A 101,303-nucleotide genomic window follows, 5' to 3' on the forward strand; every position below is an offset into this window, starting at 1 on the left:
GGTGCCGGGGCGCAGGGCCAGGTGATGGGCGGCGCGGATATGCGGCGATTTCACCAGGTCGATGCGGCGCGGGTCGATCACGATCAGCTTGGCGCCCTGACGCAGCCGCTTCTTCAGCCGCGAGCCGAAGACCGGGTGGCCGTCGGTCGGGTTGGCGCCGATCACCAGCACCACGTCCGCGGCTTCGATACTGTCGAAATCCTGGGTGCCGGCCGAGGTGCCATAGGTCTGGCCCAGCCCGTAGCCGGTGGGTGAATGGCAGACCCGGGCGCAGGTGTCGGTATTGTTGTTCAGAAACACCGCGCGCGCCAGCTTCTGCACCAGATAGGTTTCCTCGTTGGTGCAGCGGCTGGACGTGATCACGCCGATCGAACGGCGGCCGTATTTCTCCTGCAAGCCCCGCATGCGGGTGGCAGCGAAACTCAGCGCCTCGTCCCAACTCACTTCCCGCCAGGGTTCCTCGATGCTGTCGCGGATCATCGGCGACAGGATGCGGTCGGGGTGGGTGGCATAGCCATAGGCGAAACGGCCCTTGACGCAGCTGTGGCCGCGGTTGGCCTTGCCGTGCTTCCAGGGCACCATGCGCACCAGCTGATCGCCCTGCATCTCGGCCTTGAAGGAACAGCCGACGCCGCAATAGGCGCAGGTGGTGATGACCGATCGGTCGGGGGTGCCCAGTTCGATCACCGATTTCTCCTGCAACGTCGCGGTCGGGCAGGCCTGAACGCAGGCGCCGCAGCTCACGCAGTCGGAGCTGAGGAAATCGGTGCCCCCGGCGGAGACCCGGCTGTCGAAACCGCGCCCCTCGATGGTGAGCGCAAAGGTGCCCTGAACCTCTTCACAGGCGCGAACACAGCGGTTGCAGACGATGCATTTGCTGGGGTCATAGGTGAAATAGGGGTTGCTGTCGTCCTTGGGCAGCCATTCGGGGTTGGCGACGCCAGAGGTGTCGCGCGGGGCGAAGTGATTGGCAAGCGGGGCGGTTTCGGGCGCCTGATAGCGCACGTCGCGCAGGCCCACGGCGCCGGCCATGTCCTGCAGTTCGCAATCGCCATTGGCGGCGCAGGTCAGGCAATCGAGCGGGTGGTCGGAGATATAGAGCTCCATCACCCCCTTGCGGATCTTGCGGATCTTGTCGGACTGGGTGTGCACCACCATGCCCGGATGCACCGGCGTGGTGCAGGAGGCGGGCGTGCCGCGCCGCCCCTCGATCTCGACCACGCAGAGCCGGCAGGAGCCGAAGGCATCAAGACTGTCGGTGGCGCAGAGCTTGGGGATTTGGGTGCCGATCTCGGCCGCCGCGCGCATGACCGAAGTGCCCTCGGGCACCGTTGCCTCGACGCCGTCGATGGTCAGCGTGACCGGCTTGCCATGTTTTTCGGGCGTGCCCATGTCGCGGGTATCGTCCCAGGGGATGATGAAGTCTTTCATCGCATGACCTCCTGTGCGGAGCGGAAAGGCAAAGTAAGAAGGGCGGCGCCCGACCCTGGGTGGGCGATACGTGGAGAAGGTTGCGCCCTCATTCCGCCGCCTCCTTCACCGTACCGAACTCTTCCGGGAAGCGTTGCAGCGCCGATAGCACCGGATAGGGGGTGAAGCCCCCCAGCGCGCAGAGCGAGCCGTCCTTCATCACCTCGCAAAGATCGGTCAGGAGCGGCACTGCGCCGGCGTCGCCAGCGGCGATGCGATCCAGCGTCTCGACCCCGCGCACCGCGCCGATGCGGCAGGGGGTGCATTTGCCGCAGCTTTCCACCGCGCAGAATTCCATCGCGAAGCGCGCCATCTTCAACATGTCGGCGCTGTCGTCGAAGACCACCACGCCGGCATGGCCGATCAGCCCGCCCTGGCCATCGAATTCCTCGTATCCGAAGGGGGTGGCGAAATCGTCGTGAGAGAAATAGGCCCCCAATGGTCCGCCGATCTGCACCGCCTTGACGGGGCGGCCGCTGGCAGTGCCGCCGGCAATCTCTTCAACCAATTGGCCCAGGGGCATGCCGAAGGCGGTCTCGAACAGCCCGCCGAACCGCACGTTGCCGGCGATCTGTACCGGGATGGTGCCCTTGGACCGGCCCAAGCCGAAATCGGCATAGAACTGCGCGCCCTTCTCGAAGATCACTGGCACGGTGGCGAGCGAGATCACGTTGTTCACCACCGTTGGCCGGCCCAGGAACCCCTCCAGCGCTGGCAGCGGCGGTTTCGCCCGCACCACGCCGCGCTTGCCTTCGAGCGAGTTCAGGAGCGAGGTTTCCTCGCCGCAGACATAGGCGCCGGCGCCGACCCGTACCTCCATGTCGAAGGCATGGCGTGAGCCCAGCACAGAGGCGCCCAGAACGCCTTCGATCCGGGCAATCTGGATCGCCTGGCGCAGCATGTCGATGGCGACGGGATATTCCGACCGGATATAGACATATCCCTTGGTCGCCCCGGTGCCGAGGCCGGCAATCGCCATGCCCTCGATCAGGCAGAACGGATCGCCCTCGATGATCATCCGGTCAGCGAAGGTGCCGCTGTCGCCCTCGTCGGCATTGCAGACGATATATTTCTGCGGCGCTTTCGCCATCCGCACGGTGTCCCATTTGACGCCGGTGGGGAAACCAGCACCACCGCGTCCGCGCAGGCCCGAGGTCTTGACCTCCTCGACGATCTGCAACGCATTCATGCCAAGGGCGCGGCGCAGACCGGTCAGCCCGCCATGCGCCTGATAGTCGGCCAGGGACAGCGGATCGGTCAGGCCGCAGCGGGCAAAGGTCAATCGGGTCTGATGGGCGAAGAAGGGGATGTCCTCGACCCGGCCCAGCGTTTCGATCTTGCCGTCGAACAGGGCAGGAACGTCAGAGGCCGCAAGCGGGCCATAGGCCAGACGCTCGCCGTTTTCCTCGATCTCGACCAGCGGTTCCAGCCAAACCATGCCACGGGTGCCGTTGCGGATCAGCTCGATCTCCAGTCCGCGGGCCCTGGCCTCTGCCTGGATGGCCTCGGCCACCTCATCGGCGCCAAGCGCCTTGGCGGCGGAATCGAGGGGGATGTAAATCTTCATGCCTCGATCTCCCCGATGATGCGGTCGAGCTTTTGCGCATCGACCCGGCCCAGCAACTTGCCGTCAACCATGGCGGACGGTCCGCAGGCGCAAAGCCCGAGGCAATAGACCGGTTCCAGCGTGACGGCGCCGTTTTCGGTGGTGCCGTGCCACTCCACCCCCAGGCGTGCTTGCGCGTGCTCGCCAAGCGCGGCCCCGCCCATGGCCTGGCAGGCCTCTGCCCGGCAGATCTTCACCACATGGCGACCGGCGGGCAGGGTGCGGAAGTCGTGATAGAAAGAGACGACGCCATGCACCTCGGCCCGCGAGATGTTCAGCGCTTCGGCGATCAGCGGCTGGGCGATGTCGGGGATCACCCCGTAAGCGTCCTGTAGGGCGTGGAGGATGGGCAGCAACGGGCCTTCGAGGTCCGAGACCCCGGCGATCAGCGCCTTGATCTCATCTGTGTCCGGCTGCGGGATGTCCCGTGGCATGGTATCGTACTCCCAATGTCTTGAGAGGGATCTGTGGGCTGTTCTGCCGCAAATCAATATTGAAGTTTCGTTAAGTGATAGAAGGTTTCTATCAACTGACTGCAGTCAGTCGCCGCGCTTCAGCCCCTCGGCCAGCTTCATCAGTGCCTGCAGCACCGGAGTGCGCGGGTCCTGGTGCGGTGCGATCAGCCCCACCTCGGGCCGGGTGCCGCGCCGTTCGATCGGCACCAGGGCCAGATCGTGACCGGCGGCGGTGAACCGCGCCATGTCCTCGGGCAGGATGGTGACGAAAGGGCCATTGAGCACGTTCGAGACCATGACGATGGTGGAATTCGATTCCACCAGAACCCGCGGCTCCACCCCGGCCTCCATCAGGTTGCGGTTGATGATGCGGCGGTTCTGCATGTCGGGTGTCAACAGGCAGAGCCTGAGATCGCCAAGCTCGGCCCAGTTGACCCGCGCCCGCGCAGCCAGCGGGTGCTGCGGCGGACAGACCAGCGCGTAATCCTCGCGGTAGAGCGGTTCGGTCGTCATGCGTCCCAGCGGTTCGTTGTCGAGATAGGTGATCCCGGCATCGACATCGAGATTGTCGAGCATCTGCAGGATTTCGCCCGAGGAGCGCGACAGCACGGTGAAGGTGACATTCGGATGGCGTTCGGCGTAGCCGGCGGTCAGCCGCGCTGCCCAGGTCAAGGCGGTGGGAATGACGGCGATGCGCAGGTGGCCGGCGAGCCCGGCATGCGAGGCGCGCATCTCATCCCGCAACCGGCGGCTGTCGCCGACGATGCGCCGCGCCCACTCCAGCGCGCGCTGCCCCTCGGGTGTCAGTCCGCCATAGCGCGATCCGCGCTGCACCAGCCGCACGCCCAATTGTTCCTCGAGCTTGCGAATGCCGGCGGACAGGGTGGGCTGGGTGATCCCCATGGTTTCGGCGGCACGACCGAAGTGCTTTTCCTTGGCCAGCGCCAGCAGCATTTCAAGCTTGTCGATCATCGGGAATGCCTATCGGAACGCGGGACACCGATAGAGATCCTAGGATGAATATTTCCCAAAGGTCCAGCCCAGAGGCACGTTAGCGCAGCATGTCCGGTAATTTGGGAAAATGCCAATTCCCCCTTAAGTCTTTGATAACCATCGTGACTTCAGGGGAAAGTGGCGGAGAGACAGGGATTCGAACCCTGGGTGGGCTTGCACCCACAACGGTTTTCGAGACCGCCCCGTTCGACCACTCCGGCACCTCTCCGCGGGGGTCTGTGAGGGGTGCGTTTAATGGCAATCGCAGGGGGGTGCAAGGCCCGTTTTCGGCATCCTTCCGCTTTTCTTGGAATTTCCGTTGCGGGCGGCGTGGAAACTTCTACCTTCCGGCTATGAACATGCTGATCCTCCCCCGTTTCACCCCAGTTTTCCGCCGGCATGGCCTGTTGGCGGTCCTCTCTGTCCTGCTGCTGATCGCGCTGCAGATGTTGCCGCAACCGGCGCGGGCGGCGGATCGAACGCGGATCGAAAGCTTTTTGCAGGTGACCGGATTCGATGTGGCGCTGGACGCCATCGGGCAATCGGCAGGCGCGGCGCCGACCATGCTGGGGCTCGATCCCGGCGCCTTCGGGGCGGAATGGGAACGGTTGTCGGCGCAGGTCTTCGACACCAAGGTGATGCGGCGTCTGGCGCTGGAGCTTTTGCAACCGACCCTCAAGGACGACTGGCTGGATCACGCCATGGCCTTCTATGGCTCGGCTCTGGGCAAGCGGCTGGTGGCGGCGGAGAATGCCGCGCAAAGCAGCGAGGCCAACCAGAGCGAAGAGGAGGAGGGCGCCCAGCTGTTGGAGCAGATGCGCGCCGAGAATGCACCCCGAGCGGCCCTGTTTGATCAGATGATAGACGTGATCGGAGGCACCGAGGCCAGCGTTCGGGCGCTGCAGGAGATTCAATATCGTTTTCTGATGGCCGCCAGTGTCGCCGGTGTGATCGAGCTGCATACCGATTCCGACGGGTTACGCGCGCTTCTGGATGAGAATCGCGCCGAGCTGACTGCAGAGATCCGGCAATCGTCTCTGGACAAATCCGCCTATACCTATCGCGATTTCAGTGATGAAGAGATCGCGCAATATATAGAGGCCTTGAAGACGCCGGAGATGCAGAAGGTCTATGAACTGCTGAACGCGGTGCAATTCGAAGTCATGGCGAACCGGTTCGAGGTTCTGGCCGGTCGTATGGCGACGCTGGGCAAGGGCGAGGATATCTGACCCATGCGCCGGCTGCTGTTCCTTGTACTGCTGGCGCTGACGCCTGTCGGGGCGTTGGCCTCCGGGGTCGAGGAACTGGCGCGACTGCTTGACGTCGAGGGGCTGGCGCAGGCACTGCACGACGAGGGGCTGCAGCAGGGCGCCGCGCTGGATGCCGCGCTGCTGGAGGGGCAGGGCGGGGCGCATTGGGCTGAAGAGGTGGCGGCGATCTATGACGCCGATGCGATCGCCAGAACCCTTCACGATGCGTTGGCGAGCGGGCTGACCGAAGAGGAGGCTGCCGCTGCAGTGGCATTCTACGACATACCGCGTGGTCGCCGGATCGTGACGCTGGAGCTGTCGGCGCGCCGGGCGCTGAGCGACCCCGATACCGAGGCCGCCGCGCAGGAGGCCTGGCGGCAGCTTGAGCCCCGTAGGCCGGTGTCGGCGCTGGTCGGGCAGGTGACGCGCTATATTGAGGTCAACGACCTGATCGAGCTGAACGTGCAGAGCGCCCTGATCGCGCGTTATGCCTTCCTGAGCGGGCTGGCCGACGGTGGCGGGCCCGGCGTCGGGCCGGATCGGCGTTTGATGCAGGTTCTGGGGCAGGAGGCGGCGACACGGGCGCAAACCCGGGACTGGCTTTATGCCTATCTTTTGATGGCCTATGGGCCGCTGTCTCCCGAGGAACTGCGCGCCTATGTGGACTTTTGCGAAACCCCTGCGGGGCAGGCGCTGAACCGGGCGCTGTTCAAGGGCTTCGGGGCGATCTATCCCGATATCTCCTATCGGCTGGGTGGGCGGCTGGCCGCAGCGATGGGCGCCCGCCGGCTCTAGCGAGACGCGGACCATCTGTTCGCGCCGATGTGAAAGGGGTTTGAAACGGCGGGTTTGGCGCGAAAACACCATGGGCTACGGGGGAAACCTGTTGACAGAATGGCTGCCCGACGCCATAAGCGCGCATCCCGGCCCGTTTTTTGCGTGCCGGGTTTCTCTATCATGACGCCCCCGACGGGGCGCGCTGTCTGACGGTGGTGCGGGTGCAAGCCCCGGCCGCAAACGCCCCGGACGGGGGGCCACAGGACGCGGCAAGAAAAGGAATGACCCAATGTTTGCGGTCCTCAAGACCGGTGGCAAGCAGTATAAAGTCCAGGCGGGCGACGTGCTCCGCGTGGAAAAACTGGCTGCCGATGCCGGCGAAAAAATTCAGTTCAACGACGTTCTGATGCTGGGTGGCGATGCCCCCGTCGTCGGTGCCCCCTTCGTGGCCGGTGCCGCCGTTCAGGCTGAAGTGATCGACCAGGTCAAAGCCGACAAGGTGATCCACTTCGTTCGTCGCCGCCGGAAACATTCCAGCAAGCGGACCAAGGGCCATCGTCAAAAGCTGACCCTGATCAAGATCACCGACATCCTGACCTCGGGCGCAGATGCCACCGGCATCAAGGCTGCCACGGGCAAGGGCGCCGATGTTCCCGCTTCGGCTGCTGCCGCTGGTGCCGACGATCTGACCAAGATCACCGGTGTCGGTCCGGCCGCTGCCAAGAAGCTGGTTGAAGCCGGCCTGAGCAGCTTTGCCCAGATCGCAGCCTTGTCGGATGCCGATATTGCTGCTATCGACGCGGTCAAAGTGAAACCCGAATGGGTTGAGCAGGCCAAAGAGCTGGCTCAAGCGTAAGGAGAGAGACGAATGGCACACAAAAAAGCTGGCGGTTCCTCCCGCAACGGTCGCGACTCTGACGGTCGCCGCCTTGGCGTAAAGCTCTATGGCGGTCAGGCCGTCATTCCGGGCAACATCATCGTGCGTCAGCGCGGCACCAAGTTCTGGCCGGGCGAAGGCGTTGGCATGGGCAAGGATCACACGATCTTCGCCGTGACCGATGGCGCCGTGAAGTTCCACAAAGGCCTCAAGGGCCGCACCTTCATTTCGGTCCTGCCGGTGGCGGAGGCCGCTGAGTAAGCCGTAACCTGAAGGGTTCAAGAACTTAGGGGATCGGCGAAACCGCCGGTCCCCTTTCTTGTTTCCGGGCTGCGACAGACCGCGGCCTTGCGGGAGGCGGGGACAAAAAACATATGAGTATCACGGTTCGCTGCAAAAGCAGTCCGAAGGCCCTGTGAAGTTCGGAGGAGGAACGGACAGATGAAGATGGATCAGATCATGGCTCAGCCCATCATCGAAGCCGAGCGCTTTACGCTGCGCCCGGTCCGGCGTTCGGACATGGGGCTGATCGAGCTCTATGCCGGCGATGTGCGTGTGGCGAAGATGACCACCTCGATCCCGCATCCCTATCCGCCCGGTGCGGCGGAAGCTTTCGTGACCCGCGCAATGGATCCGGAAACCGAGGCGGTGGTCTGGGCGATCGACGGCACCAAGGCCGGCGAGGCCGAGCTGTTGGGGCTGATCAATCTCAAGCAGATGGACCGGAACCAATCCGAAGTCGGTTATTGGGTGGCGCCGTTGTTCTGGAACACCGGGCTGGCCTCCGAGGCGCTGGAAGTGCTGATCGCCGCCAACCCGCTGAAGAATGCCGCCATGTTCGCTAGTGTCTTTCAGGACAACCCGGCCTCGGCCCGGGTGTTGACCCATTGTGGTTTCGCCTATCTTGGCGATGCCGAAATATACTCGGTGGCCCGTGACGCCACCGTACCCACCTGGACCTACAGCCGAAAACTTTGATTGTGGCTGGATGGTCCTTTGCGTTAGGGAACGCTCATGAAATTTCTCGATCTCGCAAAGGTCTATATCCGGTCCGGCGCCGGAGGTAACGGATGCGTCAGCTTCCGGCGTGAAAAGTTTATCGAATACGGCGGCCCCGATGGCGGGGACGGCGGCAAGGGCGGTTCGGTCATCGTCGAGGCGGTCGACGGGCTGAACACGCTGATCGACTTCCGCTATCAGCAGCATTTCTTCGCCCAAAACGGCCAGTCCGGCATGGGCCGCCAGCGCACCGGCAAGGATGGTGAGGATATCCTCCTGCGGGTGCCGGTCGGCACCGAGATCCTCGATGAGGATATGGAGACGGTGATCGCCGACCTGTCGACGCTGGGCGAGCGGGTGGTTCTGGCCCGCGGCGGCAACGGCGGTTTTGGCAACCTGCATTTCAAGACCGCCACCAACCAGGCGCCGCGCCGGGCCAATCCGGGGCAGGAGGGGATAGACCGCACCATCTGGCTGCGGCTGAAGCTGATCGCCGATGCCGGGCTTCTGGGACTGCCCAATGCGGGCAAGTCGACCTTTCTGGCCGCGACGTCGAACGCACGGCCCAAGATTGCCGATTATCCCTTTACCACGCTGCACCCGAATCTGGGCGTTGTCGGTGTCGACGGGGTGGAATTCGTGGTGGCCGATATCCCCGGTCTGATCGAGGGCGCCTCGGAAGGCCGTGGTCTGGGCGATCTGTTCCTGGGGCATGTCGAACGCTGTGCGGTGCTTTTGCATCTGGTGGACGGCACCTCTCCCACGCTGGTCGAGGATTACGAGACCATTATCGGCGAGCTTGAGGCCTATGGCGGTGAGCTGGCCGACAAGCCGCGGGTGACGGTGCTGAACAAGGTCGATGCGCTCGATGATGAAGAGCGTGCGCTGGCCAAGGAGATGCTGGAAGAGGCCGTCGGCGGCCCTGTCCTGGTGATGTCCGGCGTCAGTCGCGAAGGCGTGACCGAGGTGCTGCGCGCGCTGCGCGCCCGCATTGACGACGACCGCCTGCGCCAGAAACCTCAAGAGGAGTCGCAATCGTGGCAACCCTGACCGACGCCAAGCGCGTGGTGGTCAAAATCGGCTCGGCCCTGCTGGTGGACCGGGTGACCGGAGATCTGCGCGCAGATTGGCTGAAATCCCTGGCCGAGGATGTGGCGGCGCTCAAGGCGCGCGGCATGGATGTGGTGCTGGTGTCCTCCGGCTCGATCGCGCTGGGGCGCGGTGTGCTGCGGCTGCCGCGGGCGGAGCTGGCGCTGGAGCAATCCCAGGCCGCTGCCGCCGTCGGCCAGATTCGGCTGGCCCGCGCTTATGAAGAGGTGCTGGGGCCGCATGGCATCACCACCGCCCAGGTGCTGGTGACGCTGGAAGACAGCGCCGATCGCCGCCGCTATCTCAACAGCCGGGCGACGATGGAGACGCTTCTTGGCTTTGGTGTGGTGCCCATCGTCAACGAGAATGACACCATCGCCACGGACGAAATTCGCTATGGCGATAACGATCGGCTGGCGGCGCAAGTGGCGGTGACCGTCGGCGCCGACCGGCTGATCCTGCTGTCGGATGTGGATGGCTTCTATACCGCCAACCCGAACGACGACCCCACTGCCCGCCGCTATGACGTGATCGACGAGATTACGGCAGAGATCGAGGCGATGGCCGGCGATGCCGGGTCCGGCCTGTCGAAGGGTGGCATGAAGACCAAGCTTTTGGCGGCGCAGACCGCGACGGCGGCGGGCTGTACCATGGTGATCACCGAAGGGTCGCGGACGAACCCGCTGCAGGGGCTTGAGCAGGGTGCACCGGCCACCTGGTTTACGGCCCACATGGACCCGCAGACCGCCCGCAAGGGCTGGATCGGTGCGATGAAACCGCGCGGGTTGATCACCATCGACGCCGGCGCCGCCCGGGCCTTGTGCAATGGCAAGAGCCTGTTGCCCGCCGGGGTGACCAGGGTCGAGGGCGAATTCGGTCGCGGCGATCCGGTGGCGATCCTCGACCCCCAGGGGCACAAGATGGGCCAGGGGCTGAGCCGATATACCGCCCTTGAGGCCGAGAAGATCCGCGGCCATCACTCGGCCGAGATCGAAGAGGTTCTGGGCTATCCCGGTCGCGCGGCGCTGATCCACCGCGATGACATGGCCGTTCAGGGTTGAGAAATAACCTGTTGATGTGAAAGGCAGATGCGATGAAAGACAGCATGACCATCCCCGCCCTTATGGCTGAGATCGGCGCCCGCGCGAAAGCGGCCGCGGCAGAGCTGGCTTTCGCACCAGCCGCCAAGAAGACCGCCGCACTCGAGGCGGCGGCTGATGCGGTCTGGGCCCGGCGGGCCGAGATCATCGAAGCCAATGCCAAGGATCTGGAGTACGGCCGGAACAAGGGGCTGACCCCGGCGATGATGGACCGGCTGCGTCTGGACGAGGCGCGGATTCAGGGCATCGTCGGCGGGCTGCGCACGGTGGCGGCCCAGGCCGATCCGGTGGGCGCGGTGATTGCCGAATGGGACATGCCCTCGGGGATCCATATCGAACGGGTGCGCACGCCCCTGGGCGTTGTCGGCGTGATCTATGAATCGCGGCCCAACGTGACAGCGGATGCCGGGGCGCTCTGCCTCAAGGCCGGCAATGCGGTGATCCTGCGGGGCGGTTCGGAAAGCTTCCATTCCTCCAGCGCCATTCACGCCTGTCTGGTCGATGGGCTGAAGGCCGCGGGCCTGCCCGAGGACGCGATCCAACTGGTGCCGACGCGCGACCGCGCGGCGGTGTCGGAACTGCTGACGATGACCGATTACGTCGACGTCATCGTGCCACGGGGTGGCAAGGGGTTGGTCGGTCTGGTCCAGCGCGAGGCGCGGGTGCCGGTCTTTGCCCATCTCGAGGGGATCGTTCACATCTATATCGACGCTTCTGCCGATCTGGAAAAGACCCTGAAGGTGGTGATGAACGCCAAGACCCGACGCACGGGGATCTGTGGCGCGGCCGAATGCCTGCTGATTCACCAGGATGTTATCGACACCATCGGCAAGCCGGTGATCGAGGCACTTGAGAAGGCCGGGGTCGAGGTTCATGCCGCCGGAGCGCTGGCCGAGATCGCCGGCACCACGCTCGCGACCGAGGACGACTGGGGGCACGAATTCCTGGACATGATCATCGCGGCCAAGCCGGTCGAGGATGTCGATGCGGCCATCGCCCATATCCGCCGTTATGGATCGAACCATACCGATTGCATCATGGCAGAAGATTCCTGGGCGGTTGAGCGGTTTTTCCAACGGCTCGACAGCGCGATTCTTATGCACAATGCCTCGACCCAATTCGCCGATGGCGGTGAATTCGGCATGGGGGCCGAGATCGGTATCGCCACCGGCAAGATGCACGCCCGTGGCCCCGTCGGGGCTGAGCAGCTGACCAGCTTCAAATATCTGGTGACAGGCGACGGGGCAGTGCGGGGCTGAGGCCTCAGAAGATGATCGAAAGCCCGGCGTCCTCCTGCCGGGCCGTGATCTGCCGGCCGATCTGATCGGCGGCGGCAGGCAGCAGCAGATATTGAATCCGGGCGGGCGCGGGAACCACGCGTTCGCCCTGACCATCGAGCCAGGACCACAGCCCGGTGTCGACCGCGATCCGCTCTGCCCTTGCGGTGATTGTCCAGATGCCTTCGGCGACAGAGACCTCGATCTCGCCGCCACGCGGCAGCGCCGCCTCGAGGCAGAGGATCGCCAGAAAGGCCAACTTGACGTCCGAGCGCCGCTGCGCCCCCTCAGGACGCCAGACATAGGACACCCGGCCCTCATGGGCGATTTCCTTTAGCGTGGTGGTGATGTCCGATCCGGGCACCATCTGTTCGCCCGGCGCGCCGAAGGCGATGCGGAAGAACCGCAGCCGGGCGCTGGCGCCCTGGGCGCTGTCCGAAATCAGTTGAAATTCGGGTCCTGCCGGGGTGCCGGTCATCTCCAGCAGCTCAAGCCCATTGACGATGGCGCCGATCGGGCCGATCAGATCGTGACAGATGCGCGACGCGATCAGCGCCGACAGATCCTGCGGGGTAAGGTCGGTGGGATTCTTCATGAGGCTACTTTGACCGATGACTGATTTGAACTCCATACTGCAACCGGGCATGCTGGTGCGCCACCCCGATTGTCCCGATTGGGGCGTGGGGCAGGTGCAATCGAACATCGGCGGCAAGATCACCGTCAATTTCCGCGAGGCGGGCAAGGTGGTGATCGACGGCAGCCGCGTCGCGCTGGAGCCGGTGTTCGACGCCTGAAGCGTTCCGGGTTGCGGTTGCAAGTCTGCCTGTCGATGCGGTATCAGCATCCAACGCCCGACTTTCTATTGCGTTCAAGGACGACCATGCCAGACAGCGGCCCCGATTTTACGGTCAAGATTGCCGAAACCGAGGCCGAGCTGCGCGCCGCCCAGGCGTTGCGCTATGAGGTTTTCGTCAGGGAACTGGGCGCCGGTGGCGATCTGGTCGACCATGAGGCCGGGCTGGAACGCGACCGCTTCGATCCCTTCTTCGATCACATGATCTGCACCGATAGCCGCAGCGGCGCGGTGGTCGGTGTCTATCGGTTGCTGCGCGACGATCAGGCGAAGGCGGTAGGGCAGTTCTATTCCGAGGACGAATACGACCTGAGTGCGCTCAAGGCCTCGGGCCGCAAACTTCTGGAACTGGGCCGGTCCTGCCTGCACCCCGATTATCGCGGGGGTACCGCGATGTTTTATCTGTGGAGCGGTCTGGCCGCCTATGTCGCCGAACACGGGATCGAGATTCTGTTCGGCACCGCCAGCTTTCACGGCACCGATGTACAGGACTTGGCGCAGCCGCTGTCGATGCTGCATCACAATCACCTGGCGCCGCCGGAATTGCGCGTGCGGACGCAGCCGGCGCATTTCCAGTCAATGGATCTGGTGCCGGCCGATCAGCTCGATCGCCGCGGGGCCATGCTGAAGGTGCCGGCGCTGATCAAGGCCTATCTGCGCTTGGGGGGCTTCGTGGGCGAGGGGGCCTTCGTCGATCATGCCTTCAACACCACCGACGTCTGCCTGGTGCTGGACACCAGCCGAATGAACCAGCGACAGCGCCGCATCTATACCGGTGAGCGCGCCGGATGAGCGCCACCTGGGACAGCGAGACGCCGCCCGATCCGGTCAAGGTTTCGCCATTGGGCTGGGCGCTGGTGGCGATCCGGGGCGTGGCGCTGATCGCGCTGATCGGCATCTGCCTGGCAATCTTGCTGTTGCTGCGGCTGGTCGAGCGTCCGATCTGGGGGCAGGGTCGGCCGATCACCCCCTTCATCACCCAATTCGTCTGCCGCAATGCCTTTCGTATCCTCGGTATCGGTTTCGCCACCCATGGCAGGCCGCTGAAGGGGCGGGGCGCGGTGGTGGCGAACCACAGCTCCTGGCTGGATATCTTCACGCTGAACGCGGGCCAGCGGATCTATTTCGTGTCGAAGGCCGAGGTTGCCAATTGGCCCGGCATCGGCATTCTCGCCCGCGCCACCGGCACCATCTTCATCGAACGCGACCGCAAGCAGGCGCAGGCACAGACGGCGCTGTTCGAACAGCGGCTGCTGGCGGGGCACAAGCTCTTGTTCTTCCCCGAAGGCACCTCGACCGACGGGCTCAGGGTGCTGCCGTTCAAATCGACGCTCTTCGGAGCCTTCTATGCCGAGGATCTGCGCGATGTGCTGCAGATCCAGCCGGTCAGCGTCATCTATCACGCGCCCAGCGGGCAACCGGCCCGGTTTTATGGCTGGTGGGGCGATATGGGCTTTGGCCCGCATCTGATCAAGACGCTGTCGGCACGTCGGCAGGGGCGGGTCGATGTGGTGTTTCACCAGCCGCTCAACGTCGCCGATTATCCCGACCGCAAGGCGCTTTGCGCCATGGCCGAGGCTCTGGTGCGGGCCGGGGTCGCAGCCTATTTGCCGGCGCCGGCCGGGGCCTGACGGTTTTGCGCCCCGCGGGGGTTGCGCATCCGTCAAAGATCACTTATATGCCGCGCCATTCAAACCCGCAGGCGGGGTTTGGGCTGCATGGGAGAGACATCCCCATCGGTCCGCCGGTTGGAGCACAGGCTTCTGCACCCCCGCCCAGGCGTAAACCGGAAAGGAAAATACGCATGGCTCTTCCCGAGTTCACCATGCGCCAGCTGCTGGAAGCTGGCGTGCACTTCGGTCACCAAACCCAACGTTGGAACCCGCGCATGTCGCCGTTCATCTATGGCGCGCGCAACGGCATCCATATCATGGACCTGACGCAGACCGTTCCGATGCTGGATCAGGCGCTGCAAGCCGTTCGTGACACCGTCGCCAAGGGTGGCCGCGTTCTCTTCGTCGGCACCAAGCGCCAGGCACAGCAGTCGATCGCCGATGCCGCAGAGAAATCCGCGCAATATTACATGAACCACCGCTGGCTGGGTGGCACGCTGACCAACTGGAAAACCGTTTCCCAGTCGATCCAGCGTCTGAAAAACATCGACGAAGCGATGGAAACCGGCGCCGAAGGCCTGACCAAGAAAGAGCGTCTGGGCATGGAACGCGATCAAGCCAAGCTGCAAGCCAGCCTGGGCGGCATCCGCGAAATGGGCGGCGTGCCGGATCTGCTGTTCGTCATCGACGTCAAGAAAGAAGCCTTGGCGATCGCCGAAGCCAACAAGCTGGGCATCCCGGTCGTGGCCGTGGTCGATACCAACTGTTCGCCCGATGGTGTGGACTACATCATCCCGGGCAACGATGACGCCGCCCGCGCCATCGCGCTTTATTGCGATCTGGTCAGCCGCGCCGCTCTGGACGGCATGACCGCCCAACTGGGTGCTGCCGGTGTCGACCTGGGCGCTCTGGAAGAAGGTCCGGTCGAAGAGCTGGAAGAAGCCGCTGCCGAGGCTCCGGCGGAAGCCTGAGACAGGCTGTCACGCAATTGACATGCGGGGCGGGCTATGACCGCCCCGACGCACCACACGACTTGAGGAGAGCCAAATCATGGCAATCACTGCAGCACAGGTGAAAGAACTGCGCGACTCGACCGGCGCCGGCATGATGGACGCCAAGAAGGCCCTGACCGAAACCAACGGTGACATGGAAGCTGCCGTCGACTGGCTGCGGACCAAGGGTCTGGCCAAAGCGGCGAAGAAATCCGGCCGCACCGCCGCCGAGGGCCTGGTGGCCGTCGTCGTCGAAGGTGGCAAGGGTGTCGCTGTCGAAGTGAACTCGGAAACCGACTTCGTCGCCAAGAACGCCGAATTCCAGGCCATGGTCGCTGGCATCGCCAAGGCCGCCCTGGGCGTTGCCGATACCGAGGCGCTGAAAGCGGCCGACATGGGCGGCAAGACCGTCGAAGCCACCATCACCGACAAGATCGCCACCATTGGTGAAAACATGTCGGTGCGCCGCATGGCCTCGATCGAAGGCGACACCATCGTCTCCTACGTCCACAATGCCGCCACTGACGGTATGGGCAAGATCGGCGTTCTGGTCGCGATGACCGGCGGCGACGAAGCCTTCGGCAAGCAGGTTGCGATGCATATCGCCGCTGTGAACCCGGCGGCCCTGTCCGAAGCCGAGCTGGACCCGGCCGTGGTCGAGAAAGAGCGTCAGGTTCAGATCGACATCGCCCGTGAATCCGGCAAGCCGGAGCAGGTGATCGAGAAGATGATCGAGGGCCGGATGAAGAAATTCGTCGCTGAATCGACCCTGCTGAACCAGCCCTTCGTGATCAACCCGGATCTGACCGTCGGCGCCGCCGCGAAAGAAGCCGGTGCTGAAATCACCGGGTTCATCCGCCTGGAAGTCGGCGAAGGCATCGAGAAGGTTGAGGAAGACTTCGCCGCAGAAGTCGCCAAGGCCGCTCAGGGCTGAGCCCACGCCGTCCCGGCATCGTTCCGGGACAGGGTTCTAGGAATAGAAGGGCCGCGCAGTATTGCGCGGCCCTTTTCGATTCAGCGTCGGGCACAATCTTACGGCCCTGTGGCTGTGGTCCTGCTGCTTGTCGGGGGAAAGGCGGGGGAAAGGCGCCACAAGGGGACGGGGCCGCGCATTTCTGCACGACCCCGCTGTTTTCGAAGATCCCTTAGCGATGGGGATGGCAGGATCTTCTCAAAAACTCCGGCCCGAAGGCGGATCAATAGGCTTTCGTAACCGGAACGGATCAGAGAGCCCTGAAATAACAGGGAAGTCTTTCGCCGTTGTCCCCGGACCAAAGTCACCACTCACGGAACAGGGACATGATGATACCTTTGACCGAATGGGAAAAGTCATGGATTCCCTACCTTGCATCACAAAAGGTCGGGTCGTTCTCCGTCTTCAAAAGATTCTGTCAGGATTTCCGGAGAGTAAGGCACAACCGGACGTTCAGGCTTCGAGGATGAACATCTGATTGTGCAGGGCGGCTTTCAGAACCGCCTGGGTTGTGGTCTCGACGGCCAGGGCCTCGCGCGCCAGTCGCAGGTGCTTTTCCACCGTCGCCGGGGTCAGCCCCATCAGCACCGCGATATCCTGCATGGTTTTCCCGTCCCCGACCCATTGCAGAGCTTCGCGCTGGCGCTTGGTCAGGGTCCGGTTGGAGGTAACATGCGGCAGCGAGAGGATCTTCAGATGCGCGACATTGTTGATCAGCAGGATATCCTGGCCGTGCGCCTGCCAGGTCGCTTCGACATCGTCCTGGGTCATCCCCGCGCAGGCACAAAGCGAAATCGCCCCTTTGGTGCGCAGCGTGGCGGAATGGAAGCTGACGGTATAGCCGGCGGTGACCCCATGGAGCTGGTTGAATTCATAGACCTGTCGGGCCTTCGGCGTCATCTGTTCGGCGGCATGGAGCTGGGCGATGCGCCGCCAGCTGCCGGCGCCTTCGTTTTTGAGGGCCCAATGTAGCATGGGCGCGTGAAAATAGAGCCCCTGATGCAGGAAACCGTCGACATAGGCCTTGCCGTGGTTGGTGAGGATCACGAAATCCTCGGGATCGCCCAATGAGGTTTCGGTGCGGTAGCGGGTATAGCCGTAAAACAGCCGGTCAAACCCATAATCCGCCATCTGTTCGCAATGCGCCGCCCAGAGCTGTTCCAGCGTTGCGGCTCGGGTAATGTTTTCGAGACAGCTACGCAGCTTCATGCACGACCTCGGGCATTTCGGTGATTGCGCCACGAAATGGCAGGAGCCTTGCGATCCGACGCACGCGCGAAGAACCCAGAGGTTGGCGCCACCACGGTTTCATGGCCCAGACAAACAGGCCCCGGTCGCGGAACGCTCCGCCCAAGAAAGATTTGTTCTGTTTTCCCCATCGCAGAGGAAATTATCTAATCCGAAATAAACTGTCCAGCGTTTCACCGGCGGGACCGTGGAAACCGGACCCGCCATCCTCTCGGGTGGGATCAACTTTCCGTGTCGAAGACGATCATTCCCAGCCAGTCGGCGATCAGGGCAGGGCGGTCGCTGCCCTCGATCTCGACCGTCAGGCCGGTTTCGCGCAGGATCTGGCTCGGGCTGCGCTGATCGACGGAATTCAGCGTGAAACGGCCCCGCAACCGCGACCCGGCCTTGACCGGGGTCAGGAACCGCAACTTGTTGAAACCATAGTTGATGCCCATCACCTGGCCGGGTTCGGTCTCGAAGCAGTCATAGGCAAAACGGCTGGCCAGCGACAGGCTGAGAAAGCCATGAGCGATAGACCCGCCAAAGGGGGTTTCCTTGGCCGCGCGTTCGGGATCGATGTGGATCCACTGGTCATCGTGAGTGACCTCGGCAAAGGCGTTGATCATCGCCTGATCGACGGTGATCCAGTTCGATACGCCGATCTCGGTGCCGATTTGGGAGGTCAGTTTCTCCATCGCGGTTTCGATTGCAGTCATTTGGGTCTCCTTCCCGCAAAATTGTTTATTGTCTGTTCAGCGCTCGATCATGGATCAGGGCCGACGCGCACCATGCGCTTGCCCCGGTTCTCGCCGGCCAGAAGCCCGATCAGCGCCGCCGGGGCATTCTCAAGCCCATCAATGACATCCTCGATCACCTTGATCTGTCCAGTGCCCACCCAGGTCTCCAGCGCGCGTTGCGCGGCGGCCTCCTCATGGGCGAAATCCATGACGATGAAGCCCTCCATCCGCAGCCGCTTGACCACGACCATTCCGGGCAGGTTGCGCGGGCCGGTGGCGTTGTCGGTATCATACTGGCTGATGGCACCGCAGCAGACCACGCGGCCGCGGTCGTTCATCACGAAAAGCGCCGCCTCCAGCACCGGGCCGCCGACATTGTCGAAATAGATGTCCACGCCATCGGGGCAGGCCTTGCGCAGCGCCTTGAACATGCCGGGATCGCGGTAATCGACACAGGCGTCGAAGCCCAGCTCCTCGGTGACATAGGCGCATTTCTCCGGGCCTCCGGCGACACCGATGACACGGCAGCCCATCGCCTTGGCGATCTGGCCGACATAGCAGCCCACGGCACCCGCAGCGGCCGAGACTAGAACGGTTTCCCCCGCGATCGGACGACCGACATGGATGAGCCCGTGAAAGGCGGTCTTGCCCGCGATGCCGTAAACGCTCATCAGATGGGTGAGCGGGCGGACGGCAGGCACCTTTTCCAGCCCCTTGGCAGGACGGATCGCGTGGCCGGCCCAGACGGTTTCCCCCACCACCAGGTCGCCAGGAGTGAGGCCGGGGGCGTTGCTTTCAACCACTTCGCTCAGCGCATAGCAGGGCATGGCGTCGCCGGCATTGACCGGGGCGCGATAGGTGGCGCCCTGCATCCAGGCCCGCGCCGCAGCGTCGATCGAAATCAGAATGGTGCGCAGCAGGACCTCTCCGGCGCCGGGCGCCGGTAAATCGGCCTCGCGCGTCATGAAATGGTCGGGCGTGAGCGGGCCCTTGGGCAGCTCGACGATGGCGATTTCTGTGGTTTTCATGTCCTCTTCCCTTTTCTTCCATGGTCCCGCGCGGCTTGCGCCCCGCGCCGGGACCGTTAGCTTGCCACCCGAGCCATGATCCGAGGAGGAGCCCCCGAATGACCCGAGAATACCGCCAGCACGTCTATCGCCCGCCTGTCGGCGCCGCCGATCTGCTGCTGATCCGCCACGGTGAAAGCATGCCGGCGCGCCCCGGTGAATCCTTTCCGATGAAGGACGGCCACGGCGACCCGGCACTGCATGAAAACGGTCAGGCGCAGGCCCGCGCGGTGGGCGCACGGCTTGCGGCCGAGCCGATTTCGGCGATCTATGTCACCACGCTGCAACGCACCCATCAGACCGCCGCCCCCCTGGCAGATCACCTCGGCCTGACGCCGATGATCGAGCCCGACCTGCGCGAGGTGCATCTGGGCGACTGGGACGGCGGGCTTTATCGCATCAAGGCGGCGGAAAATGACCCGGCGTTCGAACGCGCCAAGGCCAATCGCGAATGGGGCGAGATCCCGGGCGCCGAGACCACTGCCGAACTTCACGCCCGGGTCCGCCGCGGGCTGCTGCGCATCGCCGCCGCCCATGCCGATCAGCTGGTCGCCGTCGTCGTCCACGGCGGCGTGATCGGCGCCGCCATGGCGATGGCGGCCCGGTCCGACGCCTTCGCCTTCAATGGCGCGGCGAACGGGTCGATCTCCCGCCTGGTGATCCGGGGCGAGGATATGACCGTTCGCGGCTATAACGATTGCGCGCATCTGGGCTGATACCCGGTCCCTGACCATTGGCTTCAGTCGATGGTCAGCACCACCTTGCCCATAGCCTGGCGATTATCCATCGACGTCAGCGCTTCGGCGGCCTGTTCCAGCGGGAAACGGGCGCTGATACGCGGCTTGACTTTGCCCTCGGCATAGAGCTTGGAAAGCTCGGCCATATTGGCGGCATGGCCTTCGGGCTCTTGCTTGACCGAGGCGCCCCAGAACACGCCGACGATCTGACTGCCCTTCAGAAGCGTCAGGTTCAGCGGGATTTTCGGGATGCCAGCGGGGAAACCCACCACCAGGAACCGGCCCTTCCAGGCGAGCGAACGCAGCGCCGGTTCGGCATAATCGCCGCCTACCGCGTCATAGACCACATTGACCCCATGCGGCCCGGCCAGCTCCTTGATCTGCCCCGCCAGCGCCTTTTGCGCGTCGCGATCCATGTCACGCGGATAGACCAGGGTTTCATCGGCGCCGACTTCGCGGCAGAAGGCGGCCTTTTCCTCGGACGACACGGCGGCGATCACCTTGGCGCCCATCGCCTTGGCCAGTTCGATCGCGGCCACGCCGACGCCGCTGGCGCCGCCCAGGATCAACAGCGTCTCGCCCGGTTGCAGATTGGCGCGGTCCTTCAGCGCGTGCAGCGAGGTGCCATAGGTGAAGACGAAACAGGCGGCATCCTCGTAGGGCATCACATCGGGGATCTTCACGACGCTCGCCGCATCGGCACAGACATGGGTGGCAAAGCCGCCGTGGCCGATCATCGCCAGCACCCGGTCGCCGGGGGCAAAGCCGGTGACGCCTTCGCCGACCGACAGAACCTCGCCCGCGATCTCGCCGCCCGGCGCGAAGGGGCGTTGCGGCTTGAACTGATAGAGGTCGCGGATGATCAGCGTGTCGGGGAAATTCAGCCCGGCCGCATGGACACGAATCAGAACCTGACCCTTACCGGGTTCCGGATCGGGCAGGTCGGCAAGCTGTAGGGTTTCAGGGCCGCCGGGGGCGGTGCTCAGCATGGCTTTCATGATGTCTCTCTCCCTTGTTCCGCGCAAATGACCGAACGGCAGCGCGGGTTGTTTTCAGTCATCCCGTCGAGAAACCCCATTGTCAACGGAAATTCGAAATGCAATTCTGCACAGCGGAATTGAAATGCGTAACATGAGGGGGAGGGCATGGCGCAATGAACGATGATCTAGCACAGTTTCGTGCCGAAATCAGGGCATGGCTGGAGCAGAACTGCCCGCAGGAGATGCGCGACGGCGCTGTCGGTGAGGATAGCACCTGCTGGGGCGGCAAGAACTGGAACTTTACGTCAGACGCCCAAAAAACCTGGCTGGAACGCTGTGCCGCCAAGGGCTACACGGTGCCGACCTGGCCGGTAGAATACGGCGGCGCGGGGATGAACCGCGATCAGGAAAAGATCTGGCTGGAAGAGTTGGCCACCATCAATGGCCGGCTGCCGCTGCAAAGCTTCGGTATCTGGATGCTGGGCCCGGCGCTTTTGCACTTCGGCACCCATGAACAGAAACTGCATTACCTGCCGCCGATCGCGCGCGGGGAAATTCGCTGGTGTCAGGGCTATTCCGAACCGGGCGCCGGATCGGATCTGGCCAGCGTGCAGACCAAGGGTGAGGACAAGGGCGATCACTGGCTGGTCAACGGCCAGAAGATCTGGACCTCCTACGCCGACAAGGCCGATTGGATTTTCGCGCTGATCCGCACCGACCGCGAGGCGAAGAAACATCTGGGGATCTCCTTCCTGCTGATCGACATGACCAGCCCGGGGGTTTCCACCAAACCGATTCGCTTGATTTCCGGAAAATCGCCGTTTTGCGAAACCTTCTTCGACAATGTTGAAGTTCCGAAACATCAGATCGTCGGCACCGAGAACCGCGGTTGGGACGTGGCGAAATACCTGCTGACCCATGAGCGCGAAATGATCAGTGGCTCGGGCCTGTTGGCCGGCGGCAGCCGATCGCTGGGGGCGATCCTGGCAGAGAGCGGCAATCTGGACGAGCCGGTGCTGCGCAGCGATGTGATGCGGCACGAGATCGACGGGCTTGCCTTCGGTCTGACGCTGGAACGCTACAAGGATCAGGCCGAGGCCGGAACCGGCACCGGGGACGCTTCGGCCATGCTGAAATACTACGGAACCGAGCTGAACAAGCGCCGGCAGGAGCTGATCATGGCCGGTGCGGGTAGCGATGCGCTGACCTGGGACGACGAGCGTGCACCGCATTGGCTGCGCAGCAAGGCGAATTCGATCGAAGGCGGCACCAGCGAAGTGATGCTGAGCATTATTTCGCGCCGAATTCTGGGGCTGCCGGGGTAAAGATCATGACGAAACTCATTCGTAGCGAAGAAGAAATCATGCTGGCCGACGCTGCGCGCGGCTATCTGGACGAGGCCGCCCCGGTGGCCAAGCTGCGCGCCCTGCGCGACGCGGGCGAGGCGCACGATCCGGCGCTCTGGGCCGAGATGGCGCAGATGGGCTGGACCGGCGTTCTGGTGCCGGAAGAGGCTGGCGGCTCTGACATGGGCCATGCGGCGGCCTGTGTTCTGGCCGAGGAGATGGGCAAGACCCTGGCGCCGACACCCTTTCTGTCGACCGCGGTGATCGCGGCGACTGCCCTGCGGCAGGTCGCCAGCGCGCGCGCCAAGGCCGCCCTGGCGAAGATCGCCGAAGGCACGGTCACCTATGCGTTGGCGATTGACGAAGGGTCGAAGTTCGATCCGGAAGCGATTGACCTGGTTGCGGAAAAGGACGGAAACGGTTTCCGTCTCTCGGGGCAGAAGCGGTTCGTGGTGGATGGTGGCTTTGCCGATCGTCTGCTGGTTTTGGCCAGGACTGAGGGCGGCGTGACGCTGTTCGACATTCCCGCAGACGCGACCGGGGTGACCCGTAGCGCCAAGCCGATGATCGACAGCCGCGATGCGGCCGAGATCACGTTCGACAAGGTCGAGGCAACGGGTGAGGACGTGCTGGGCACCGTTGACGATGCCATGGCCGTGCTGAAGCCTGCGCTGGAAGCGGGCCAGGCGGCGCTTGCCGCCGAACTGACCGGGCTTGCCGCCGGCGCCTTTGGTCGCACCGTCGGCTATCTGAAGGAACGCAAGCAATTCGGCACCTTGATCGGCACATTTCAGGCGCTGCAGCACCGCGCTGCTGATCTGTGGTGCGAATGTGAGGTGACCTCTTCGGCGATCCTGCACGCGGGGCGGATGCTCGACACCGATCCCGAGAATGCGGCGCTGGCGGTTTCTGTCGCCAAGGCGCGCGCCATGGATACTGCCTCGCTTGCGGTGCGCGAGGGCGTGCAGATGCATGGCGGCATCGGCATGACCGACGAATTCGACATGGGCTTTTACATGCGGCGTGCCCGCGTGGGGGCCGAATGGCTGGGCGATTACGGCTATCACGCGGGCGTGGTGGCTGGGCTGCGCGGCTTCTGAAAGGATTGAACGATATGACTCCTGAAAATCTGTTCTCGCTCGCTGGCAAGACCGCGCTGGTCACCGGCGGCGCCACCGGCATCGGTTTCATGGCCGCCGAAGGGCTGGTCAAGGCTGGCGCCCGGGTGTTGATCGCCAGCCGCAAGGCCGAGGCCTGCATCGCCGTCGCCAATGAGCTGAACGCCATGGGCGCCGCCGGCAGTGCCGAGGGCTTTGGCGGCGACGTCGCCAGCGAAGAGGGTATCGACGCCCTTGTGCTCGAGGTGAAGAGCCGCACCGAAACGCTTGATATCCTGATGAATAACGCAGGTCGCACTTGGGGGGCGCCGCTGGGGCAATTCCCCTATGATGCCTGGGGCAAGGTGATGGATCTGAACGTCACCGGTCCGTTCCATCTGACTCAGGCGTTGCTGCCGATGCTCAAGGCCTCGGGCACCATCGACGATCCGGCGCGGGTGGTCAATGTGGGCTCGGTCATGGGCGAGGTGCCGATGGGCGATGGCGCCTACAGCTATGCCGCCTCGAAAGCGGCGGTGATGCATCTGACCAAGATCCTTGCCAAGGAACTGGCGGGCGAGGCGATCACCGTAAACGCGCTGGCGCCGGGGCCGTTCCTGTCGAAGATGACCGCCTTCGCGCTGATGGGCGAGAAAGAGGCGGGCATCGCGCGCAACGTGCCGCTGGGCCGTCTGGGCCGGGCCGAGGATATCGCCGGCTGCATGCAGTTCCTGTGCGGACGCGGCGGGGCCTATATCACCGGCGCGGTGCTGCCGGTGTCGGGCGGCGTCAATGTGGTCACGGCGGGCAATTTGTTCGACGAAGGCCAAGAGTAAGGTTTCAAGGGAGGAAAACCGATGGATATCCGGTTTGATGGACGCGTCGCGATCGTGACGGGATCGGGCGTGGGTCTGGGTCGCAGCCATGCGCTGGGGCTGGCCGCGCGTGGCGCCAAGGTGGTGATCAACGATCTGGGGGCCAGCACCGACGGGCAGGGCAGCGACGCCAGCGCCGCCGCCAAGGTGGTCGATGAAATCCGCGCCGCCGGCGGTGAGGCAATCGCCCATGGCGCCGATGTCTCGAACGAGGCGCAAGTGGCGGATATGGTCGAACAGACCATGAAGAAATGGGGCCGGGTCGACGTTCTGGTCAATAACGCCGGCATCCTGCGCGACAAGACCTTCGCCAAGATGACGATGGACGATTTCCGCAAGGTGGTCGATGTGCATCTGATGGGCAGCGCGGTGTGCTGCCACGCGGTCTGGCAGATCATGCGGGATCAGAAATACGGCCGCATCGTGCTGACCTCTTCGGCGTCGGGGCTTTATGGCAACTTCGGCCAGTCGAACTATGGTGCCGCCAAGGCCGCGATGATGGGGCTGATGAACGTGCTGCATCTGGAAGGCGGGCGCGACAATATCCGCGTCAATACCCTGGCGCCGACCGCCGCCACCCGGATGACCGAAAGCCTGATGCCGCCCGAGGCGCTGGAGCTGTTGCAGCCGGAAACCATCACCCCGGGCCTGCTGTATCTGGTCAGCGAAAATGCGCCTTCGCGGGTGATCCTCGGCGCTGGCGCCGGCTGTTTCGCCGCCACCCGGGTTTACGAGACCGAGGGCGTGATGCTTGAAGGCGATGCCAACACGCCCGAAGGGGTCGCTGCGGTCTTTGACGAGATTCAGAACCCCGAGGGGCAGAAGGAGCTGACCGACGCCTTCCAGCAAACCCGCAAGTACGCCAAGAAAGCCGCCGACGCCAAAGGCCTGAAACTGCCCTGGGGCGACTGAGGCATGGCCGAGCTGATTGTGGTCCGGCATGGCCAGGCGTCTTTCGGCGCCGGCGATGCCGGCAGCTATGACCGGCTGAGCGATCTGGGACGGCAGCAGGCGGTGCTGGCGGGCGATGCCCTGCGCGCCGCCGGCTGGCTGCCTGACCGGCTGATCTGCGGCACCCTCGACCGCCAGCGCGAAACGCTGGCGGCGATGGGCTTCGATGGCGTGGCAGAGGAGCATTCGGGCTGGAACGAATACGACTTCCACGATCTGCTGGCCGTGCGCTTTGGTGGCGCGGTGCCCGATCCGGTGCGCGACGATCGAAAGACCCATTTTCGCACCCTGCGTGAGGTCATTCTCGACTGGCAGGGCGGCGGGCTGGTGGGGGCGGCGGAAACCTATGCCCAGTTCGCCCGGCGGGTCGAGGCGGCGCGGGCGTTTTCCACCGATACGGCAGCCGAACGGGTGCTGGTCGTCAGCTCGGGCGGGGCGATCGGCCAGTTGGTCGCGACCAGCCTGAAGGCGCCGCCCGATCAGATGATCGCGCTGAACCTGCAGATCAAGAACACCTCGATGTCGCGGTTCATCTTTGCCGGCCACCGCTTTTTCCTGCATGAATTCAATACGACCCCGCAGTTTGTCGGCCCCGAGGCCGCAAAGCTGCTGACCTATAGCTGAGCAAGCTGAGGAGGACCGATGACCAATTCGTCCCTGACACTCGATCTCGACGCGGTGGATGCTTATCTGCGCGCCAATCTTCCCGGCTATGAAGGGCCGCTGGAGGCCAAGAAGTTCAACGTCGGCCAATCGAACCCGACCTTCCTGCTGACCACGCCTGCGCGCAAATACGTTCTGCGCCGCAAGCCCATGGGGGTGCTGCTGAAATCGGCCCATGCGGTGGATCGCGAATACCGGGTGCAAAAGGCGCTGCAGGGGTCGAAGGTGCCGGTCGCCAAGATGCATCTGCTGTGCGAGGACGACAGTGTCATCGGCTCGGCCTTCTATGTGATGGATTTCCTCGATGGCCGCAATTTCGCCGATCCGCTGATGGAGGGCGAGCAGAACGCCACCCGCAGCGCCGTCATCGACGAGATGAACCGCGTGCTGGCCGAGATGCATATGGTCGACATCGACGCCGTGGGACTGGCCGATTATGGCCCAGAGGGCAATTACTTCGAACGCCAGGTGGGCCGTTGGTCGAAACAATACCGCGCCTCTGAGACCGAGGTGGTGCCGGCGATGGACAAGCTGATCGAGGCCTTGTCTGCCGCGATCCCGGCCGAGGACGGCCAGCGCACGCTGGTGCATGGCGATTACCGGATCGACAACATGATATTCGCCAAGGACAGCGCGCAATGTATCGGCATCCTGGATTGGGAATTGTCGACCATCGGGCATCCTTATGCCGATCTGGCTGCCGTCATCATGCAATGGCAGATGCCCCCGGGGACCGAGGGGCGTGGCCTGGCCGGTGTCGATCGTGCCGCTCTTGGTCTGCCGACGGATGAAGAGTTCATCGCCAAGTATTGCGAGCGGCGCGGATTGGAGAAGATCGACAATTTCGGCTTTTATCTGGCGTTTTGCTTCTTCCGCATGGCGGGGATTATCCAAGGGGTGCTAAAGCGCGCCATCGACGGCAATGCCTCGAACCCTGAACGGGCCATGAAATTGGGCCGCTATGTGCCGATGTTCGCCGAACACGGGCTGGCGGCATTGGAGCGAGGATAGGATCATGGATGCCGCCCCCGAGCTGGAGGAAGACAAGGACCGCAACTTCGTCACTGCGCTGGCGCGGGGGTTGGACGTGCTGCGCTGCTTTCGGCGCAACGAGATTTCGCTGACCAATACCGATATCTCGGAACGCACCGGGCTGCCGAAACCAACGGTGTCACGGCTGACCCACACGCTGTGCGTGCTGGAATATCTGGTCGCCGATCCGCGCAACGGCAGCTATCGGCTGGGGGCGGGGGTGCTGAATCTGGGCTTCGGCGTTCTGGCCGGCATGGATGTTGACGAACGCGCGCGGGAGCTTTTACGTGAACTGCGCGACGGGCCCAATTCCTATATCACTGCCGCATTGGGAGAGCGTTACCGCGATGAGGTGATCTATGTCGCGGTCCACCGCTCGCGCGAGGATGTGGCGCTGACCATGCATGTGGGATCGCGCCTGCCGCTGTTCCGCTCGGCCGTCGGGCGGGCGATCCTGGTCGGCACACCCGAGGATCAGCGCGATTATTGGTTCGAGGAGGCCGCGCGCTGCGATCCGGAAGGCGATGAACAGCGCCGGGCGGATTTCGCCCAGGCCAAGGCGGAATACGAGGCTCAGGGCTATTGCAGCGGCTATGGCGACTGGCGTGGCGATGTGAACGGCATCGCGGTGCCGGTGTTCTCGCTGAACGGGTCGCGGATCTATGGGCTCAATGTCGGCGGCCCTGCCTTCCATGTGAAAAAGAAACAGCTTGAGACCTATTACGCCCCAAGGTTGATCGAGGCGGGGCGGCAACTCAGCCTGCGGGAGTGAAAGGCCGCGGGAATCGCAGTTAGGGGGCGGAACTGAGTTCTGCACAGCGAAAGAAATAGCTCTGTTTCGCTCCCAAAGGACCCTACGTCACTTTTCGCCGACTGGGCCCGCGCGCAGGGTTTTGCGGAGCTGCCCTGTCCCCCTTGGAGCCGCCGCCGACATCGGATGCCCAAGGCGTAAAAAACGCCCCAAAACTGTATGAAATCTAAGTATTCCGACCACCTAGGCCGTGGTCTGGAAACGCCCCGGTTTTGTCGTAGACATGAACTGAAAATGCCTGTTCTTTCAGCAGTTTCCCGGGCGCAATTTCAGTGTTTGTGCAGCCACAGCAAAGCTTGACTTTGCCTCGTTATGTGCGAGGCTCGAGAACAGACCCGGCGCCATATCGCGCAAGATTGCCGGGTTCTCTTAGGGAGGAGAAATATGCGCAAATCTATCAAGTACGGCGTTAGCGCCGCGCTTGCGCTGTCGTGCATCGTCAGTGCAGCCGCTGCAGCAGAGAATGTCAAAATCGCCTTTATCGACCCGCTGTCAGGCCCCTTTGCCAGCACCGGCAGCAACGGGCTGAAGCAATATGAATTCGCCGCTGACGAGCTGGTGAACAAGAACGGGGGCGTGCTCGATGGGAGGAAGTTCGAGATCGTGGCCTTCGACAACAAGGTCAGCCCGAAAGAGTCGTTGATCCAGCTTCAGGTCGCCATCGACCAGGGCATCCACTATGTGGTGCAGGGCAATTCCTCGGGCGTGGCCAATGCGCTCACCGAGGCAATCGAAAAACACAACAGGCGCAACCCCGACAACCGGGTACTGTTTCTGAATTATGCTGCCGTCGATCCGGTGCTGACCAACGATAAATGCAATTTCTGGCATTTCCGTCTTGATGCCAACAGCGACATCAAGATGGACGCGCTGACCGATGTGATCGCCCAGAACCCGGACATCAAGAAGGTCTATATCATCGGTCAGGACTATGGCTTCGGCAAGGCCGTGGCCGCCGCCGCCGTCTCGATGCTGGGCGAGAAACGTCCCGATATCGAAATCGTCGGCAACGAACTGCACCCGATCGGCAAGGTCAAGGATTTCACCCCCTATGCCCGCAAGGTGGTTTCCTCGGGCGCCGATGCGGTGATCACCGGTAACTGGGGATCGGACATGCTGGGCCTTGGCAAGGCGGTGATCGAAAACGGCTTCAAGGGCCCGATCTATACCTATTACGCCGCGGGCTCAGGCATCACTGCCGCCTTCGGCGAGTCTGGCAAGGGCAGTATCCGCCTGATTTCGGAGGGGCAGGTGAACCCGCCCTACAGCGATCGCGCCAAGGAAGTCTATGACGGGTTCCGTGCCCGGTATCCCGAAGGCAACATCGACATGCCGCGGATCTTCAACACCGTCGACATGCTGGCCAATGCGATCAACGAGGCGGGCACCGCTGATGATGTCGTCGCCGTGGCGCATGCGCTCGAGGGGATGACCTACGAAAGCATGTGGGGCGGCAAGGTCTATATCCGGCCGGAAGACCACCAGGCGATCCAGGACATCAATGTCCTCGTGCATACCAACGAAGGCATCACCTACGATTACGACAATTCCGGGTATGGCGTCTTGCTGGAGCACAAGGTCGAAATGGCCTCTGCCGACAGCCCGACGACCTGCAAGATGAAGCGGCCCTAATCGCTGCTTCGGCGCCTCGTCCCCATCAATGGACGAGGCGCCCGCCAGGTTTTCAAGACAAAAATCACAACCTTTTTCAGCAGGGGGAAAGGGTATGGAGCTTATACTCGTCAATCTGATCGACGGGCTGGTTACCGGACTGTTGCTATTCATGCTGTCCGCAGGGCTGACGCTGATCTTTTCGATGATGGGCGTACTGAATTTCGCACATGCGAGCTTTTACATGCTGGGCGCGTATTTCGCCTATCAGATCAGCCTGTTCCTGGGCTTCTGGATGGGCTTGCTGATCGCGCCGGTGATCGTCGGCCTTCTGGGGGCGCTGGTCGAACGCTACGGGCTCAGACGTGTGCACCAATACGGGCATGTGCCCGAACTGATCTTCACCTTCGGGCTGGCGCTGCTGATCGAAGAGTTGGTGCAATTCATCTGGGGCAAGGATCAGATGCCCTATACGGTGCCCGAAATCCTTCAGTTTTCGGCCTTCTCGATCGCCGGCAATGCGATCCCGGCCTATAAGGTCTTCATGATCTTCATTTCCGTGGGGATTTTCATCGGCCTGTTGTTCGTGCTGACGCGCACACGGGTCGGCATGGTGATCCAGGCCGCGCTGAGCTATCCGCGCACGGTCGAAGCGCTGGGGCACAATGTGCCGCTGGTCTTCATGGGTGTCTTCGGGGTCGGCACTGCGCTGGCCGGTGTCGCCGGGGTGATCGCCGGGCCCGTGCTGTCCACCTTCCCGGGCATGGCCGTGGTTCTGGGGTCGATCGTCTTCGTCACCATCGTGATCGGTGGCCTGGGGTCGCTTTCGGGCGCGCTGGTTGCCTCGTTGCTGATCGGCTGGATCACCACATTCGCCAAGGCCTATACCCTCAGGATGGAAGATTTCCTGAGCTGGATCGGCTTCCACAAGCCTGTCGACATGAGCGAAAGCCTGCTGCGTGACGTCTGGACCCTGACCTCGCCGCAGGTGGCGGACATCCTGCCTTATTTGCTGATGGTCCTGATCCTGGTGTTCCGTCCCTATGGCCTGTTTGGAAAGCGTGACGCATGACCGATACGACCCTCCATTCTTCCCAACCGCGGCTGATCACCCTGGGCGGCGCACTGCCCTGGCTCATCGGGTCGCTGTTTCTGCTGGTGATGCCGCAGGTCTTCACCTCGAACAGCGCGATCACCATCATGAACCAGATGGCGATCACCATCGTCTTCGCGCTGTCCTACAACATGCTTCTGGGGCAGGGCGGCATGCTGTCCTTCGGCCATGCGGTCTATATGGGCATGGGCGGCTTCATGTGCGTCCATTTCATGAACTATATCGAGGATTATTCTCTGCCCATTCCGCTGCCGGTTCTGCCGATCTTCGGCGGGCTGTTCGGCATGGGGGTGGCGATGATCATCGGGTCCTTCTCGACCCGCAAGGCCGGCACCATCTTCGCGATGATCTCTCTGGGCGTGGGCGAGCTGATCGCCGCCTGTTCTGTCATCATCGTGGCCTTCTTCGGAGGTGAAGAGGGCGTCAGCGGTGACCGCACCATGGGGCCGCCGGTCTTCGGCATCGAATTCCTGCATCAGATCGAGGTCTATTACCTGACCGCCTTCTGGTTGGTCCTGTCGGCGCTGTTGATGTACCTGTTTTCCCGCACCCCGGTCGGGCGGATGGCAAATGCCGTGCGCGATAATCCGGAACGTGCGGAATTTCTTGGGTATTCCTCCCGTTGGGTGCGGTTCTTCTCCTTCGTGGCGGCCGGGTTCTTCGCCGGGATCGCCGGCGGGCTCTTCGCCATCAACTATGAGATCGTGACCGAGGAGAACCTGAACCTGGTGCAATCGGGGTCGATCCTGTTGATCACCTTCCTTGGGGGCGTCGGGTTCTTCTTCGGGCCCATCCTCGGCGCGATCGTCTTCACCCTGCTGCAATCGGTGCTGAGCCTTCAGACCGAGATCTGGCAGCTTTATCTGGGCCTGCTCTTCGTCGCCACGGTGATGTTCTTTCCCGGCGGCCTGGCTGGCGTGATCATGATGCACACCCTGCCGTTCCGTCTGGGCAAGGCGCGGCTTCTGTTGCGGCCCTATGTCAAGACGCTGCTGCCGGCGCTGATCGGCCTGCTGGGCACGGCGGGGGGGATGGAAATCCTCTATCACCTGCGTCACGCGGCCTTGGGAGAAAACGAGATGAGCCTTTACTGGATCTCCTTCGACAGCCACAGCGTCCTGCCGATTGCGATCTGCCTGTTGACCGCCGCCGGAGGCTTCTGGCTGGCCAAACGCAATGCCCCCGAGCTGGCTGATGCCTGGCACGAGGCCAATACCCCGAACGGAGGTGTGGCATGAACGCGATGACCCAATCCGGTTTGTCTACCGCTACGCCGGCGTTGCAGATCGAGGATCTGCGCAAGAGCTTCGGCAAGGCCGAGATCATGCGCGGCGTCAACCTGTCGATCGGGGCCGGGGAACGCCATGCGGTCATCGGGCCGAACGGGGCGGGGAAATCCACGCTCTTCAACCTGATCACCGGGCGGTTTCCGCCGACCTCGGGGACGGTACGACTGCACGGTCACGATCTGGCCGGGCTCGCACCGTTCCAGATCAACCGCATGGGGCTGTCGCGGTCGTTCCAGATCACCAACATCTTCCCGAAGATGAGCGTGTTCGAAAACGTCCGTTGTTCGCTGCTCTGGGCGCAGGGATACCGCTATTCCTTCTGGAACATGGTCAATCGGTCCCGCGCCCTGACCCATGCGGCCGAGGAGATCCTGGAGCAGATCAACCTGACCAACCGCCGCGATCTGCCGGCAGGCGTTCTATCCTATGCCGAACAGCGCGCGCTCGAGATCGGGATCACCATCGCGGGGGGCGCCAATGTCATCATGCTGGACGAACCCACCGCCGGCATGAGCCATTCGGAAACCGATTACATCATGGATCTGATCCGCAGGGTGACTGAGAACAAGACCCTGGTGATGGTGGAACATGACATGGGGGTGGTCTTTGGCCTGGCCGATCGGATCTCCGTCCTGGTCTATGGCGAGATCATCGCAACGGGCACCCCTGAAGAGGTGCGCGCCAATCCCAAGGTGCAAGAGGCCTATCTGGGCGCGGTTCTGGAGGCGGACCACTGATGAGCATGCTGGAAGTTACTGATCTTCATGCGTTTTATGGGAAATCTCATATCCTGCAGGGCGTCAATATGCAGATCGAGGAAGGCGAGATCGTTGCCCTTCTGGGCCGCAACGGCGTTGGCCGATCGACCACCTGCAAGGCCATCATGGGCGAGGTCGAGCCGCGCGGCTCGGTCAAGTTCAAGGGGCAGGAGGTTGCCGGCAAGAAAGCCTATGAGATCTCCAAGCTCGGCATTGGCTACGTTCCGGAGAACCGCGATATCTTCAAGGGGCTGACCACACGGCAGAACCTGATGCTGGGGCTGAAGCCCGGGCAGAAGGACGGTCAGGGACGGTGGAAGATGCAGGACATGTTCGACATGTTCGAAAACCTCGACCGTCGCGCCGATGTCGAGGCGACGGTGATGTCGGGCGGCGAACAGCAGATGTTGACCATGTGCCGCACTCTGATGGGCGATCCGGATTTCATCATGATCGACGAGCCGACTGAAGGCCTGTCGCCGCAGATGACCCAGAAGGTGGCAGAGCTGCTGCAGGAGATCGCCCGGCGCGGCATCTCCACGCTGCTGGTGGAACAGAAGCTGTCGATCGCGCTGGATATCGCCCATCGGGTCTATGTTATGGGCCACGGCCATGTGGTGTTTGAAGGCACCCCGGCCGAGCTGCGCGAACGCGAGGATGTGCGCAAGGAGTGGCTCGAGGTCTGAGCCACCCCTGAAAGTTTCAGGCCTGTCCGGTCAGGGCATATTCCAGATCGGGCAGGCTGTCCTTGCCGAAGAACATCTCCTCTCCGAGGAAAAGGGTCGGCGCCCCGAAAACGCCGCGGCTGACCGCCTGATCGGTGCCGGCGGTCAGCGCCGCCTTGATCTGCGGATCCGCCATCGCCGCAAGGATTTCGGCCTTGGGCAGGCCTGCCTCGGTCAGGATATCCTCGATCACCTCGGGCCGGTCGATCTGCTGGCCATGCACCCACATCGCATTGAAGAAGGCGTCGATATAGGTCGTCTCCCAGGGCTTACCCTGTGCGGCGATGGCGCCGCGCAGCACGGGCAGCGTGTTCAGCGGGAAATAGGGGCTCATGTGATAGGGGATCGCATGACGCGCCACGAAGCGCTCGATCTCCCGGTTGTGGTGGGCCAGCTTGGCCGGAACGTCACGGAAGGCGATGAAAGGCGGCTGGTTGCCAGTCGCCTTGAAGAGCCCGCCGAGAAAGATCGGCCTATAGCGGATCCGCGCCCCGTGCCGCCGTGCCAGATCGGGCAGGACGCGGTGCACCAGATAAGAGTTGTTGCTGACGAAATCATATAGAAATTCTATCTCTTGCATGACGTTCCTCCCTTCGTTGATCACAGGCGCCAGGCTTTTTGCAACGCCGGACGGGCCAGCAACCGGTCGGCATAGGCGCTGAGATTGGGCAGGGTCGAGAAATCGAGCTTCAGCATCTCGCGCGAAACGGTGACGGAATGGCCGGTCATGATATCGGCGGCAGAGAAATCGCCGGCCAGATAATCCCGCCCTTCCATATGCGTCTCGACCGCTGTCAGCATCTGCGACAACAGCTTGATCGCACGTTTGGCGTTGGCTTCGTTGCGGCGCTCGGGCGGCAGCAGGATGGTTTCCACCACGATGGTGTTGATCGGCGGCATGATCATGCCTTCGCAATAGTGGAACCATTGCAGATATTGGGCGAATTCCTTCGTTCCCACAGTCGGTTGCAGTCGGCCGTTGCCATGAACCGCCAGCACCCATTGCACGATGGCGCCGCTTTCGAACAGGGTGATATCGCCATCCTCCAGCGCTGGCACCCGGCCCATGGGGTGGATTTTGCGATAGTCCGGGCTACGCATGTCCGGGCTGCCCAGTTGGAATTTCTCGATCTCATAGGGCAGTCCCAGCTCTTCCAGCAGCCAGGCGATCCGCACCGCGCGGGTGTTCTGCGCGTAATAGAGTTTCATTGGTCGTCTCTCCCTCAAGTCCCATGCCGCGGTCGGTTCCGATAGACGAAATTGACAGCGCTCCATCCTCTCCGATACCGTAGCTTCACATTTTGAAGGGAGTCAACGTGGCGCTATCCGATCTGGCCCGAAGCCATTGCCCGGTTTCCCGCGCGATCGAACGCGTCGGCGACCCCTGGGTGCTGATGATCCTGCGCGAGGCCTTCCTGGGCACCCGGCGGTTCGACGATTTCCAAAGAACCACCGGTGCATCGCCCCATATCCTCAGCTTGCGGCTGAAACGGATGTGTCAGGACGGTATTCTGGCCCGACATCGCTACAGCCTGAGCCCGCTGCGCCATGAATATTTGTTGACGGACAAGGGGTTGGAGCTTTGGCCGCTGATCATGGTGCTGCACGGCTGGGGCGAAAAATGGCTGGGTGGGGCCGGGGTGCGGCTGGTGCACATCGCCTGCGGGGCACGGTTTGCGCCGCAACTGGTCTGCCCGGGCTGCGGTGCCCCCTTGACGGCGCGGGATGTGCGGGCCGAAATCAGCCCTGAATTTCAAGCTGAACGACACCGCCGGACCGAGGGCAACTGATGACCGATACACTCTCTGAACTGATCCTGACCGACCATGGTGAGGGGATCACCGAAATCCGCCTGTCCCGCAGCCCGGTCAATGCGCTGAGCCCGGGCTTCCTGATGGGGTTTGCCGCGCTTCTTGACCGGCTGGAGGCGGATGAAGACGTGCGCGCCGTGGTGATCTCCAGCGGTTTCAAGGTGTTCTCCGCCGGGCTCGACCTGAAAGAGGCGCAGGGCTTCGATCTGACCCAGGAGTTTGCGATCGTCGAGGCGCTGAACCTGGGCTTTCTGCGGCTTTTCACCTTCGCCAAGCCGGTGGTGGTGGCGGTCAACGGGGCGGCGATCGCCGGCGGGCTGTTCTTCGTGCTGGCATCGGACTTCCGCGTGGCGGGCCCGCGCGCCAGTTTCGGCCTGGCCGAAATCCGCGTTGGCGTCGATTTCCCGGTGGGGCCGATGGAGATCGCCCGCGCCATGCTCGATCCCAATGCGCTGCGCCGGCTGATGCAGACCGGCCAGCCCATCGCCGTCGATCATGCCCGCGACATCGGCCTTGTCGATGTGTTGGAGGACGGTGGGGATGCGGTGCTGGCACGCGCGATCGAGGAGGCGCGCAAGCTCGCACAACTGCCGTCGATTGCTTATGCCGCGGTCAAGCGTCAGATCCGCGAACCCGCGGTTGCCGCAATCGAGGCGGCCATCCTCGAAGACGCAAAGGCACCGCAGGACGGCTGGTTTAATGCGCAGACGCGCGATGCCATGCGGCGTATGATCGGCTGAAGTGACGTGTCGTCACGTCGCTTGCGCGAATAGGTCGCGCAGGCGGCTCGACATCCTTCGGGAATCGCAGTCAGATGGCCGGGCGCGGGGGAGGACCCGCGCAGGAAAAGATTGCCTGGCCGGCAGGGCCGCTGCCGGTATCAAGGGGGGAACTACTTCATGCAAAAGGCAAAACCGCAAGATCGCGGTTTCGATCCGGCCCGTCTGGCGCGTATCGCCGACTGGATGGACGGCTATGTCACCGACCGGAAATATCCCGGCAGTTCGATCCTGATCGCGCGCGGCGGTGACGAGGTCTATTTCAACGCCACCGGTCAGCGCAGCGTCGAGCAGGCGCAGCCGTTCACCCGTGACACGCTGGCGCGGATCTATTCGATGACCAAACCGGTCACCTCGGTGGCTCTGATGATGCTGATCGAACGCGGGCTGTTTTCACTGAGCACTCCGGTGTCCGAGTTCATCCCCGCCTTCAAGGACATGCAGGCGCTGATCCCCGGCGCCACGCGGATCGACCAGACCGAACCCAGCAGCGCGCCGACATTGCAGCAGCTTGCCACCCATACCAGCGGCATGAGCTATCCGTTCAACCCGGGCGTTCTGGCCAAGGCGATGGACGAACAGGACATCCTGTTCAAACCGCATCGCGGCACTCTGGCCGAAGAGGCTGACAGGGCGGCGGCGCTGCCCCTGTCGTTCCAACCCGGGACGAGCTGGGAATATTCCGTCGGCATCGACATCCTTGGCCGGGTGGTCGAGATCGCTTCGGGCAAGTCGCTGGCGCAGTTCTTCGAAGAGGAGATTTTCGCCCCCCTCGGCATGACCGAGACCGGCTTTCGCGTGCCGGAAGGTGCCGGCGATCGCTTTGCCTCGCTCTATACGCCGCTCGTGGGGGACGCGATGGCGCTGAATGCGGCGGAGGCGGGTGGCGACAGCCTGCGGCTGACCGATCAGGCCGGTAAATCGCCCTTCGAGATCACCACGCTTTATTCCGGCGGCGGCGGTCTTGTCGGCACCATCGACGATTACATGAAATTCGCCGAAATGCTCCGCTCCGGCGGGATGGCGGCAGGGGGGCGCATCCTCAGCCCCTCGACGCTTGCCTTCATGATGCGCAATCATCTGCCTGGTGATATCGCCTCGATGGGGCAGCCCAGCTTTGCGGAACAGCCGATGGAGGGCATGGGCTTCGGCATCGGCGGTTCTGTGGTTCTTGAACCGGGGCGAACCGCAGTGCCCAGCAATCCGGGAGATTTCTCCTGGGGCGGCATGGCCTCGACCTTCTTCTGGATCGACCGGGTGCTGGACGTCTCTGTGGTGTTCTTCACCCAGCTTGCCCCGTCCAGCTCTTACCCGAGCCGCGCCGAACTCAAGGCCCTGCTGCATGGGGCCATCGTTGCATGAGCGCGGAACATCCCGTCCTCTGGACCCCGACCCAAGCCCGCGCCGATGCCACCCGCATGGCGCAGTTCATCCGCTTTCTCGAAGACAAGCACGGCCTGACCTTCGCCGATTATGACGCGCTGTGGCATTGGAGCGTGACCGATCTGGAAAGCTTCTGGTGGGCGATCTGGGAGTTTTTCGACATTCCCGCCAGCGTGAAGCCCGAAAAGATGCTGGCCGAGCGCAAGATGCCCGGCGCCGTCTGGGGCCCCGGGGCGCGTCTGAACTTTGCCGAGGCGATGCTGCGCGCCGCCAATGACAAGCCCGATGCCCAGGCGCTGATCGTCAAGTCCGAGACCTTCCCGAGGAAGGAAATGACCTGGGGAGAGCTGTCCGGTCAGGTCGCCAGCGTCGCCGCGCGTTTTCGTGCGCTGGGGGTGGGCAAGGGCGACCGCGTGGTCGCCATCCTGCCCAACACCGAACATGCCATCATCGCCTGTCTTGCCGCCACCAGCATCGGTGCCATCTGGTCGCTTTGCGCCCCCGACATGGGCCATGTCGCGATCCTCGACCGCTTCCGCCAGATCGAACCCAAGCTGATCGTGGCGCAGGACGGCTATGTCCACGCCGGCAAGATGATCGACCGGCGCGAGGTGCTGGCCGAGATTTTCGCGGGCCTTCCGACGCTGGAGCATCGGGTGATGCTGCCAGTGGTGGGCGATCTGCCCGAGGGCATGATCGGCTGGGACGATCTGACTGGCGATACCGTCGCCCCGATCTATGAACAGGTGGAATTCGACCATCCGCTGTGGATCGTCTATTCCTCGGGCACCACGGGTAACCCGAAACCCATCGTCCACGGCCATGGCGGCATCATCCTGGAAGGCGTCAAGCAATCGCTGCATCAGGATCTGACCGACAGGGACCGGTTCTGCTGGCTGACCTCCTCGGGCTGGATCATGTGGAACTCGCAATTGAATGCGCTGGGGCAGGGCGCCACGCTGGCCCTGTTCGACGGGGCGCCGAACCAGCCCGACATGCTGGCGCTCTGGCAATATGCGGCGGATGAGAAGCTGACCTATCTCGGGGTCGGCGCCGCCTATATCACCGTTTGCATCAAGGCCGGCATTCGTCCGCGCGAGGTGCTGGACCTCAGCGCCCTACGGTCGCTCGGCACCACCGGATCACCTTTGACGTCGGACGGCTACGACTGGATTTACGATGCGGTCGATCGCGATATCTGGCTGGCGCCGATCTCGGGCGGGACCGATCTGGCCGGCGCCTTCGTTTGCGGCAACCCGATGCTGCCGGTCCGCGCGGGAGAGATGCAGTGCCGCGCCCTTGGCAATGCGGTGCGCGCCTATGACGATCAGGGCAATGAGCTGATCGGCGAGGTGGGCGAACTGGTCTGTACCGAACCCTTGCCGTCGATGCCGCTCTATTTCTGGGGCGACGAGGACGGCGCGCGGCTGCACGATAGTTATTTCGATACCTATCCCGGCATCTGGCGCCATGGCGACTGGATCGAGATCACGCCCGATGGCGGCGCGGTGATCTATGGCCGGTCAGATGCCACCATCAACCGCAAGGGGCTGCGGCTGGGATCGTCCGAGATCTATCGCGCGGTCGAGGGGCTGGAGGAGGTTCTGGACTCCATGGTCGTCGATCTCGAGTTCCTGGGCCGCGACAGCTTCATGCCGCTTTTCGTGGTGCTGGCGCCGGGGCAGGGGCTGGACGACGCCATGAAAGACAAGATCAACAGCGCGATCCGTAGCGCGATTTCGGCACGGTTCATTCCGAACGAGATCATCCAGGTTGCCGAGATCCCGCGCACCCTGTCGGGCAAGAAGCTGGAGGTGCCGGTGAAGAAACTGCTGCTGGGGGCCAAGGCCGAAACCGTGGTGAACCGGGATTCCATGGCGAACCCCGACAGTTTCGACCCCTTCATCGCCTATGCCGAGGCTCGCACCGCGCAAGATGCAGATCGGGTCGGGTCATGAGCGATGTCGCGGCAGAGCTGTTGAACCTTCTCGATATCGAACAACTCGAGGTCGATCTCTTCCGGGGGATCGGCACCGGTGGTGAGACCTCGAAACGGATCTTTGGCGGCCATGTGATCGCCCAGGCCCTGGCGGCCGCCTATCGCACCGTGCCCGACCGGCCGTGCCATTCGCTGCATGCCTATTTCATCCGGCCGGGCGATCCTGCGATCCCGGTGATCTATCAGGTCGACCGGGCCCGCGACGGCGGCAGTTTCACCACCCGGCGGGTGGTGGCGATCCAGCACGGCAAGCAGATCTTCAACATGTCGGCCTCGTTTCAGGTGAGGGAAGAGGGCTGGGATTATCAGCACGAGATGCCGCAGGTTGCGGGCCCTGAGGGGCTGCTGAACCGCGAAGAGTTCCGCGATCAATGGGTCGACCGGATCCCCGAAAATCTGCGCAGTGATTTCCAGCGCCCGCGTCCGATTGAGATCCGCGAGGTCGAGCCGCGCGACGTGATTGCGCCGAAGCCCGCCGACGACCGCAATCAGGTCTGGTTCCGGATGCAGGCCGCTGCCGGCACCAGCGAGGCGATACAGCATTGTCTGCTGGCCTATGCTTCGGACATGTATCTTCTGGGGTCCTCGCTGCGACCGCATGGGCTGACCTGGTTTACCGGCGATGTGATGACCGCGAGCCTGGATCATTCGATGTGGTTCCATGCGCCGATCCGGCTGGAGGACTGGCATCTTTATTCGATGGACGCCCCCTTTACCGGCGGCGGACGCGGATTCAACCGGGGCATGATCTATACCCAGGAGGGCAAGCTGGTCGCCAGCGTCGCACAGGAGGGGCTGATGCGCCCCTATACGCCAAAATGACCTGGAGACCGGGCATGGAGCTGCGCGAGGATTGGCTTGCGCAGGTGCAGGAAGAGGTGATCGACCCAGAGCGCGAAATCGTCGATCCGCATCATCACCTGTGGCAGCGTGGCGGCGCGGGGTACGAACTGGACCAATTGCGCGCCGATACCCAGGCCGGGCACAATGTGGTGCAGACGGTCTATATCGAATGCCGATCCTATTACGACAAGAGCGGAGAGGAACGCTTCGCCTCGGTGGGCGAAACCAGGCGGGTGGCCGAAATGGCGCGGCAGACGGAAGACGACCCGGCGCAGATCTGCGGCATCGTGGCTTTTGCCGATCTGCGCGATCCCGATCTGGATGCGGTGCTGGATGCGCATCTGGCAGCCGGGCAGGGGTTGGTTAGGGGGATCCGCCATGCCGGCGCCTGCGATCCGGAACCGGATGTCCTGGCGATCCCCGGGCGTGGCGCGCCGGGGCTTTATGCCGATCCCGATTTTCGTCGCGGTCTGGCGCGGCTGGGTGCCCGCGGGCTGACCTATGACACTTGGCACTATCATCATCAGGCCGATGATTTCCTCGATCTGGTGAAAGCGGTGCCGGGGACGACAATCATCCTCGATCATTTCGGCACGCCGCTTGGCGTCGGTCGTTTCGCCGGCCAGCGCGAGGCGATCTTTGCAAGGTGGCAAAAGGATATGGAGGCACTCGCCGCCTGCCCGAATGTCTTCGCCAAGCTGGGCGGTCTGGCGATGCCGGACAATGGCTGGGGCTGGCTTGAGGCCGAGCGGCCGCCCAGCTCGGACGACTTCGTCGCGGCGCAAGGCGCGTGGTATCAGCACATGATCGGCTGTTTCGGTGCCGATCGTTGCATGTTCGAAAGCAATTTCCCGGTCGACCGTACCGCGATTTCCTATCCGGTGCTGTGGAACGGGTTCAAGAAGATCGCCGCCGATTACGACGAGGAGGCGCGCGATGCCCTGTTCGCGGGCACCGCGCGACGGGTTTATGATTTGCCTTCGACCCGGCCGCCAAAGCGCCGGTTGAGCTTGCGCATGCCGCCGATCCAACGGTCGTAATCGGCCGTCTTCAGCCGCATGTAGTCCAGCACCTCCGGATGCGGCAACACTAGGAAGGTCTCTGCCTCGATGGTCTTGAGGCAGGCCTCTGCCACCACCTCGGGAGCCAGCATGCCGTCCATGGCGGCAACGCCCTCCTCGTGGCCCCGGGTCATCTCGGACCGCACCGCCTGCGGGCAGAGCACCGACACCTTGATGCCCTGATCGCCATAGGTCAGCGCCAACCACTCGGCCAGGCCCACGGCGGCGTGTTTGGTGACACCATAGGGTGCCGATCCCACCTGATTCAGCAGTCCGGCGGCAGAGGCGGTGTTCAGCAGATAGCCACCGCCGCGCGCGGTCATCCGCGGCACCAGATGGCGTGCGGCCCAGACATGGGCCATGACGTTGATATCCCAGATCCGCTGCCAATCGTCATTCGGCACCTCGACGCCGCCGATCATCAGGATGCCGGCGTTCGAACAGAACAGGTCAATCGGCCCGATTTCGGCCTCGACCTTGTCGATCAGGCTGGCGATCTCGGCCTCGATCCCGACGTTGCAGCCCATGGCGACGCCGCCGATCTCTTCCGCCACCTTCTCGGCCCCGGCGAGGTTCAGATCAGCGCAAACCACGCATTTGGCGCCGGCCTGGGCGAAACGTTGGGCCAATGCGGCGCCGATGCCGCTGGCCGCCCCGGTGACGACGACGATCTTGTCCTTGATATCCATGCTCTGCTCCTTATGCCCACATGTTCGACCCGCCGCAGACGGTCAGCGCCTGGCCAGTCATGTAACGGCTGGCGTCTGAGGCAAGAAAGACCGCCAAGCCTTTGAAATCTCCCGGTTCGCCAAGACGCCGCAGCGGGATCTCGGCGGTGATCTTGGCTGCGACCTCAGGCTTGTCCCACAGCTCGCGGGCAAAATCGGTGCGGATCAGTCCAGGGCAGATGGCGTTGACGCGGATGCCCTTGGGGCCGAATTCCGCGGCCAGATTGCGCACCAGACCGATCAGAGCCAGTTTGGACATGCCATAGGTGCCCAGCGTCAGCGAGGGTTTGAACGCCCCGACGGAGGCGGTGAACATCATTGACCCCGTGCCCTTGGCCGCCATGTCCGGCGCCACCAGTTGCGCCAGCCAGAGGTTCGACTGGACGTTGGCCTTCATGGTCTTTTCATAAGCCTCGTCCGGGATTTCCGAGGTCGGGCCGTAATAGGGGTTCACCCCGGCATTGCCCACCACGATGTCGATCGGCCCCGCCTTGGCGCGCGCGGTGTCTACCAGCGCGGCAAGCTGATCCTTGTAGCCGACGTTGCAGGCCACCGGAATGGCGCGCTCAGCCCCCACAGCGGCGTTGATCTCGGCTGCGGCCTGGTCCAGCCGGTCCTGCTTGCGGGCTGAGATCACCACGGTGGCGCCCTGTTCGGCCAGTGCCGTCGCCATCTGCTGCCCCATGCCCTTTGACGCGCCGGTCAGCAGCGCGACTTTGCCGGAAAGGTCGAATAAATTCATGCGGGTATTCCTCGTTTCGTATTCTGATTTCAGGCTGGTTGCATGGCCAGACAGGCGGCCTGAAGGCCGCGCCGGTCGATCTTGTCGGTGGCACCACGGGGCAGGGGATCTGGCTGCATCCAGATGCGTTCAGGCACCTTGAAATGGGCGATATGATCGCGCAGGAAGGCCTGGATATCGGCCTCTTTGATGCTGTGGCCCGGGCGCAGCTGCACGCAGGCGCCGACCACCTCTCCCAGCCGCTCGTGCGGCAGGGCAAAGGCGCAGGCCTCAGCCACGGCCGGATGCCGATGCAGCGCACCTTCGACGTCGAGACAGGCGATATTCTCACCTCCGCGGATGATGATGTTCTTCTTGCGGTCGACAATGGTGACGAAGCCGTCCTCGTCGATCTGGCCAAGATCGCCGGTCCGCAGCCAGCCATCTTGCAGCGTGGCGGCAGTTTCGTCGGGTTTGTTCAAATAACACCGCATGTTGCAGGGGCTTTTTACAGTGATTTCACCCACGTCTCCGGGCGGCACATCCTGTCCGGTCTCATCGAGAAAGCGCAGCTCCTGCACTGGCGGATAGAGGCGCCCGGCTGCGCCGGGTCGGCTAAGGTAATCCGCGCCCTGCATGCCGATGCCCATGGCGTTGGTCTCGGTCATGCCCCAGCCAGTGGCAACTTCGGCCTGAGGAAAGCTCTGGTGCAATTCGGCCACCTGCGCGGCGGGCCGCTTGGCCCCGCCAGCGCCGATGTAATCCAAGGTCTCAAGCCGCGCGCCGAGCCGTTCCGCGGCTTGCAGCAAATCCGCGCTTTGGGTCGGAACCCCAAGAAAACGCGTTATTTTTTCGTCTTTGATCAGTTTGACGGCAGCGTCCGCATCCCAGCGGTCCATCACGACCAGCTTGGCTCCGGCCGGCAGGCTGAGCAGAAAGATCGGATGGGTCGCAGTGACGTGAAACAGCGGCGTTGCCACCAGACCGACCGGACGCGGCGCCGGATCGGGCGAAACCTTGCCGGGGTTCAGCTTGGGCGCGATCAGCGTCGCCAGCAGCCAGCTGTAAACGGCATGGATCGCGCCGCGATGGGTCTGCACCACGCCCTTGGGCGCGCTGGTGGTACCCGAGGAATACATGATGGCGAAATCGTCATCGGGATGGATATCCGCATCCGGCCAGTCGGCCTGGGGCTGATCCGCCATCAGGCGGGAAAACCCTTGATCCGTGAGAGCTTCGGCATCACGCACCCCAACCAGCGTCAACCCGCGATCCGCCGCCAGAGGTCGCAGCCGCTCAAGTCGTTTCCCATCGGCGAAGATCAACCGGACCTCGGCATCATCGACCGCATAGGCAAGCTCTTCGGTGGTCCACCAGGCGTTCAGGAAGACGGCAATACCGCCCAGCGACACGGTGGCCATGAAGACCAGCAGCAGTTCGGGGCAGTTGCGCATGGCAATGCCGACACGGTCACCTTGGCCGATCCCGTAGCGATCCGCGAGAATGGCAGACACGCGCTTGATGTCATTGCAGAATTCATCATAGGTCCAGCGTTCGTCACCGAAGACCAAGTAATCCGCCGCGCCATTGTCCTGGGCCGTGCGCGCATGTTGCAACAAGTCCCGGATGGTCTGGGGCGTCTGGGTGAAGACCCGATAGGTGACACCGCGGATTTCGGCCTCGGCGGTTTCGAAGATCGGATTTTCGACCACGGCCTGCGCCACCGCGTCCTGAAGCGAGATCGCGGTCATGACTGAAGCTCCCGCAGATGCCGGGCGGTATTCTTGTGCATGGTTGTCCTCCCAAACAAACCAAATCGGCGCCGATGAACTCGGCGCGACTCTTGCTCCTCTGATGCTAAGGTTAGACGGGATCGTCAGACGTGCCAATACCGCACAACGGAATAGTGTTTCGCATGTTCGTGAGGGCGACATTCGGGCGTCAGCCAAAGCAGTGTTTCTGCGTAAAAGTGTTTTATATCAAAGATATTCATGGCACATCTAGCAGATGCATCACGCATAATAATTACATAATACTGATTATAGGAATTTGATATAGCTGCAGAATGGGTGCCATGGGTTACCATGGCACCCCTGTTTTAACCCGTTATCAGGCGACTGACAGCTTGTCGCCGCCCGCGTGCTCGCGCTCAATCAGCGCGACGAAAGCGTCATATTGCGACAGGAACACCTGGCCGCTGAGTTCGTCCAGGAAATGGCTGCATTTCAGCCGGTCCATCACCGGGCCCTTCACCTCGGACAGATGCAGCTCAATGCCTTGATCGGTCAGTCGCTGGTTGATCGCCTCAAGGGATTCCAGTGCGCTCAGGTCAACTTCGTTCACCGCGGAGCACATCAGAATGACGTGCTTGATCTCATCCCTGTTGCGATGGACGCGTGCCAGGATCAGATCCTCCATCCGTCGGGCATTGGCGAAATAGAGGCTTTCGTCGATCCTGAGCGTCAGCACGGCGGGATCGGTGATCACCTTGTGGCGCAGTACGTTGCGGAAATGCTGGCTGCCCGGCACTTGCCCGACCTCGGCCACATGCGGCCGTGAGGTCTTCCAGACGAACAGCGCCAGCGACACCAATACCCCGGCGGCCACGCCCACCTCGACCCCCACGCCCAGCGTCAGCAGAATGGTGACCAGAACGGCGGCGAAATCCGCCTTGGAATACCCCCAGGCCCGGGTCAGGATCGAGAGGTCCACCAGCGACAGCACCGCAACGATGATGGTGGCCGCCAGCGTCGCCTTGGGCAGGAAGAACAGCAGTGGCGTCAGCAGCAGCGCCGCCAGCAAAAGCCCCACGGCGGTAAAGGCGCCGGCGGCGGGCGTCTCGGCCCCCGCATCGAAGTTCACCACAGAGCGCGCGAACCCGCCGGTCACCGGATAGCCCCCCGACAGGCCCGAGGAGATATTGGCCGCCCCCAGCGCGATCAACTCCTGGTTCGGTTCGATCCTCTGCTTGCGCTTGGCTGCCAGCGTTTGTGCGACCGACACGCTTTCAACATAGCCGATGATCGAGATCAGGATTGCCGGCACCACCAGCGCCCCCAAAGTGCCGAAGTCGATGGTCGGCAGGCCCAGCGGCGGCAGCCCGGTCGGAACCTGGCCCACCACGGCGACACCGGCGCCCGGCAGTTCCAGCGCCCAGGCGGCAATGGTGGTGCCGATCACTGCAAAGACCGGCCCGACCCGCGCGGTGGTGGACGCGGCCTGTGCACTCATCCCGAAGGCGGATTTCAGGACACCCGCCAACCCCTTGCGCACCCAGAACAGGAAGGCCAAGGCGATCAGCCCGATGACCAGGGTCGGCCAGTTCACGTTGGGCAGTTGCCGGCCGATTTCGATCAGGATTTCCGGCAAGGTGTGGCCGCCGGCTTTGATCCCTAGGATATGTTTCGCCTGGCTTGCCGCGATCAAAATCCCCGAAGCGGTGATGAAGCCCGCAATCACCGGATGCGATAGGAAATTCGCCACCACCCCCAGCCGCAGCAGCCCCATGGCCAGCAGGATCACGCCAGAGACCAGCGCCAGCACGGCAGCGGCGGCGGTGTAATCTCCGATGGTTTCAAGCCCCAGAGGCGCCAGCGCCGAAGCCGTCATCAGCGACACCACCGCCACCGGCCCGACGGCCAAGGCCCGGCTGGTGCCGAAGACCGCATAGAACACCAAGGGTAGGATCGAGGCATAAAGCCCCACTTCTGCCGGCAACCCAGCCAGCAGCGCATAGGCCAGCGACTGCGGGATCAGCATGATGGTAACGATCACAGCCGCGATCAGATCGCCGGTCAGGTCGGCCCGGCCATAGCGGCGGCCCCAGTCGAGGATCGGAAGATAGGATGTCAGCCGCGCCAGGCGGGAGGAAGACGTGGTCAAAGAAGATCCTTTCCTTCTGTTCCGCGCGCCAACGCGGGGGCATATCCCCTGCCCTTCGGACGCCTGGCGCCAAGAGACAGTCAAAGCGGGATATCGAATACATATTACGTTTTCAATATATTTAGGGTGTTCCGATTGTGAAGGGGCGTTGCCAGCAGAATTGCCGCAGCCCCAAAATGACGAAAGGCCGGGGAAACCCCGGCCTTTTCAAAATCTTATGATCCTGAAGCAATCAGAAGAACGCCTGCAGTCCGGTCTGGGCCCGTCCCAGGATCAGCGCATGCACGTCATGGGTGCCCTCATAGGTGTTCACCGTCTCGAGGTTGATCATGTGGCGGATCACCTGGAATTCCAGGCTGATGCCGTTGCCGCCGTGCATGTCGCGCGCCATCCGGGCGATATCCAGCGCTTTGCCGCAGTTGTTGCGCTTGATGATGGAAATCATCTCGGGCGCCGCCTTGGCCTCGTCCATCAGCCGACCGACGCGCAGCGCCGCCTGCATTCCGAGCGAGATCTCGGTCTGCATCTCGGCCAGTTTCTTCTGATAGAGCTGGGTCTGTGCCAGCGGCTTGTTGAACTGCTTGCGGTCCAGGCCGTATTGGCGCGCCGCGTGCCAGCAGGCCTCGGCCGAGCCCATGACGCCCCAGGCGATGCCATAGCGCGCGCGGTTGAGGCAGCCGAACGGCCCCTTCAGCCCCTGCACATGCGGCAGCAGCGCATCCTCGCCGACTTCGACGCCTTCCATCACAATCTCGCCGGTGATCGAGGCGCGCAGGCTGGCCTTGTTCTGGATCTTCGGCGCGCTGAGACCCTTCATGCCCTTCTCCAGCACGAAGCCGCGGATCTTGCCGTCATGGGCATCGGATTTCGCCCAGACCACGAAGACATCGGCGATCGGCGCGTTGGAGATCCACATCTTGGTGCCGGTCAGACGATAACCGCCGTCGATCTTCTCGGCCCGGGTCTTCATGCCGGCTGGGTCAGAGCCCGCATCCGGTTCGGTCAGGCCAAAGCAGCCGATATATTCGCCAGAGGCGAGCTTGGGCAGATATTTCATCCGCTGCTCTTCGCTGCCATAGGCATAGATTGGATACATCACCAGCGAGCTTTGCACCGACATCATCGAGCGATAGCCGCTATCGACCCGCTCGACCTCACGCGCGACCAGCCCGTAAGAGACATAGCCGGCGCCGATGCCGCCATATTGTTCCGGCACGGTGACGCCCAGCAGGCCCATCTCACCCATTTCGCGGAAGATTTCCGGATCGGTCTCTTCATTCTCGAAGGCGGTCAGCACCCGCGGCTGCAGCTTTTCCTGCGCATAGGTGCGGGCGCTGTCCGAGATCATGCGTTCTTCTTCGGTCAGCTGATCGACCAGGCGAAACGGATCGGCCCAGTCGAAAGACGACAGATCCGGGGCATCCTTGGCCTTGAGCGTCGGGGTAGTCATGCGGAAAACCTCCTGGGGTCATATGTGTTTGTTCCTGTGCTATCACAGGGTTTTCGCAAGAAATAGCAAGACATTCGCATGGTTTCATGAGTAAATCGCATACATGATTGCGCCGCGCCGATTCCTGCCCTCGATCGCCTCGCTCCGCGCCCTGGAGGCGCTGGACCGGCTCGGTTCCGCCTCCGCGGTGGCCGAGGAATTGGCACTGACCCAGAGCGCGGTCAGCCGGCAACTGCAGACGCTGGAAACCCAGATGGGGGTGGCGTTGATCCAGCGCAGCCGCAAACGGCTGACGCTGACCCCGGCAGCGCAGGACTATGTGGCCGAGATCCGCCCTGCCCTCCACCAGATCGCCCAGGCCTCGATGCGGTTGCAGGTGCCGCAGGTGGGCGGCGCGCTGAACCTCGCCATCCTGCCCGCCTTCGGGATGCGCTGGCTGATGCCGCGCCTGCCCGAATTCGCCCGCCTCCACCCTGAGGTGATCATCAACATGTCGACACGGCTGCATCCCTTCGCTTTCGCCAATGAACCCTTTGATGCCGCGATCCATTTCGGCACAGGCGACTGGCCGGGGACCGACCGGATGCTCCTGAAGTTCGAACAGATGCTGCCGGTCTGCGCCCCCTCGCTCTGGCAGGGGCGCACCACTGGCGATCCCCGTGCGCTGCTCTCCATGCCGCTCCTGCATATCCAGACCCGGCCGCGCGCCTGGCAGGAATGGTTCGCATTGAAAGGCGTGGCCAGCACGGGCCCGGTGCCCGGGACGGTCTATGACCAGTTCTCCGCCATCATCCAGGCGGCGCTGCACGGGCTCGGGGTGGCGCTGCTGCCAGATTATCTGGCCGAACAGGATCTGGCCTCGGGGCGGCTCGTCGCTCCCTGCGGCCCGCCGGTGGAGATGCAGGGCGCCTATTACCTGGTCTGGCCGCAGGAAAAGGCAACGCATGGTCCTCTCAGCCTGTTTCGCACCTGGTTGGCGACCCAGGCGCAACCCGAGGATCTGCTGCCGCGCTGATCCCGGGCCCGGCGCGTGCCTTAGCAGCCTCCAGATCAGTCTCCAGCCTTTTTCTGGCTGAAAATATCCCCGCCGGAGGCTCCGGCGGAGAGGCGTTCGTGGCGCTTTGCAGGGCCGGGTCCGGGGGAGCTCCCCCGGGAGCCGGACTGGTCTGCCGGGACGTCAGGTGGCTGAGGAAACGCTCCACCGGGCGTCTCCGCGCGCCTTGCCCCTGGGCTCCGCCCGTTCGGCGCGGAAAACGGTCCACTGGACCGTTTTCCGGGCGCGCTTCACCCCAATGCGTACCCGGCGCCTCGGACGGTACGAACCGGATCCTCGCCACCATGCTGGGTCAGCGCCTTTCTCAGCCGGCCGATATGCACATCGACGGTACGGGTGTCGACATAGATATCCCGTCCCCAGACCCGGTCCAGCAACTGTTCGCGCGACCAGACCCGGCCCGGCTTCTCCATGAAGGTCGACAGCAGCCGGAATTCGGTCGGCCCGAGCTTCAGCGGCTGTTCCGAGCGGCTGACCTTATGGGTCTCGGCATCAAGCACGATATCCTCGAACTCCAGCCGCAGCCCCACGGTCGAGGGCCGCACCCGGCGCAGCTGGCTGCGCACGCGGGCCATCAGCTCGATCACCGAATAGGGTTTGACGACATAATCGTCCGCCCCGGTCTCGAGCCCGCGCACCTTGTCGACCTCTTCCGACCGCGCCGAAAGCATGATGATCGGAATGCCGCGGGTCTCGGGGCGGGTCTTCAGCCGCCGGCAGACCTCGATCCCCGAAAGGTTCGGCATCATCCAGTCGAGCACGATGATATCCGGCGCGTCCTCCTCGACCAGAAGCAACGCCTCTTCTCCATTTTCCGCTTTCAGAACGCGGAATCCTTCTGCTTCGAGGTTATAGGCCAGGACCTCCCGCTGGGCCAATTCGTCCTCGACGACCAGAACTGTCGGCTGATCCGCCGCCATCTTATCCCTCCAATACGCTGACAGAGGTGTCGTCAGCCTTCACACGGGTCTCGTCGGGGCGCTCGCCGGTGACCAGATAGATCACCTGTTCGGCAATGCCGGTCACATGGTCACCCATCCGTTCGGTGTTCTTGGCGATGAAATGCAGATGCATGCAGGCGGTGATGCTGCGCGGATCCTCCATCATGAAGGTGAGGAATTCACGGAACAGCGCGTTGTACATCTGATCCACCTCGCGGTCGCGTTCGATCACGTCCTTGGCAAGTTCGGCATCGCGCTGGATATAAGCGTCGAGCGCGTCCTTCAGCATCAGTTCGACCTCGCGCGCCATCCGCTTGAGCGAGGCGGTGGAGCCGTTGACCGGCGGCAACTGCGTCAGCACGCCGGTGCGCTTGGCGATATTCTTGGCGTAATCCCCGATCCGTTCGAGATTGCCGCTGATCTTCATCACCGTCAGGACCAGCCGCAGATCGCCCGCAGTGGGCGACCGCAGCGCCAGCAGTCGTGCGGTTTCCTCGTTGATGAGAACCTCGAGATCGTCAATGGCGGCGTCGCCGGCGCGGACCTTCTCGGCCAGCTCGACATCGCGGCTTGCCAGCGACTGCGCCGCTCCCAGGATCGCGGCCTCGACCAGTCCGCCCATCTTCATGATCCGGGCCTGGATACCCTCGAGATCGCGGTCGAAGACCTTCGCGATATGTTGTTCGGTCATAATGCCCTGTCCTGTCTCGGTTAGCCGATCCGCCCGGTGATATAGCTCTCCGTGCGGGGGTCTTCGGGATTGGTGAAAATCTGGCCGGTCTCTCCGAACTCGACCAGATTGCCGAGGTGGAAGAAGGCGGTCTTCTGGCTGACGCGGGCGGCCTGCTGCATCGAGTGGGTGACGATCACCACCGAATAGTTCTGCCGCAGCTCGTCGATCAGTTCCTCGACCTGGGCGGTCGCGATCGGGTCAAGTGCGGAACAGGGTTCGTCCATCAGCAGCACCTCGGGTTCGGTCGCGATGGCCCGCGCGATGCACAGCCGTTGTTGCTGACCGCCCGACAGGCCGGTGCCCGGCGCGTCCAGCCGATCCTTGACCTCATTCCAGATGGCGCCGCGGCGCAGGCTTTTCTCGACGATCTCGTCCAGCTCGGCCTTGTTGCGGGCCAGCCCGTGGATGCGCGGCCCATAGGCGATATTGTCATAGATCGACTTGGGGAAGGGGTTCGGCTTCTGGAACACCATCCCGACCTTGGCGCGCAGTTGCACCGGATCGACCTTTGGATCGTAGATGTTTTCGCCGTCGAGCAGGATCTCACCCTTGACCTTGCAGATGTCGATGGTGTCGTTCATCCGGTTCAGACAGCGCAGAAAGGTGGATTTGCCGCAGCCCGACGGGCCGATGAAGGCGGTCACCGTCTTGTCCTCGATGTCGACGTTGACGTCCTTGATCGCATGGCTTTCGCCATAATAGACTTGAACATCGCGCGCCGAGATCTTCGTTACCTGCTGCTCCACGGTCTTCTCCGTTGTTGCGATATCGTACATGGCTCTTTCCTATACCTATTACCAGCGGCGCTCGAAACGGCGACGCAGGATGACAGCCAGGGTGTTCATGGTGACCAGGAAGACCAGCAGGATGATGATCCCGCCCCAGGCCCGTTCATAGAACGCCGGGTCGGCCCGCTTGGCCCATTCGTAGATCTGTGCCGGCATGGCCGAATTCGGCTCCATCAGGCCGGCAGCGAGGCTGTCCGGCGGGTTGGAGGCGATGAAGCCCACCATGCCGATCAGCAGCAGCGGCGCGGTTTCCCCCAGCGCCTGGGCCAGGCCGATGATGGTGCCGGTCAGGATGCCCGGTGCGGCCAGCGGCAGCACGTGGTGGAACACCGCCTGCATCTTCGAGGCCCCTACCCCCAGTGCCGCGTCACGGATCGAGGGCGGCACCGCCTTCAGCGCGGCGCGGGTCGAAATGATGATGGTCGGCAGCGTCATCAGGGTCAGCACCAGGCCGCCCACCAGCGGCGCCGACATCGGCTGGTTCATGTAGTTGATGAAGACCGCGAGGCCAAGGATCCCGAAGACGATCGAGGGCACCGCGGCGAGGTTGGAGATATTCACCTCGATCACATCGGTCCACCAGGCCTTGGGCGCGAATTCCTCCAGAAAGATCGAGGCGGCCACACCGATCGGCAGCGACAGCGCCAGCACCACCAGCATCATGAACAGCGATCCCAGCATCGAGGTGCCGATCCCGGCGGCTTCGGGCCGCTGGTCGGAAGCGTCGGAGCCTAAGATGAATTCGGAATTGAAGGTCTTCTCGATCACCCCGGCCTTGACCAGTTGATCGGTGAGATCAAGCTGAGGCACCGAGATATTCTTGTCGTTCTCGATGCTATGGCGGGTTACGCGGCCCTTCAGGTAGCCATCAACCCGGCTGTTGGCGAGAAAGCGAAAGCTCAGCGTCTTGCCGATGGCATCGGGATGCTCCAGCACATAGTCGCGCAATTGTGCCGGCGCGCCTTTCGACAGCAAGGCGGCCATGTCCTTGGGTTTCAGATCGGTCTTGACGCCAAGCGCGGCGACCTTGGCCTCGATGGCCTTCTGGATCAGCGGCGCATAGCCGAAGGTCGACACCTTCTTGATGTCATCGAGATTGCGCTGGCCCTTTTTGTCCAGCTTGGCGGCATCCAGCGTTACGTCGAGGGTGACGAAAGTCTGGGTGAAGGCGCCATAGCCATTGCCGACGATGTTGACCACCAGGATCGCCAGCATCAGCAATCCCGCTGCGATGGCAGCGATGCCATAGGCCTGGAACCGGCGCTCGGCGGCGTTGCGGCGTTTGGTCCGGGCGGTCAGCTTCATCAGCGTCTCACCGTGCTTGCGCGGTGTGGACCCGTTTTGGCTGATATCGGTCATTCGTACTGCTCCCGGTATTTGCGCACGATATAGAGCGCGAGAACGTTCAGCCCCAGTGTCAGGACAAACAGCGTGATGCCAAGCGCGAAGGCCACCAGAGTCTCGGCGCTGGCGAAATCGGTGTCGCCGGTCAACTGGCTGACGATCCGGGTAGTGATCGTCGTCATCGATTCCAGCGGGTTGAGCGAGAATTTGGCGATTGCCCCCGCCCCCATTACCACGATCATGGTTTCACCGATGGCGCGCGAGGCGGCCAGCAGGATGGCGCCGACGATCCCCGGCAGTGCCGCCGGCAGCACCACCTGGCGCACGGTCTCGGATTTGGTGGCGCCAAGCCCCAGCGAACCGTCGCGCATCGTTTGCGGCACCGCGTTGATGATGTCGTCCGACAGCGAGGAGACGAAGGGGATCAGCATGATTCCCATCACCAGCCCGGCCGTCAGGACCGAGGTGGCGCCGGACATCCAATCGACACCCAGAAGGCCTTCGGGCCCGTTGCCAAAGACACTGACCAGAGCCGGCCCCACCGTCAGCAGCGCGAAGAGACCGTAGACGATGGTGGGAATCCCGGCGAGGATTTCCAGCAGCGGCTTGGCGAAGGCGCGAACGTGGCCGTTGGCGTATTCCGACAGATAGACCGCCGCGAACAGCCCGACCGGCACCGCGACGAGAAGCGCGATGAACGAGATATAGAGCGTGCCCCAGAGCAGCGGCAGGATCGACAATTCGCTGTCGCCGCGGAAGTTCGGTGCCCAAGTGCCGCCGAAGAAGAAATCCGTCCAGCTGTGCAGCTTGAAGAAACTGATCGACTCGAAGAACATCGACAGCACGATGCCGATGGTGGTCAGGATCGCCAGCAAGGCGGCCAGAACCAGCAGTGCGTAGATGCCCTGTTCGACCACGTTGCGGGCGCGGAAATCCTTGTTGGTGTGCTGCCAGGAAAAGCCCAGACCGGCAAGCGCCAGCAGGGTGACGACGATCACCATGTTCCGATGCCCGCTGGCGTCGATCGCGCGATAGCGTTGCGCGGCCTGCAGTACCTCGGGGCGCACGTCCGACCCGAGCGCGACGCCCAGCTCTCCCAGGCGAGCGCGCAGGTCGGTGAATTCTGTGCGGATCGTCCCGGCTTCCTGCTCGGTCAGCGCACCTTCGTCCACAGCGAGATCCAGGCCTGCCGCCACCTGGTGGACGTCCATCATCACCAGGCCGAGGGTGGAGTTTTCGGGGATCGCCTGCTCTGGGATCATGCCCGAAACGCGATATTGCACGACCGACGGCTGAATCATCAGCCATAGCCCGAGCACCAGAAGCGCAGGCACCAGCGTCGTCAGAAGGACGTTCGCACCGTAATAGTTAGGAAGAGAATGAAGATCGCGGGCATTGCCGCCGGCACTGTGCAGGGCGCGCGCGCGTCCAGCCAGAAATCCGAGGGCGGCAAGCGCGAAGACGAAGACAACGAGCCAGAACGTCGGCATCAAGGGCTCCAATCACGACGGGCGCAAGTTCGGGAAAAGAAAACGGACCGGAGCGGCATGACCCGCCCCGGTCCAAAGACGATTACATATTGCCGCCCATCACGACTTCGTCGGCCACGGCCTCTTGGGTCTTGGCCAGCTCCGGATCGGACACCAGACCATAGGCCGCCAGCGGGCCATCGGGGCCGGCGATCTCGTCCGAGACGAAGAATTCGGCGAATTCTTTCAGGCCCGGGATCACGCCGATATGCGCTTTCTTGATGTAGAATTGCAGCGGACGCGACACCGGATATTCACCCGACGCGATGGTTTCGGTCGAGGGAACGACACCCGACATGGTGGCCACTTGCAGCTTGTCGGTGTTGTTCTCGTAGAACGCCAGACCGAAGACGCCGATACCGTCCTTGTTGGAGCCGATGCGGGCCAGGGTTTCGGTATAGTCGCCGTCGATATCGACAGACTTGCCGTCGGTGCGCAGGGCGATACAGGCTTTCTCGGCGGCTTTCTTGTCGTCGCCATTGGCGGCTTTGAAGGCGTCGAAATCGCCGGTGGCTTCACAGCCGGCCAGGATCACCTTGTCTTCGAAGACTTCACGAGTGCCATGCTTGGTGCCGGGCACGAAGGCCTGGATCGGCTGCGCCGGGAAGGCCGGGTTCACGTCTTTCCAGGTGGTGTTCGGGTTGTCGACGATCTTGCCGTCGACGACGACCTTGTCCGACAGCGCCTTGTACCAGTCGGCCGGGGTGAATTCGAACTTGTTGCCGTTGATGTCGCTGGCGAAGACGATGCCGTCATAACCGATGCGCACTTCGATGATGTCGGTGACACCGTTTTCGGCGCAGGTCTTGATTTCTTTGTCTTTGATGCGACGCGAGGCGTTGGCGATGTCGATGGTGTTCTCACCCACGCCTTCGCAGAAGCGCTTCAGGCCGGCCGAGGAACCGCCCGATTCCACGACCGGGGTCGGGAAGTCGAAGTTTTCGCCGAAGGCTTCGGCGACGATCGACGCGTAAGGCAGCACGGTCGAGGAGCCGGCGATTTGCACCTGGTCGCGAGCGGCGGCGGCAGTGGCCGAAACGGCGCCGATAGCCAGCGCGGAAACCGTCAGTTTCACAAAGGACATGTCTGTCTCCTTGGATAGGATCAAAAGCGATCACCCCCATGATGATCTTGCGCCCCTCCTAGAGAGGCTGCATGTGCCTTTTGTGACATCAGTGTAACAGTTGCATGACAAACCCCTGTGCTTCTGCGGGCCGGCGGCGGAAAATCACGGGCCAGAAACGACTTATGGTTGTCTATATTTCTCCGACAACTTCCGCGATGCGGGTCTTACTTCGGTAAAATAACCGTAAAAACAGCGCCTTGTCCCACTTCGCTTTCTACCCTCAAGCGACCGCGATGGCGGTTGACGATATGTTTGACGATCGCCAGCCCCAGCCCTGTGCCGCCCAGTTGGCGCGACCGGTGATTGTCGGCGCGATAGAATCGCTCGGTCAGCCGCGGCAGGTGGACGGGATCGATTCCCGGCCCCTTGTCGATCACCTGCACCCGCGCTGCGGCAGAGCGCACCGCCGGATCGCGCTCTGATGAGGTCAGCACCAGATCGACCCGACCGCCGGAACCGCCGTATTTGATCGCATTCTCCACCAGGTTGGTGAACACCTGCCGGAGCTGGTCGGGATCGCCGGTGATCTCGACATCGCCTTCCGGAGCAGTGAGCCCCAATTCCACCCCCGCCTCTTCAGCCAGCGGGCGCAGCGAATGCAGGGTGTCCTCCAGCGTCTGGGTCAGGTTGATCTGCTCCTTCGGGCGCACCCGCTCTTCGCTTTCGACACGGTTGAGAGACAACAGATCTCCGACCAGGCGATTCATCCGGCTGGCCTCTCCCTCCATGATGCCGAGAAACCGCGCCCGGGCGGCGGGATCGTCGCGGGCAGCGCCGCGCAGGGTTTCGATGAATCCCATCAGCGCCGTCAGCGGTGTGCGCAGTTCGTGACTGACGTTGGCGACGAAATCGCGGCGCATCTGCCCGGCCTGCTCCAGATGGGTAATATCCTGAAAACTGACCAGAACCGCACCACCCTGCACCGCGCCGATGCCGTGCACATATCGGCAATTCACGTCATAAGTGGTATCCTGCGCGCCATCGTTGGACAGATGTCGCGTCACATGCGGACGCTTGTCGCGCAGGCTGGCCTCGATCGCGTCCAGCACCAGCGGTTGGCGCAGGATGGTGGCGAAATGCCGTCCTCTGATCTGCTGCCCCAACAGCGTCAGCGCCTCGGAATTGGCGGCGATGATGCGCTCGGACTGGTCCACCAGCAACGCAGGCAACGGAATTGCGGCCAGAAAGTCGGAAATCAGGTCGTCCAAAATAAGTCTCCCTCCGCGGAGTCGTCCGGGCACCTTGCCGCATCAATGTAACCGTGATGCGGCACCGGCCGCCGCTATGGGCGCAGCAAAGATGGATTTCTGCGGGTGAGACGCGCCCGCCTCACCTGCCCGGATCGAGGCCGCCGGGCCGGGCAGAGAGGCCTGGTAAGGCCCGCCCCACCCGTCGCGTCATTCGACCTTTTTCATCGTGTCGCGGAACTTGCGCATGTTGTCCTGATAATGCAACGCCCCCAGGCGCATCCGCTTGGCGTGATCTTCGCTGATCTCGCGCATCACTTTGCCGGGGGCGCCCATCACCAGAGAGTTGTCGGGGATTTCCTTGCCCTCGGTCACCAGCGCACCGGCACCGATCAGGCAGTTCTTGCCGATCTTGGCACCGTTCAGCACGGTGGCCCCCATCCCGATCAGAGAGCCGTCACCGATGGTGCAGCCATGCAGCATGACCTTGTGGCCGATGGTGCAGTCCTTGCCGATGCTCAGAGGAAAGCCCGCGTCCACATGCATCACGCAATCCTCCTGCACGTTCGACCCCTCGCCGATGCGGATCTCTTCGTGATCGGCGCGGATGGTCGATCCGAACCAGACCGAGGATCCGGCCTCCATCACCACCTTGCCGATCAGGTTGGCATCGGGGGCGACCCAGGTGTCGTCGTGCAGTTGCGGCGCGTCAGCGCCCAAAGCGTAGATGGTCAAAGCTTGTCCTCCTCGAATTCCGCCTGCAGGGCCCGCACATGGGCGGTCAGCCCGGGTTGCTGGATGCGGCGCAGGCGGGTGGCCTCAATGATCGTCTTCAGCCGGGCTTCGGTGGCATCGAGATCGTCATTGACCAGAACGTAGTCGTACCCGCCCCAATGGCTGATCTCGTCCCAGCTTTTCTGCATCCGGCGACGAATGGTCTCGGCATCGTCCTGGCCGCGGCTGATCAACCGGCGACGCAGCTCGGCGATCGAGGGCGGCAGCAGGAAGATCGACAGCGTGTGTTGTCCCAGGGCCGAATTACGGATCTGTTGCGCGCCCTGCCAGTCGATGTCGAACAGCACATCCTCGCCCCCGTCGATCGCCGCCTCGACCGGTCCGCGCGGCGAACCGTAGAAATTCCCGAACACATGGGCGTGCTCCAGCATGCCGTCATCGGCGACATCGGCCTTGAACTGGGCTTCGGTCATGAAGTGATAATCAATGCCGTCGACCTCGCCCGGGCGGGGTTGCCGGGTGGTGGCGCTGACCGAAAAGACGATCGACGGATCCCAAGCGCGCAGCCGTTTGGCCAGGGTGGATTTCCCCGCGCCCGAGGGCGAGGAAAGGATGATCAGCAATCCGCGGCGTTCAGCCATCTCAGATCTCCTGCAAAGTCATTGGGGGATGCCCGAAGACCTCCCGATAAGAGGCGTCGCCCGGGCAAGTGCCGGGGGCGTCATTCGACATTCTGGACCTGCTCGCGCATCTGGTCGATCACCGCCTTGAGATCGAGCCCCACCCGCGTCAGATCGGAATTTTGCGACTTGGAACAGAGCGTGTTGGCCTCGCGATTGAATTCCTGCATCAGGAAATCCAGCTTGCGCCCCACCGCGCCGCCGGCATCGAGCAGCTCCCGGGCGGCGCCGACATGGGCGCGCAGCCGGTCCAGCTCTTCGGTGACGTCTGCCTTGACCGCGATAAGCGCCAGTTCCTGCGCCACCCGGTCCGGATCTGCGCCATCGACGTTGTCCAAAACCCGGGCCAGATTGGCGCGCAGGGTTTCGGCCATTGCCGCCTTGCGCGCCTCGGCCAGATCTGCCGCCGCGGCCACCAGGGTTTCGACCTGCGCCAACTGGTCGCGCAGCAGCGCCTCGAGCGCGCGGCCTTCGGTTCGGCGCATATCCAGAAAGGCGGCGATCAGCGGCGCCAGTTCGGATTTGATCTGCGCCACCAGCGCGCCGTAATCTTCGTTCTCGGCGCCGGGCTCCATCATGCCGCGCAGGCCCAGAAGATCGCTCGCCCGCGATGGCGCCAGATCAACGCCTCGCTCCTGGGCTTCGGCCTCGATCCGCGCCAGCGCCTCCAGCGCAGCGATCAGAATGCCGGGGTTCAGCACTGCGTTTGCGGCCGAGTCGGCGCGGGTCAGCCGCAGCGACAGGGTGACATTGCCCCGTGTCACCGCCTTGGCCAGATCGGCGCGCAGCGCGGCCTCGAGCCCCTCGAGCCAGTCGGGCACCCGCAGACGCAGGTCCAGCCCCTTGCCGTTGACGCTGCGCAATTCCCATCCCCAGGAGAACGGCGCCCGCTCTCCCTTCGCCGAGGCGAACCCGGTCATTGATCTGATCATGCGCTTGCGTCCCCTGTCGCCGTTCAGTCCCTGTCGGGGCGCAGGTAATGCCATAGGGACAGGCAGGGCAAGCCCCCAGCCCGAATGCAGCCCCGATGCTGGCCCCATGCTGTTCCGATGCCACCCGGATGCCGTTTCTCGTCGGGCAACGGATCGTTGTTAACCAGAGATTAAGGAAACGCTCCAAAATTTAGCCGAAATGTGTCAAATTAACGGCAAGGTAACCAGTTTCGGGGTAGGCCGGAACACAGTCACGATCACATGTTTTCTGGTGCCGGTCACGAAAGTGGCCCAGGGCACTGTCAGCGAGGGCAGCGACAGATGCGCGATCTTCCCCCCCAGACCAGTCCGAACCAGGGCGCCGGCAATGTCGTGCCGATCCAGCCGTTCCAGCGTCATCGCAGCCTGTCGCCGCTGCGTCAGGCCGAGGCCTATTGGCTGGCGCTCTGCGGGCCGGGAGCCCTGCCCCGCCGAAGCCAGATCGACCCGCGCGGCCTAGCCAATATCCTCGATTACAGCTTCATTCTGGAACAGGTCGCACCGCGGGTGGCGCGATTTCGCCTTGCTGGTCAGCACCTGCATGAACTGACGGGAATGGAGGTGCGCGGTCTGCCCTTCACGGCGCTTTTCGCCGATACCGCACGGACCGACGCCGGCACCGCGCTTGAGCGGGTTTTCTCCGGGCCGAATGTGGCGGAATTGCGGCTGACCCATCCCGGTGGCGCCGGCCGCGTGGCTGGCGAAGGCCGGATGCTGCTGCTGCCGCTGTGCACCGATGAGGGCGACGTTTCGCGTGCGCTGGGTGTGATCGTCGCTGACGGTGTCGGTCGCAGCGCCCTGCCCTGCCGGTTCGATATCACCGATCGGTTGCTGCGTCCGGCCCCTGGCCCTGCCGCGCCGGAGAGCCTTCCCGAACGCGCCGGAACTGCGGTGCCGGAACAGGAGGTCACGCCACAGGGCTTTGCCGAGGCTCAGGTTGCCTTTGCCGGCGCCGAACCGCATCTGCGGCTGGTGAAGTAGACCTCAGCGCCCCGGTGAGCTCACCGCATCGGCAAGGTCTGCCTGCAAAACGCTGCCATGCCGGACAAAGCAACGGGCGCGGTTCGGCTGAACACCCCGCGCCCGTCTTTCATAACGATCTTTATCGTCGGCCTCGGATCAGCCTGCAGCGCGTGCAGCGATCTGATCCTGGCGCAGACGGCTGAGTTCTTCGGCGACGAGGAACGCAAGCTCCAGCGACTGACTGGCATTGAGCCGCGGGTCGCAGGCGGTATGGTAACGGTCGGAGAGGTTCTCGTCGCGTACTGCCCGCAGGCCGCCGGTGCATTCGGTCACATCCTGGCCGGTCATCTCGAAATGCACGCCGCCGGGCACGGTGCCTTCCGCGGCATGGATGGCGAAGAACTCGCGCACTTCGCGCAGCACCGCCTCGAACGGGCGCGTCTTGAAGCCGGAGGCCGATTTGATGGTATTGCCATGCATCGGGTCAGAGACCCAGACCACATTGGCCCCCTCTTCCTGCACCGCCTTGATCAGCCGCGGCAGGTGATCGCCTGCCTTGCCGGCGCCGAACCGGGCAATCAGGGTCAGCCGGCCGGCTTCGTTTTCGGGGTTCAGCTTCTGCATCAGTCGCTTGAGATCCTCGGCCGTCATCGTCGGGCCGCACTTCAGCCCGATCGGGTTCAGCACGCCGCTGCAATATTCCACATGGGCGCCATCGGGCTGACGGGTCCGGTCGCCGATCCAGATCAGATGGCCAGAGCCGGCCAGCCAATTGCCCGAGGTCGAATCGCGCCGGGTCAGCGCCTCTTCATATTCCAGCAGCAAGGCTTCGTGGCTGGTGTAGAATTCCACCGACGACAGCGTATGCGCGGTATCGCGGTTGACCCCGGCGGCGCGCATGAAATCCAGCGTGTCCGAGATCCGGCTGGCCATCTCGCGATACCGTTCGGCCTTTTCTCCCTCGGTGAAATCCAGGATCCACGAATGCACCTGGTTCACATCGGCATAGCCGCCGGTCGAAAAGGCGCGCAGCAGGTTCAACGTCGCTGCCGCCTGGGTATAGGCCTGCAGCATCCGTGCCGGATCGGGCACTCGGGCGGCGGGGGTGAAGGCCAGATCGTTGATGATGTCGCCGCGATAGCTGGGCAGCTCGACCCCGTCGATCACCTCGGTGGGTGCAGAGCGCGGCTTGGCGAATTGGCCGGCCATCCGGCCGACCTTGATCACCGGAACCTTGGCGCCATAGGTCAGCACCATGGCCATCTGCAGCATCACCTTGAACGTGTCGCGGATACCGTCGGCGCTGAATTGTTCGAAGCTTTCGGCACAGTCCCCCCCTTGCAGCAAGAAGGCCTCGCCGCGCGATGCCGCGCCCAGATGCGCCTTCAGTCTGCGTGCCTCGCCGGCAAAGACCAGCGGCGGGTATTTCATCAACTGCGTCTCGACGGTCTCAAGTGCCGCGGAATCGACATAGTCGGGCATCTGAATGCGCGGTTTCGCACGCCAGCTCGATTTGCTCCAATCCGTCATCACTTGATCTCCTCCGCTCGGGACTTGGCCGGGTTTTCAGGGGGTCTCTATACAAAAGAGCCCGCAGGGATACCATAAGCCATTTGGGGTACTTGACGCCGCAGTCAAGTACGTCTCAAGGTGACGCCAAGGGATGGGTTCAGATGCGCTCCGTCAAGAAGGCGCAGTGGCCCCATGAATACTCAGGAAGTCAGCCATGTCAGAGCAACGCCAAGTTGTCGCCAGCGTTCCGAACTCCGGCCACAGCCGGCGGTTCGTATTTGTATTGCTCGACCGCTTTACGCTCTTGTCCTTTGCCTCGGCGTTGGAATGTCTTCGGATCGCCAATCGCATGTCGGGACAGGAGCTGTATAGCTGGGCGATGATCGGTGAAGGTGGAGAAGAGGTCACCTGTTCCGCCGGTGCCACCTTCAAGCTGGATGCCGATCTGGAGATTCTGCAGCGCGACGATACCGTTTTGCTCTGCGGTGGCATTGACGTGCAGACCGCGACCACCAAGAAGCTCTTGTCCTGGCTGCGGCGCGAGGCGCGGCGCGGCATGGTGATGGGGGGGCTCTGCACCGCCGGCTACGCCCTGGCCAAGGCGGGCCTGCTGGATGGCAAGCGCGCCACCATCCACTGGGAAAACGCCGATAGCTTTCTGGAAGAATTCGGCGAGGTAGAGCTGACCAAATCGGTCTTTGTCATCGACGGCAACCGGATCACCACGGCCGGCGGCACCTCGTCCATCGACATGATGCTGAAGCTGATCGCCAATGATTGCGGCGAGGAATTGGCCAATGCGGTGGCCGATCAGCTTATCTATTCCTCGATCCGGACTGATCAGGACACTCAGCGCCTGTCGGTCCCGACCCGGATCGGGGTACGTCACCCGAAACTGAGCCAGGTCATCCACATGATGGAGCAGAATATCGAGGAGCCGATCAGCCCGGCCCTTCTGGCCCAGGATGTCGGCATGTCGACCCGTCAGCTTGAACGGTTGTTCCGGCGCTATCTGAACCGGTCTCCGAAGCGATATTACATGGAACTTCGCCTGCAGAAGGCGCGTAATCTGTTGATGCAAACCGACATGAGCGTGATCAACGTTGCCCTGGCCTGTGGTTTCGCCAGCCCATCGCATTTCTCCAAATGCTATCGGGCGCATTACAACACCACCCCCTATCGTGAACGCGGTACCCAGGGCACTGGGGGGCCGATTTAACAGGCCATTCCCTTTCCTGTTACGCATGAAATTAATTCAAGATGAAATTGGACAATTCATCTTTTGTCTCGGTATATTCGGAAATGGCGCCGATTTTTATCCTGCGCTCCGGACGCCGGGCCTTTCATTATTTAACGAGTGTATTCTTTTCCCGGCGCTTCGGCACCCAAGGGCGCGTGCCGCAAGAGCCGTTACGGCGGTCTTGAGCGGGCCCCTTGTCGTTGGGGCGGACCGGAGCATTCCGGATCTGGCGTCAGGCAACCCTGGTTCAATGTCGGTTGGCGTCAAATGGCCCGTATCGTCGCGCGCTCCTTTCCGGTCCTGGCCAGTGAACTGAGCCAGAGAAAGTGAACTTAGCCAGAGATCTTGTCTAGAAATCTTGGCCACAGATATTGTCATGGTCTTTCCCCGAGGGAAGGCATGCGCCAGAGCGGTGTCGCCTGGCAGGACGCCGGTTTCCCGCACCGGAAAAGTCGTTTTCCCGGGTGGCGAAGGCTGAGGATAGTACTTTTCTTTTGAAATGAGCTTGCCTAGGATTTGATCAGAACATCACGTTCCAACTAGGGAGTAACTTTATGAAAAAGCTGCTTATGGCCACGGCCGCGACCGCGCTCATGACCGGTGCCGCTGCCGCCGAGGATATCAAGATCGGCGTTCTGCTGGGCTTCACCGGCCCGATCGAATCGCTGACCCCCTCGATGGCGGCAGGGGCTGAAATGGCGATCAAGGAGGTCAGCGATAGCGGCCTGCTGCTGGACGGTGCTACCGTGACCCCGGTGCGCGCGGATACCACCTGCGTCGATTCCAGCGCCGCCACCGCTGCCGCCGAGCGGCTTGTCACCTCGGATGGCGTCAAGGGCATCATGGGGGCCGATTGCTCCGGCGTGACCGGTGCTGTCCTCGCCAATGTCGCTGTGCCCAATGGCATCGTGATGATCTCGCCTTCCGCAACCTCGCCCGGGCTGACTGAGGCCGAGGATAACGGGCTGTTCTTCCGCACCGCGCCCTCCGATGCCCGTCAAGGCCAGGTGATGAGCGACATCCTGATCGAGGACGGGGTCAAGGAAGTCGCAGTCACCTATACAAATAACGATTATGGCAAGGGGCTCGCCGACAGTTTCCAGGCCGCTTACGAAGCCGCGGGCGGCACGGTGACCATCAGCGCCGCGCATGAGGACGGCAAGGCCGATTACTCTGCCGAAGTCGGCGCGCTGGCGGCGGGCGGCGGTGACCGGCTGGTCGTTGCGGGCTATGTCGATCAGGGCGGATCGGGGGTCGTGCGCGCCGCGCTCGACAGCGGCGCCTTCGACACCTTCCACTTCCCTGATGGCATGATCGGCACCAAGCTGGAAGAAGACTTCGGCGACGAGATCGACGGCTCCACCGGGCAGAACCCTGGCACCGACAGCCCGGGCGCCGACAAATTCGCCGAGATGGTCGGCGGTGCCTTTGACACGACCTCTCCCTATACGCCTGAATCCTACGATGCCGCCGCGCTGATGCTGCTGGCGATGCAGGCGGCCGGCTCCACCGATTCCAACGTTTACAAGGAAAAGGTGATGGAAGTTGCCAATGCTCCCGGCGAAAAGATCTATCCGGGCGAATTGGCCAAAGCGCTGCAGATCCTCAAGGACGGCGGGGATGTTGACTATGTCGGCGCCACCGCGGTTGAAATGATCGGCTCGGGCGAAACCGCCGGCAATTACCGCCAGATCAAGATCGAAAACGGCAAGATCACCACGGTGAAATTCCGCTGATCGGTCACGATCTGATCGGCAACAGCACAGGAGAAGGGTCCGGGGGCTATCCCCGGGCCGCTTCGATCACCAAAGCCGCGCAAAAGAACGGCGGCAGGACGGGGAAGACATGATCGTCGTAGAAGACGTACATAAACATTTCGGCGGTTTTCACGCGGTGGATGGCGCCTCGCTTACCATTGCCGAAGGGTCGATCACCGGGCTGATCGGTCCGAATGGCGCCGGCAAGACCACTTTGTTCAACGTGATCGCAGGCGTCCTGCCTCCAACCTCGGGCCGGGTCACCATGCAGGGGGAGGATATCACCGGCCTGCCCCCGCATGATCTGTTTCACAAGGGGCTGCTGCGCACCTTCCAGATCGCCCATGAATTCGCCTCGATGAGCTGCCGCGAGAACCTGATGATGGTTCCGGGCGGGCAATCCGGTGAAACCTTGTGGAACACATGGTTCGGCCGCAAGCGCATCGCCGAGGAGGAGCGCGCGCTGCGCGCGAAGGCCGATGAGGTTCTGGAGTTCCTGACCATCCGCCATATCGCCGATCTGAAGGCCGGCGAGATCTCGGGCGGGCAGAAGAAACTACTGGAACTCGGCCGCACCATGATGGTCGACGCCAAGATCGTTTTTCTGGACGAGGTCGGCGCCGGGGTGAACCGGACGCTGCTTTACACCATTGCCGATGCGATCAAGCGGCTCAACCAAGAGCGCGGCTATACCTTCGTGGTGATTGAACACGACATGGATTTCATCGAACGGCTTTGCGATCCGGTGATCTGCCTGGCCGAGGGCAAGGTTCTGGCCCAGGGGACGCTGGAGGAAATCAAGGCCAACGAACAGGTGATCGAGGCCTATCTGGGCACCGGTCTGAAGAACAAGGACATGATCGGCGCATGAAGATTGCCTCCATAGCCTGGGGATGTGCTTGTGTATCGCTCTTCGCAACGACGACCGTCGCGCAGAATATCGTGGGCACCGCTGTCATAGATGGAAAACGCGTTGAACTCCTCAGCGATCATAGCTGGCGATATGTTGATCCCGAGGCCCTGAGTTCGGCCTGCACCGGACTGTCGCCCAGGGTCGAATTTTGCGGCAGCAAGCCGGATTGGCGCCCTATCCCCACGACCGGAGCATTCGTCCAGACATATGTTCATGGTTCAAATATCTTTGCCGGCCTGATCGTGGAAGACATCGGGCGGGCTCAGAACCTGAGTTTCAAGACACTTCGCACCCTGTCCATCAGCTCTGCCGCCGCACAATCCGGCGTCTCCGAGAAAGCGATACCGGTATATGACGTGTTCGAGACAGAAATAGACGAAAATCCGGGCGAGACGATCATCTATGGCGCGGTTTTGAAGGGCATGAAATTCGTCTTCTCCAACAGCTATGTGATCACCGATGATCTCACCGTCCAGGCCTATGTCTGGGCCGTCGGAAGCGAATATTCGGATGAGCAGCGGAAATGGGGGGAGGACTTCATCGACAATATCCGCCTGCACGTCGAGAAGGTGGCGCATTGATGCAAGCACGGAATGTCTCGAAGAATAAGAACCAGGGGGGAGGCCGATGAGCGGCAATACCTATGACGACCGTGGCAACAACGATGGGACCATCGTCAATCTGCGCGGGATCGGAGAATTTGGCGCCCATCCCGGCACTGGCCTGGCGATGGATACCGGCAGCGCCTTTCTGATCGGCGACAGTATGACCGGGGGGTATGGCAAGGGCCCCGACATCCTGCATGAGTGCACCATCGCGGTGAACCGTGGCGAGATCGCGGTGATCGTCGGCCCCAACGGTGCCGGCAAGTCCACCGCCATGAAGGCGATCTTCGGAATGCTGGATCTGCACAAGGGTTCGGTCCGGCTCGATGGCGAGGACATCACCGATCTCAGCCCTCAGGACCGGGTGGCCAAGGGCATGGGCTTCGTGCCTCAGACCAATAATATCTTTACCTCGATGACGGTGGAGGAAAACCTGGAGATGGGCGCCTTCATTCGTCGCGACGATTTCCGTGACACCATGGCGCAGGTCTACGACCTGTTCCCGATCCTGAAGGACAAGCGCCGGCAGGCGGCGGGAGAGTTGTCGGGCGGGCAGCGCCAACAGGTGGCCGTCGGGCGGGCCCTGATGACCCGCCCCAAGGTGCTGATGCTGGACGAACCCACCGCAGGCGTCAGCCCGATCGTGATGGACGAGCTGTTTGATCGTATCATCGAGGTCGCCCGCACTGGTATTCCGATCCTGATGGTGGAACAGAACGCCCGTCAGGCGCTGGAGATTGCGGATCACGGCTATGTTTTGGTGCAGGGCGCCAATGCCTATACCGGTACCGGCAAACAGCTTCTGGCCGATCCCGAAGTCCGACAAGCGTTCCTGGGGGGCTGAGATGAAACGCAGTCTTGTCATATGCGCCATGGCCACCGTCCCTTTCGGCGCCGCGGCGAAACAAATCCCCGCCCCGATGACCTTTGAAATCAAATGCCGCTTTGACCGCACGACCCCGGACAGCGCGGCCTCGGCGGTGGAAAGCCCCCGGCTGGTCAGCGCGCTCGCAACCTCGAAGGCTCCTCAGGTGATCGACGCGATTGACCAGGGTGTCGGCTTTGTCGAGGTCAAAGGCACAGATGGCGTGCGCCACTTCGTGCAGCCCTATCTCGGATCGGTTCTGGCCGGTCAGATGATCACGGTCTTTCCCGACGGCCGGAGCGTTCTCACCCAGCACTACAAGGGAAAGACCCGTCTCGGGGTCCACTCTGAAGTCGGCCGCTGCGAGGTGATGGAATAATGGATTTTCTCAACGCAATCGTCGCGCTGGCGAATTTCGTCCTCATCCCGGGCATCGCCTATGGCGCGCAACTGGCGCTGGGCGCCCTGGGGGTGACGCTGATCTATGGCATCTTGCGGTTCTCGAATTTCGCCCATGGCGACACCATGGCCTTCGGCACCATGATCACGGTTCTGGTGACCTGGTGGATGCAGGCGCAGGGGGTATCCTTGGGGCCGCTGCCCACCGCGCTTCTGGCCCTGCCCTTTGGCATTCTGGGCTGCATGGCACTGGTGCTGCTCACCGATCGGGTGGTCTATCGCTTCTATCGCGAGCAGAAGGCCAAGCCGATGATCCTGGTGATTGTCTCCACCGGCGTGATGTTCATCACCAATGGGCTGGTACGGCTGATCATCGGGCCCGGCGACCAGCGGTTTGCCGATGGCGAAAGGTTCATCATTTCAGCCCGGGACTTCAAGGCGATGACCGGCCTGAGCGAGGGTCTGGGCATCAAGACCACCCAGGGCATCACCGTGGTGGTCGCGGTGCTGGCCGTGGCCGCGCTGTTCTGGTTTCTGAACCGAACCCGCACCGGCAAGTCGATGCGCGCCTATTCCGATAATGAGGATCTGGCCCTGCTGTCGGGGATCAATCCGGAGCGGGTGGTGACCTACACCTGGCTGATCGTGGCTGCGCTGACCACGGTGGCCGGCACGCTCTACGGGCTCGACAAGAGCTTCAAGCCCTTCGTCTATTTCCAGCTCCTGCTGCCGGTGTTTGCCGCGGCCATCGTCGGCGGGCTTGGCAGTCCGCTGGGTGCCATCGCCGGGGGCTTCGTCATCGCGTTTTCCGAAGTGACGATTACCTATGCTTGGAAAAAGGTGCTGGGCTATCTCCTGCCCGAGGGGCTGGAACCCTCAGGCCTGGTGCAGTTGCTGAGCACTGATTACAAATTCGCGGTCAGCTTCGTGATCCTGCTGATCGTTCTGCTGTTCCGGCCCACGGGCCTATTCCAGGGGAAGTCGGTATGAGCGCGACCATGAAAAACACCTTGCTGTTTCTGCTGGTCGGTGTGCTGATCCTGATCACCGGCATGGTGCAAAGCTGGAACTCGGCGCTGCTGATCCTGAACATGGGGCTGGTTTCGGCCATCATGGCCTTGGGGGTGAACCTGCAATGGGGCTTTGCGGGGCTGTTCAACGTCGGGGTCATGGGCTTTGTCGCATTGGGCGGTCTGGCGGTGGTGCTGGTCTCCGAACCCCCGGTCGAAGGCGCCTGGGGAGCGGGCGGTGCCTGGCGCATCCTGGGTGGGCTGGCATTGGGGGCGCTGTCGGTGGCGGCGGCGGTGCTGACCTACAAGCGCCTGCCCCGGGGCCGGATGCGCGGCATTGCGGTGCTGGCGATCCTGGTGCTGGGCTTTTTCGTCTATCGCTGGATCTTTGACGGCGGTGTCGAGCTGGTCGAGGCCAACAACCCGGCCAGTACGGGCAATATCGGCGGGCTGAACCTGCCGGTTCTGTTGGCCTGGCCCGCCGGCGGACTGCTGGCCGCTGGGGCTGCCTGGATCATCGGCAAGACCGCATTGGGGCTGCGTTCGGATTATCTGGCGATCGCCACCTTGGGCATCGCCGAGATCATCGTAGCGGTCCTGAAGAACGAGGATTGGCTGGCGCGCGGGGTTAAGAACATCTCCGGCCTGGCCCGGCCCCTGCCCTATGAGGTCGATCTGCAGACCGATCCGGGCTTCGTCCAGACGGCGGCGCATCTTGGGCTCGATCCGGTGATCGCCTCGACGCTTTATGTCAAGCTTGGCTATACGGCGTTGTTCCTGGTGGTGCTGCTGGTGCTGCTGTGGCTGAGCCAGATGGCGCTGAAATCGCCTTGGGGCCGGATGATGCGCGCGATCCGCGACAATGAGACCGCCGCCGAGGCCATGGGCAAGGATGTCACCCGGCGACATCTGCAGATCTTCATCCTCGGATCCGCCGTCTGCGGCATCGCCGGCGCGATGATGACGACGCTCGACGGGCAGTTGACGCCCGGCTCCTATCAGCCTCTGCGCTTCACCTTCCTGATCTGGGTGATGGTGATCGTCGGCGGGTCGGGCAACAACTTCGGGTCGGTGCTGGGGGCCATGCTGATCTGGTTTCTCTGGGTCCAGGTGGAGCCGATCGGGCTGTGGCTGATTCAGCTGATCACCGCCGGCATGGCCGAGGGCAGCGCGCTGAAGGTGCATCTTCTGAACAGCGCCGCGCATATGCGGTTGCTGACCATGGGGGTGGTCTTGCTGCTGGTGCTGCGGTTCAGTCCGAAAGGCCTGATCCCCGAGAAGTGAGCGCCCCCTTCGGGCGCGCGCCTCCGGCGGGGATATTTGCCGCCATAAAAAGGCATCAGGCGGCGCCCGGACATCCGGGCGCCGTTTGCCGCTCAGCGGCCCTTGAAGAAACTGCCGAGGATACCGCGCACGATGCGGCGCCCGGTGCTGCCCTTGAGTTCCTTGATCACCGCCTGCGACAGCGCCGAGCCGAAGGTATCGCCAGAGCGGCTGCTTTGCATCCGGGCGCTGGAGCGGCTGACGCGGGCGCCGCTGTAGCGACGCGCGGCGTTGAATTCCCGTTCGGCCGCGGCGGCGGTTTCGGCCCGGTCCTCGGCGGCGGCGGCCTCGGTCGCGGCGGTTTCGGCCCGCTGTTTCAGGATCTCATAAGCTGAGCGGCGATCGACGGCGGTATCGTATTTGCCGGCGAGATCCGAGGCGGCGATGAGCGCGCGGCGCTCGGTCTCGGTAATCGGGCCGAGCTGGGTCGCGGGCGGGCGGATCAGCGTGCGTTCGACCACGCCGGGCGCGCCCTTGGGGCCGAGCATCGAGGTGACCGCTTCGCCGGTGCCGACGTCGCGGATCGCCTCTTCGGTGGAAAAGCGCGGATTGTCGCGATAGGTCTCGGCCGCCGCCTTGAGGTTGCGGCGGTCGCGGGCGGTGAAGGCGCGCAGCGCGTGCTGCACCCGGTTACCGAGCTGGGCCAGCACATCTTCGGGAATGTCGGCGGGCTGCTGGGTGACGAAATAGACCCCGACGCCTTTCGAGCGGATCAGCCGGGCCACCTGCTCCACCTTGTCGACCAGCGCCTTGGGGGCATCGTCGAACAGAAGATGGGCCTCGTCGAAGAAAAAGACCAGCTTGGGTTTTTCCGGGTCTCCGACCTCGGGCAATTCTTCGAAGAGTTCCGACAGCAGCCAGAGCAGGCAGGTGGCGTAGAGCCCCGGCGCCGCCATCAGCTTGTCGGCGGCGAGGATATTGACCATGCCGCGCCCTTGTGCGTCGGTGCGCATCAGATCGGCCAGATCGAGCGCCGGTTCCCCGAAGAACCGCGTTGCGCCCTGGTTTTCGATCACCAGCAGGCGGCGCTGGATGGCGCCGACCGAGGCGACGGAGATATTGCCGTAGCGCAGCGACAGTTTGCTCCGGTTCTCGCCGATCCAGGTCAGCAACGCCTGCAAATCCTTGAGATCGAGAAGCGGCAGCCCCTGTTCGTCGGACAGGCGGAAGGCAATGTTCAGAATACCTTCCTGCGCCTCGGAAAGATCGAGCAGGCGCGACAGCAGCAACGGACCCATCTCGGCCACGGTGGTTCTGAGCGGATGGCCCTGTTCGCCGTAGACGTCCCAGAAGGTGACAGGACAGGCGGAATAAGCGTAGTCGTCGAAACCGATCTGCGCCGCGCGGTCGTGAAAGGCCTGGTCCAGCTTTGGAGCCGGGCGCCCGGCCTTGGCGAGCCCGGAGAGATCGCCTTTGACGTCCGATAACACCACCGGCACGCCCGCAGCCGAGAAGCCTTCGGTCAGAATCTGCAGGGTGACGGTCTTGCCGGTGCCGGTTGCCCCGGCGATCAGCCCGTGGCGGTTGGCGTATTTCAGTGCCAGCCCCTGCTTTGTTCCATAGTCATCCCCGCCACCGCCGAGGAATATCTTGCCATCCATCGCGTCCATCGCGCCCCCTGCCCGAAACGCGCGCCACGCGTCCCGGGATACATAGAAAATGTTAACACCTGACCGGGATAGTTGCTCTGCCGCGTGGCGGCAAGTGGCGCCGCGGCCTCGGATCAGCCGATCTGATCCGCCGGGACTGGTGATGTGACACCGTCCTGCGCCGATCTTTTGCACAAAACAAAGGCACTATTCCCGGGCCAGGCAGAGAATTATCTGCTTTGATGTTGACCACAACGTAACCCTTTCGTAACGTTGGTTCATAACTAAGTCGGCCGGTCCGACGGGGAGACACCATCGTTTGAAGGGGGGGCTGTGACGGCCCCCTTTTTTCATGCCTTCCCGTTATTCCCCGCTCCGGTCCGATGCCCGACATCGCTGCAACGGGCGGTCGGAACATTTCCGCGTGTGCATTGCAATTGATCCTGAATTGCCCCTGACAGGGACCGGGCGGCATGCTAGAGCAGGCTAGGCAGCCACAGCATAAAGAAGAGATTTTCAATGTTGAAAACCCTCACCTCTCTCTCCGTCCTGGCGCTGGTCGCGCTGAGCGCGCCGGTTCTGGCCCAGGACAGCGAGACCACGGCGCCCGCTGCAGGGCAGTCGGACAATGCCGACAATCCCCTGGACATGGGCCAACCTGCGGATACCACGCCGCAGCTTGGTCAGCGCTATTCCAAGGAAAAGATCGGCGATTGGGATCTGGCCTGCGTCAAAAGCGAAGGCGACAAGGACCCCTGTTCGTTGCTGCAGGTCCTGCACGATCCGAAAACCGACAACCCGATGGCGGAATTCTCGATGTTCCGGATCGAAGGCAAGGGCCAGGCTGTTGCCGGCGCGACGGTGATCGTGCCGCTGGAAACCTTGCTGCCGGCGCAGCTTACCATCTCGATCGACGGTGCTCCGGGCAAACGCTATAATTATTCCTTCTGCAACCCCTATGGCTGTGTTGCGCAGATCGGCCTCACCGAGACGGATATCAGCGCGATGAAACAGGGCACCACGGCGATCCTGTCGCTGCGCCCCGCCCCGGCGCCGGATCAGGTCGTGACGCTGAACCTGTCGCTGAAGGGCTTTACCGCCGGTTTCGACAAGGTCGATGTCGTCAAGGAATAATTCCTGACGCCGCTTTGCAAGAGAAACCGCCGACCCTTTCGGGCCGGCGGTTTTCTTTTGTCGCGGTAGTAGCGGTTATGGCAAGGACCGCGAAAGAGGGGTCAGATCCGGCGCAGCGCCAGCACCGCGTTCAGCCCGCCGAAGGCAAAGGCGTTCGACAGCGCCACATCGACCCTGGCCTCGCGGGCCTCATTCGGCACCACGTCGAGCGCGCATTCCGGATCAGGCTCTTCATAGCCGATGGTGGGCGCGATCACCCCGTCGCGCAGCGCCATGATACAGGCCAGAAGTTCGACCGCGCCGGTGCCCCCGATCAGATGGCCATGCATCGACTTGGTCGAGGAGATCATCAGCTCGTCCGCATGCGGCCCGAAGACATCGGCCACGGCGGCGCATTCGGTCTTGTCATTGGCCGCGGTGCCGGTGCCATGCGCATTGATATAGCCGACCGCATCGCCGTTGATGCCGGCATCGGCCAGCGCGCCGGCCATCGCCCGTGCCGCGCCCTGTTTCGAGGGCATCACGATATCGGAGGCGTCCGAGGTCATGGCAGAGCCAACCACCTCGGCCAGGATTTCGGCGCCGCGTTTGCGGGCGTGTTCATATTCCTCGAAGACAAAGATGCCGGCCCCCTCGCCCTGCACCATGCCGTTGCGATTGGCGCTGAACGGACGGCACGCGTCCTTGGACATCACTCGCAGCCCTTCCCAGGCCTTGACGCCACCGAAGCAAAGCATGCTTTCCGAGCCGCCGGTCACCATCACCGGCGCCGCACCGGAGCGCACCAGTTGGAAGGCCAGCCCCATCGCGTGGTTGGACGAGGCGCAGGCGGTCGAGACGGTGAAGCTCGGCCCCTTGAGGTTATATTGCATCGACACGTGGCTGGCGGCCGCGTTGTTCATCAGCTTGGGAACGACGAAGGGATGTACCCGGTTCTTGCCGTCCTCATAGACCGAGCGATAGTTGTCGTCCCAGGTGGAGACGCCGCCACCGGCGGTGCCCAGCACAACGCCCGAACGCGCCGCAAGTTCACCATGGAACTCCAGCCCGGCCTGGCGGACCGCTTCTTCCGCGGCGGTCAGCGTGAATTGGGTGAAACGATCATAGAGGGAAATCTGCTGGCGATTGAACCGGCCCTCGGCTTCGAACCCGCGCACCTGGCCGCCGATCTGGATCGCCAGCCGCTCCACATCGCGGAAGTCGAGCTGGCCGATCCCGCAGCGCCCCTCGCGCATGGCATCCAATGTTTCGGGGACCGAATGGCCGAGCGAGTTGATCGTGCCCGCGCCGGTGATGACGACACGTTTCATTCCTTCATCTCCCCCTCACGCGCATCAGGATTGCGCGGCGATGAGTTTGTCGATCCCCGCGATGATGGCCGCGACATTGGAAATGTCGAAATCGCTCTGGCTGGGTTCATTGGCGTTGAAGGGGATCGAGATGTCGAACTCCTCTTCAATTGCGAAGATGCTCTCCACCAGACCGAGACTGTCGATGCCCAGCTCTTCCAGAGTGCTGTCTTCCGACACATCGGAGGGGTCCAAAACGGCCTGTTCGGCAATGATGGCGATAACTTTGTCGCGGGTGCTCATCGGGCCTCTCGGTGCTGCTGTGCTGCGGCTGATTTACTCGGTCGAACCCAGTTTGGAAACAGCCTTTTTAAGCGCCGCGATATCCTTCAGCAAACGGGGAAGACGGCGCTGCGCCTTGTAGATTTCGGTCTGGGTTTCCATTTTGACGCCCGGATAGCCCATCAGCACGCGGCCCGCTGGCGCATTCGACAGGATCTTGGTGCCGCCGGCGGCGATCACCCCGTCGCCGATAAAGATATTGTCGACCACACCGGTCTGGCCGCCCAGAACCACGTTGTTGCCGATCTCGACCGAGCCCGAGATGCCGGTCTGGCCGGCGAACAGGCAATCGTGGCCGGTACGCACGTTATGGCCGACGTGGACCAGATTATCGAGCTTGCAGCCATCGCCGATCTGGGTGTCGCGGATGGTGCCGTTGTCGACGGTGGCATTGGCGCCGATCTCGACATCGTCGCCGATGCGCACGGCACCCAGCGAATGGATGCGCACCCAGGCCTGCGCCTTGGCCCCGGCCTGATCGCCCATGGTCTTGCGTACGTTCTCGGCGCCGGACACCTCAGGCGTGACATAGGAAAACCCGTCGTTGCCGATCCGGGCACCGGGCTGGGCCATGAAGCGATCGCCGATCTTCACCCGGGCGCCAATGCTCACCATCTCGCGCAGAAAGGCGTTTTCACCGATCTCGGCATCCCAACCGATATAGCAATGCGGCCCGATCAGCGATCCGGCACCGATCTTGGCCCCTGCAGCGATCACCGCCAGCGGCCCGACCGCGACGCCCTCGCCCAGCTCAGCCGTCGGGTCGATTACCGCCGAGGGGTGAATGCCGGCGGCAAAGCCCTGCCCCCGGTCCATCATCCGGGTCAGCCCGGACATCGCCATGCGCGGACGCGGCGCCAGGATGACCGCACTCAGCCCCAATGCCTGCCAGTCGGCATCGGGCCAGACCATGGCAGCCCGCGCCTTGCCCTGGCCCAGGGCCTCGGCATAGCGGGGCGACATCGCCAGCGCCAGATCGTCTGGCCCGGCGGCGCCCGGTTCGGCCGCCCGCGTCACCCGTAGGGAGGCGTCGCCCCGGGTTTCGAAGCCCAGGGCCTGGGCGATCTCTTCGATGGTATAGCTGCTCATATCCGGTCCTGCGTCTTGCTTGGACCCGTGCTTACCCCTGAACCGAGCCCAGAGTCACCCCCGCCTGTTGCAACGCCTGCCAGATCTCGGCATCGCGACCATAGACGTCACGGCGGAACTCCGCCCGGCCACGCCCGTCGGTGAAGGCGGTGCGATAGATCAGATGAACCGGCACCGGCGTTTTCAGCATGACCTTGGTTTCCTTGCCGGTGTCCAGGATCGACTTGAAATAGGCCTTGGGATCGTCCACCTGCGGCGCCAGCAGCGCATAGGCGAAATCGAAGGGATCAGATAGCCGGATACATCCGTGCGAGAAGGCCCGCACCTCGCGATTGAACAGGTTCTTCTGCGGGGTGTCGTGCAGGTAGATGTTGTATTTGTTGGGGAACATGAACTTCACCCGCCCCAGCGCGTTGCTCGCCCCGGGCGGCTGACGCATGGCAAAGGGGAAGGACCGCGCCGAATATTGCGAGAAATCGGCATCCGCGCGGCTGATCTTGCGGCCACGGCTGTCGGTGATCTCCAGGTGTCCGGCCGCGCCCGGATTGTTGCGCAGCTTGGGCAGATATTCGTTCACCACGATCGAGCGGGGCACATACCAGCTCGGGTTGATGACCATATGCTCCATCTCGTCCGAGAATTCGGGGCTGCGGCGGTCATGGGCATTCTTGCCGATCACCGAGCGGGTTTCAAAGGTCACCCGGCCATGGTCGATGATCTTGGCGCTGAAATCGGTCTGGTTGACCAGAATATGGCGTTCGCCCCGCTCGTGGTTCAGCCAACGCTCTCGCTCCATCGCCACGATGATGGACTTCAGCCGGTCCTCGACCGGCTGGTTCACCTCGCTCAGGGTGCCGGTTCCGGCGATGCCATCGGGTTCGAGCCCATGCGCCTGCTGAAAACGCTGTACCGCGGCCTGCAGCGCGGCGTCATATGTGCCGGTGGCGCTGCGGTCCAGATACCCCATGGCGATCAGCCGGTTTCGCAGCGCGATGACCGCCGGACCGCTGTCGCCGGGTTCGATCTTCTGCGCATTGACCCGCGGCCCCCAGCCGCCGTGCATCATCACATATTCCAGCCGCAGCTTTTCCTTCATCAACCCACGATATTCCGCCGTCATCGGCGGCAGGTGGCGCAGATAGGCCTGCGGCTGATCGCTCAGCGCGAATTCGTTCAGATAGCTTTCGCGGTCATGCAACGGCACTTCGCGCTTGATGTCGGGAACCACCTTGCCGGGCGTCAGTATCCCGGTTTGCACATCCTTGGCATAGGTGACGAAGGCCCGGCTCAGCGCCACTTCGACCTCGCCCAGATCGCGGGTGGTCCTGACCGCCGCCATCTGCGCCTTGAGCCCCTCGACGTCATAGCGCGCCTCGGGCAGGCCCTGTGCGGCGGCATTGGTCAGCACATCAAGAAAAGCGGCGCGGCGCTGGCGGGCCTCATCGCCGGGATCGGTCCAGATCGGCTGGTAATCCCGATCGCGATAAAACGCGGCGACGGCATCATCACTTGCCGCCGCGGCGGCCACCGCCTGCTTGAATGCGGTCACCTGTGCCTGAGCTGGCAAAGCTCCGCTCAGTCCCGCGATCCCGATTGAGCAAATCGTCGCCAACAGGGTCCTGCGCAGCAAAGGGCGGAAGGAAGACGTCATAATCAAACCTCTGGTCACATCATTCTGACAACTCATGTGATGCGCGATCTGCCGACAACAGGTTGCATCAATTCGGTTTTATGAGCTTTCAAGCTGCGATGCGCAATGTCCATTCACATTTGGGTCAGTACCGAAAACGACGCCAACGTGATGCTTGACCACCTCTTGCGGGACAGAGAATCAGTCGCCTGACAGGTTGCGTCGCGACTGGAAAGGGGGAAATTGCGCGAAAAATCGCCGAAAATCGCCGCTGTGACAGGGATGAAACAATCCGTGCTTGGCTCACGATTCCAGCTGTGGCATTCCTTTGACATCTGGGGATGGATTGGAACCGCGCGTAACATCGCGCAACGGCAGGACTATCGTACGGGACAGCGCTAAGAAATGGCAGAGCATAAAGGCACGGGTTTCACCCGGCGCGCCCTATTGGGCGCATTCGCGGCAACCGCAGTAGCGGCAGCCCCCACCTACTCCCAAGCAGCAGGCTTCCTTCGTGGCGGCGGCGACATCCGAAGACTGAAGATGTATTCCGGTCGCACTGGCGAAAAGCTGGACATGATCTACTGGATCGACGGAAATTACATCAAAGACGCCGTCAAGGAGATCAACTACTTCATGCGCGACTGGCGCGTCGATCAGACCAAGTCCATTGATCTGCGCACTATCGACATCCTGGCCGCCGCGCATAACCTTCTGGATGTTTCCGAACCCTATATGTTGCTCTCCGGCTATCGCAGCCCGCAGACCAACGCCATGCTACGGTCCCGCTCCCGCGGGGTTGCCAAGAATTCCCTTCACATGAAGGGTCAGGCTGCCGATGTGCGTCTCGGGTCGCGCAATGTCAGCCAGATCTCGCGCGCGGCGCTGTCGTGCCATGCCGGTGGTGTCGGGCGTTACAGCCGGTCGAACTTTGTCCATATGGACTGCGGCCAGGTCCGCAGCTGGGGCGCCTGATCCGTCATCCCGCCCCTTGGTTCCGATCTGTACGGCCCCCGCTTTGCGGGGGCTTCTTCGTTTCCGGTTGCCGGGCTTTACCAGACGCGGCGCGGCATCGTAGACAGGCGGCCGATCCGGTTTTCCATCGCAGGCCCGACTGAATGCCCCCAACCCTTTCCCCTTTTGCCCGATCCCGGCGCCGCCCCTGGGCAGATCCGCGATGAAAAGAGCGGTTCAGATCGGCGTCTTCGTGACGCTGGCCCTCGGGTTGCATGGGCTGGCGGTGGTGATCTGGACCGCCACGTCGGATGGCGGCGCGCAATCGGGCGGAGCCTCGGGGGAAAGCCTGGTCTCGATCGAGGGCGCCACACCGCAGCTTGCCGCGCTAGTGGAAAGCTGGCAGGCGCCACCGGTGTCGCCAGAGGCTGCCCGCGCCCCGAACCTGACGGCGCCGGCCCCGGTCCAACCGCGTGCCCGGGCCCCCGAGCTGCCGCGCCCGGAGCTTGCCGCCCTGCCACCGGTGCCGTTGCCCCCCGTCGCCCCTGCCAGTGCGCAGCGCGATCAACCACCTGCGCCGATGGCGCTGCCGGTGATGGCCCCGACACTGTCGCAAGCCCCGTCGCTGCCGCAACCCGCCGCCCCCGAGGAAAGCCGGACGGAAAGCCTGGCACCGCCGCCGATGGCGGATCAGGCGCCGTCTTTGCCGCGCGAGCAAGCCATGCCGGCCGCCCCGGCCGCGCCCACGCCCCCGGCGTCGTCCCTGCAGACGGATCCGCAGTCAGGCCCGGCCCCCAAGGCGCGGCCGGCCTCGGCCGGGGTGGCCGCGCAACGCGCCGCCGGCAGTGGTGGCGGCCCTCAGGCCGGAGAGCGGAATACATCGCAGGCCGCCACCCTCTCCGCCGGTGAACGGCAAAGCCTGATGGCCAATTGGGGCGCCACGCTGCGCGCCAAGATCGAACGACGCAAGCGCTTTCCGGTTACCCGCACCCGTGTCCGCCATGGCCGGGTGATCCTCAAGCTGCGGGTTCGCCGGGATGGCGCGCTTCTGGGGGTGGCGATTCAGAAATCCTCGGGCGATGCGGCGCTCGACACAGCGGCGCTCGACGCGGTCAAGCGCGCGGCGCCCTTTGCCGCCGCGCCCAAGGCGCTGCCGGGCCCGTCCTTCCTGTTTTCGCTTCCGGTCAGCTTCCGCCGTTAAGCTGCGCCCGCAGGCCCGCGATCAGTTCGGGGTCCAGGGTCAGTTCGCGTTCGGCGATTTTCAAAAGCCGCTCATCGACAGGCGGAGGGCTCAGGTCCACGCCGTCGGACAGCGCCTCCAGAATGATGCGCATCGCGGCGATCCGACCATATTTCTTGTTGTTCGAGGGGATGATCGACCAGGGCGCGCCATCCCACGAGGTGCGGGCGAACATTTCGTTCGCGGCGGCCTCATGTTCGAGCCAATGACCCCGGTTGCGAAAATCCTCATAGCTCAGCTTCCAGCGTTTCAGCGGGTTTCGCAGCCGTTCTTCGAAACGGCGCATTTGTTCGTCCTGAGAGATATGGAAAAACAGCTTCACTACCCGGGTGTCGTCTGCCACCAGCGCCTTTTCGAAACTGACGATCTCGTCATATGCGGCCCGCCAGCGGGCTTCGGGCGTCAGCTCTTCGACCCGCTCGACCAGGACACGCCCATACCAGGATCGGTCGAAGACCGAGATCGCCCCCACCGGCGGCAAGCGCTCCATGAAGCGCAGCAAGTAATGGCGCTCGAGGTAATAATTTCGCGGCGCCCCGATCGGCCAGACCTTGAAGCTGCGCGGATCGAAGGCCTGCGAGATCCGGCGGATGGTGCCCCCCTTGCCGGCCGCGTCCCAGCCCTCGAAGACGATCACCGCCTTGAGGTTCAGCGTCAGATAGGCCTGCTGCACCATGGCAAGCTGCAATTGCAATTCGGCCAGCGCGGCCTCATAGGCCTCCCTGTCCATCGAAAGGCTCAGATCGGCCTGATCCAGATGCGGCGTGTTGTCTTTTGTCATCGTTTTGTTCTCCGACAGCCAAACCGATAAGGCCGGTCGGCGGGGTCAGTGCAACCGGCATCTGTTTCCGGGCGCAGCGCTGTCATGCCTCAAGTTCTGGCAGCGTGGCAGTGGCGGGCGGCGAAAGGAAGTCTGCCGCGGCCCCGTCGCGCAGCACCACATTCTCCTCATGAACCATGAGACGCCCGGGCGCCAGCTCGATCGACGGCTCCAGCGTGATCACCATGCCCGGCTGCAGGATCGTGTGATCATCGGGGATCAGGGATAGGCCTTCGGTCAACTGCATGCCCAATCCATGGCCCAGGCGACCGCCACCCGGGTTTCCGTGAGAGGCCAGGTGGCTGGCCAGGATCCGGTGCAGTCCGGCAGCGGTCTGCCCCGGTCGCGCGGCCTCGGCGGCCTCATGCACCGCCGCGACCAGAGCGGCATGCGCCGAGCGGACCGGGGCCGGAGCTGGGCCCAGGGAAAAATTCCTGTCGAAATCGCAGAAATACCCCGCCCGCGTCAGCCCGGTGTCGAGCATCAATACATCGCCCCGACAGAGCGGTTCGGGCCCGGCAGGAGAGATCACATCCTCATATCCGCCCGGCCCCGCGGCGCCGGCGAGATAGGGCACGAAATCGGCGCCCTCCTCAAGGCACAGCCGCTGAAAGTCGCGGAACACCCGGTTCAGCGGTACCCCGGCGCGGGCCACCTCGGGGACACGCCCAAAGGCGCGGTCCGCCACCGCGCAGGCGGCGCGGATCAGCGAAATTTCGGCATCCGACTTGATGGCGCGCAGATCGGCGACGATCCGGGCGCCATGGGTAAAGGTCAGCCCGGAGCGCGCGCGCAACTGCTCCCAGTCGGTCAGCGGCATCCGCAAGTAGGTCTCGGGCCCCATCGGCACCCCAACCCGCGCCTTCGGGCCCAGCAGTTCGGTCAGCGTATCGGCCAGGAGGCTGACACCATCGTCACCGGGCAACGGCGACGGCCAGCTGCGGATATCCCGGATCCAGGTGCGCGCCATCAGAGCCGAGCCGATCGCAGGGATCACCGCCACCGGATTGCCCGCCGCCGGCAGGATCAGGAACCAGGGCCGCGACGGGCTTTCCCAGAAGCGGGTGAGAAAGCCGGAGAAATATCGGATGTCGGCCTCGGTCGTCAGCAGCAACGCATCGAGATCCGCCGCCCCCATGCGGCGCTGTGCCCGTTGCAACCGGTCCTGATACTCGGAAACCGGAAAGCTCATTCCGGCCCCTCGCTGAGGACGAACAGGATCCGCGCCTCTGGTGGCAGCATCCCGGCCCGTGTCATTGCCAGGGCACCGGCCAGACCGGCGGCGGCCGACGGAGTGCTGGCCAGATCCACCTCGGTGGCCAGCCTGGCCCCCGCCTCGCCCTCGGCCTCGGTGATCATCAGAAAGCCGTCGGCCTCCCGCGCCAGCCCCTTCAGCGCGATCAACGAGGGTTCCTTGCAATCGAGCCGCCCCATGGCCGACACGCTCCCCGAGGCGACGACAGGCCGCCCGGCGGCGATCGAGGCCGCCAGCGCCGGCGCCTGATCTGGTTCGACCACGGTGATTTCGGGGCCATCGCCCCAATGCACGCGCGCCAGCACCGCCACCGCGCCGGCCAATCCACCAACGCCGGCCTGCAAAAACACATGACTTGGCGGTTCAGGCATCTGCTGCGCCGCCTCCTCGATCAGCACCAGATAGCCCTCCATCAATCGATGTGGCCGGGTGACATACCCAGGCCAGGAGCTATCGGATAGAAGCTGCCAGCCGTTGCGCTCCGCCGCCTGCGCTGCCGCCGCCATGCTGGCCTCATAGGTCGCGCCCTCGCGCAGGACCAGGGCCCCCTGATCGCGCAGTCGCTGGGCGAAACGCTCCGGCACGGTCTCGGCGATAAAGACCACAGCCCGGGCACCAAAGGCCCGGGCGCCCGCGGCGACCGACATGCCGTGATTTCCGGCGCTGGCGGTGACATAGGTCTGCCCCGCCGCCTTCCCCGCCTCGGCATCGCTGGCGATCACATAGGCCGCCCCCAGCGCCTTGAAACTGCCCAGCCCCATGCGGCTGCGTTCATCCTTTACCCAGACCTCGGCAACACCCAGCCGGGAGGCCAGTCCGGGAACCGGACAGAGCGGCGTCGGCGCATAGGCCGGACAGCGCCTGATCAGCGCCATCGGTCGGGCGGCATCAATCGAAGGGGCCGGAATCGCGTCCAGGGCGGGCAGGCCCCGCTGCTGGCCGCGAAAAGGGTTTTCAAGTCGCTTCATGGGGGCAGCGGAGCCGAAGCGCCCGGGCGCGGTCAAGAAATTTCCGGCCTTCAGAGGGCTTTCCAGCCGGCGCGCGGCATGAAAGCCGCAAGATGGCGGCGTGCCGGCCCGGAGCGGTCGGACAACAATGGCGACGGGGCCGACCGGGGCGATCAGACCGCCGGGTCTGGCTGCCCCTCCGGGTCGGCAAGCGGGACGTCTATATAGAAGGTGGTGCCTTCACCCAGACGGCTTTCATACCGGATCGCGCCGCCCATCCGCTCGATCAGGATCTTGGCGATATGCATTCCCAGACCGGAGCCGCCCGATACTTTCTTGGTGCCGCTTTCGACCTGATTGAACCGCCCGAAAACCTGATCTTCCTTGCCTTCGGGAATGCCGATGCCGTGATCGCGAATCGCAATGCGCAGATGTGCACCGGACAATTGCGCGGAACATTCCACCTGACCACCCTGGGGCGAGAATTTGACCGCGTTGCTCACCACGTTTCCCACCACCTGCTTCAGACGATCCGGATCCGCCCGCAGCGTCCTGTTCACGGTGCCGAAAAGACTGACCAGCCTGACATTGGCCTGTGCGGCGAAGGCTTCGTATTCCTCGATCAGATCGCGCAGAAAGGTATCGGCATCCAGATCCTGCGGCACCAGGTTGATCGTGCTGAGATCGAGCTTTTGCAGATCCAGCACATCGTCGACCAGTTTCAGCAGCCTCAGACTGTTGCGTTGCGCAATGGTCAGCACGTTGCGCAGCGCCGGGCTGATGTCCCCGGTCGCACCATGCAGTGCAAGCTCCAGCCCACCCTTCACCGAGGTCATCGGCGTGCGCAATTCATGGCTGATCATGGCGAGGAACTGCGATTTGGCATGATTGGCTGCCTCGGCACGGGCCAACGCCTCGCGCAGGGCTTCGGCCGATTGTTCCCGTTCGGTGATATCCACCAGCGAAACCGTCCACCCCAGCTGCGGCGTTCTGGTGCGGATCGGGCTTTCGATCGGCAGGATGCGGGGATCGAAGATGCGCCCGCTGAGCCGGATCGGCTCGACATGGCCCAGATCGCCGCCCTGCAGAAAAGACCGGATGAGCGGACCGATTTTCTCGAGACAATCAAGCGGCCTGCCATGCATAGGCAGTTTGGTGCCGAACATCGCCATCGCCGCCGGGTTCGCCCCGGCGAATTGCCCCTCGGTGTCTATGATGATCACCGGATCCTGAGTGGCATAGAACAGCAGGCTGCGTCCCTGCGCGGCGGTGTCCATCATCGTGTCATTCAGCAGTAGCCAGCTCAGCGCGATAAGCGAGACGGCAAACATGAATGGCGTCGGATCAAAACCGAAGATGGTGACGCCCCAGCCGACATAGGCCAGATTGGCCGCCAAGGGCGCGATGGTGATCACGATCAGCACGCTCAGGAACGGCCGGATAATCGCCTTCGCCCTGAAGAAGGCATAGCCCAGAACCCCCAGCGCGCAGGAGACGAAGACATAAAGCACGGCGGCAACCGCGAAGAACAGTGGTCCGTGGTCGAAAACGACGAAAGTCTCAGTGCCCTGGGTCACAAGCCGGGTTTCGCTGCCGTAAAGCAGATGGGTCCAGCGGTTGGTCAGAGCAATGATCCCGGCCAGACCGGGCAGGCCGATATAGAGCAGCAATCGCAGCGGCTGGCGTCCCGGATGCGCGCTCATGGTATAGTCGAAGACGAAAAAGGCCCAGGCGATCGGCACCAGTGTGATCCCGGGCCAGGCCAGTAGTGACCAGTCCATCTTGCAATGCTCGCTTTGTGAGGCCAGGTCGAAGGTCGCGGTCAGCAACCACCATAGCATTGCCGCCAGGGTCAGCACGAAGGCGGCCTTCCCGGCAAAGCGATTGTTCCTGACCACAGAGACCAGAACCAGGGCACAGACGGCCCAGAGTACAGCGGCAGAGGTGGAGGCGAAGCTGAAGTCCAGCTCTGTCAGGCAGGCCATGGTCTAGCGTAAGAACCTGGATCTGCGCAGAGCGCGGAGGAGAGGCGAGATCATGTTCAAAATTCTTCGGATTGACGCCGTCGGCTTCCCAATTCGGACAAAATCACTGGGGCCTGATGACGTAAGGTAGGCGACGAGAACGCTAAAGTGCGAAAATTTTTAAAACAAGGCGGAAAGAGGTGGTGGAACTCACTCCTCTCGCAACGGTTTCAGTCTGCCCGGTCCCGGGCACGATGTCCAGCGCGGCATGAGGGCCCCCTCGCCCCGCCCATTGGGGCCGATTGCCGTGGCAATGTCCAGAGTCTCGCCCAGCCGTGCAAGCGAGCTGAAAACCCCGCGCCATGGGCGTTCTGCCGGTTCTGGATGATCGGGCTGTCGATGGATGGCCCGCGGTTGGAGAGGTTTCGGGGCAGGTTTCAAATCCTGCGCGCGCTCTTTCCCAGCTCCATCCGGTTCAGCCGGATCAGCGCATCATCGGGATCGCGTCCAGTGCGCGGCACCACCCCCGGCTCCGTTGCAGGAGGTGGCGCATGGTCCGATCTCGGTGAGGGCGTAACGCCTAGGCCCGGCGCCTGCGTCCGCCGCCGCGGCCCCGGCGACCGCCGGTTTCCGCGCCTTCGGCCTCGGGCGATTTGTTGAACCGGATCCAGGCGCTGCCGTGGGCGTCGTGATTGCCAAGCAGATTGGCGGCGCGGATCGCCTCCATCTCCCGCCCCGGGCGGTATTGGGTGGAGCCCAGACCGAACAGGCTGCAAAAGCTCTCGTCATCCATCCCCTCGGGCAGGACGACCCCGGCGGCAGCCACTTCGGCGCGTTTCTCTGCAATGGTCTTGGCGCCGACCGGCAGCGCGCAGGGGTTCATGATGGCGCTGGTCATCCCGGCCCCCATCGCCATCGGCAGAAAGGCGTTGTTGATGCCATGCCGGTTGGGCAGCCCGAAAGAGATATTGGAGGCGCCACAGGTGGTGTTCACCCCCAGCTCCTCCCGCAGGCGCCGGACCAGGGCAAAGACCTGCTGCCCGGCCGTGGCCATGGCGCCGATCGGCATCACCAGCGGATCGACCACGATGTCATGCGCCGGAATGCCGAAATCGGCGGCGCGTTCGACGATCTTCTTTGCCACGGCAAAGCGCACGTCCGGATCCTCGGAAATCCCGGTGTCGTCGTTCGAAATCGCCACCACCGGCACGTTGTACTTCTTGACCAGCGGCAGAACCAGTTCCAGCCGCTCCTCCTCGCCGGTCACGGAATTCAAAAGCGGCCGCCCCTCGGCCGCGGCCAAGCCGGCCTCCAGCGCCGCCGGCACCGAGCTGTCGATGCAAAGCGGCACATCGACCAGCCCCTGAACCAGCTCGATGATCCTGGTCATCAGGGGCGGCTCGGTCTCATTCGGGTTGGGGTTGGAGTTATAGACGACGCCCGCGTTGATATCGAGCACATTGGCCCCGGCGGCAACCTGCGCCAGCGCGTCCCGCTCGACTGTCGAGAAATCGCCGGCCTCCAGCTCTGCGGCCAGCTTTTTGCGACCGGTGGGGTTGATCCTCTCGCCGATCACGCAGAACGGCTGGTCAAAGCCGATGATGGCGGTCTTGGTCTTGCTCTCAACGATTGTCCGGGTCATGGTTCCTCCCCCGTTTCTCAGTTCCGCCCGGCGGGAACGCCGGCGGCGCCACCATTGTCCCGAACCCATCCCGCATTTGCTTTGATCCCGCCAAGCGGGAAGAAATGCACCGCTTCGATATTGAACGCGGGATGCGCCGCCTTATGCGCCGCCAGTTCGGCGATCACCTCGGTCGGCTCATAAGGCAGGAGCAGCTTGGAAACATCCATCGCACGCTTCTGCAGAACCTTGAGCGACGGGCCAACACCGCAGGCGACGGCGAATTTGATCAGCGTCTGCAACTTGGCCGGTCCGGCGACGCCGATATGGATCGGCAGGTCGATGCCGGCAGCCGCCAGTCCTTCGGCCCAGGCGATGATCGGTTTGGCGTCGAAACAGAACTGCGTGGCCAGCGCCACCTTGGCATCGGTGCGCGCGGCAAAGGCCTGTTTCCAACGCAACGCCGCCATCACGTTATCCATGCCGCCCGAGGGGTCGATATCGCGGTTGCCCTCCGGGTGCCCGGCCACATGCAGCCGTGTAAACCCGGCCTTGTCGAAGAGACCGGTCTCCAGAAGCTGCATCGAACAGTCGAAATCGCCTACCGGCTGGGCCAGACCTCCGGCCAGCACCAGCGCCTGATCGACCCCAGCCTCGCCCTGATACATGGCGATCCAGTTTTCCAGCGTGGCGCGGTCTGCAATGATCCGGGCCGGGAAATGCGGCATCGGCGCAAAGCCCTCTCGCGCCAGCCGGCGCGCCGTGGCGACCATGTCCTCGATCGGCGTGCCGTCGATATGGGCGATATAGACCCGGGTGCCGGCGGGCAGAAGATCGCGGAAATCCTCAACCTTTTCTGCAGTGCGCGGCATCACCTCGATCGAATAGCCCCGCAGGAAGGCCTCGACCTCGTGAGCCACCGGGCGCGGGGCATCCGAGGCGCGTTTCCTGAAGTTCAACAAAGCCATGGCGGCCTCCCATAGATTGCGGCTCATGCCCAGCCGTCGTTGCCGATCAATGCCCGCAGGCGATTCTGGTCGTACTCGGCCTCAAGCCGTTGTGCTTCGGCCTCGGCCAGGGCCTCGGGCTCGCCCGTCAGGCTGTAGGGGGCTGCCCGCCGCCAATCGGCCAGATAGGCGTCCGTCCCTGCCGCGCCGGCCTTCATCGCGGCCCGGTCGATGGCCTGTTCGAACCGCTCGGCCAATTGCTTCTTGGCGCCGCGCCGTCCCTTGCCCACGATCACCTGGGCCGGGATGTCGCGCCAGAAAACGATCGTAACCTCCGGCATCCGCATGATTCCCCTGTCGCGTCCTGTCGCTTCCCCTCATCTCTACGGCACACCGATCCGGGCCAGAGGCCGGTTTTCGACGGAAACAGCACGTTCCGCGACCAATTCGATGCTCAGCGCCAGGCCCGGCCTCCGCTTGATCTTCGGGATCCCTTGCGCCCCGGGCTCCGAGGACATAGCTTGGGGTTAACTCGTAAATCGGAGGGCGTGTTCGAATGGCGCCCAAGCGTCCCACTGGTGCGGGCGCGTTCCCCAAAGCGGTCGAAAGCCCCGCGCCTGCCCTGCCCGATCCGGATGCGCTCTATGCGGCGCTGGATCTGGGCACCAATAGTTGTCGCATGCTCATTGCCCAACCCAAGGGCAGCGGGTTCCATGTGGTAGACAGCTTCTCGAAATCGGTCCAGCTCGGTTCCGGGCTCGAACGGACCGGGCGGTTGTCGCGTGCCTCGATGGCCCGCACGATCCAGGCGCTGAGAATCTGCCAGCAGAAAATCAAGCGTAACAAGGTCTGGCGCATGCGGCTGGTCGCGACCGAGGCCTGCCGGCGTGCCAAGAACGCACGTGAATTCATCCGTCAGGTCAAGCGGGAGACCGGACTGACGCTTGAGATCATCCAGCCGGAGGAGGAAGCGCGGCTCGCGGTGATCTCCTGCGCGCCGCTGGTCTCGACCAAGACGGAACAGCTCCTGGTGGTGGATATCGGCGGTGGCTCGACCGAACTGGTGTGGATAGATATCTCCTCGGTGCCGCGCCGCGACCGACCGGCAGCGATCATGCGGCTGCATGCAGGCTTTCATCCGCCCGAAAGCCCGTTTCCGGCCGCCAAGGTCGTCGATTGGATTTCGGTGCCTCTGGGGGTGGCGACATTGCGCGATCAATTCGCCGACGTAGAAGATGACGCGGCGCGGTTCGCCCTGATGAGCTGGTTTTTCGAAGAAAACCTGGCGGAATTCACCCCCTACCAGGCGATGCAGTCACGTGAGCACTTCCAGATCGTCGGCACCTCAGGCACGGTAACGACCGTGGCCGCCTCGCATCTGGGGCTGAAGCGCTATGACCGCACCAAGGTTGACGGGCTGCGTATGACCTCGGATCAGATCGACAAGGTGATCCGTTCCTATCTGGAGCTCGGCCCCACCGGCCGGCGTCGCGACCCCCGCATCGGCGAGGACCGCCAGGCGCTGATCATGTCCGGTGCCGCGATCCTTCAGGCGCTGCTGCGCTGCTGGCCGACAGATCGGCTTTCGGTCGCCGACCGGGGTCTGCGCGAGGGCCTGCTTTATGCTCAGATGAGCGCCGACGGCGTGCTCGAGGACGGGCCGTTCTGAGGCGTCATCGGGGACAGGGGGCTGTCTGCCCCCTCGCGGCCCCAGGGGCGGCTCACCCCGAGGATATTTGAACCAGATCGAAGGTAGGCGCATGTTTTCGCTTTCGACCTGGAGAAAAATATCCCGGGGGAGTCGCGGCGGATGCCGCGGCGGGGGCAGAGCCCCCAATCCCGCGCCCGGCTTGCCGGGCGCCGCTATTGACGCTATCGGGGCGGCGACGGAGAATTGAGACCATGGCCAAGAATACATCCGGGCGCGGACAGCGCGATCTGACAGTCAAGGTGAAGACCGCGCGGGGGCGCAAGCTGTCCTCGACGCGCTGGCTGCAGCGTCAGTTGAACGATCCCTACGTGAAGCGCGCCCAGGCCGAAGGCTTTCGGGGGCGCGCCGCCTTCAAGATCATGGAGCTGGACGACAAGTTCCGCTTTCTGGTGCCCGGCGCGCGGGTGGTCGATCTGGGCTGCGCGCCCGGGGGCTGGCTGCAGGTGGCGGTGCCGCGGATCAATGCCCTAGGGGAGAAGAAGGGCAAGGCGGTGGGGCGCATCATCGGCATCGACCTGCAAGAGGTCGAACCGCTGCCCGGTGCCGAAATCCATCAGCTCGACTTCATGTCAGATGGTGCGGACGAGCAGATCAAGGACTGGCTGGGCGGCCCCGCAGATGTGGTGATGTCGGACATGGCCGCAGCCTCTTCCGGTCACAAGCAGACTGACCATTTGCGCATCATCGCGCTTTGCGAAACCGCGGCTCATCTCGCCTTTGATGTGCTGGATGAAGGGGGCACTTTCGTTGCCAAGGTTCTGGCGGGGGGCGCCGAGGGCGAGCTGCAGAAGCTGCTGAAGCAGAAGTTCGACAAGGTTGCCAATGTGAAGCCGCCAGCCTCGCGTGCTGACAGTTCCGAGAAATTCGTCGTCGCAACCGGTTTTCGAGGCTGAGGCCCCCATCGCGCGGGCCCGGGCGGTGGGGGGTCAGCCCGCGGCCTGGCGTGCATCTTCGTGACGGTCTTCGGCGGGGGATGCGGCATCGTCTTCCATCAGCGCGCCGTTGTATTCTGCCCCGAAGATCAGGATAGCCGCATTGAAATACAGAAAGATCAGCGCCGACATCGCGCCGGCCAGACCGGCATAGGTGGCCGAATAGCTGGCGAAACGCGCCACGTAGATCGAAAACCCCCAGCCGGCGAGCCCGCCGGCCAGAACCGTTAACAGGATGCCAGGCAACAGCCGGCGCAGCCGGTGGCGACGCGGCGGCAGGATCAGATGGAAGGCGAAGACGCCCAGAACCGGCATTGCCGCAACGAACAGCCAACTGACGCCGACCCCGGTGAACCACGAGGTGACCTGGCCGGGAACCGCTGCGGTCAGCATGTTCGAATAGATCGGGATCACCAGATCGATCGCCACAGCCGCGATCACCAGCGCCGCGCCGGCGATCACCAGGGCGAGGCTGATCAGCCGCGTCTGCCAGAACGGCCGTGGATCGGTGTCGTGATAGGCCCGCGCCAGCGCGAAGCGCACCGCCTCGACGCCATTCGAGGCGAAATAGGCCGCAAGCACCCCGCCCACCGTCATCAGGCTGGAATGCGAACTGTCCAGAACTGCGCGCAATTCTCGTTCGATCGGCTCGGAGACCTCTTTCGGCCAGGAGCCGAGCAGCAGGTTGAACAAGTCGTCGGTGGGCATGTCGCTCGAGATCGCGCCGGCCAGGGCCACGATGAAGAGCACGAAGGGAAACAGTGCCATCATCAGGGACATGGCGACATGGCTGCTCATCACCCAACCGCCCTTTTCATTGAACCGTTTGGCGGCGCGGATCAGGGCCCGCAGCAGGCGAAGCGGCGTCAGGGGGCGGGACTGGGACTGAGGCTGTATCATGACCTTCCTATAGCGGCGCTTGCCGGACCGATCCACCCCGACGGGCGGCTTTGGGGCATCCTGCATTGCCTTTGGCGCCATTCGGCGGCACCATCCCCCGGACCATCCGGTCGTACCGAGCCTAACAGGGAGCCAAGCCGATGAGTGACCTCGAAGATTTCGCCGCCAAGATGAAGACCGCGCGGGACGAGTTGAAGGTGCAACTGCATCTTGGCAGCAAGGAGGCAGAACAGGAATGGGCCGCGTTCCAGGACCGCTGGGACCGCTTTGTCGCCGAGGCACAGCTTGAGACCTCGGTCGCGGAAATCAGCGATGCCACCCGGGAGCTGGGACTGAAACTCAAGGCTGCTTTCGACCGGATGCGCCGCGACTGATCTTATCTTTCCCCGGGGGCGGTCCGCCTGCCCCGCAGCCGGAGCGCCGTGCCATGTGGGTCATGCTGGGCAGCCTTGCTGTTGCCGCCTTCTATATCCTCTCCTTCGTCTTCGCCTATCGCGCCGCGGTCACGGCGCGCACCGCCCAGGGTGCGGTTGGCTGGGTTGTGTTCCTGCTGGCCATGCCCTTCGCGGCGGTGCCGGCCTATATGGTGCTGGGTCATCATCGGCTGCGCGGCTATATCGTTTCGCGTCGCGAGGCGCGGCAGGTGGTCGAGGCGATCGGCCGCGCCCGAGTGCGCCACGCCCCTGACCCGGACCGCAGCCAGGTCAACCTGGAGCCCTTCGAATATTGCGCCAACATGCCGGCGCTCAGCGGGAATGGGGCCAGGATTTTGGTCGATGGATCGGATGCCTTCCAGGCGATGTTCGAGGCGATCGACGCTGCCAAGCACTATGTTCTGGTGCAATTCTATATCATTCGCGACGATGCTCTTGGCCGAGCGCTGCGGGATCGCCTGATCGCGGCAGCGTCCCGCGGGGTCGAGGTGCGGGTGATGACCGACGCCGTGGGCAGTTTCGGCCTGCCGGGGCGTTATTTCCGGGGGCTGCGCGCCGCCGGCGTGCATGTGGCGCGCCGCAAACGCCGCCGCGCCCCGGCCTTCCGGTTCCAGATCAACTTTCGCAATCACCGCAAGACGGTCATCGTCGACGGCGAGACCGGCTTTACCGGCGGGCTGAATGTCGGGGAGGAATATATCGGCCTCGATCCCTATTATGGGCATTGGCGCGACACCCACATCCGGCTGCGTGGGCCGGTGGTGTCGCAGCTCCAACTCATCTTCGTCGAGGATTGGCATTGGGTCACCGGAGAACTGCCGCTGGCCGAACTGAACTGGAACGCACCGCTGGATGACGCGGATGCCACTGCGCTGATCGTCGCCACCGGCCCCGGAGACGAGAGCGAGAACGGCAACCTGCTGTTCTTCTCGGCGCTCGCCGCGGCAAAGGAAAGGTTCTGGATCGCCTCGCCCTATTTCGTGCCCGACACCGATATCCTGACGGCGTTGCGCCATGCCGCCCTGCGCGGGGTCGATGTCCGTATCTTGGTGCCCGACAAAGCGGATCACTGGATGACCTGGCTGGCCGCCTGGGCCTATTTCGACACCGTGCGCGAGGCTGGCGTGCGGGTTTTTCGCTATATGGATGGCTTCATGCACCAGAAAGTGCTGGTGGTCGATGATCAGCTTGCCGGCATCGGCTCTACCAATCTCGATAACCGTTCCTTTCTGCTGAATTTCGAGGTGATGGCGCTGTTCTTCGACACCGAGACGGCCCATCGCGTGGATCGCATGTTGCGGGAGGATTTCGAAAAGGCCGTCGAGATGACCGAAGGCATCGCCGCCCAATCCCTTCCGGTCCGCTACGCGGCACCGATCGCGCGGCTGCTTTCTCCGATACTTTAGGAAGGTTTATTAATCATATGATATTAAGTAATAATATAGAATTATATGAGGGCGTTTTATTTGCTTTAACTTCTGACGCAGTACATGAACGATCTCACCTTATACGTTATGATTTTTCACCAAACATCTGATATTGATCACTTTAATGGGGCATCAAAGTTGCGTTGAAGGCACTTCCTCAGATAGTCGTCATATTTCGCCTTCTGCTGCGCCTCGCGTCGTTCGCGGCTGGCAGCCCCAGCAAAGGGCGGTGAGGATTGGGAGCTTCCGCTTCCGCCTTTTGACACGCCGACCGCGACAGAGCCGCGCAACTCCAGATGCAGCCCGCCGACATCGGTGCTCAACCGCGGCGGACGATATCCGCTTAGCCGTTCGGCCTCGCTGCGGCAGGCCGCCTCTATGGCCCCGTTGGCCCGTTCGCCAGAGGCGGCCGGCCCCGCGAGGAGCGCAAGCGCGATGAGCGGCGCGGATAATCCGATGGCTCTTGTGCGTTTCATGTCGCCCAGCAAACCCGCCCCCTGTGCAAAGGTCAATCCGGGGACCGCGACGCAGGGCAGCATTCCGCCGGAGAGGACTGGACAGGGCTGCACCAAACTCCGATTGAGGAGATCAAGACCGGAGGGACCATGCTGCTAGAGATCGACACGGTGACCAAGACCTACCCCGGAGCGGCGCGCCCGGTGCTGCGCGGCGTCTCGCTGGGTCTCGCCGCCGGCGAAACCCTGGCGCTGACCGGCGAAAGCGGCAGCGGCAAGAGCACGCTTCTGCATCTGGCCAGCGCGCTCGACAGCTTCGACAGCGGCGAGATCCGGCTTGAGGGCACGGCTCTGTCGGGGCTCGACGATACCGGTCGGGCAAGGCTGCGGCGCGAGCGGGTGGCATTGGTGTTCCAGCAGTTCAACCTGATCCCCTCGCTGAGCGTCGCGCAGAACCTTGCCTTTCACGCCCGTCTCGCCGGTCGGCTGGATCGCGATTGGCTGGCTGAGTTGACCGAACGTCTGGGGCTGGCCGAGCTGACCGCACGCTATCCCGAACAGCTCTCGGGCGGGCAGCAGCAGCGCGTCGCCATCGGCCGGGCGCTGGCGGCGCGGCCGGCGCTGCTGCTGGCGGATGAACCCACCGGCAACCTTGATGAAACCGCCAGCGCGGCGGTGATGGATTTGATGCTCGATCTGGTGCGCGCCTCTGGCACGGCGCTGTTTCTGGTCACCCATTCGCAGGCCGTCGCGGCACGGGCCGACCGGCATCTGCACCTTGCCGCCGGGCGGGTGGCATGAGGCGCGCGGCGCTGCAAGCGCTCTGGTCGCATTGGCGGCGCCATCCGCTGCAACTGGCCACCCTGCTGGCCGGTCTGGCGCTGGCCACGGCACTCTGGTCGGCGGTGCAGGCGATCAATGCCGAGGCGCGGGCGAGCTATGCGCGCGCCACCGCCCAGCTTGGCGTCGCGGCGCTCGACCGGTTGGAGGCGCCGGGCGGGCCGGTCCCGCTGGCGCGTTATGTGGCGCTGCGCCGGGCCGGCTGGCAGCTTTCCCCCATCCTCGAAGGCCGTGCAACGCTTGGCGATCAGCGGCTGCGCATCGTCGGCCTGGATCCGCTGAGCCATCCGCCGATGCCGGCCGTTCAAACCCTCGCCTCCGATCCCGAGGCGCTGCCGCAGATGATCGCCCAGGGCGGCCTGATGCTGGCGCCGCCCGATCTTGCCGCGGCGCTGCGCGACACCCCTGGCCTGCCAATGGTCCGTGCCAGTGCCGAAGTGCCGCCCGGCATGGTGCTGACAGATATCGGTGTTGCTGAACGGCTGCTGCACCGCGAAGGGCAGATCGACCGGCTGCTGATCCTGCCCGACCAGCCGATGGGGCTGCAACCGCTCGACCGGCTGGCGCCGGATCTGCACCGGCTGCCGGGGCGCGAGGGTGCCGATACCGCGCGGCTGACCGACAGTTTTCACCTGAACCTCACCGCCTTCGGGCTCTTGTCCTTCGCGGTCGGGCTGTTCATCGTGCATGGCACCGTCGGGCTCGCCTTCGAACAGCGTCGGGCGATGATCCGCACCCTGCGGGCGCTGGGGCTGCCGATGCGTAGCCTCACCGCGTTGATGTTGGCCGAGCTTGTGGCGCTGGCGCTGATCGGCGGCGGTATTGGGCTGGTGTTGGGTTATCTGGTGGCGGCAGCCCTGTTGCCCGATGTCGCGGCCACCCTGCGCGGGCTTTACGGGGCGCCAGTTGCCGGGGGGCTCAGCTTGCGGCCGGTCTGGGTGCTGGGCGGACTTGGCATGGCGATTGCCGGCACGCTGGCGACCGGGGCCGGATCGCTGTGGCGGGGGGCGCATATGCCGATCCTCGCCGCGCCGGGGCTGCAGGCCTGGGCTGAACGCGCCCATCGCGCCGCGCGGCTGCAAGCGCTGGCGGGCGTCGGGCTGATCGCTGCCGGGCTGCTGGCGCTCTGGCTGATCCCGGGATTGATCGGCGGGTTTGCCCTGCTGGCCGGGCTGATGCTGGGCGCGGCGCTGCTGTTGCCGCCCGTGCTGGGGCTGATCCTGACCCTTGGCCGCCGGCTGGTGGGCGGTGTGGTGGGTGAATGGCTCTGGGCTGACATGCGGGCACAATTGCCGGGGATCAGCCTGGCCTTGATGGCACTCTTGCTGGCGCTCGCCACCAATATCGGCGTTGGTACCATGGTCAAAAGCTTCCGGCTCACCTTCGTTGGCTGGCTGGATCAACGGCTAGTGGCGGATCTCTATGTCACCGCGCGGGACGATGCGCAGGGGGCGGAGATCGCCCGATGGCTCGCCCCCCGGGTCGCCGCCGTACTGCCGCTGCGCGAGGCGGAGTTCCAGATCGCCGGAGCGCCGGCCGAGGTCTATGGCGTGGTCGACGATGTCAGTTATCGCGACCACTGGCCGCTGATCCGGCATAGTGCCGCCGGCTGGGATCGGGTGCTGACGGGGCAGGCCGCCTTCGTCAACGAACAATTGGCCCGCCGCGCCGGCCTCTGGCCCGGGGCCGAGGTGCGGATCGCCCCCGGCTGGGCGCTGCCAGTGGCCGGCGTCTATTCCGATTACGGTAACCCCTCGGGTCAGGTCATCGTGTCGATCCCGGCCCTGCTGGCCCATGCGCGCGCCGTGCCGAACCGCCGCTTCGGCATCCGCGCCGGTGCCCTGCCGGTCGCCGATCTGATGCGCGATCTGCAGACGCAGTTCGACCTGCCCGCCGCCGCGCTGATCGACAATGCCGGGCTCAAGGCCCGTTCGCTTGCCGTTTTCGACAAGACCTTCGTGGTGACCGGGGCGCTGAACCTGCTGACGCTGGGGGTGGCGGGATTTGCGATCCTGACCAGCCTGCTGACGCTCTGGTCGTTGCGGTTGCCGCAGATCGCGCCGGTCTGGGCGCTGGGGCTGACACGGGCCGATCTGGCGCGGCTGGAGATCGGGCGCAGCCTGGCGCTGGCGCTGCTGACCGCCCTCCTGGCGCTGCCGCTGGGGCTGGCGCTGGCCTGGGTGCTGTTGAAGGTGATCAACGTGCAGGCTTTCGGCTGGGAGCTGCCGATGTCGCTCTTCCCGCTCGACTGGCTGCGGCTCCTCGCGCTGGCGCTCCTCGCCGCGGGGCTGGCCGCCGCCCTGCCCGCCCGGCGGCTTTATCGGTTGCCACCGTCGGATTTGCTGAAGGTCTTTGCAAATGCGCGTTAGGCTCCTCCTCGCTCTTCTCTCCCTGGTGAGCACGCTGATCGCAGCCCCGCTCCGGGCGCAGGGCTATGCCGGGCTTGGCAGTACCGCGGCCCAAGGCTTCGCCACGCCTGAACGCGGGGTGCCCCTGGTCTTTCCCCGCGATCACGGGCCGCATCCGGATTATCGCATCGAATGGTGGTATCTGACCGCCAATCTGACCGGACCGGACGGCACCCCCTATGGCATCCAGTGGACCTTGTTCCGATCCGCCCTGGCGCCGGGCGAGGCCCGGGGGTGGCAGAGCCCGCAGATCTGGATGGGTCACGCCGCCGCCACCTCCGCCACGGACCACCATTTCGCTGAACGGCTGGCGCGCGGCGGCATCGGCACCGCCGGGGTCAAGACCGCCCCCTTCGAGGCCTGGATCGACGATTGGCGGATGGCCGGCGACGATGGCCTGTCAAATCTGACGCTCACCGCCCGGGGCGCGGAATTCGCCTATGACCTGCGGCTTTCGGCACTGGGACCGATCGTGTTGCAGGGCGATCGCGGCTATTCGGTGAAATCGGCAGATGGGCAGGCGAGCTATTATTATTCGCAACCGCATTACCGGATCGAAGGCACGCTCACCCTGCCCTCCGGCCCGGTCACAGTCACCGGCCAGGGCTGGCTTGATCGGGAATGGTCGTCGCAACCGCTGGCGGCAGATCAGAGCGGCTGGGACTGGTTTTCGCTGTCTTTCGACGATGGCGCCCGGTTGATGGGGTTCCGGCTGCGCGGCACGCGCGGGGATTTCACCTCGGGCACCTGGATCGCGGCGGATGGAACGGCGACGCCGCTCAGCCCCGGCGCGCTGCGGGCCGAACCGTTAGAGTGGCGCACGGCCTCAGGTCATCGGGTGCCGGTGCGCTGGCGCCTGACCCTGGCCGATCACGATCTGGATGTGACGATTGCCGCACTGAACCCTTCGGCATGGATGGGCACGCGGTTTTCCTATTGGGAAGGGCCGGTCACCGTCAGCGGCAACCGGAACGGGCGCGGCTATCTTGAGATGACCGGCTACGACTGAGCCCACCGCCGGCCTCGGCCGGAAGGTTGCGAAAATGCGCAGCCCATTGTCGCAGCATCCGGCGACTGGCCTTGAAGGTCAGCAATTTTTCCCCCTCGCACACCGAAACCAGCACCCTACGGCGCTGATGCGCTTCGGGCCAGGAGGTTCGCAGCCGCTCGACCCGCATCGGATAAAGCGTCAGGTCGATCTTTCCATCGGGATGATCGACGATGCCGCGCAGTTTCATCCTTCCCCAGCGCCGGCCGATCACCCCGGCCTCCTCGCGCGCCTCCTGCAGGGCGCTGTCGGCACCTGAACGGCCCGGCACCCGGTTGCCCTTGGGGAAGATCCAGTTCTGATGGGTCCGGCTGGTGATCAAGACCACCCTCAGCTTGCCGCCGACCTGGATGAAGGGCAGCGCCCCGTATTGCTTGCGAGGCTTCCCGTTCTTGCCTGACATCCCCTAGCTCTCCTCCGGTATGCCTTCGGTGACCATGGCGCGATTTCCATAGCGGGGATCGTCCGTGACCTCGCGGCCGAACCAATCCGGCGGTCGGAAGGCATCCGCCGCCGGGACACTGTCAAACTCCACCTCGACAACCTGCAGCGGCGCCAATGCCCCGTGGAAGATGTCGAGTTCATAGCGCAGCCCCCCGGGCAGAGGACCGGTCCAGCGCTCTTTCTCAAGCCGGCGGCCTTCGGTCGCGGGCCAGAGGGTATCGAATTGCGCCTCGGTCAGGGCGATCTCGCGTTCGCTGCGAGTCATGCCCCAGCCCGATTTTACAGTGAGGATGCGGCGCGCATCCTCCGCCCTGAGCCTGATCTGAACCGAATCCGAATTGCGTGTCAGATAGCCCTGCGCAATCTCTGCCCGTCGTGCCTGGCTCAGGTCCGGCAGACGTGTGACCAGAAATTTACGCTCGATCTCGACGAAGTCGGTCAATATCCCTCCAGTTCCCGCGCCTTAAAACCGCGCCCCGACCTCGGCCCAGAGCATGGAATAGGCGCGCGCCGCGAACCGACCGCCGGCATAGGCCGCAACCGGAGCGCGATGCAGGCCCATCTTCTCTATCTCAGATGAAAATGGGATGACAGTGGCGAGGAAAAGTTCGGAATAAATCCCTCGCATTTTCTCCATCGTCTCGTGATGCAGCGTCTTGCGTCCCTGCACCATCGAGAAGAAGGCCAGTAGCTTGCCCCGATCCAGATCGTGATCGACAAAGAATTCAAGCAGTTGTTCGAAAGTCCGTTCCGACAGTGTGGTCGGGATCACCGGCACCACGATGCGGTCGGCGGCCTTGAACACATTCTCGGACAGGGCCGAAATATTCGGTGGACAATCGAGCAGGATCAGATCGTAATCGCCATCCACGGCCTTCAATGCCTTTTTCAGGCGCGACTGGCTGTTCTTCATCCGCGACAGGAAGATATCGAAATCGCGATAGGACATATTCGCCGGCAGGATATCGAGATTGTCGAAATCGCTACCCCGGATGGCGCCGGCGAAACGATCCTCATCGCGGAAGAACGTGTCATCCTTCAGCTTCTTCGACGGTTTCACCCGGAAATAAAACCCCGAGGCCCCCTGCGGATCCAGATCGCACAGCAGCACCCGCAGCCCGCTTGCCGCCGCCGCATAGGACAGGTTCACCGCCGTGGCGGTTTTCCCCACGCCGCCCTTGTTGCTGTAGCAGGCGACCACCTTCATGCTGTCTCCCCCCCGTCATGGAACTGAGCCGCAAAGCGCGCCCGCAGCTCGGCATTGTCGAAACCGGCAAAGCTGTCCGTCAGCCGGGCGCGCTGCTCAAGCTGGCGCTGATGCAGGATCGCGATCAGCGCATCCACACTCCGGGCGATCGCCTCGGCATCGTCGCGCAGATCCGCCCCGGGGGTCGCGAGCAAGGCGCGCAGGCTTTGCTGCTGCACCGCATAGTCGTTGAACAGCCCCAGCCCGTCCTGCAATCGCTTCAGCGGCTTGATCAGCGGCGCCATCTGGCTGGCCGGGAACAGCGGCGCGAAGAATTCCATCAAGTACCGCAGTTTCTTGCAGCCGATCCTGAGCGCATGCACCTCGTTGTCCGGCGTCTTGTCGGTGATCTCTGCAGCCAGCTTGCAGACCTTGTGATACCGCGCCCAGATCAGCTTTCTGGCATAGCCCAAGACAGGATAGTCGGCCATCGGCCCCTTGGCCAGGGCATCGGGTTCCGCAAAAACCCGCTGCAATCGACCGATCTGATCGGCATAGGCCTGTTCCCCGAACCGGCGCGCCAGCTTCGCCTGTTCTGCCGCGCGTTCCCGGGCGAAGAGATCGAACATCGCGCTGAGCCCGGAATGCAGCGTCGCCGGCAACAGATCGAAATAGAGATCGCGCTCCAGCAGATATACATCGAGATCTCTCAGCCGCCCGGTCGGGGCCATCAGATCGGAAAAGGCGCGTTTCAGCTCGTCGGTCAGCGCCGCGTCATAAACGCCCCGAAACAAGCTCAAAACCGAGCGGACCTTGCGCAGGCTGACCCGATAATCATGCAGGAACTCAGTATCGATATCGGCAATCACCCCGCCTTCGTTCTGCCGCGCCACCGCGATATGGGCGCCAATCAGCGCCGCGGCGGCACGGGCAGCGGGTTCGCCGGGTGCCAGCGGCACCTGCGGTTTCGCCTCATAGGCCGGCGTTCCCGGGAACAGGCTTTCCGCCAGCGCCTCCAGCTCGATATGCGGCGCCGCGCCTCTGAGCCGGCGGCGAAGCTGATCGAAGGCGAGATCATAACCGCGCAGATATTGCAGCTCGACCAGCGTCACCACCGCACCGGGGCCGTCGGGTTCCAGCCGCCTCAGCCAAGCGCGAGCCTGGGTCTTCTCTTCCTCATCCAGAAGCGTGGCGCGCCGCACCACCATGCGCCCCTGCCCCAGCGCCAACAGGCTTCTGAGCGGGGACAAATCGGACAGGGCCTCGCCCACAGGGCCGGGCTGCAGATCGGCAATGAAATGACCGCTGCGCGCAGCCGGCTGTTCCCGCCCACCGGCCTGCGCCGCCAACAGGATCAACTTGCCCTCGGCCTCGATCAGGGCACGATGGGATTTGCCCAGCGGACAGTCGAACTGATCGAGCAGTGCGAAAGCCACCGGCGGCGCCTCGGGCTCCAGCTCCAGCCGCAGCGCCCCCACATCCTTGCCAAGTGCCTTGCCACGTATGCGCCCTGACAGTGCGAAACTCTCTCCGACCCGCCTCATCGTGCCCACTCCCCGCCGCCTGATCCGAGATACACCTCTATCAGCCGCTCTATGACCTTCACCCTGGTCCCTTCGTCGTTCCCCCGGCTCCTCAACGCTCCGAGAATGCGGCCCTCCGGCCGCAGAGAGGTATTCGCCCCCCTCTCCCTGCCGCCTGTCGCGCCGCAACTATCCCTTGGCTCCACCATCTTCGCCCCTGTCGGAAGTGACGTCATGCTTCCATGATGCGGCCCGAGTCTCAAGGCGAAAGCCCTCGTCCACGGCCTTGTGTCGCGGGGGGGGCGGCAGCGGCGGCTGGCTGTCGATCAGGGCCTAACTGATCGGCGTCATCACCGCCTTGCGGAAGGCGGGCCGCGCCTGAAGCCGGGCGTACCAATCCTCCAGCGCCGGCAGCGTGGGGCGCTCGACCGGCAGCGAGAACCAGGGATAAGCCAGTGCCCCCAATGGAATATCCCCAATGCCGAGCTCTAGCCCCGACAGCCAGGGCGCATCGGTCAAGGCCTGATCCGCCAGCGCCATCAGCCGGGCACAGCCGGCCGCGCCGCGCTCCACCACGGCCATGTCGCGCTGCTCGGGCGCGCAGCGCACCAGGGTCCAGAACATATCGTGAAACGGCCGGACAAAGGAGATCGAGGCCCAGTCCATCCATTTGTCGCCCACGGCCCAGAGCCGAGGATCGGCAGGTGCGAAGGGCTCTGTCCCATAGCGCCGCGCCAGATAGCGCACGATGGCGTTCGATTCCCACAGGATCACCCCGTCATCTTCCAGGCAGGGCACCAGGCCGTTGGGGTTCTTCGCCAGATATTCGGGGCTGTCCACCACACCAAAGGCGCCGCCGGCAGGGATCAACTCGTAATCAAGCCCCAGCTCCTCGGCGCACCAGCGCACCTTACGAACATTGGTGGAATTATCACGGCCCCAAATCTTCATGACGGCTCTCCTTGTCGGTTTCGGCCCGCCTTAGCACCGATCCAGAATCGGGGCAAAGAGCCCCCCCTTGGCCAGTCCACGCAGAAACATGTTTCCCATCATCAGCCTATGCCTTGTGCAGGGGACATAGCTCTCGCTGATCGCCATGCCTTCCCGCCACCGTCATCTCCCCATGCGACCCCGCGATCGCGGACGACAGATGGGCCCCAGGCCAGTCGCAATACGCCCATCGGCGGGAGAAGCCTCGATCACGCCGGCGGCGATGGTGCCGACCACTCAGCGCAGTGTCGTGCAGTGATGTCTTGCGCCGTGACTTGTCGGCCACCTTGCCTAGCTCCCTCGCGGGGGAGCGGGCCAGCCGGAGCCCCGTCTCTTCTGGCTCTTTGGCCTTGTCGGGCCTTCTCCGCCCCTCTCCTCGCAGGATCGCGCTAACAGGCTGCAGAAAAAGGCTGCCGTGAGGAACGGCTTCCTTCTGCGCTGTTGTTGGGGGGCTGGATCAGGGGCGGGCGGTCCTGGCGGCGGCTTCCCTGGTCAGGCCGCAAGC

The 101,303-nt window shown here is 63.6% G+C and carries 98 protein-coding genes and 1 tRNA gene (1 of these 99 cut by a window edge); 52 read left to right on the plus strand and 47 right to left on the minus strand.

From position 1 onward, the window contains the following. The 5 genes from fdhF to G455_RS0102385 form a co-directional block, all read right to left on the minus strand. On the minus strand, positions 1–1,431 hold the beginning of the coding sequence (gene fdhF / locus G455_RS0102365; RefSeq protein WP_028092203.1) for a formate dehydrogenase subunit alpha. It extends 1,464 nt beyond the left edge of the window; only the first 1,431 of its 2,895 coding nucleotides appear in the window; the start codon lies at positions 1,429–1,431; the stop codon falls past the left edge of the window. 88 nt (positions 1,432–1,519) lie between these two features. Further along, positions 1,520–3,037 carry a formate dehydrogenase beta subunit gene (locus tag G455_RS0102370; RefSeq protein ID WP_028092204.1) on the minus strand — a complete coding sequence of 506 codons (1,518 nt, stop codon included), beginning with the start codon at positions 3,035–3,037 and terminating at the stop codon, positions 1,520–1,522. After that, the gene (locus G455_RS0102375) at positions 3,034–3,510 is read right to left on the minus strand and encodes a formate dehydrogenase subunit gamma (RefSeq protein ID WP_028092205.1); all 477 of its coding nucleotides are present in this window, start codon (positions 3,508–3,510) and stop codon (positions 3,034–3,036) included. The genes G455_RS0102370 and G455_RS0102375 overlap by 4 nt, the downstream gene beginning before the upstream one ends. Positions 3,511–3,615: 105 nt before the next feature. After that, positions 3,616–4,503, minus strand: a complete 888-nt coding sequence (locus G455_RS0102380; RefSeq protein ID WP_028092206.1) for a LysR family transcriptional regulator — start codon at positions 4,501–4,503, stop codon at positions 3,616–3,618. A gap of 160 nt (positions 4,504–4,663) precedes the next feature. Further along, positions 4,664–4,753, minus strand: a tRNA-Ser gene (locus tag G455_RS0102385). Between the two features lie 130 nt (positions 4,754–4,883). Between G455_RS0102385 and G455_RS0102390 the strand changes: the two genes are divergently transcribed. The 8 genes from G455_RS0102390 to G455_RS0102425 all read left to right on the plus strand — a co-directional run bounded on the left by G455_RS0102390 (position 4,884) and on the right by G455_RS0102425 (position 11,875). Beyond that, positions 4,884–5,753: a DUF2059 domain-containing protein gene (locus G455_RS0102390; RefSeq protein WP_051312118.1), complete on the plus strand. Its 870-nt coding sequence runs from the start codon at positions 4,884–4,886 to the stop codon at positions 5,751–5,753. A 3-nt stretch (positions 5,754–5,756) separates the two neighbouring features. Beyond that, the gene (locus G455_RS0102395; protein WP_028092208.1) at positions 5,757–6,569 is read left to right on the plus strand and encodes a DUF2059 domain-containing protein; all 813 of its coding nucleotides are present in this window, start codon (positions 5,757–5,759) and stop codon (positions 6,567–6,569) included. A gap of 271 nt (positions 6,570–6,840) precedes the next feature. Then, positions 6,841–7,407, plus strand: coding sequence for a 50S ribosomal protein L21 (gene rplU / locus G455_RS0102400; protein WP_028092209.1), 567 nt, complete (start codon positions 6,841–6,843; stop codon positions 7,405–7,407). Between the two features lie 12 nt (positions 7,408–7,419). After that, on the plus strand, positions 7,420–7,689 hold the full coding sequence (gene rpmA, locus G455_RS0102405; protein ID WP_028092210.1) for a 50S ribosomal protein L27: 270 nt from the start codon (positions 7,420–7,422) through the stop codon (positions 7,687–7,689). A gap of 180 nt (positions 7,690–7,869) precedes the next feature. Beyond that, entirely contained in the window at positions 7,870–8,406 is a 537-nt protein-coding gene (locus G455_RS0102410) for a GNAT family N-acetyltransferase (RefSeq protein WP_028092211.1), read from the plus strand. Between the two features lie 36 nt (positions 8,407–8,442). After that, a complete protein-coding gene (obgE, locus tag G455_RS0102415) occupies positions 8,443–9,477 on the plus strand; it encodes a GTPase ObgE (protein WP_028092212.1) in 1,035 nt (344 codons plus the stop codon). After that, positions 9,465–10,577: a glutamate 5-kinase gene (gene proB, locus G455_RS0102420; RefSeq protein ID WP_028092213.1), complete on the plus strand. Its 1,113-nt coding sequence runs from the start codon at positions 9,465–9,467 to the stop codon at positions 10,575–10,577. The genes obgE and proB overlap by 13 nt, the downstream gene beginning before the upstream one ends. Positions 10,578–10,609: 32 nt before the next feature. Further along, the gene (locus G455_RS0102425) at positions 10,610–11,875 is read left to right on the plus strand and encodes a glutamate-5-semialdehyde dehydrogenase (protein ID WP_028092214.1); all 1,266 of its coding nucleotides are present in this window, start codon (positions 10,610–10,612) and stop codon (positions 11,873–11,875) included. Positions 11,876–11,879: 4 nt separating this feature from the next. Here the strand turns inward: G455_RS0102425 and G455_RS0102430 are convergent, their stop codons facing one another. Further along, positions 11,880–12,488 carry a histidine phosphotransferase family protein gene (locus tag G455_RS0102430; protein WP_028092215.1) on the minus strand — a complete coding sequence of 203 codons (609 nt, stop codon included), beginning with the start codon at positions 12,486–12,488 and terminating at the stop codon, positions 11,880–11,882. Positions 12,489–12,504: 16 nt separating this feature from the next. Between G455_RS0102430 and G455_RS26330 the strand changes: the two genes are divergently transcribed. From G455_RS26330 to tsf, 5 genes are all read left to right on the plus strand, one after another. Next, positions 12,505–12,687, plus strand: coding sequence for a DUF3553 domain-containing protein (locus G455_RS26330; protein ID WP_028092216.1), 183 nt, complete (start codon positions 12,505–12,507; stop codon positions 12,685–12,687). 86 nt (positions 12,688–12,773) lie between these two features. Beyond that, positions 12,774–13,538, plus strand: a complete 765-nt coding sequence (locus G455_RS0102440) for a GNAT family N-acetyltransferase (RefSeq protein ID WP_028092217.1) — start codon at positions 12,774–12,776, stop codon at positions 13,536–13,538. Continuing rightward, positions 13,535–14,377, plus strand: a complete 843-nt coding sequence (locus G455_RS0102445; protein ID WP_028092218.1) for a lysophospholipid acyltransferase family protein — start codon at positions 13,535–13,537, stop codon at positions 14,375–14,377. The genes G455_RS0102440 and G455_RS0102445 overlap by 4 nt, the downstream gene beginning before the upstream one ends. A 173-nt stretch (positions 14,378–14,550) precedes the next feature. Further along, entirely contained in the window at positions 14,551–15,330 is a 780-nt protein-coding gene (gene rpsB / locus G455_RS0102450; RefSeq protein WP_028092219.1) for a 30S ribosomal protein S2, read from the plus strand. Between the two features lie 79 nt (positions 15,331–15,409). Further along, positions 15,410–16,285 carry a translation elongation factor Ts gene (gene tsf / locus G455_RS0102455; RefSeq protein WP_028092220.1) on the plus strand — a complete coding sequence of 292 codons (876 nt, stop codon included), beginning with the start codon at positions 15,410–15,412 and terminating at the stop codon, positions 16,283–16,285. Between the two features lie 492 nt (positions 16,286–16,777). On the opposite strand, the gene G455_RS0102460 is transcribed toward tsf, so the two are convergent. From G455_RS0102460 to G455_RS0102470, 3 genes are all read right to left on the minus strand, one after another. Next, positions 16,778–17,533 (minus strand): helix-turn-helix transcriptional regulator, encoded by a 756-nt coding sequence (locus G455_RS0102460; protein WP_028092221.1) that lies wholly within the window; start codon positions 17,531–17,533, stop codon positions 16,778–16,780. A 260-nt stretch (positions 17,534–17,793) separates the two neighbouring features. Continuing rightward, the gene (locus G455_RS0102465) at positions 17,794–18,270 is read right to left on the minus strand and encodes a MaoC family dehydratase (RefSeq protein WP_028092222.1); all 477 of its coding nucleotides are present in this window, start codon (positions 18,268–18,270) and stop codon (positions 17,794–17,796) included. A gap of 47 nt (positions 18,271–18,317) precedes the next feature. Continuing rightward, positions 18,318–19,319, minus strand: a complete 1,002-nt coding sequence (locus tag G455_RS0102470; protein ID WP_028092223.1) for an NADP-dependent oxidoreductase — start codon at positions 19,317–19,319, stop codon at positions 18,318–18,320. 98 nt (positions 19,320–19,417) lie between these two features. Here G455_RS0102470 and G455_RS0102475 point away from each other — a divergent pair, with 98 nt between their 5' ends. After that, the gene (locus G455_RS0102475; protein ID WP_028092224.1) at positions 19,418–20,074 is read left to right on the plus strand and encodes a histidine phosphatase family protein; all 657 of its coding nucleotides are present in this window, start codon (positions 19,418–19,420) and stop codon (positions 20,072–20,074) included. 23 nt (positions 20,075–20,097) lie between these two features. Here the strand turns inward: G455_RS0102475 and G455_RS0102480 are convergent, their stop codons facing one another. Continuing rightward, on the minus strand, positions 20,098–21,093 hold the full coding sequence (locus G455_RS0102480; RefSeq protein ID WP_028092225.1) for an NADPH:quinone oxidoreductase family protein: 996 nt from the start codon (positions 21,091–21,093) through the stop codon (positions 20,098–20,100). A 155-nt stretch (positions 21,094–21,248) separates the two neighbouring features. Between G455_RS0102480 and G455_RS0102485 the strand changes: the two genes are divergently transcribed. From G455_RS0102485 to G455_RS0102540, 12 genes are all read left to right on the plus strand, one after another. Beyond that, positions 21,249–22,400: an acyl-CoA dehydrogenase family protein gene (locus G455_RS0102485; protein WP_028092226.1), complete on the plus strand. Its 1,152-nt coding sequence runs from the start codon at positions 21,249–21,251 to the stop codon at positions 22,398–22,400. A gap of 5 nt (positions 22,401–22,405) precedes the next feature. Continuing rightward, positions 22,406–23,521 (plus strand): acyl-CoA dehydrogenase family protein, encoded by a 1,116-nt coding sequence (locus G455_RS0102490; RefSeq protein WP_028092227.1) that lies wholly within the window; start codon positions 22,406–22,408, stop codon positions 23,519–23,521. A 14-nt stretch (positions 23,522–23,535) separates the two neighbouring features. Further along, positions 23,536–24,354, plus strand: coding sequence for an SDR family NAD(P)-dependent oxidoreductase (locus G455_RS0102495; RefSeq protein WP_028092228.1), 819 nt, complete (start codon positions 23,536–23,538; stop codon positions 24,352–24,354). Positions 24,355–24,375: 21 nt separating this feature from the next. Continuing rightward, a complete protein-coding gene (locus G455_RS0102500) occupies positions 24,376–25,305 on the plus strand; it encodes an SDR family NAD(P)-dependent oxidoreductase (protein WP_028092229.1) in 930 nt (309 codons plus the stop codon). Positions 25,306–25,308: 3 nt separating this feature from the next. Then, positions 25,309–25,968: a histidine phosphatase family protein gene (locus tag G455_RS0102505; RefSeq protein ID WP_028092230.1), complete on the plus strand. Its 660-nt coding sequence runs from the start codon at positions 25,309–25,311 to the stop codon at positions 25,966–25,968. Positions 25,969–25,986: 18 nt separating this feature from the next. Further along, positions 25,987–27,018, plus strand: a complete 1,032-nt coding sequence (locus G455_RS0102510) for a phosphotransferase family protein (RefSeq protein WP_028092231.1) — start codon at positions 25,987–25,989, stop codon at positions 27,016–27,018. Between the two features lie 4 nt (positions 27,019–27,022). Further along, a complete protein-coding gene (locus G455_RS0102515) occupies positions 27,023–27,811 on the plus strand; it encodes an IclR family transcriptional regulator (protein ID WP_028092232.1) in 789 nt (262 codons plus the stop codon). 423 nt (positions 27,812–28,234) lie between these two features. Further along, positions 28,235–29,482, plus strand: coding sequence for a branched-chain amino acid ABC transporter substrate-binding protein (locus G455_RS0102520; RefSeq protein ID WP_028092233.1), 1,248 nt, complete (start codon positions 28,235–28,237; stop codon positions 29,480–29,482). Between the two features lie 94 nt (positions 29,483–29,576). Then, positions 29,577–30,533, plus strand: a complete 957-nt coding sequence (locus G455_RS0102525; RefSeq protein ID WP_028092234.1) for a branched-chain amino acid ABC transporter permease — start codon at positions 29,577–29,579, stop codon at positions 30,531–30,533. Then, on the plus strand, positions 30,530–31,813 hold the full coding sequence (locus tag G455_RS0102530; RefSeq protein WP_028092235.1) for a branched-chain amino acid ABC transporter permease: 1,284 nt from the start codon (positions 30,530–30,532) through the stop codon (positions 31,811–31,813). The genes G455_RS0102525 and G455_RS0102530 overlap by 4 nt, the downstream gene beginning before the upstream one ends. Then, the gene (locus G455_RS0102535) at positions 31,810–32,601 is read left to right on the plus strand and encodes an ABC transporter ATP-binding protein (RefSeq protein WP_154664322.1); all 792 of its coding nucleotides are present in this window, start codon (positions 31,810–31,812) and stop codon (positions 32,599–32,601) included. The genes G455_RS0102530 and G455_RS0102535 overlap by 4 nt, the downstream gene beginning before the upstream one ends. 5 nt (positions 32,602–32,606) lie before the next feature. After that, on the plus strand, positions 32,607–33,308 hold the full coding sequence (locus G455_RS0102540; protein ID WP_028092237.1) for an ABC transporter ATP-binding protein: 702 nt from the start codon (positions 32,607–32,609) through the stop codon (positions 33,306–33,308). A 16-nt stretch (positions 33,309–33,324) separates the two neighbouring features. Here the strand turns inward: G455_RS0102540 and G455_RS0102545 are convergent, their stop codons facing one another. Next, the gene (locus tag G455_RS0102545; RefSeq protein ID WP_028092238.1) at positions 33,325–33,927 is read right to left on the minus strand and encodes a 2-hydroxychromene-2-carboxylate isomerase; all 603 of its coding nucleotides are present in this window, start codon (positions 33,925–33,927) and stop codon (positions 33,325–33,327) included. A gap of 20 nt (positions 33,928–33,947) precedes the next feature. Then, positions 33,948–34,556: a glutathione S-transferase family protein gene (locus G455_RS0102550; protein ID WP_028092239.1), complete on the minus strand. Its 609-nt coding sequence runs from the start codon at positions 34,554–34,556 to the stop codon at positions 33,948–33,950. A 107-nt stretch (positions 34,557–34,663) separates the two neighbouring features. Here G455_RS0102550 and G455_RS0102555 point away from each other — a divergent pair, with 107 nt between their 5' ends. From G455_RS0102555 to G455_RS23170, 6 genes are all read left to right on the plus strand, one after another. Beyond that, positions 34,664–35,137 carry a winged helix-turn-helix transcriptional regulator gene (locus G455_RS0102555; protein ID WP_028092240.1) on the plus strand — a complete coding sequence of 158 codons (474 nt, stop codon included), beginning with the start codon at positions 34,664–34,666 and terminating at the stop codon, positions 35,135–35,137. Further along, complete coding sequence (locus G455_RS0102560; RefSeq protein WP_028092241.1) at positions 35,137–35,898, plus strand: enoyl-CoA hydratase/isomerase family protein; 762 nt, start codon at positions 35,137–35,139, stop codon at positions 35,896–35,898. The genes G455_RS0102555 and G455_RS0102560 overlap by 1 nt, the downstream gene beginning before the upstream one ends. A 159-nt stretch (positions 35,899–36,057) precedes the next feature. Continuing rightward, a complete protein-coding gene (locus G455_RS0102565; protein WP_035365918.1) occupies positions 36,058–37,299 on the plus strand; it encodes a serine hydrolase domain-containing protein in 1,242 nt (413 codons plus the stop codon). Further along, positions 37,296–39,278 carry an acetoacetate--CoA ligase gene (locus G455_RS0102570; protein ID WP_028092243.1) on the plus strand — a complete coding sequence of 661 codons (1,983 nt, stop codon included), beginning with the start codon at positions 37,296–37,298 and terminating at the stop codon, positions 39,276–39,278. The genes G455_RS0102565 and G455_RS0102570 overlap by 4 nt, the downstream gene beginning before the upstream one ends. After that, complete coding sequence (locus G455_RS0102575) at positions 39,275–40,141, plus strand: acyl-CoA thioesterase (RefSeq protein ID WP_028092244.1); 867 nt, start codon at positions 39,275–39,277, stop codon at positions 40,139–40,141. The genes G455_RS0102570 and G455_RS0102575 overlap by 4 nt, the downstream gene beginning before the upstream one ends. A 14-nt stretch (positions 40,142–40,155) precedes the next feature. Beyond that, positions 40,156–41,202 (plus strand): amidohydrolase family protein, encoded by a 1,047-nt coding sequence (locus tag G455_RS23170; RefSeq protein WP_084436964.1) that lies wholly within the window; start codon positions 40,156–40,158, stop codon positions 41,200–41,202. On the opposite strand, the gene G455_RS0102585 is transcribed toward G455_RS23170, so the two are convergent. From G455_RS0102585 to G455_RS0102605, 5 genes are all read right to left on the minus strand, one after another. Continuing rightward, the gene (locus G455_RS0102585; RefSeq protein ID WP_028092245.1) at positions 41,130–41,912 is read right to left on the minus strand and encodes an SDR family oxidoreductase; all 783 of its coding nucleotides are present in this window, start codon (positions 41,910–41,912) and stop codon (positions 41,130–41,132) included. The two genes, G455_RS23170 and G455_RS0102585, sit on opposite strands and share 73 nt — an antisense overlap. Positions 41,913–41,922: 10 nt before the next feature. Then, a complete protein-coding gene (locus G455_RS0102590; protein WP_028092246.1) occupies positions 41,923–42,693 on the minus strand; it encodes an SDR family NAD(P)-dependent oxidoreductase in 771 nt (256 codons plus the stop codon). 29 nt (positions 42,694–42,722) lie between these two features. After that, on the minus strand, positions 42,723–44,423 hold the full coding sequence (locus tag G455_RS0102595; protein ID WP_028092247.1) for a class I adenylate-forming enzyme family protein: 1,701 nt from the start codon (positions 44,421–44,423) through the stop codon (positions 42,723–42,725). 358 nt (positions 44,424–44,781) lie between these two features. Beyond that, a complete protein-coding gene (locus G455_RS0102600; protein ID WP_229861708.1) occupies positions 44,782–46,554 on the minus strand; it encodes a SulP family inorganic anion transporter in 1,773 nt (590 codons plus the stop codon). A 232-nt stretch (positions 46,555–46,786) separates the two neighbouring features. Next, entirely contained in the window at positions 46,787–48,004 is a 1,218-nt protein-coding gene (locus tag G455_RS0102605) for an acyl-CoA dehydrogenase (protein WP_028092249.1), read from the minus strand. A gap of 103 nt (positions 48,005–48,107) precedes the next feature. On the opposite strand from G455_RS0102605, the gene G455_RS0102610 reads away from it, so the two are divergent. After that, on the plus strand, positions 48,108–49,019 hold the full coding sequence (locus G455_RS0102610; RefSeq protein WP_028092250.1) for a LysR family transcriptional regulator: 912 nt from the start codon (positions 48,108–48,110) through the stop codon (positions 49,017–49,019). Between the two features lie 269 nt (positions 49,020–49,288). Here G455_RS0102610 and phoB read toward each other — a convergent pair whose 3' ends face one another. From phoB to G455_RS0102660, 10 genes are all read right to left on the minus strand, one after another. Then, complete coding sequence (phoB, locus tag G455_RS0102615; RefSeq protein ID WP_028092251.1) at positions 49,289–49,978, minus strand: phosphate regulon transcriptional regulator PhoB; 690 nt, start codon at positions 49,976–49,978, stop codon at positions 49,289–49,291. A 1-nt stretch (position 49,979) separates the two neighbouring features. Next, on the minus strand, positions 49,980–50,690 hold the full coding sequence (phoU, locus tag G455_RS0102620; RefSeq protein ID WP_028092252.1) for a phosphate signaling complex protein PhoU: 711 nt from the start codon (positions 50,688–50,690) through the stop codon (positions 49,980–49,982). A gap of 20 nt (positions 50,691–50,710) precedes the next feature. Further along, complete coding sequence (pstB, locus tag G455_RS0102625) at positions 50,711–51,508, minus strand: phosphate ABC transporter ATP-binding protein PstB (protein WP_028092253.1); 798 nt, start codon at positions 51,506–51,508, stop codon at positions 50,711–50,713. An 18-nt stretch (positions 51,509–51,526) separates the two neighbouring features. Then, entirely contained in the window at positions 51,527–52,879 is a 1,353-nt protein-coding gene (gene pstA / locus G455_RS0102630; RefSeq protein ID WP_028092254.1) for a phosphate ABC transporter permease PstA, read from the minus strand. Further along, complete coding sequence (gene pstC / locus G455_RS0102635) at positions 52,876–54,354, minus strand: phosphate ABC transporter permease subunit PstC (RefSeq protein WP_028092255.1); 1,479 nt, start codon at positions 54,352–54,354, stop codon at positions 52,876–52,878. The genes pstA and pstC overlap by 4 nt, the downstream gene beginning before the upstream one ends. Positions 54,355–54,436: 82 nt before the next feature. Continuing rightward, positions 54,437–55,477, minus strand: a complete 1,041-nt coding sequence (locus G455_RS0102640; protein WP_028092256.1) for a substrate-binding domain-containing protein — start codon at positions 55,475–55,477, stop codon at positions 54,437–54,439. A gap of 206 nt (positions 55,478–55,683) precedes the next feature. Beyond that, the gene (locus G455_RS0102645) at positions 55,684–56,730 is read right to left on the minus strand and encodes a sensor histidine kinase (protein ID WP_028092257.1); all 1,047 of its coding nucleotides are present in this window, start codon (positions 56,728–56,730) and stop codon (positions 55,684–55,686) included. 186 nt (positions 56,731–56,916) lie between these two features. Next, a complete protein-coding gene (locus G455_RS0102650; protein WP_028092258.1) occupies positions 56,917–57,441 on the minus strand; it encodes a gamma carbonic anhydrase family protein in 525 nt (174 codons plus the stop codon). Continuing rightward, positions 57,438–58,082 carry a guanylate kinase gene (gene gmk / locus G455_RS0102655; RefSeq protein WP_028092259.1) on the minus strand — a complete coding sequence of 215 codons (645 nt, stop codon included), beginning with the start codon at positions 58,080–58,082 and terminating at the stop codon, positions 57,438–57,440. Before gmk ends, G455_RS0102650 begins: the two co-directional genes overlap by 4 nt. 80 nt (positions 58,083–58,162) lie before the next feature. Then, entirely contained in the window at positions 58,163–59,053 is an 891-nt protein-coding gene (locus tag G455_RS0102660) for a YicC/YloC family endoribonuclease (protein ID WP_028092260.1), read from the minus strand. A 321-nt stretch (positions 59,054–59,374) separates the two neighbouring features. On the opposite strand from G455_RS0102660, the gene G455_RS23175 reads away from it, so the two are divergent. Beyond that, positions 59,375–60,073, plus strand: coding sequence for a PAS domain-containing protein (locus G455_RS23175; protein WP_084436965.1), 699 nt, complete (start codon positions 59,375–59,377; stop codon positions 60,071–60,073). A gap of 138 nt (positions 60,074–60,211) precedes the next feature. Here the strand turns inward: G455_RS23175 and G455_RS0102670 are convergent, their stop codons facing one another. Next, on the minus strand, positions 60,212–61,585 hold the full coding sequence (locus tag G455_RS0102670; protein ID WP_028092261.1) for a class II 3-deoxy-7-phosphoheptulonate synthase: 1,374 nt from the start codon (positions 61,583–61,585) through the stop codon (positions 60,212–60,214). A 196-nt stretch (positions 61,586–61,781) separates the two neighbouring features. Between G455_RS0102670 and G455_RS0102675 the strand changes: the two genes are divergently transcribed. The 8 genes from G455_RS0102675 (at position 61,782) to G455_RS0102710 (ending at position 69,640) form a co-directional block, all read left to right on the plus strand. Further along, positions 61,782–62,786, plus strand: coding sequence for a GlxA family transcriptional regulator (locus G455_RS0102675; RefSeq protein ID WP_028092262.1), 1,005 nt, complete (start codon positions 61,782–61,784; stop codon positions 62,784–62,786). A gap of 575 nt (positions 62,787–63,361) precedes the next feature. After that, positions 63,362–64,543, plus strand: a complete 1,182-nt coding sequence (locus G455_RS0102680) for an ABC transporter substrate-binding protein (RefSeq protein WP_028092263.1) — start codon at positions 63,362–63,364, stop codon at positions 64,541–64,543. Positions 64,544–64,652: 109 nt separating this feature from the next. Beyond that, positions 64,653–65,435, plus strand: a complete 783-nt coding sequence (locus tag G455_RS0102685; RefSeq protein ID WP_028092264.1) for an ABC transporter ATP-binding protein — start codon at positions 64,653–64,655, stop codon at positions 65,433–65,435. Then, positions 65,432–66,058, plus strand: coding sequence for a hypothetical protein (locus tag G455_RS0102690; protein WP_028092265.1), 627 nt, complete (start codon positions 65,432–65,434; stop codon positions 66,056–66,058). The genes G455_RS0102685 and G455_RS0102690 overlap by 4 nt, the downstream gene beginning before the upstream one ends. Before the next feature lie 46 nt (positions 66,059–66,104). After that, positions 66,105–66,926 (plus strand): ABC transporter ATP-binding protein, encoded by an 822-nt coding sequence (locus G455_RS0102695; RefSeq protein ID WP_084436966.1) that lies wholly within the window; start codon positions 66,105–66,107, stop codon positions 66,924–66,926. Position 66,927: 1 nt separating this feature from the next. Then, the gene (locus tag G455_RS0102700; protein ID WP_154664323.1) at positions 66,928–67,326 is read left to right on the plus strand and encodes a hypothetical protein; all 399 of its coding nucleotides are present in this window, start codon (positions 66,928–66,930) and stop codon (positions 67,324–67,326) included. Further along, on the plus strand, positions 67,326–68,336 hold the full coding sequence (locus G455_RS0102705; protein WP_028092268.1) for a branched-chain amino acid ABC transporter permease: 1,011 nt from the start codon (positions 67,326–67,328) through the stop codon (positions 68,334–68,336). Before G455_RS0102700 ends, G455_RS0102705 begins: the two co-directional genes overlap by 1 nt. Then, a complete protein-coding gene (locus G455_RS0102710; RefSeq protein WP_028092269.1) occupies positions 68,333–69,640 on the plus strand; it encodes a branched-chain amino acid ABC transporter permease in 1,308 nt (435 codons plus the stop codon). Before G455_RS0102705 ends, G455_RS0102710 begins: the two co-directional genes overlap by 4 nt. A 92-nt stretch (positions 69,641–69,732) precedes the next feature. On the opposite strand, the gene G455_RS0102715 is transcribed toward G455_RS0102710, so the two are convergent. Then, a complete protein-coding gene (locus tag G455_RS0102715; protein WP_028092270.1) occupies positions 69,733–71,280 on the minus strand; it encodes a helicase HerA-like domain-containing protein in 1,548 nt (515 codons plus the stop codon). A 507-nt stretch (positions 71,281–71,787) separates the two neighbouring features. Here G455_RS0102715 and G455_RS0102720 point away from each other — a divergent pair. After that, a complete protein-coding gene (locus G455_RS0102720; RefSeq protein WP_028092271.1) occupies positions 71,788–72,402 on the plus strand; it encodes an invasion associated locus B family protein in 615 nt (204 codons plus the stop codon). 101 nt (positions 72,403–72,503) lie between these two features. On the opposite strand, the gene G455_RS0102725 is transcribed toward G455_RS0102720, so the two are convergent. The 4 genes from G455_RS0102725 to G455_RS0102740 are packed head-to-tail and all read right to left on the minus strand — an operon-like array spanning position 72,504 to position 76,773. Then, entirely contained in the window at positions 72,504–73,712 is a 1,209-nt protein-coding gene (locus G455_RS0102725) for a beta-ketoacyl-[acyl-carrier-protein] synthase family protein (RefSeq protein ID WP_028092272.1), read from the minus strand. 24 nt (positions 73,713–73,736) lie between these two features. Then, a complete protein-coding gene (locus tag G455_RS0102730; protein ID WP_028092273.1) occupies positions 73,737–73,994 on the minus strand; it encodes an acyl carrier protein in 258 nt (85 codons plus the stop codon). A 33-nt stretch (positions 73,995–74,027) separates the two neighbouring features. Beyond that, positions 74,028–75,122, minus strand: coding sequence for a UDP-3-O-(3-hydroxymyristoyl)glucosamine N-acyltransferase (gene lpxD, locus G455_RS0102735; RefSeq protein ID WP_028092274.1), 1,095 nt, complete (start codon positions 75,120–75,122; stop codon positions 74,028–74,030). A 31-nt stretch (positions 75,123–75,153) separates the two neighbouring features. Beyond that, positions 75,154–76,773, minus strand: coding sequence for a L,D-transpeptidase family protein (locus G455_RS0102740; protein ID WP_028092275.1), 1,620 nt, complete (start codon positions 76,771–76,773; stop codon positions 75,154–75,156). Positions 76,774–77,157: 384 nt separating this feature from the next. Between G455_RS0102740 and G455_RS0102745 the strand changes: the two genes are divergently transcribed. Beyond that, the gene (locus G455_RS0102745; protein WP_028092276.1) at positions 77,158–77,727 is read left to right on the plus strand and encodes a YcbK family protein; all 570 of its coding nucleotides are present in this window, start codon (positions 77,158–77,160) and stop codon (positions 77,725–77,727) included. Positions 77,728–77,929: 202 nt separating this feature from the next. Next, positions 77,930–78,907: a TonB family protein gene (locus G455_RS25475; RefSeq protein WP_028092277.1), complete on the plus strand. Its 978-nt coding sequence runs from the start codon at positions 77,930–77,932 to the stop codon at positions 78,905–78,907. On the opposite strand, the gene G455_RS23185 is transcribed toward G455_RS25475, so the two are convergent. From G455_RS23185 to G455_RS0102790, 7 genes are all read right to left on the minus strand, one after another. Beyond that, on the minus strand, positions 78,891–79,727 hold the full coding sequence (locus G455_RS23185; RefSeq protein ID WP_051312108.1) for a polyphosphate kinase 2 family protein: 837 nt from the start codon (positions 79,725–79,727) through the stop codon (positions 78,891–78,893). The two genes, G455_RS25475 and G455_RS23185, sit on opposite strands and share 17 nt — an antisense overlap. Positions 79,728–79,809: 82 nt before the next feature. Beyond that, a complete protein-coding gene (locus G455_RS0102760) occupies positions 79,810–80,958 on the minus strand; it encodes a M24 family metallopeptidase (RefSeq protein WP_028092278.1) in 1,149 nt (382 codons plus the stop codon). After that, on the minus strand, positions 80,955–81,989 hold the full coding sequence (locus G455_RS0102765) for a pyridoxal-phosphate dependent enzyme (protein WP_028092279.1): 1,035 nt from the start codon (positions 81,987–81,989) through the stop codon (positions 80,955–80,957). The genes G455_RS0102760 and G455_RS0102765 overlap by 4 nt, the downstream gene beginning before the upstream one ends. A gap of 152 nt (positions 81,990–82,141) precedes the next feature. Next, positions 82,142–83,953, minus strand: coding sequence for a histidine kinase N-terminal 7TM domain-containing protein (locus G455_RS0102770; protein ID WP_051312109.1), 1,812 nt, complete (start codon positions 83,951–83,953; stop codon positions 82,142–82,144). Between the two features lie 559 nt (positions 83,954–84,512). Beyond that, entirely contained in the window at positions 84,513–85,574 is a 1,062-nt protein-coding gene (locus tag G455_RS0102780) for a methyltetrahydrofolate--corrinoid methyltransferase (protein ID WP_028092281.1), read from the minus strand. 17 nt (positions 85,575–85,591) lie between these two features. Next, positions 85,592–86,521 (minus strand): methylenetetrahydrofolate reductase, encoded by a 930-nt coding sequence (locus G455_RS0102785; RefSeq protein WP_028092282.1) that lies wholly within the window; start codon positions 86,519–86,521, stop codon positions 85,592–85,594. A gap of 23 nt (positions 86,522–86,544) precedes the next feature. Then, complete coding sequence (locus G455_RS0102790; protein ID WP_028092283.1) at positions 86,545–86,841, minus strand: virulence factor; 297 nt, start codon at positions 86,839–86,841, stop codon at positions 86,545–86,547. A 215-nt stretch (positions 86,842–87,056) separates the two neighbouring features. Here G455_RS0102790 and G455_RS0102800 point away from each other — a divergent pair, with 215 nt between their 5' ends. Both G455_RS0102800 and G455_RS0102805 read left to right on the plus strand, forming a co-directional pair. Beyond that, positions 87,057–88,169: a Ppx/GppA phosphatase family protein gene (locus tag G455_RS0102800; protein WP_028092284.1), complete on the plus strand. Its 1,113-nt coding sequence runs from the start codon at positions 87,057–87,059 to the stop codon at positions 88,167–88,169. A 233-nt stretch (positions 88,170–88,402) separates the two neighbouring features. Beyond that, on the plus strand, positions 88,403–89,104 hold the full coding sequence (locus G455_RS0102805) for an RlmE family RNA methyltransferase (protein WP_028092285.1): 702 nt from the start codon (positions 88,403–88,405) through the stop codon (positions 89,102–89,104). Positions 89,105–89,137: 33 nt separating this feature from the next. Here G455_RS0102805 and G455_RS0102810 read toward each other — a convergent pair whose 3' ends face one another. Next, positions 89,138–90,043 carry a YihY/virulence factor BrkB family protein gene (locus tag G455_RS0102810; RefSeq protein ID WP_051312121.1) on the minus strand — a complete coding sequence of 302 codons (906 nt, stop codon included), beginning with the start codon at positions 90,041–90,043 and terminating at the stop codon, positions 89,138–89,140. A gap of 140 nt (positions 90,044–90,183) precedes the next feature. Between G455_RS0102810 and G455_RS0102815 the strand changes: the two genes are divergently transcribed. Together G455_RS0102815 and cls are read left to right on the plus strand one after the other, a co-directional pair. Then, positions 90,184–90,417, plus strand: coding sequence for a hypothetical protein (locus G455_RS0102815; RefSeq protein ID WP_028092287.1), 234 nt, complete (start codon positions 90,184–90,186; stop codon positions 90,415–90,417). A 53-nt stretch (positions 90,418–90,470) separates the two neighbouring features. Then, positions 90,471–91,883 carry a cardiolipin synthase gene (gene cls / locus G455_RS0102820; protein ID WP_028092288.1) on the plus strand — a complete coding sequence of 471 codons (1,413 nt, stop codon included), beginning with the start codon at positions 90,471–90,473 and terminating at the stop codon, positions 91,881–91,883. Positions 91,884–92,020: 137 nt separating this feature from the next. On the opposite strand, the gene G455_RS0102825 is transcribed toward cls, so the two are convergent. Then, entirely contained in the window at positions 92,021–92,392 is a 372-nt protein-coding gene (locus tag G455_RS0102825) for a hypothetical protein (RefSeq protein WP_154664324.1), read from the minus strand. Between the two features lie 117 nt (positions 92,393–92,509). Between G455_RS0102825 and G455_RS0102830 the strand changes: the two genes are divergently transcribed. From G455_RS0102830 to G455_RS0102840, 3 genes are read left to right on the plus strand one after another with little or no spacing between them, the layout of a single operon-like run. Continuing rightward, positions 92,510–93,160, plus strand: coding sequence for an ABC transporter ATP-binding protein (locus tag G455_RS0102830; protein WP_028092290.1), 651 nt, complete (start codon positions 92,510–92,512; stop codon positions 93,158–93,160). Further along, entirely contained in the window at positions 93,157–95,568 is a 2,412-nt protein-coding gene (locus G455_RS0102835; protein WP_028092291.1) for an FtsX-like permease family protein, read from the plus strand. The genes G455_RS0102830 and G455_RS0102835 overlap by 4 nt, the downstream gene beginning before the upstream one ends. Further along, on the plus strand, positions 95,558–96,616 hold the full coding sequence (locus tag G455_RS0102840) for a lipocalin-like domain-containing protein (RefSeq protein ID WP_028092292.1): 1,059 nt from the start codon (positions 95,558–95,560) through the stop codon (positions 96,614–96,616). The genes G455_RS0102835 and G455_RS0102840 overlap by 11 nt, the downstream gene beginning before the upstream one ends. Here G455_RS0102840 and G455_RS23190 read toward each other — a convergent pair. The 5 genes from G455_RS23190 to G455_RS0102875 form a co-directional block, all read right to left on the minus strand. Further along, entirely contained in the window at positions 96,564–97,058 is a 495-nt protein-coding gene (locus G455_RS23190; protein WP_051312110.1) for an NUDIX hydrolase, read from the minus strand. The two genes, G455_RS0102840 and G455_RS23190, sit on opposite strands and share 53 nt — an antisense overlap. A gap of 3 nt (positions 97,059–97,061) precedes the next feature. Next, a complete protein-coding gene (locus G455_RS0102850; protein WP_028092293.1) occupies positions 97,062–97,541 on the minus strand; it encodes a CYTH domain-containing protein in 480 nt (159 codons plus the stop codon). Positions 97,542–97,562: 21 nt separating this feature from the next. Continuing rightward, positions 97,563–98,306, minus strand: a complete 744-nt coding sequence (locus tag G455_RS0102855) for a ParA family protein (protein ID WP_028092294.1) — start codon at positions 98,304–98,306, stop codon at positions 97,563–97,565. Further along, positions 98,303–99,829, minus strand: coding sequence for a CHAD domain-containing protein (locus G455_RS23195; RefSeq protein WP_035365925.1), 1,527 nt, complete (start codon positions 99,827–99,829; stop codon positions 98,303–98,305). Before G455_RS23195 ends, G455_RS0102855 begins: the two co-directional genes overlap by 4 nt. Positions 99,830–100,141: 312 nt before the next feature. Beyond that, positions 100,142–100,759: a glutathione S-transferase family protein gene (locus tag G455_RS0102875; RefSeq protein ID WP_028092297.1), complete on the minus strand. Its 618-nt coding sequence runs from the start codon at positions 100,757–100,759 to the stop codon at positions 100,142–100,144. Positions 100,760–101,303 lie beyond the last annotated feature (544 nt).

It is taken from the genome of Pseudodonghicola xiamenensis DSM 18339, from assembly GCF_000429365.1.
Lineage (GTDB): Bacteria > Pseudomonadota > Alphaproteobacteria > Rhodobacterales > Rhodobacteraceae > Pseudodonghicola > Pseudodonghicola xiamenensis.

Bases quoted from the DNA above. Each gene is read 5' to 3' on its own strand.
- G455_RS0102370 (WP_028092204.1), bottom strand. From the start codon at position 3,037: ATGAAGATTTACATCCCCCTCGATTCCGCCGCCAAGGCGCTTGGCGCC.
- G455_RS0102375 (WP_028092205.1), bottom strand. From the start codon at position 3,510: ATGCCACGGGACATCCCGCAGCCGGACACAGATGAGATCAAGGCGCTG.
- G455_RS0102380 (WP_028092206.1), bottom strand. From the start codon at position 4,503: ATGATCGACAAGCTTGAAATGCTGCTGGCGCTGGCCAAGGAAAAGCAC.
- G455_RS0102390 (WP_051312118.1), top strand. From the start codon at position 4,884: ATGCTGATCCTCCCCCGTTTCACCCCAGTTTTCCGCCGGCATGGCCTG.
- G455_RS0102395 (WP_028092208.1), top strand. From the start codon at position 5,757: ATGCGCCGGCTGCTGTTCCTTGTACTGCTGGCGCTGACGCCTGTCGGG.
- rplU (WP_028092209.1), top strand. From the start codon at position 6,841: ATGTTTGCGGTCCTCAAGACCGGTGGCAAGCAGTATAAAGTCCAGGCG.
- rpmA (WP_028092210.1), top strand. From the start codon at position 7,420: ATGGCACACAAAAAAGCTGGCGGTTCCTCCCGCAACGGTCGCGACTCT.
- G455_RS0102410 (WP_028092211.1), top strand. From the start codon at position 7,870: ATGAAGATGGATCAGATCATGGCTCAGCCCATCATCGAAGCCGAGCGC.
- obgE (WP_028092212.1), top strand. From the start codon at position 8,443: ATGAAATTTCTCGATCTCGCAAAGGTCTATATCCGGTCCGGCGCCGGA.
- G455_RS0102425 (WP_028092214.1), top strand. From the start codon at position 10,610: ATGAAAGACAGCATGACCATCCCCGCCCTTATGGCTGAGATCGGCGCC.
- G455_RS0102430 (WP_028092215.1), bottom strand. From the start codon at position 12,488: ATGAAGAATCCCACCGACCTTACCCCGCAGGATCTGTCGGCGCTGATC.
- G455_RS26330 (WP_028092216.1), top strand. From the start codon at position 12,505: ATGACTGATTTGAACTCCATACTGCAACCGGGCATGCTGGTGCGCCAC.
- G455_RS0102440 (WP_028092217.1), top strand. From the start codon at position 12,774: ATGCCAGACAGCGGCCCCGATTTTACGGTCAAGATTGCCGAAACCGAG.
- G455_RS0102445 (WP_028092218.1), top strand. From the start codon at position 13,535: ATGAGCGCCACCTGGGACAGCGAGACGCCGCCCGATCCGGTCAAGGTT.
- rpsB (WP_028092219.1), top strand. From the start codon at position 14,551: ATGGCTCTTCCCGAGTTCACCATGCGCCAGCTGCTGGAAGCTGGCGTG.
- tsf (WP_028092220.1), top strand. From the start codon at position 15,410: ATGGCAATCACTGCAGCACAGGTGAAAGAACTGCGCGACTCGACCGGC.
- G455_RS0102460 (WP_028092221.1), bottom strand. From the start codon at position 17,533: ATGAAGCTGCGTAGCTGTCTCGAAAACATTACCCGAGCCGCAACGCTG.
- G455_RS0102465 (WP_028092222.1), bottom strand. From the start codon at position 18,270: ATGACTGCAATCGAAACCGCGATGGAGAAACTGACCTCCCAAATCGGC.
- G455_RS0102470 (WP_028092223.1), bottom strand. From the start codon at position 19,319: ATGAAAACCACAGAAATCGCCATCGTCGAGCTGCCCAAGGGCCCGCTC.
- G455_RS0102475 (WP_028092224.1), top strand. From the start codon at position 19,418: ATGACCCGAGAATACCGCCAGCACGTCTATCGCCCGCCTGTCGGCGCC.
- G455_RS0102480 (WP_028092225.1), bottom strand. From the start codon at position 21,093: ATGAAAGCCATGCTGAGCACCGCCCCCGGCGGCCCTGAAACCCTACAG.
- G455_RS0102485 (WP_028092226.1), top strand. From the start codon at position 21,249: ATGAACGATGATCTAGCACAGTTTCGTGCCGAAATCAGGGCATGGCTG.
- G455_RS0102490 (WP_028092227.1), top strand. From the start codon at position 22,406: ATGACGAAACTCATTCGTAGCGAAGAAGAAATCATGCTGGCCGACGCT.
- G455_RS0102495 (WP_028092228.1), top strand. From the start codon at position 23,536: ATGACTCCTGAAAATCTGTTCTCGCTCGCTGGCAAGACCGCGCTGGTC.
- G455_RS0102500 (WP_028092229.1), top strand. From the start codon at position 24,376: ATGGATATCCGGTTTGATGGACGCGTCGCGATCGTGACGGGATCGGGC.
- G455_RS0102505 (WP_028092230.1), top strand. From the start codon at position 25,309: ATGGCCGAGCTGATTGTGGTCCGGCATGGCCAGGCGTCTTTCGGCGCC.
- G455_RS0102510 (WP_028092231.1), top strand. From the start codon at position 25,987: ATGACCAATTCGTCCCTGACACTCGATCTCGACGCGGTGGATGCTTAT.
- G455_RS0102515 (WP_028092232.1), top strand. From the start codon at position 27,023: ATGGATGCCGCCCCCGAGCTGGAGGAAGACAAGGACCGCAACTTCGTC.
- G455_RS0102520 (WP_028092233.1), top strand. From the start codon at position 28,235: ATGCGCAAATCTATCAAGTACGGCGTTAGCGCCGCGCTTGCGCTGTCG.
- G455_RS0102525 (WP_028092234.1), top strand. From the start codon at position 29,577: ATGGAGCTTATACTCGTCAATCTGATCGACGGGCTGGTTACCGGACTG.
- G455_RS0102530 (WP_028092235.1), top strand. From the start codon at position 30,530: ATGACCGATACGACCCTCCATTCTTCCCAACCGCGGCTGATCACCCTG.
- G455_RS0102535 (WP_154664322.1), top strand. From the start codon at position 31,810: ATGAACGCGATGACCCAATCCGGTTTGTCTACCGCTACGCCGGCGTTG.
- G455_RS0102540 (WP_028092237.1), top strand. From the start codon at position 32,607: ATGCTGGAAGTTACTGATCTTCATGCGTTTTATGGGAAATCTCATATC.
- G455_RS0102545 (WP_028092238.1), bottom strand. From the start codon at position 33,927: ATGCAAGAGATAGAATTTCTATATGATTTCGTCAGCAACAACTCTTAT.
- G455_RS0102550 (WP_028092239.1), bottom strand. From the start codon at position 34,556: ATGAAACTCTATTACGCGCAGAACACCCGCGCGGTGCGGATCGCCTGG.
- G455_RS0102560 (WP_028092241.1), top strand. From the start codon at position 35,137: ATGACCGATACACTCTCTGAACTGATCCTGACCGACCATGGTGAGGGG.
- G455_RS0102565 (WP_035365918.1), top strand. From the start codon at position 36,058: ATGCAAAAGGCAAAACCGCAAGATCGCGGTTTCGATCCGGCCCGTCTG.
- G455_RS0102570 (WP_028092243.1), top strand. From the start codon at position 37,296: ATGAGCGCGGAACATCCCGTCCTCTGGACCCCGACCCAAGCCCGCGCC.
- G455_RS0102575 (WP_028092244.1), top strand. From the start codon at position 39,275: ATGAGCGATGTCGCGGCAGAGCTGTTGAACCTTCTCGATATCGAACAA.
- G455_RS23170 (WP_084436964.1), top strand. From the start codon at position 40,156: ATGGAGCTGCGCGAGGATTGGCTTGCGCAGGTGCAGGAAGAGGTGATC.
- G455_RS0102585 (WP_028092245.1), bottom strand. From the start codon at position 41,912: ATGGATATCAAGGACAAGATCGTCGTCGTCACCGGGGCGGCCAGCGGC.
- G455_RS0102590 (WP_028092246.1), bottom strand. From the start codon at position 42,693: ATGAATTTATTCGACCTTTCCGGCAAAGTCGCGCTGCTGACCGGCGCG.
- G455_RS0102595 (WP_028092247.1), bottom strand. From the start codon at position 44,423: ATGACCGCGATCTCGCTTCAGGACGCGGTGGCGCAGGCCGTGGTCGAA.
- G455_RS0102605 (WP_028092249.1), bottom strand. From the start codon at position 48,004: ATGACTACCCCGACGCTCAAGGCCAAGGATGCCCCGGATCTGTCGTCT.
- G455_RS0102610 (WP_028092250.1), top strand. From the start codon at position 48,108: ATGATTGCGCCGCGCCGATTCCTGCCCTCGATCGCCTCGCTCCGCGCC.
- phoB (WP_028092251.1), bottom strand. From the start codon at position 49,978: ATGGCGGCGGATCAGCCGACAGTTCTGGTCGTCGAGGACGAATTGGCC.
- phoU (WP_028092252.1), bottom strand. From the start codon at position 50,690: ATGACCGAACAACATATCGCGAAGGTCTTCGACCGCGATCTCGAGGGT.
- pstB (WP_028092253.1), bottom strand. From the start codon at position 51,508: ATGTACGATATCGCAACAACGGAGAAGACCGTGGAGCAGCAGGTAACG.
- pstA (WP_028092254.1), bottom strand. From the start codon at position 52,879: ATGACCGATATCAGCCAAAACGGGTCCACACCGCGCAAGCACGGTGAG.
- pstC (WP_028092255.1), bottom strand. From the start codon at position 54,354: ATGCCGACGTTCTGGCTCGTTGTCTTCGTCTTCGCGCTTGCCGCCCTC.
- G455_RS0102640 (WP_028092256.1), bottom strand. From the start codon at position 55,477: ATGTCCTTTGTGAAACTGACGGTTTCCGCGCTGGCTATCGGCGCCGTT.
- gmk (WP_028092259.1), bottom strand. From the start codon at position 58,082: ATGGCTGAACGCCGCGGATTGCTGATCATCCTTTCCTCGCCCTCGGGC.
- G455_RS0102660 (WP_028092260.1), bottom strand. From the start codon at position 59,053: ATGATCAGATCAATGACCGGGTTCGCCTCGGCGAAGGGAGAGCGGGCG.
- G455_RS23175 (WP_084436965.1), top strand. From the start codon at position 59,375: ATGCGCGATCTTCCCCCCCAGACCAGTCCGAACCAGGGCGCCGGCAAT.
- G455_RS0102670 (WP_028092261.1), bottom strand. From the start codon at position 61,585: ATGACGGATTGGAGCAAATCGAGCTGGCGTGCGAAACCGCGCATTCAG.
- G455_RS0102675 (WP_028092262.1), top strand. From the start codon at position 61,782: ATGTCAGAGCAACGCCAAGTTGTCGCCAGCGTTCCGAACTCCGGCCAC.
- G455_RS0102680 (WP_028092263.1), top strand. From the start codon at position 63,362: ATGAAAAAGCTGCTTATGGCCACGGCCGCGACCGCGCTCATGACCGGT.
- G455_RS0102685 (WP_028092264.1), top strand. From the start codon at position 64,653: ATGATCGTCGTAGAAGACGTACATAAACATTTCGGCGGTTTTCACGCG.
- G455_RS0102690 (WP_028092265.1), top strand. From the start codon at position 65,432: ATGAAGATTGCCTCCATAGCCTGGGGATGTGCTTGTGTATCGCTCTTC.
- G455_RS0102695 (WP_084436966.1), top strand. From the start codon at position 66,105: ATGAGCGGCAATACCTATGACGACCGTGGCAACAACGATGGGACCATC.
- G455_RS0102700 (WP_154664323.1), top strand. From the start codon at position 66,928: ATGAAACGCAGTCTTGTCATATGCGCCATGGCCACCGTCCCTTTCGGC.
- G455_RS0102705 (WP_028092268.1), top strand. From the start codon at position 67,326: ATGGATTTTCTCAACGCAATCGTCGCGCTGGCGAATTTCGTCCTCATC.
- G455_RS0102710 (WP_028092269.1), top strand. From the start codon at position 68,333: ATGAGCGCGACCATGAAAAACACCTTGCTGTTTCTGCTGGTCGGTGTG.
- G455_RS0102715 (WP_028092270.1), bottom strand. From the start codon at position 71,280: ATGGATGGCAAGATATTCCTCGGCGGTGGCGGGGATGACTATGGAACA.
- G455_RS0102720 (WP_028092271.1), top strand. From the start codon at position 71,788: ATGTTGAAAACCCTCACCTCTCTCTCCGTCCTGGCGCTGGTCGCGCTG.
- G455_RS0102725 (WP_028092272.1), bottom strand. From the start codon at position 73,712: ATGAAACGTGTCGTCATCACCGGCGCGGGCACGATCAACTCGCTCGGC.
- G455_RS0102730 (WP_028092273.1), bottom strand. From the start codon at position 73,994: ATGAGCACCCGCGACAAAGTTATCGCCATCATTGCCGAACAGGCCGTT.
- lpxD (WP_028092274.1), bottom strand. From the start codon at position 75,122: ATGAGCAGCTATACCATCGAAGAGATCGCCCAGGCCCTGGGCTTCGAA.
- G455_RS0102740 (WP_028092275.1), bottom strand. From the start codon at position 76,773: ATGACGTCTTCCTTCCGCCCTTTGCTGCGCAGGACCCTGTTGGCGACG.
- G455_RS0102745 (WP_028092276.1), top strand. From the start codon at position 77,158: ATGGCAGAGCATAAAGGCACGGGTTTCACCCGGCGCGCCCTATTGGGC.
- G455_RS25475 (WP_028092277.1), top strand. From the start codon at position 77,930: ATGAAAAGAGCGGTTCAGATCGGCGTCTTCGTGACGCTGGCCCTCGGG.
- G455_RS23185 (WP_051312108.1), bottom strand. From the start codon at position 79,727: ATGACAAAAGACAACACGCCGCATCTGGATCAGGCCGATCTGAGCCTT.
- G455_RS0102760 (WP_028092278.1), bottom strand. From the start codon at position 80,958: ATGAGCTTTCCGGTTTCCGAGTATCAGGACCGGTTGCAACGGGCACAG.
- G455_RS0102765 (WP_028092279.1), bottom strand. From the start codon at position 81,989: ATGAAGCGACTTGAAAACCCTTTTCGCGGCCAGCAGCGGGGCCTGCCC.
- G455_RS0102770 (WP_051312109.1), bottom strand. From the start codon at position 83,953: ATGGCCTGCCTGACAGAGCTGGACTTCAGCTTCGCCTCCACCTCTGCC.
- G455_RS0102780 (WP_028092281.1), bottom strand. From the start codon at position 85,574: ATGACCCGGACAATCGTTGAGAGCAAGACCAAGACCGCCATCATCGGC.
- G455_RS0102785 (WP_028092282.1), bottom strand. From the start codon at position 86,521: ATGGCTTTGTTGAACTTCAGGAAACGCGCCTCGGATGCCCCGCGCCCG.
- G455_RS0102790 (WP_028092283.1), bottom strand. From the start codon at position 86,841: ATGCCGGAGGTTACGATCGTTTTCTGGCGCGACATCCCGGCCCAGGTG.
- G455_RS0102800 (WP_028092284.1), top strand. From the start codon at position 87,057: ATGGCGCCCAAGCGTCCCACTGGTGCGGGCGCGTTCCCCAAAGCGGTC.
- G455_RS0102805 (WP_028092285.1), top strand. From the start codon at position 88,403: ATGGCCAAGAATACATCCGGGCGCGGACAGCGCGATCTGACAGTCAAG.
- G455_RS0102810 (WP_051312121.1), bottom strand. From the start codon at position 90,043: ATGATACAGCCTCAGTCCCAGTCCCGCCCCCTGACGCCGCTTCGCCTG.
- G455_RS0102815 (WP_028092287.1), top strand. From the start codon at position 90,184: ATGAGTGACCTCGAAGATTTCGCCGCCAAGATGAAGACCGCGCGGGAC.
- cls (WP_028092288.1), top strand. From the start codon at position 90,471: ATGTGGGTCATGCTGGGCAGCCTTGCTGTTGCCGCCTTCTATATCCTC.
- G455_RS0102830 (WP_028092290.1), top strand. From the start codon at position 92,510: ATGCTGCTAGAGATCGACACGGTGACCAAGACCTACCCCGGAGCGGCG.
- G455_RS0102835 (WP_028092291.1), top strand. From the start codon at position 93,157: ATGAGGCGCGCGGCGCTGCAAGCGCTCTGGTCGCATTGGCGGCGCCAT.
- G455_RS0102840 (WP_028092292.1), top strand. From the start codon at position 95,558: ATGCGCGTTAGGCTCCTCCTCGCTCTTCTCTCCCTGGTGAGCACGCTG.
- G455_RS23190 (WP_051312110.1), bottom strand. From the start codon at position 97,058: ATGTCAGGCAAGAACGGGAAGCCTCGCAAGCAATACGGGGCGCTGCCC.
- G455_RS0102855 (WP_028092294.1), bottom strand. From the start codon at position 98,306: ATGAAGGTGGTCGCCTGCTACAGCAACAAGGGCGGCGTGGGGAAAACC.
- G455_RS23195 (WP_035365925.1), bottom strand. From the start codon at position 99,829: ATGAGGCGGGTCGGAGAGAGTTTCGCACTGTCAGGGCGCATACGTGGC.
- G455_RS0102875 (WP_028092297.1), bottom strand. From the start codon at position 100,759: ATGAAGATTTGGGGCCGTGATAATTCCACCAATGTTCGTAAGGTGCGC.